The organism is Bariatricus sp. HCP28S3_D3 (assembly GCF_052065755.1).
GTDB lineage: Bacteria > Bacillota > Clostridia > Lachnospirales > Lachnospiraceae > Allocoprococcus.
The window spans coordinates 1-115,343 of record NZ_JBQHTK010000006.1 but is presented as its reverse complement, the minus strand read 5'-3'; the positions used below and the strand labels follow the sequence as shown (position 1 = coordinate 115,343).

Genomic DNA, 115,343 nt, shown 5'->3' with positions numbered 1-115,343 from the left:
CGGAAATGTATTTAGATGGAACGATACATGCAGAATCACCGGAGTGTACACCTGCAAGTTCGATGTGCTCCATAACTGCCGGAACAAATGCATGGGTTCCATCGCTGATTGCATCGGCTTCGCATTCGGTTGCATGTCCGAGAAAACGGTCGATCAGGATCGGTCTGTCCGGTGTCACACCGACTGCAGCCTGCATATATTCTACCATACTTTCTGCGTCATAAACGACTTCCATTCCACGTCCGCCGAGTACGTAGGAAGGACGTACCATTACCGGATAACCGATTTCTTCAGCAATAGCGAGTGCTTCGTCTACCGTAACCGCCATTCCGGATTCCGGCATCGGGATCTCAAGCTTCTCCATCATTGCACGGAACAAATCCCGGTCTTCTGCCATATCGATTACAGACGGAGCAGTTCCGAGAATCTTCACACCATTTTTCTCCAGGTCCGCAGCCAGGTTCAGCGGTGTCTGGCCTCCGAACTGTGCGATTACACCGACCGGTTTCTCTTTTTTGTAAATGCTGAGTACATCTTCCAGTGTAAGCGGCTCAAAATACAGCTTGTCAGAGGTATCATAATCCGTAGAAACAGTTTCCGGATTACAGTTGACAATGATCGTCTCAAATCCAAGCTTCTTCAGTGCAAGGGACGCATGTACACAGCAATAATCAAACTCAATTCCTTGTCCGATGCGGTTCGGTCCGCCGCCGAGGATCATGATCTTCGGCTTGTCATTATTTACCGGATTCTTATCTTCGGCATTGTAGGTGGAGTAGTAATATGCGCTGTCCTTGGTACCGCTTACATGAACGCCCTCCCATGCCTCTTCCACGCCGAGACTGATTCGCTTGTTCCGGATGTCTTCTTCCGGAACTTCCAGAATCTGGCTCAGATATTTATCGGAAAATCCATCTTTCTTTGCCGTGATCAGCGCTTCATCAGAAGGAAGCTGGCCTTTATTCTGCATCAAAGCCTCTTCCTCTTCCACGAGTTCCTTCATCTGCTCTATAAAATAATGTTTTACTTTCGTAATTTCATGAATTTCTTCTACTGTTGCACCTTTCCGGAGTGCCTCATACATCACAAAATGCCTTTCACTGGACGGAGTGATCAGAAGTCTCAGGAGTTCTTCTTTTGACTTGCTGTCGAAGTCTTTCGCATGCCCCAGTCCGTAGCGTCCTGTTTCCAGGCTTCGGATTGCTTTCTGGAACGCTTCTTTGTAAGTCTTACCGATACTCATGACTTCACCGACGGCGCGCATCTGGGTGCCCAGTTTATCTTCCACACCTTTGAATTTTTCAAATGCCCAGCGTGCGAATTTGATCACGACATAATCGCCGTCCGGTACGTATTTATCCAATGTGCCGTATTTTCCGCAAGGAATGTCTTTCAGCGTGAGGCCGGTTGCCAGCATTGCTGAAACAAGAGCGATCGGAAATCCGGTTGCTTTGGAAGCAAGCGCGGAAGAACGGGATGTTCTCGGGTTGATCTCAATGATAATGTCACGATCGGTCTTCGGATCATGTGCCCACTGCACGTTGGTTCCACCGATGACCTGGATGGATTCCACGATTTTATAGGACTTCTCCTGAAGACGTTTCTGAACTTCTTCGGAAATCGTAAGCATCGGTGCGGAACAGAATGAATCACCTGTATGGATACCCAGCGGGTCTATATTTTCTATAAAACATACGGTGATCATGTTATTCTCAGAGTCACGCACCACTTCCAGCTCTAATTCTTCCCAGCCGAGGATCGATTCTTCGACCAGCACCTGTCCTACAAGACTCGCCTGAAGGCCACGAGCACAGACCGTTTTCAATTCCTCTACATTGTATACAAGTCCGCCGCCGGAGCCGCCCATCGTATAAGCCGGACGAAGGACCACCGGATAACCAAGTTTATCAGCAATCGCAAGTGCTTCATCAACCGAATAGGCAACCTCACTTCTTGCCATCTCGATCCCAAGACCTTCCATTGTCTTCTTGAACTCGATACGGTCTTCCCCACGTTCTATTGCGTCTACCTGTACACCGATTACTTTTACATTATATTTATCAAGTATTCCTTTCTGTGAAAGCTCGGAACAAAGATTCAGTCCGGACTGTCCTCCAAGATTTGGGAGCAGTGCATCCGGTCTTTCCTTCGCAATGATCTGTTCCAGCCGTTCCACATTCAGCGGTTCAATATACGTAACATCCGCAATCTCCGGATCTGTCATAATTGTAGCCGGATTTGAATTAACAAGTACAATCTCATACCCCAGATTTCTGAGTGCCTTACATGCCTGTGTGCCTGAATAGTCAAACTCACACGCCTGTCCGATGATGATCGGCCCTGAACCGATGATCAGTACTTTATGGATGTCTTCCCTCTTTGACATACTCGTTTCCTCCTATATGTATCATTTTATTTTTGCCCAATCATATTATACATGAAACCATATAGGCTGGCAATGTAAAATCTTCAGTTGTTGCATAACGATAACAATATGTTCCAAGACAGAAAGAGAGATACAGATCTCTTTAAAACTGTACCTCTCTTTTATATGTTTCAATCGCAATGTTCAATTAGAAATCTACTTCTGTTCCGTAGTATGTACATGTCAGAAGTTTTTCCATTGCTTCCGGATCGATCGCTCTTGGGTTGGATCCTGTGCAGGCATCTCCAACTGCAAGCTCGGCAATCTTAGCAACTTTTTCTTTGAATTCTTCTTCATTGATTCCGAATTCTTTCAGAGTCTTCGGGATATTCAGTTTGACGTTAAATGCATCGATCTTTTCACATAAGCTGTTAATCAGAGCTTTTTCAGAGGTTCCCGGAAGTCCCATTCTGCGTGCTATTTCTGCATAGCGTCCTGCTGCGACTTTGTCATGTGCATTGTATTTGATTACATACGGCAGATAAATTGCATTTGCACATCCGTGTGGAATATGTCCTGTTGAGAATGCAGCACCTGTCTTATGTGCCATAGAATGTACGATACCAAGTAAAGCATTGGAAAATGCCATACCTGCAAGGCACTGTGCATAATGCATCTGTTCTCTGGCATCCATATCACAGTTGTAAGAAGCCGGAAGATAATCAAACACCATTTCAATTGCCTGAAGCGCAAGTGGGTCTGTAAAAGGTCCGTTCAATGTAGATACATAGGCTTCGATAGCATGGGTAAGTGCATCCATACCTGTGTAAGCAACCTGTTTAACAGGAAGTTTTTCAACAAGTTCCGGATCAACGATTGCAACGTCCGGTGTAATATTGAAGTCAGCAAGCGGATATTTCACGCCTGTCTGATAGTTGGTAATTACAGAGAATGCTGTTACTTCTGTAGCAGTTCCGGATGTTGTCGGGATAGCACAGAATTTTGCTTTCTGTCTTAATTCCGGGAAATTAAACGGAATGCAAAGCTCTTCAAATGTCGTATCCGGATATTCATAGAATGCCCACATTGCTTTTGCAGCATCGATCGGAGAACCTCCGCCCATGGATACGATCCAGTCCGGCTCGAATTCGCGCATAACTTCTGCGCCTTTCATAACGGTTTCTACAGACGGATCCGGCTCCACACCCTCAAACAGTCTGACTTCCATGCCTGCTTCTTTTAAATAACTTACAGCTTTATCAAGGAAGCCCTGGCGTTTCATAGAACCTCCGCCTACTACAAGGATGGCTTTTTTCCCTTTTAAGTTCTTCAGTTCTGCCAGACAGCCCTTTCCATGGTATACATCTCTTGGTAAAGTAAATCTGCTCATTATTAGCATCTCCTTTTCTTTGTTAATATTTTAACCATATTATATATCTGTTAAATATTTAACGCAATAAGAATAACTAAAATAATTGTACTAAATTCAATACAAAATTGGTAGGAATTTATGCGTTCAAGATGATTTCTGCTACTTCTGCAGTTGTCTTGGCAATATAGTCCGCTCCGGCTTCTTCCAGTTCTTTCCGGTCACCGTACCCGTATAAGACCCCCATACAGGATAATCCGTTTTCTTTTGCTCCTAGGACATCGTGCTCCCGGTCTCCGACCATAAGTACCTGATGCTTTTCTTCTTCCGTGATTTCTAACGTATTCAGCGCATATCGGATCACATCAGCTTTCCGGATACGCGCCTCATCCATGGTTGCGCCACACACGCAGGCATAGTCCCCGGTAAATCCGAAATGCTCTGCAATTCTTCTCGCAAACGGTTCCGGTTTCGAAGTTGCCACTGCCAATATGAGTCCTTGTTCCTTCAATCTTTTTATACTCTCATCAAATCCGTCATATACAGAATTTTCAAAGATACCTTTTTCTGTATAATATTCTCGATAATACCTGACAGCTTTCGCGGCATCTTCTTCACTCATTCCATAGTATTTCATCATCGAATCGGTGAGTGGCGGACCGATAAATCTTTTTAATTTTTCTCTGTCTTTTTCCTCATACCCCATTTTCTCCAACGCATACGCCACCGAATTCATGATTCCAGGACCGGATTCTGTAATCGTCCCGTCCAGATCAAATAAAATATATTTAAACTTCATTCTTTTCCTCTTTCCTGCTCGGTACTTTCAATTTCTTTAATTCTTCTTTTTCCTCTTGAGAAACCCGGTAGGATTCTCTTATTTTCTGGATTGCTTTATTCTGTGTAAATGTATCCAGATGATTGTGCTCCAGAAATGCTCTGGTTTTTTCGGGGAATTTCACATAGCACATGGAAATCGCCCAGGCAACTGCCATTTTTACATAATATCCTTCATGTTGAATCTTATCAAAGATTTTCAACAAACGATCTATGTATTCCTCATTTATAAAATAATCCATAAGCCCAACAACACCGAAACGGATGCTGAACTCGGTACCCTCCTCGACTTTCTGCCGCAGATAAGAATACCATATTTCTGGTTTTTTCTGCATGAATTTGTAAGTGCTCATGCAGCTGTCACAGACGGCCCAGTTATCGATCTCGGGTACAAACCGGTTCAGATACTGCATTCTTTCTTCATCATCCATCTTTGCGTACCCGATGATCATACCACGGATCATCACTTCCTCGTAGGTGTCAGGGCAACACTTCTCTAAATAATTTCTCCAATCCTCTTTAGCGGCACTTCTTGCAATTTTACGCAGCTCGGGAATGCGTACTCCCATAATATTTTCTGTTCCCGGCACCAGTCCCGAATGAAATTCCCTGTACTTTGGATCTGCTTTTTCAAGAAGTTCCGATTTTATTCTTTCCGATAAATTGTCCATTATACTCACCTTGTAAAAAATGAGCCTCTCTTTTGGAGAGAGACTCATTTGATCACGATTATGAATCATTCAGATTATTTGTTTGAAAGGAATTCGTGAATACCTTTTGCTCCTGCTTTACCAGCACCCATTGCAAGGATAACAGTTGCTGCACCTGTAACAGCATCACCGCCGGCATAAACACCTTCTTTGGAGGTCTTTCCGGTTTCTTCATCTGCTACGATACATTTCCACTTGTTAACTTCCAGACCTTCTGTTGTAGAAGAAATCAACGGGTTCGGAGAAGTACCAAGTGACATGATAACTGTGTCAACATCGATCACAAATTCAGAACCTTCTACAGCTACCGGGCGTCTTCTTCCGGATGCATCCGGCTCACCAAGTTCCATACGTACACACTTGATTCCTTTTACCCATCCGTCTTCTTCAAGGATCTCTACCGGATTAGTAAGAAGATCAAACTGAACACCTTCTTCTTTTGCATGATGTACTTCTTCTACTCGTGCCGGAAGTTCTTCTTCAGAACGACGGTAAACGATATGTACTTCTGCGCCAAGACGAAGTGCTGTTCTTGCAGCATCCATTGCTACGTTACCACCACCGACTACAGCAACTTTCTTTCCTGCTACAATCGGAGTATCGTAAGAATCATCAAACGCCTTCATAAGGTTACTTCTTGTCAGGTACTCATTTGCTGAGAACACGCCGTTCGCGTTTTCTCCTGGAATACCCATGAATTTCGGAAGACCTGCTCCTGAACCGATGAATACTGCTTCAAATCCTTCATCTTCGATTAACTGATCGATCGTTGTAGATTTGCCGATTACAACGTTGGATTCGAATTTAACACCGAGCTCTTTCACTTTATCGATTTCTTTAGCAACAACTTTCTGTTTCGGAAGACGGAATTCCGGAATACCATATACCAGTACACCGCCCAGTTCATGAAGTGCTTCAAATACAGTTACATCGTAACCTAATTTAGCAAGGTCGCCGGCACAGGTAAGACCTGCTGGACCGGAGCCGATTACAGCTACTTTGTGTCCGTTCTTGACTTCTGCTCCAACCGGTTTGATATCATGTTCCAGCGCATAGTCAGCTACGAAACGCTCCAGTTTACCGATTGAGATCGGCTCACCTTTGATACCGCGGATACATTTACCTTCACACTGTGATTCCTGAGGACATACACGTCCGCAAACAGCCGGAAGTGCGGAAGACTGTCCGATAATCTTATAAGCTTCCTCAATATTGCCTTCTTTTACTTCGTGAATGAATCCAGGAATATTGATTCCTACCGGACATCCCTTTACACACTGTGCATTCTTACAGTTGATACAACGGGAAGCTTCTGCTGTAGCTTCTTCCTGATTATATCCATAACATACTTCTTCAAAATTTGTTGCACGTACCTTCGGATCCTGTTCTCTTACAGGTACTTTCTTTAATACGTCTGCCATTATTCGTCACCTCCGCAATGACCGCATCCACCGTGATGTGTGTCACCTTCCTGTAATTTTAACAATGCTCTGCCTTCTTCAGTCTTGTACATCTGCTGTCTCTTCATTGCTTCGTCAAAGTTTACAAGATGTCCGTCAAATTCCGGTCCGTCTACGCATGCGAACTTGATCTCATCACCAACATGCAGACGACATGCGCCGCACATTCCTGTACCGTCTACCATGATCGGATTCATACTTACAATGGTAGGAATCTCCAGTTTCTTGGTAAGCAGGCAGACAAATTTCATCATGATCATCGGTCCGATTGCTACACAAACGTCATACTTATTGCCTTCTTCGATCAGTTTTTCGATCTTGGTTGTTACCATTCCGGCATGTCCGTATGTTCCGTCATCTGTACATGGATAATAATTTCCGGCAACGGCTTCCATTTCTTTCTCAAGAATCAGCATGTCCTTTGTCTTTGCTCCGACAATAACATCTACATCGATTCCGTGTGCTTTCATCCACTTAACCTGCGGATAAACAGGTGCAGCACCTACACCACCGGCAACAAATAAGATTTTCTTATTCTTCAGGCTTTCCAGATCTTCTTTTACAAATTCTGATGGGCATCCAAGCGGACCTGTGAAATCTCTGAAATAATCCCCTTCTTTTAATGATGCCATCTTCTCTGTAGAAGCGCCAACTGACTGGAATACAATCGTGATGGTTCCTGCTTCTCTGTCGTAATCGCAAATCGTAAGCGGAATTCTTTCCCCTTTGTCATCCATCTTAACGATTACAAACTGCCCCGGTTCACAATGCTTTGCAACACGAGGAGCTTCAACATCCATAAGATAAATCTTATCAGCTAATTTTTCAGCTTTTGTTATCTTGTACATTGCTTATGCCTCCTAATTGTTTTACTCTCTTTATGATAAATTATAAACAATTAAATATCAAGTACTTCTTCTACTTTTATTCTGATAAAATCAACTCATATTTTCGAATCGTGACATCGCTGATCCGTCCTTTTTTATTTACAAGCACTGCTTTAAAGGTAATACTTCCCTCAGGCATCGTGATCGGACCTGTATACTTCACCGTAGTGGAAGACGATGGATCCGGATCACTTCCATCCGTCGTATAATAACCTTCATAGTTTTCAGGTACCACGATTTCAATGCTTTGCACGGTATCATACGATCCCGTTGACGGCGTCACAGACGGCGCATCTTCAATCGGAAACTCGATCGTGTAGGTCTTCCTGGCAACCAGACTGGGAATTCCTTTTTCGTTTACGGAAATTGCTCTGATCTCCGTTACTCCTTCGTCAAGCCGAATCGGTTCCGTATACTTCAGACTATTCTGAGTCGGATCGGTTCCATCGGTCGTATAGTAGATGGCCGTTCCTGTGCCGGTAAGTTCCAATGCCTGAATTTCTTCATATTCTTTCATCTCATCCAGACTGTATTCCGGTTCTTCCGAAATATAATCACTACATGCTGAGAGAACCTGTTCACTTGTACACTGATCAAGAAGAACGGACACCTTCATCTTCTGATCCGTATCTATGTAGAATTGAATCGCTTTTTGATAAATTTCCGTGTTCGAAGGCTGTTCTTTGAGTGCATTCAGAAAAACCTTTTCTCCGCTTTCTGTATCATTCTGTGCCAGATAGACCTTCGCAAGTCCTTCATAGGCCTCACCACGCTTCTCATTTTTAGAAACAGCCTTTTCAAAGCAAAGAAGTGCCTCCTTGTATTTGCCGTTTTCCAACATCCGGTAGCCTTTATTCACTTTACCGGTATAAGAATTCAAATATACAATTACACCGACGATCAAAGCCAGGATAACCCCGGAAAATAAAATGATTCGTTTTCGGATTTTCTTTTTCTTTGCAATCTGTTTCTTTCGTTCTATTCTCTTCTTTCGCTCTCTGAGTTCTTCCGGAGTCAAATTACCGCTACGACCTTTTCCCGTATTTCTGCGAGGATTGGCTTTCCCGCTGCTTACCTGACCGGCTGAAGTTCTCTCCGAGGTACTCCTTCTTCCGTCCCTTGCGTGTCCTACCGGATCAAATGATTCCGTTACAGCACCTTTTACCTGAGCTGCGAGTACGTCATCAAGCGGATTATAGTCAGGCACGATTTGTATTTCCCGGCCGCATCGGGGACAGATCAGACGATCGTCCGAGATTTGCGCTCCACAGTTCATACATTTCATTGTCTTTCGTCTCCTTCCGTTTTTCTAAACGTATTCTTCTATATATTGTTCAAATTCTTCCATCGACATCAGCACTTTTCTTGGTTTTGTTCCTTCTTCCTCGCCTACAACCCCGGCTTCTGCAAGCTGATCCATAATTCGTGCTGCACGGTTAAATCCAATCTTGAATATTCTTTGAAGCATGCCGATCGATGCTTTATCTTTCTCAATAATAAATTTGCCTGCTTCCACGAAATAAACATCCCGGTCATCCGCTCCTCCGGATGCCTGAGCAGCCGACGGATTCAGATTAACGTGGTTCTGGATATCTTCGTTGTAAGTGATCTTGCCACTGTTTTCTTTCAGATACTCGACAACATTCTGTACTTCTTTGTCAGAAACAAATGCTCCCTGAACACGCACAGGTTTCTGATATCCTGCCGGATAGAAAAGCATATCACCTTTTCCGAGAAGTTTCTCTGCCCCGTTCATGTCAATAATCGTTCTGGAATCGACCCCCGATGAGACGGAAAATGCGATTCTTGACGGCATATTTGCTTTGATCAGACCGGTAATGACATTAACCGATGGTCTCTGTGTCGCAAGTACCAGATGGATTCCGGCTGCACGTGCAAGCTGGGCAAGACGGCAGATCGATTCTTCCACATCTCCTGGTGCAACCATCATGAGATCTGCAAGCTCATCTACGATAATCACGATCTGCGGCATCTTCTGCGGCTTATCAGGATCGTCAATATCTTTGATATTTTCTACTCTGTCATTGAAACCTTTGATATCTCTTACATTGTATTCAGCAAAAAGCTGATACCGCTTATTCATTTCTGCAACCGCCCAATTCAGCGCACCTGCCGCTTTCTTGGGATCCGTTACAACCGGGATCAGAAGATGCGGAATCCCGTTATAGACACTTAGTTCTACTACTTTCGGGTCTACCATAATCAGTTTTACTTCATCCGGTTTTGCTTTATAAAGAATACTCATGATCAATGTATTGATACAGACGGATTTTCCGGAACCGGTTGCTCCTGCTACAAGAAGATGCGGCATTTTCGCAATATCAGACACAACAACCTTTCCGGCAATGTCCCGACCTGTAGCAAATGCAATTTTTGATTTATTCTTTTTAAACTCATCAGACTCCAGCAGATCACGCAGCATGACTGTAGAATTTTCCTTATTCGGAACTTCGATTCCAACCGCCGCTTTTCCCGGGATCGGTGCTTCTATTCGGATATCGGCAGCAGCAAGATTCAGCTTGATATCATCGGCCAAGCCAACGATTTTACTGACTTTCACGCCCATTTCCGGCTGCAGTTCATATCTGGTAACAGAAGGTCCACAGCTGATGTTCGTAATTGTAACATTGACCCCAAATGTCTGGAGTGTCTTCTGAAGCTTCATGGCAGTCTCTCTAAGATGCTTATCGGAATCCCCGCCGCTTCCTGATCCCTTCTTAAGAAGAGAAATGGGTGGGAAGCTGTACTCTTTCGGCATCTGTGTCTGTGATATGATTTGTTCCACATCCGCTGTTTCTTTCGAGACATCTGCCTTCATTTTTGATGAATTGCGTTTATTCTGAGGAACATCCGCCGTATGATCCTGAGCTGTGATTCTTTCTGAAACAGTCTCCGGCTGTGTTTTCCCGGATGCTGCCTTTGCTTCTTCCATCGCATCTTTCAGGAAATCCGGGACATGCTCAGCCGGATTTACAGACGGTTCCGGTTCGGGCTCCGGTTTCAACTCTACTGCAGAAAGCGGCATTGCACGGTTAATTACAACATCGTCAAGTGCAATCTGACCAGTCTGCTCCATTATATGCTTCGCTGCTGCCTCTTCCGCCCCTGCAATCACCGTGTTAACATCTTGTTTCGAACGCTTTGTTGCTTTCACTCTCGATGTGCGTTTTTTCTGTTCTTTCTTATCGGTTTCCGATTCGGTTTTCGGCTCTTCCAGCTTCCTGTCCAGTGTGGTATTAAACGACACACCGGAGACTTGGTGATCCATCCGCTTCTGTTCCCTTTCCTGTTCGCGAATCTGCTCCTTCTGCATCTTCTTCTCGATAGATTCTTCTCTGTGACGCTGCATATCTTCACGCGCGCGGTCATAAGCCTTCTCGCTTCCCTTTCTCACTCCGCGTAAAACAGAGCGTTCTGTGATCAACACAATGCAGATGATCATCAGAATCACTACGACAACATATGTACCGGCCACTCCGATCGCAGGCACCATCAGATCTGCAATACCTTCACCAATCAGTCCGCCTCTGTCATTCAGAAGCTGGAGAAGCACACACAACAGAATTGTAAGTACGGCGGCGGCCGATATTTTTATATATGCAACCGAATTTCCTCTATTAGAAACCACAAAAGCAACTCCGCAAAATAACAGGATCGGGAATACATACGCCATCCATCCGATATATTTCTGCATCACTCCAGCGATCTTCGCTCCGACAAATCCTGCCAGCCCGAAATTACTGATTACAAGGAGAATACTCACTGCCAATGTCACCCAAATCAAAATCTCTCCTGCAATAAAACTGTTCTGAGAGGCAGCTGCAGCTGTTTTTGTCTTTTTTGCTCCCCCGGTATTCCCTGTTTTCTTTTTTGTCTGACTTCTCCCCTTCGATTTAGAAGAGGTGGAAGTCCTTGACGTTTTTTTCTTTCCCTCTGTTTTTGAAGCCATAAAACTTCCCCCTTATCAAATATACCCCTTTTATCTTTGCCGGTTTAATAATCGGCTGATTTTATACATACTATACTATTATAGCATTAGCCGCCGTTCGTGTCATTACTTAATTTTCATCAGACTTTTTTTGTTTTTCCCGGATCATTTCATGCAATTTTTTCAAAGCCTGACTGATTCCGCCTACTTCATCAATGAGACCTTCTCTCACGGCCTGCTCTCCGTCGAGCATCGTACCTACATCTTTTACCAATTGTGTCGGATCCAGCATCAGTTCTTCAATGCGTTCCTGACTCATCTTTGAGTGGGCAGCCAGAAATCCGGTAATCCGATCCTGCGTCTTCTCCATATTTCGAAGGCTCTGCATGACACCGATAAACATACCGCTGGTTCTGACTGGATGAATGATCATGGTGCCACTCGGAACAATGAAAGAATAATCCGCCGAAACCGCCAGTGGCCCTCCAATAGAATGACAGCCGCCAAGTACCAGCGAAACGGTCGGTTTACTGAGGGAAGCTATCATTTCTGCAATGGCTAATCCTGCCTCCACATCACCTCCGAGTGTATTAAGAAGGATCAGTACTCCGTCAACTTCCTCACTATTTTCGATCTGGGCCAGCTTAGGTAGAAGATGTTCATATTTGGTTGCCTTCGTATTTCCGGACACCGCTTCATGTCCTTCAACTTCTCCTATCACCGTCAGAAGTTCAATTCGGTGTGCATGACCTTCTTCAAGCGGAAGTGTTCCCATTTCCCGGATATGAATGTCTTCCTCCGATAGATTTTCCGGTTCTTTCTTGTCATTTGCCTCTGTCTCACTCATGTTGGATCGCTTACGTATCTGATATTCTTTCACATCACTGTCTTCCATTATTGCTCCCTCTCTTTCTATACACATTTCATTCAGAACACGGTTCTCTGCAAATAAAAGTATGCACAGGGGAAGGAAATACTATACTCAAAAATGGTTCGCGGGATCATTTTTCTCATCTGCATGGCAACAAAAAGGGAGACTGCTTTTTCACAATCTCCCTAAATCATTTTATTAACTATACTGCTTCCAGTGCCTGTTTCAGGTCATCAATAATATCGTCAATATTTTCAATGCCCACACTGAAACGGATCAGATCCGGCTGTACTCCTGCTTCCAGAAGTTCTTTATCATTCATCTGACGATGTGTATGGCTTGCCGGATGAAGAACACAACTTCTCGCATCTGCGACATGAGTCACAATCGCAATCATCTTAAGACTGTCCATCATCTTCACAGCTGCATCGCGACCACCTTTCAGACCGAATGTAATGACACCGCAAGTACCGTTTGGCATATATTTCTTGGCAAGATCATAATATTTATCACCTTCCATAGATGGGCAGTTCACCCATGCAACTTTTTCCTGGCTCTTCAGGAACTCAGCAGCCTTCAGCGCATTTTCGCAATGTCTGGGCATACGAAGATGCAGTGTCTCCAGGCCGATATTAAGAAGAAACGCATTCTGCGGTGACTGGATAGATCCAAGATCTCGCATCATCTGGGAAGTCGCTTTTGTAATGTATGCTCCTTTACCGAAACGCTCCGTATAAACCAGCCCATGATATGTCTCATCCGGAGTGGTAAGTCCCGGGAACTTATCCGCATATTTTGTCCAGTCAAAGTTACCGCTGTCAACGATCGCACCGCCGACACAGGATGCATGACCATCCATATATTTGGTGGTGGAATGTGTAACAATATCCGCGCCCCATTCAAACGGGCGGCAGTTGATCGGTGTTGCAAATGTATTATCAACGATCAGCGGGACTCCATGTGCATGTGCTGCTTTGGCAAATTTTTCAATATCCAGTACAGTAAGTGCCGGATTGGCAATCGTCTCACCGACAACAGCTTTCGTGTTCTCCCGGAAAGCCACATCAAGTTCTTCCGGTGTGCAGTCCGGATCAACGAAAGTTGCCTGGATGCCCATCTTGCGGATGGTATGTGCATAAAGATTGTATGTACCGCCATATACAGCAGAAGAACAGATAATATGATCTCCTGCTTCCGCAATATTCATGATTGCGTAGAAATTTGCCGCCTGTCCGGATGACGTTAGCATCGCTGCATATCCGCCCTCCATATCACAGATCTTTGCTGCGACAGCATCATTGGTTGGATTCTGCAGCCTTGTGTAGAAATATCCGGAAGCTTCCAGATCAAACAATTTTCCCATCTGATCGCTGTCGTCATATTTAAATGTTGTACTTTGATAAATCGGCAGAACACGCGGTTCGCCGTTCTTCGGTGTATATCCTGATTGAATACACTTCGTCTCCATTCTGTAATCGCTCATGTTGAGTCCCCCTAAGAATATAAGTATTTTGTCTTCAGAGTGCGTACCATATCGGTGTACACTTCCTTACACTCTGCCGGTTTTCCATCCTCTATCAGCCTGACACATGGCTCAAGATACTGTTTCCAGATTTCCAGATAAACCTCTCCCGCATCTGTGCTGCGTCCAAGCCTCTTAACAATAGTCGGCGCTATATCATAGTATTCTCGAATGATCTGCATACCACCTTCGGAATTTGCCAGATATCCGTCACGGTAATTTCTCAGTGTTTCCAGTTCATAACAATGATCCGGCTTGCCGAGGCCCTCACAGACTGCAGTGGTTATATAGCACATCCGTGCTTTGAATCCGCCCTCAATATCTTCATATGATGATTTGCCAAGATCCATCTCCAGCCCGTTATCGTTCCACAAAACAATCATACGGTCTACGACTTTCTCACACACAGGTGTCCTGCCGTAACGCATCATCGGGATAATGAAAGACACCATTCCCATATTGTAATTCATCAGAATTTGTTCTTTCTTACGTTTGGATCCGGCTTTTTCCAGAATCTGATGCATGGCATCGGGAATCACGGACGCTACCTCTTCCACCGCCTCATCCGGATTATCAGCTTCTGCACACTCCCGTTCAATTGCATCAAAAAGGGGCTTGAATTCCTCATATTTGCTCTGGAACAAATCAGAATATGTACGTTTGTTAAATTCCTTCGCAAGAGGAACAGCCAGTTTGAACAATCTCTCCAGTTCTTCCTTCGTGTTATGAGTCATATCTGATTCCTCCGTTCCGGAATTATTCTTCCCAGTTGTGGTACACTTCCTGCACGTCGTCATCATCCTCAAGAAGATCTAAGGTCTTCTGAATATTTTTGATATCTTCTTCACTTTCCAGTGTCACCCATGTCTGCGGGATCATGGTCACTTCCGCACTTGCCATCGGGATTCCTGCTTCCTCAAGTGCAAGACGGACCTCACTGAAATCATCCGGTGAAGTAAGGATCTCAAAGCTGTCTTCTTCCTCTGAGAAATCTTCTGCACCTGCATCCAGTGCCTGCATCATCAGATCATCCGCATCCAGTTCACATTCTTCCTTATCGATAATGATCTGTCCCTTCTTGTCAAACATGAAGGAAACGCAGCCGGAGGTTCCGATATTGCCTTTTCCTTTCGTAAAAGCGCTTCGTACATTTGACGCGGTACGGTTACGATTGTCAGTCAGCGCATCGACAATGATTGCTGTACCGTTCGGGCCATATCCTTCATAAACGATATGTTCATAATTGTTCGCGTCTCCATCTCCCGCTGCTTTCTTGATGCTTCGTTCGATATTGTCATTCGGCATATTATTTGCCTTTGCTTTTGCTATTGCATCTCGAAGTCTGCTGTTATTTGCAGGATCAGCTCCGCCGCCTTCCTTTACAGCAACTGCAATCTCACGGCCGATCTTCGTAAAGATTTTTCCCTTCGCAGCATCATTTTTTTCTTTTTTATGCTTGATATTCGCAAACTTTGAATGTCCAGACATTGTATTTACCTCTCTGTTCGTATAGTATTCACTAAAATATTAATCATTTTATTTTAGCACTCTTTTCGGTTCCTGACAAGAACCAACTGTTACTTCATCTTCATAATCCGTACTTTGCGGATGGTATTGTTATCAACTGACAGTACCTGGAACACATATCCTTCAAATTGTACCGTGCATTTTTCGTCTTCAGAGGGAATTCTGTCAAGGCAATCGATCAGATAACCATTGATCGTGTCATAATCCTCTTCTTCAAAATTAATGCCCAGTATTTCTTCCAGATCTTCAAGCTGTGCCATTCCGTCTACGATATATGTACCGTCCGGCTGACTTGTGATCAGCTCCTCTTCTTCATCATATTCATCCTGAATATTGCCGACGATCTCTTCGATGATATCTTCCATCGTAACAATTCCTACGGTCTGTCCGTATTCATCGAGAACGATGACCATATGCCGTTTGTCTTTCTGCATCTGCTGAAACAACTTATCGATACTTTTTGTCTCAGGGACAAAGCTTACCGGCCGGATGATCTCTTTCAGATCCTTGATCCGGACATTTCTTAAAGAATCATCCAGATAACATTTCATGGCATCTCTGAGATGGACGATCCCGATAATATTGTCAATATCCTCCTCATAGACCGGAAACCTGGAATTATTCTCTTCAAGAATAAATCTGATTGCATCTGAAAGTGTTGTATTTCCGTCCAGGCCCACAATATTTTTACGATGGGTCATGATATCTTTTGCTTCAGAATCCATATATCCGAAAACATTACAGATCATCTTCATTTCGCGCTTTGCAAGAACACCTTTCTGATAGCCTTCCTCAATCTTCTCTATAATTTCTTCAGCCACCCGCTCCTGATCTTCATTTTCCGAAAAGACTCTTCTCATTTTCTGAAGTAAACTATTGCCTTCTTCCATAATTATTTCAGTTTCTCCTTTACTATGTATGAAGCATCAGACTGACACACAATGCCTCATCAACTTTTCTCATCAGTTCCCGGTCCACATGACAGACTAAATCTTTCAGTCGCTGCTTGTCGATTGTGCGTATCTGCTCCAGCAGGACTACAGAATCCTTCACGATTTTGTACCGTCCCGAATCGATTTCAACATGTGTAGGCAGTTTTGCCTTATTCATTCGGGATGTTATAGCTGCACAAATCACAGTTGGGCTGTGCCTGTTGCCTATATCGTTCTGGATGATCAGCACCGGACGGATGCCTCCTTGTTCTGAGCCGACTACCGGACTTAAATCTGCATAATAGATATCTCCACGTCTTACCTGCACTTCATTCACTCTCCGATTTCAAGATACAAGAAGTATTCCCATCTTTCATCAGAAGTATTCCATGCATACTTTTCATTCTTACTTATAATATTCTATTCAAAATAATCTATCTGCCTTACTACCTCTCCGCCGCGAATATATTCCCGGGGAACACGTTTATTGATGTCACAGACAAATTCATAATTAAACCTTCCGGATAATTCACTTAACGTTTCAACCGGAAGATACACCCCTTCATTTTCACCAATCAGGGTAACCTTATCTTCAAACTTCACATTAGGAATATCTGTCACGTCAACCATGAACTGGTCCATGCAGACTCTTCCAACGATCGGCGCTTTCTTCCCATGAATCAAAACATATCCTTTATTGGACAGACTCCTGGGATACCCGTCACCGTACCCGGCCGGTACTGTTGCAATCTGCATTCTCCGATCCGCTACAAAGGTTCCACCATAGCTGACGGCAGTCCCTTTTTCAATCCATTTCAAATATGTGATATGGGAAATCAATTCCATAGCCGGTTTCAATGGAACCGAATCTTTTCTCACTTCCTCAGAAGGGTACATACCGTAAGTAGATATGCCCGCTCTCACAAGATTCAGATTCAATTCCGGCTGATCGATGATCGCAGCACTGTTTGATACATGAAGTAGTGAGAAATGGATACCCCTTTTCTCCAGTTCTTCTTTAACCCGGATATATGAAGTAAATTGCTGATCTGTGATCTCCTTATTTTTCTCATCAGCCCGCGAAAAATGTGTAAACATTCCTTCCAGCTCTACACATGGAAGATGACTGATCTTTTCGATTGCGTTCACGCTTACGTCATCCGGCGCAAATCCGAGTCTGGACATTCCGGTATCAATCTTAATATGAAAGATTGCATTCATTCCCAGTTCTTCTGCTTTTGCCGATGCCAGAGCTGCCAGTTCACCGTCATAGACCGTCATACGGATCTGATGCCGAATCATCGCTTCCATCTGATCCGGGAAAATGCATCCGAGGCAAAGAATCGGTTTTCCAATCCCAGCTTTTCGAAGCAGGATCCCTTCTTCCAATGTTGCCACAGCATATCCCCATACGTACTCCACATCTTCTAACATTTCTGCAATCGGTACGGCACCATGTCCGTATCCGTCCGTTTTCACGACAACGATCATCCGCGCATCGTTTTTAATATTACGATACATCATTTGCATGTTATACATTACTGCATCGAGATCGATCACTGCACGCAGTCTGTTATATGTCTTCATTTCAAGTTTTCCTCCAAAGTTTTTAGTGTTCTGCCAAGCCCCCGGATGAGATCTTCAGCAAGCACACTGTAGGATCCACATTCTTCTCTTGCCGTATCTCCGGCAAGGCCGTGCAGATATACTCCCAACACAGCCGCGTCAAAAGTCGGGAGGTTCTGAGCCATCAGGCCGGCAATCGTTCCTGCCAGCACGTCACCGGAACCGGCCTTCGCCATTGCTGCATTTCCGGATGAATTCAGAAACGTCGGATGTCCGCAAGCTGCGACGAGTGTTCTGCTATCTTTCATGGCACAAACGACCTGCATTTTTTCAACAAACTCACGTAGAAGAGCGTTCCTATGATTCTTTAGTTCTGCAACAGGATATCCTGTCAATCTTGACATTTCTTTCATATGAGGTGTCAGCACATACTGTTCTTTCTGGCGCGCCCATTTTCTTCGCTCTTCTTCGGTAAATTCCGCAAGAAGATTGAGACCGTCCGCATCAATCACACACGGCTTCCGGTTCATTTCCAGCGTCATTTTAAAAAGTCTCCGCGAATACTCTGAAATTCCAAGTCCGCATCCGATGCAGACCATATCTGCCCATTGAAGCAGATCTGGAAGTTCCCGGAAACAATCTAAGGCCATCTCATCATAAGTCGTGATAATAGCTTCCGGCAGAAGCTGCTGAAGAATCTGTCTGTTGGATTCTTCCGTGTATATCCGTACAAGGCCTGCGCCTACCATGTACGCCGCATGGGCACTTAAGTACGCTGCCCCCGACATTCCCCTACTTCCGGCAATAAGAAGAACCCTTCCATAGCTTCCTTTATTGGAATCCGGCTTTCTCTCCGGCATCCTGGAAATCACATCCTGTTTTTCCAGCATAAAATAAAGATCGTCCCGGTTTTCAAAGCCCGGATCCGTAATGCCGATATCCTTTACCAGTACTTTCCCCGCATACTCGGAACCCGGAAAGAAAACCTGACCTGCCTTAGCGTATGCAAACGTGACTGTCAAATCAGCCCGGAACGCACATCCCAGTACTTCCCCGGTGTCAGCGGAAATTCCGGACGGAGTATCAATCGCAACTTTGTATCCCTGATACCGGTTCATTTGTTCAATCACATTCTGGTAATGTCCTTCGATATTTCGGCAAAGCCCGATTCCAAATACGGCATCTATAATAACACTATATTCCTTCTCCGGTAAAGTGTTTCCTACAGACACGCCCAGATTTTCCAGAATATGCATCTGCTGCTTCGTTTCTTCACTCCTGGATTCCAATTTTCCGGCAAAACACACATCGACCCTTTTTCCTTCTTCGGCAAGCAGTCTTGCCACCGCGAATCCGTCTCCACCGTTGTTGCCGGAGCCGCATACCACCAGTGCATAGGACAGATCAATCTGCTCTTCTTTCATTGCAGCCATACACTGAAGCGCCGCACGTTCCATCAATACCAGCGAAGGAATCCCGATCTCATGGATCATTCTTCCGTCCGCCGCTTTCATCTGTTCAGCCGTCAATATATATTTCATATTCTCACCTTCCAATACGCAATAAAGAGCCCCGCAGCCGGAACTCTTCTCTCATTACGCCGATTCAGGCAAAATGTGTGTAACACATTCTGTCGAATTATGAATTATCTGTATGTTCCATATTATAACGTGTTATATTGTATGAAAGTCTCATCAGACTCTCCGATAAATGCACGTTCTCAACAATAATATTATCCGGAAGATTCAAATCTGTATGTGCAAAATTCCAGATCGCCCGCACACCATTATCAACCAGAACATTCGCAACATCTATGGCTCTTGTCTTCGGAATCGCAAGTACTCCGATTTCAATATCATTCTTCTGAATAAAATCACTCAGTTCATCCATCATCCGGATCTCCACACCGCGGATCGTAATTCCCACAAGTCGTGGATTCACGTCAAATAATCCTTTTAATACAAAACCTCTTTTTTCAAATGCTGCATAATTAGCCAGTGCCTGTCCAAGATTACCGGCACCGATAATGACCATGTTATGTTGGTTGTCCAGTCCCAGAATTTTCCCTATTTCCGTATATAAGTATTTTACATTATACCCGTATCCCTGTTGTCCAAATCCACCAAAATTATTAAGGTCCTGACGAATCTGGGATGCAGTTACTTTCATTCTCTTGCTCAAATCGTTGGAGGATATTCGTTCCACACCGTGTTCCAGCAATTCGCCAAGATAACGATAGTATCTCGGAAGTCTTCTGATTACTGCCTGAGATATTTCTCTTTCTTCCACCTGACATCCACCTTCCATTCTTATTCTAAATTTCATTATATAAAAATGACATAAAAAAGTCAAACTTAATAGTTGTTTTTTATTGTATTTCCGATATAATGAGGTAGACAGTACCTATTTCTACAGTATAAGGAGGTTTGAAAATGATACTGGCATGCCACAATTTAACGAAATCCTTTGGGGAGCAGGTTATTGTGAATAAAGGCTCCTTTCATATAGAAGACCGTGAGAAAGCGGCGCTGGTCGGTCTGAACGGCGCCGGGAAATCCACAATTTTGAAAATGATCGTCGGTGAATTGAATAGTGATGACGGTGATGTAATTCTTACCAAAGGAAAAACAATGGGCTATCTTGCCCAGCACCAGGACCTGATGAGCGGGAATACCATTTACGAAGAAGTCCGCACCGCCAAATCTGAGATTATCGAAATGGAACGTCAGATTCGTGCACTGGAACTGGAAATCAGTACGCTGACCGGTGACGCACTTCAGATGAAACTTGACACTTATCATAGACTTACCGCTGCATTTGAACGTGCTGACGGCTATTCTTATAAAAGCGAACTGGTCGGTGTTCTTAAAGGCCTTGGGTTTACTGAGGATGAATTTCAGAAACCGGTGGACGCCCTTTCCGGCGGCCAGAAGACACGTGTTTCCCTCGGCAAACTTCTGCTGACGAAACCGGATATTTTACTGCTGGATGAGCCTACCAATCACTTGGATATGAATTCAATCGCATGGCTTGAGAACTACCTGCTGAATTACTCCGGTGCAGTGCTCATCGTCTCCCACGACCGTTATTTTTTGAATCGTGTCGTAACGAAAGTGCTGGAGATTGAAAACGGTACACTGATGACATATATGGGAAATTATTCAGATTATGCCCAGAAGAAACAGCAGCTCAGAGACGCAAGGCTGAAAGAATATCTGAATCAGCAACGGGAAATCAAGCATCAGGAGGCAGTCATCGAAAAGCTTCGTTCCTTCAACCGGGAGAAATCAATCCGACGTGCGGAAAGCCGGGAAAAGCTGTTAAACAAAATCACACCTGTTGAAAAACCGGTTGAGCTGAATACCGATATTCATTTAAGCCTGGAGCCTTCCTGTGTTAGCGGGAACGACGTGCTTCGCGTTGAAGGCCTTGGAAAATCATTTGCTCCCCAGGTCCTTTTTCAGGATGTCAGCTTCGAGATTAAGCGAGGTGAACATGTAGCCATCGTAGGCGATAACGGAACAGGGAAAACGACACTGCTTAAGATTTTGAACAATGTGATCGCGGCGGATTCGGGAAGCTTTACACTGGGAACCAATGTACATATCGGTTACTACGATCAGGAACATCACGTACTTCACATGGAAAAAACGATCTTTGAAGAGATCTCCGATGATTATCCGACACTTACGAATACACAGATCCGGAATGTTCTAGCTGCATTTTTATTCACAGGCGATGATGTATTTAAGATGATCGGTGATTTGAGCGGCGGAGAACGCGGACGAGTATCTCTTGCAAAGCTGATGCTCTCCGAGGCGAACTTCCTGATTTTGGACGAGCCTACGAACCACCTGGACATCGCTTCGAAAGAAATTTTGGAAAATGCATTGAATGAGTACACCGGAACCGTACTTTATGTGTCCCATGACCGTTATTTCATCAACCAGACAGCCACGCGTATTCTTGACCTGGTGAACCATACTTTTGTAAATTATATTGGAAACTACGATTACTATCTCGAAAAGAAAGAGGAACTCACGACGGCATACGCCGGTGGCAATATTTCAGACAAGCAATCTACGAATGAAGGCACTTCTTCAATGTCCCAGTCCAAAATGAGCTGGCAGGAACAGAAAGAAGAACAAGCAAGAATCCGGAAGCGTCAGAACGAACTGAAAAAGACGGAAGAACGCATTACCCGGCTGGAAGAACGAAACCAGGAGATCGATACGCTTCTTATGCAGGAAGAAATCTATACCAATTCCGTCCGGTGTCAGGAACTGGCAAAGGAAAAGGCTGCAAATGAAGAAGAGCTGGAAGAGCTCTATGAAAAATGGGAAGAGCTGGCTGAATAACTGTTAAAAACGCGCCTTATCGGCGCGTTTTTCCTGTTTTTATTTACAATCTCTCAGCGATCGCTTTGATAAAATCTTCGCTGTTCAATACAGTCGGATTTGGAAGCGTCGTGATCAGTGCAAGATCTTTAGTCATATTTCCGCTTTCAATTGTATCGATCGTTGCCTTTTCCAGCTTATCGGCAAAATCCATCAGCTCCTGATTTCCATCCATCTCACCACGTTTTCTGAGTGCCCCCGTCCATGCAAAGATCGTTGCCACGGAGTTAGTAGATGTTTCTTCTCCTTTCAGGTGCTTGTAATAGTGCCGCTGTACCGTTCCGTGTGCTGCCTCATATTCATAGTATCCTTCCGGAGATACCAGCACGGAAGTCATCATGGCCAGTGATCCGAATGCGGAAGAAACCATGTCACTCATCACATCACCGTCATAGTTCTTACATGCCCAGATATAACCGCCTTCAGACTTCATCACACGTGCTACGGCATCGTCGATCAGCGTATAGAAATACTCGATTCCGGCTTCTTCAAACTTCTCTTTGTAATCTGCATCAAAAATCTCCTGAAAAATATCTTTAAAGGTATGGTCGTATTTCTTGGAAATCGTATCTTTCGTTGCAAACCAGAGATCCTGTTTCGTATCCAGTGCATAGTTAAAACAGCTTCTTGCAAAACTCTCGATTGACTGATCAATATTATGCATGCCCTGAACAATTCCGGATCCGGTAAAATTATGAACCAGCTCTCTCGTCTCGGTTCCGTCCTCTGCGGTATAAACCAGTTCTACCTTTCCGGCACCCGGGATCTTCATTTCAGAACCTTTGTAAACATCCCCGTAAGCATGTCTTGCAATCGTGATCGGCTTTTTCCAGTTCTTTACACAAGGTTCAATTCCTTTTACAACGATGGGTGCACGGAATACAGTACCGTCAAGGATCGCACGAATGGTTCCATTCGGGCTCTTCCACATTTCTTTCAGATTATACTCTTTCACACGGGCTGCGTTCGGAGTGATCGTTGCACATTTTACTGCAACCTTATATTTCTTCGTTGCGATTGCAGAATCCACAGTAACCTGATCGTTTGTCTCGTCTCTGTGTTTCAGGCCCAGATCATAATATTCTGTCTTCAAATCAATATACGGAAGAAGAAGATGCTCCTTGATCATCTTCCACAGGATCCTTGTCATCTCATCTCCGTCCATCTCAACAATTGGTGTCGTCATCTGAATCTTGCTCATGCTTACTCTTCCTTTCTTTTGCCTGTTATTCCTGCTCAATATGAAGATTCTCCATAACATTCAGGATATGAATATGTGCCAGTTCTTCTGCACGGTCCGCATCTCCGGTCCGTAGTGCATTCAGGATCTCCCGGTGTTCTTCCAGAGATTTTTTTGCCCTGTCTTCTTTCTTCACGGATCGTTTTCTTGCCACCTGAACATATTTATGAAAATCAGAAAGAATATGTCTGAGTATCCGGCTCTGACTTGCGTCATAAAGAACCTCATGAAACTTTCCGTCAAGTTCTGCAAGCTGTTCGGCATTTCCACGATCCAAGTGGTATTCTGTAAGAAGCAGGACTTCTTCCATTTCCTGAATCTGCTCCTCTGAAATGTGCTCAGCCGCCCAACGTGCACATAGGCCTTCAAGCATGGAACGCGTCATATAGATATCATGCACGTCCTTCTCCGTAATGCCCGTCACATAGGCCCCTTTGTTCGGAATAATGTGAACCAGCCCCTCCAGCTCCAGCTGACGGAGTGCTTCCCGAACCGGCGTCCTGCTGACTCCAAGTTCCTTACCCAGTGTTGCTTCTCGTAATTCTTCATTTTCCTTAAATTTGCCTTTCAGAATGTCCTCGCGGATCTCCTGAAAAACCTGTCCCCTCAGTGAATATTTATCCATGATTCTGCTCCTGAAAACTATATTTTTTGTTGGGGTCAATATAAAATCTGACCCAAGTAAACCTGGCTCATTTTTGTATCATTGTATACAACGATACATTTATTGTCAATAGGCTAGATTATTTTTTCTGCTACATCCGTTTTTCATACTTCATCAATGTCTTGATGTATTTTACCAACTGCTGGTATCGCATTTCCATCGTCTGTGCATTTTCTGTAAAATCCATACTCTGCGCAGCGGCGGAAAGGAATTCATCTGTGAGTTCTGTTTTATATTTTTGAAGGAACCGCAGTTTTTCTTCGTTGCTGCTCAGATCAAGAAATCGCATGATCAGACTCTGTTCCTCCTCATCCGCCACTGCGGTCTCTTCCTCCAGTTCAAACCGATATTCCTGATCTGCATCCGGGAATTTTCTCTTATCGACCTGCTCCAGAAACATTTCCAAAGGTCGTGCAAATACCGGATGTTCTCCGTAAAGTCCTTCATAGACGACAAGCTCTTCTGCACGCTCTGTATGCTTTGCAATTGCAAGTACGCGATAACGATTCCCTTTAAAATGTCTGTAACACTCACCGACTTTCGGCATTCTGCCTTGTTTCATGATTCTCATCCCTTATCTAATAGAGTTTGGCACTGATTGTTTTAGGACGGAATCCTTCTCGCTCCAATGCCTGAATAATTCTGTTTTTGTGTTCCGTTCCAAATGCTTCCATGGTGACTCTGAGTTCAACGGCAGCATTTCGATTAATGCTGACAAACTGATTATGCTCCAGTTTAATTACATTTCCCTGTTCATCAGCAATTGTCTTTGCGACGCGCACAAGTTCACCCGGTTTATCCGGAAGAAGTACGGATACAGAGAAAATACGGTCTCTCTGAATCAATCCATGCTGTACGATGGATGACATGGTAATGACATCCATATTACCGCCGCTTAAGATACAAACAACCTTTTTGCCTGTCAGATCCATCTGTTTTAAAGCAGCCACAGAAAGAAGTCCTGAGTTTTCGACAACCATTTTGTGATTCTCGACCATATCAAGGAATGCACCGACCAGTTCATCATCTTCTACTGTAAGGATATCGTCTACATTTTCCATAACATACTGAAGCGTCTTTTCACCAACTGTTTTTACAGCGGTACCATCTGCGATCGTATTTGCGCTCGGAAGAGTCACAACATGGCCTGCCGCTACGGCCGCTTTCATACTGGCTGCTGCTGCCGGTTCCACACCGATCACTTTGATCTTAGGATTCAGCATTTTCGCAAGTGTAGAAATACCCGTGATCAGTCCGCCTCCGCCGATCGGCACAAAGATATAATCGACCGTCGGAAGTTCCTGCACGATTTCCATCGCGATCGTTCCCTGTCCTGTTGCAACATCAAGATCATCAAACGGATGAACAAATGTATAGCCGTGCTCCTCCGCCAGCTCATAAGCCTTTGCACAGGCATCATCATAGACATCTCCGTGAAGTACCACTTCCGCTCCGTAACTCTTGGTACGATTGACTTTGATGAGTGGGGTAACGGTCGGCATAACGATGGTAGCCTTACATCCAAAGGCTTTTGCGGCATATGCGACACCCTGTGCGTGGTTTCCTGCGGATGCAGCGATCAGTCCTCTGGCGCGTTCTTCCTCTGACAAGGTACTGATCTTATAATAAGCGCCTCTGAGCTTATAGGCACCTGTATACTGCATGTTTTCCGGTTTCAGATATACTTTAGCTCCGGTCTGTGCGCTTAAATGCTCACTGTAAACCAGTTTGGTAGGTTTGGTGACCCGTTTTACAATCTCGCTTGCTTCTTCAAATTTCTCTAACGTTAACATGTCTCTTCTCCTTCTTCTGTCGTAAATAAAGCGTTTACAAACTGATCTGAATCAAATTTCTGCAGATCATCAATGGATTCTCCCACTCCGATATATTTAACAGGTATTCCGAGTTCTGCCTGAATCGCAACGGCAATTCCTCCTTTTGCGGTACCGTCCATCTTCGTCAGAATGATACCGGTAATGTCTGCAACTTCACTGAATTCTCTGGCCTGTGCAAGTGCATTCTGACCGGTCGTTCCATCCAGCACGACCAGAGTCTCGCGGTACGCTTCCGGATATTCTCTCTCCAGCACACGATTGATCTTCTTCAGCTCTTCCATCAGATTCTTTTTATTATGAAGTCTTCCCGCCGTATCACACAGCAGTACGTCGGCCTTTCTCGCTTTAGCAGCCTGGACCGCATCATAAACGATGGCTGCCGGATCCGCTCCTTCCTGCCCGCCGATCAGATCGGCCCCGGAACGGTTTGCCCATTCTCTTAGCTGTTCACCGGCTGCCGCACGGAATGTATCTGCTGCCGCAAGGACAACTTTTTTGTTCTGGTCTCTCAGTTTTCCCGCTAGCTTTCCAATGGTTGTCGTCTTGCCAACCCCATTTACTCCAATCACCAGAACTACCGATGTTCTTTCTTCAAATTCATAAGCCGTCTCTCCTACATACATCTGTTCTTTGATGCTGTCGATCAGAAGCTGCTTACATGCGATCGGCTCTTTGATGTGCTGCTCTTTAACTTTTTTGCGCAGATCCTCAAGAATCGCATAAGTGGCCTTTACTCCCAGATCTCCCATGATCAGAATTTCTTCCAGCTCTTCATAAAAATCTTCGTCAATATTGGTAAATCCGTGGAAAATACTGTCAATGCCCGATACAATATTGTTTCTGGTCTTAGTAAGCCCGGACACAAGTCGTTTAAAAAATCCCATTTTCTCTTCAGCCATATAATGCCTCCCATTCCTACTGATCCAGTTCATTTTCCAGAAGATCGACAGACACAAGCGTAGACACGCCTTTCTCCTGCATGGTAATACCGTAGAGGCGGTCTGCCGCCGTCATGGTACCTCTACGATGCGTGATCACAATGAACTGTGTATATTTTGTAAGTTTATGTAAATACTGTGCAAATCTGGTTACATTGGAATCATCCAGTGCTGCTTCGATCTCATCCAGCAGACAGAAGGGCGATGGTTTCAGATTCTGGATCGCAAAAAGCAGCGCAATCGCGGTCAACGCCTTCTCTCCACCGGAAAGCTGCATCATATTCTGCAGTTTCTTGCCCGGTGGCTGTGCGATGATCCGGATGCCCGCTTCCAGAACATCTGCATCCTCCATCAGCTCCAGTGTACCCTTTCCTCCACCAAATAGTTCTTTGAAAACCTGATTGAATTCCTGCGCGATACGCCCGAACTGCTCGGTGAACTGTTTTCTCATCGCTTCATCCAGTTCCTCGATAATCTTCGTAAGTGTTGTCTCCGCTTCGACCAGATCGTCATGCTGACCTTTCAGGAACTCATATCGTTCCGCAAGATTTTTAAAATCCTCTATTGCATTGACATTGACCGAACCGAGTGCTTTAATTTCTGCCTTCAATTCCTGGATCCGCTTCTTCATCATAGACAGATCTGTCAGATTTTCATCTCGTATCTCAAGAGCCCTGTTGTAAGTAAGTTCATACTCTTCCCACATATAATTGATCTGTTTTTCAGATGCTTCCTCATAGCCGGTTTTCCGGCTGTCCAGACGGAAAACTTCCTTGTCCAGTTCTGCCATATGTTTCGACAATTCGTCCCTTTTTCCAAGGAAAGCCTTGTTCTTCTGATTCAGTTTCTCGCGTTTTTCACGCGATTCTTCAATCTGGGTTTTCAATTCCGTAAAGAGTTCTCCTGAATCATCGATGGTCTTTCGAATTTCTGCGATCTGCTTTTCTTTCTCTTCAATTTCACCGGAGTTCTCGCCCTTGCTTGCATCTAAGGATGCCAGTTCTTCCTCAAATTTCACAATTTCTTCACTGATACGATTCAGATTCTCCTCAATGAATGCATTCTTCTGATCCAGGGCTGCATAAGTCAGATGGATATTTTCATTTTTTTGTACGGCAGTGCTTTCTTCCGCTCGCTCTTTTTCCAACTGCATCTGCAGTTCATCGACTTTTGTTGAAAGCTCTTTTTCCAATTGCTCACTGGTTTCCAGTTCTACCTGAATAGATTCCTGGTTTTCTTCGATTTCATGCACGCGGTGTTCCAGTTCTTCCCGCTCTTTATGCATGCCTTCTGTATTTTCTCTGGTGTACTTCTGTTTCGCATCCACCTGATCCAGATTCATTTTTGCAGTATTCTGTTCGACATAATCCTTCTGCAGGTTTTGTTGTATTTCTTCTACTTTCGCATAAAGCTCCGCACGCTTCGAACGGGCAGCATCGACTTCCGCCTGTGCTTCCTTCATCTCGTTCTCAAGGAGCAGTACTGTTTTCTCAAACTCTTCGATTTCGCGCCTTCTGCTGAGCAGATTGCTGCTGTTCTTAAATGCCCCTCCACTCATAGCACCGCCCGGGTTCATAAGATCTCCTTCCAGAGTTACAATTCGCAAAGTCTGATGGTATTTCCTTGCAAGTGCAATTCCAGTATCAATATGGTCCACCACAAGCGTTCGCCCCAGAAGATGAGCTGCAAGTTTTTCAAACTTCGGCTCCACGCTGACCAGTGTGTCTGCTGTTCCGATCACACCTTTTTCTTTTAATACTTCCGGTTTCCCGATTCCCTGTCCGGGCCGGATAGCAGTCAGTGGGAGAAAGGTTGCACGTCCGAATTTATTTTTCTTCAGATAACCGATCATCTCTTTAGCAGTTTCTTCATCCGAAGTTACAATGTTCTGGATACTTCCGCCAAGAGCCGTCTCGACAGCGATTTCATATTTTTTATCTACTTTGATGATATCTGCAACAACTCCGACGAGCCCCGGAACACTGCTTTTTTTCTCCATAACTTTCCGGATGCTGTTTCCGTATCCATCATAGCGTTCGGTAATATTTTTCAGAGACTCAAGTCTGGACTGTTCCCTGTGAAATGCAGTCTGCCCAATCCGGAGTTTTTCATTCTTATCCGCAATTTCCTTCTGCATTCTCTCAATATCAGCTTCATAAGCTTTCACTTTATTCACAGAATCTACGATTTTTTGGGAAATGCGTCTCAGTTCATCCTCATAGATCTTACGCTCGTCACGATGCCGCTGGGCATCACTCTCAGCTTCTACCAGTCGTTTATAAAGCTGCGCTCTCTGCACCTTGATCTGTTCCAGCATCGTATCATAATGCTGGAGTTTCGCTTTCGTAGAAGCTCGGCCGTTCAGTACTTCCATGATTTCATTCTGATGGTGTTCAATCTTCGCGGTGATCTGTGCAATCTGGGACTGAACTGAAACAAGTACAGTCTTAGCCTGTTCCTGCCTTGCCTCTTCCGAAGACAGCTTCTCTGCGATTTCTTTATGTTCTTTTTCCAGTGTCTTTTTCTGTTTTATACGTTCTTCCAGTTCGAGATCAATCGTTCTGGCCCGCTTCTCATAATGTTCATCATTCATGCGGGCACTCTTGATCTGCTCCTTAAGGAGCTCGATCTGGCCTTCCAGCTGCTGCTTCAAGAGTGTCGTCTCATTCAACTGACTCTTTGCCTTCTCAATAGACGCATCGATCTCATCTACCTGATTCTCAATGAGCTCGTATTCGTTCTTCATATCCTCATACTGCTGATTTGCCTCATCAAGCTCATTCTTTGCAATTGTAAGCTTCTGGTCCACATCTTTCATCTGCTCTTTCAGACGCATCGTTTCCATAAGAAACATATTGATGTCGTACCGCTTCAGTTCTTCTTTCTTCTTCAAGTAAATCTTCGCTGTCTCTGCCTGTTTCTGCAAAGGCCCGAACTGTTTCTCCAGCTCTCCGAGAATATCATTGACACGAACCAGATTCTGCTGCTCTTCTTCCAGCTTTTTCAGAGACATATTTTTCCGTCGTTTAAACTTTACGATACCAGCCGCTTCATCAAAGAGTTCTCTTCGTTCTTCCGGTTTACCGTTCAGAATCTTATCAATCTGTCCCTGCCCGATGATCGAATATCCTTCTTTACCGATACCCGTATCGTAGAACATCTCATTAATATCCTTAAGACGGCAGGCGCTTCCATTGATCAGATACTCGCTTTCCCCTGAACGATACAGTTTTCTCGTAACCTTGACCTCTTCAAAGTCCACCGGCAGTTTATGATCCGAATTATCCAGTGTAATGGCAACCGACGCATAGCTGAGCGGTTTCCTGTTCTCTGTCCCCGAAAAAATAACGTCCTGCATACTTCCTCCGCGAAGCTGCTTAACTCTTTGTTCTCCAAGAACCCACCGAACGGCATCCGATACATTGCTCTTTCCGCTCCCGTTTGGACCCACGATTCCAGTAATACCGTTATGAAACTCAAATACAATCTTATTCGCAAACGATTTGAATCCCTGTATCTCTATACTTTTTAAATACATGCTTCACCTGCTAAGCCTTTCTGTTTTTCAGTTTCAAAATCGCCTGATAAGCAGCCTCCTGTTCCGCAGCCTTCTTGGTGCGGCCGATTCCCTGTCCGTAAGTCGTATCCCCGATCCGGACCTCCACCTGGAAGGATTTATTGTGATCCGGTCCCACTTCACCGACAAGCTCGTAACAGATTCCCTTCTCTGAATTTCCCTGGACAAGTTCCTGCAAGATAGTCTTGCTATCATAAAAGAGTCTTTTTCCTTCCAGATCATTTAACACATGGTTCAAAATGAACTCTTTTGCATTAGCAAAACCACCATCCAGATATATAGCGCCGATCAAGGCCTCCAGCGCATCCGAAGTGATTGAATCCCTCTTCCTTCCCCCGGTTGCATCTTCTCCCTTTCCCAACAGAAGGAAATCTCCCAGATCCAGATCACGCGCACAGAAAGCAAGCGCCTTTTCACATACCATACTGGCACGAAGCTTCGTCAGCTCCCCTTCCGGCATCTTTGGATTCTCGAAAAATAAATATTCACTTGAGACCAGTTCCAGTACTGCATCCCCCAGGAATTCCAGCCTTTCATTGCAGTCTGTCTTTTTCAGGCGTTTTTCGTTCACATAAGAGCTGTGCGTCATCGCATGTTTCAGAAGACCTTCATCCGAAAAACTGTAACTGATTTTTTTCTCCAATTCTTTTAAATTTCTGCTCATATTATCCTCTTCTAAAAGAAAAAGCCCTGTTACGGGCTTTTCCTTTATTATGCCTAATTAATTGCGTTCTTAATCTGCTCAACTGCGTCACCGACAGTTGCAATCTTCTCCGCATCTTCGTTATCAATTTCAATATCAAAAGTATCTTCAATTCCCATAATAATCTGGAAAATATCCAAGGAATCTGCTCCCAGATCGTCCACAAATGTTGTGTCCGGAGTAATTGTATCCGGGTTGCATCCTAATACATCGGCGATAATTTCTTTTAATTTCTCAAATTCCATAACTGTTGCCCTTTCTTTCCTTACATATTAACCGGTTCTTCACCAGCCTGAATACATTCTTTGATTTTTTCATTGATACGCTGTTCCTTAAATGTCACGCACTGTAAAATAGAATTGCAGACTTCTTTAGAAGTGGAACTTCCATGCGTCTTCACAACCAGTCCGTTAAGACCAAGCAGCGGAGCGCCTCCATATTCACTGGCATCAAAATCCTTCATCGTGGATTTCAGCGCCGGCTTCACCAGAAGTGCGCCAATTTTGCTGCGGAGGCTCGTCATCATTCCTTTCTTCATCTTACTGATCAGAACAGAACCGACTCCTTCGTACAGTTTCAGAATAACATTGCCGACGAACGCTTCACAGACGATCACATCGGCCTGACCATGCGGAATCTCTCTCGCTTCAATACTTCCCGTGAAATTGATATCCCTGCATTCTTTCAAAAGCGGAAATGTCTCCTTCACCAACGCATTCCCTTTTTCTTCTTCCGCACCGATATTCACGATTCCAACCTTTGGATTCTTGACACCCATCACGTGTTTCATGTAAATGGAACCCATTTTTGCGAACTGTACCAGATGCGATGGTCTTGCATCCACATTCGCTCCACAGTCGATCAGAAGAGCAAATCCCTTCTCCGTTGGAATCAGCGGTGCAAGGGGCGGCCTTTCGACTCCCTTGATGCGTCCTACCAGAAGCTGCCCTCCGGCCAGCACTGCTCCGGAGCTTCCTGCCGAAACAAACGCGTCTGCTTTCTTCTCCTTCACAAGTTTCAGCCCGACCACTATGGATGAGTCTTTCTTCCTTCGGATCGCCATGACCGGCGGTTCCGCGGTCTCAATCACCTCTGTCGTGTTCACAATGGTGATCTGTTCTTTGTTGTAAGTATATCCGGCAAGTTCGTCTGCTATGACTTCTTCTTTTCCTGTCAGAATTACCTGAATATCGTCGCGCTTCTGCACAGCTTCGACTGCACCTTTTATGATCTCCTTCGGTGCGTTATCTCCACCCATCGCATCCACTGCGATCTTTGTCATTTCCTTCATACTGTTACCTCCTGACATATCTGGACCGGTACAAAGCCCGATCTTGATATGCTTTACAACTAAAAACTATAATACTAAACATTGTTCTAAAAATCAATAGAATTGTGAAAGGATATCCGGGTCTCATGACCGTTTTTATGGATACGCAATCCCCATTCTGGTCCCCAGCGTGACTACTGCCGCATTCGGCGAATACGTTCCGAACAGATTTGCGACTGCCTGGGCATCATTTGTAATGAAGACCGTCACTTGTCTTTCGCAAATTTCAGAAAGTTCATTTTCCAGATATTCCCCGTAAAATTCCGCCAGAAGTCTGAGACTTTTGTAGTACCCTCTGTCTGCAATCTTCCCATCAAGAAGATTATTAGCCATGCAGATACTGACCTCGCAGCTTTCGGAATCCTCCCCGAATGCTTTCATTGTATCGCAGACCGTATCTACGATTACTTTATGAATACATTCGGCAGTTCCGATCGTATCCGGCATACTGCTGAAATCCTCATGCAGCCGGTTCGAGAGTTCTGCCAGTTCATAATCCTCTCCCTTACGGATCGCTCTGCCGCGCTTGATCGCTGTATTTCCAAAATCAAAGACATACACCGTCTCTCCGGTAATCCCCTGCGCCTTCGCACATCCCATCAGAGAAATCGTCTTGACTGTCTCATTGCAACAAAAACGTATCGTCGGAAACTGCCATTTTGTTTTCTGAAATTCAGATAAATATTTCAGATATTCCATGACTTTATGCTCCAGAAATGCTCCGGTTTCTCCTGCGGCAACTCTCCCGACAAAAAAGACATGCGTACAGGATTTCCAGAAGCGCCAGTCAGCTTCCGTAAGTTCATTCTTCTTTCGGCCTTCTGTTCCTTCTTTTAAGGAAAAGATCATGCAAGCGAGACCCAGGCTGAGACGATCCAAAATTCTTTCCGCTTTCTTCCGGTTCTCATCGGATTCTACGAGCTGTTCATTCAGAAAACTTGCAATATTATGATCTTCCACATCATGAAAAGCAGGAAATTCGCTGCTCACTTCGTCAGCCAGATGACGATAGGCATAGATATCACTTCCTTTAATACCATCCAATGCCCGGAGCGATGGCAAATCACTCTTATTATAATCACGATCAAAACTTACAATATAATCATTCAGCGAAAGGTAGGACTGTGATCCATCCGGGAGATATTTAAAACATTTGTTGTTCATAGCTTCTCCTTCCGTTTTCATTCTCATCAATCATTCCACCGATAAATTTGTTTCCATCTTATCATAACAGACCATTTTATTCAAGAAACAGCACATGTTCTTAACGATTTATCCGCTTCACTTTAACATCTTCATCCATGATCTTGCCCCGCTCCCATAGTTCCCTCTCTATGATGGGTTCATGTTCATTCGAAAAATAATAACTTTGATACAGTACCGACGGATCCGGTCGCTGATGGCTCTGCTTTCATCCTGTGCGATCGCTCCGAGGATACAAAGAAACAGTTCATTCCTTTCCGTCTCGCTTGATTTGACCACCTTTTACCCGATTGGTTACGGCAGATGTTGTCCTCTCTGCAATACGCGACATACTCAAACTTATTGATTGTTCGCCCCTTTGCTCCATTTCCATTACAGAAACTTCTTCACTACTATGGGCTCGGCTGACTTCTCACAGTTCGTTGTTACTAGGCTAATGGAACCTCTGTGAGACCTCCACGCTTAAGGTGCACGCTCTTTCTCTCCATATATCCGCCACATTTACTCTGCTACTACAAAAGTGGTAGTTATTAGACTTTGTTGAATTAAGCCAACTTATCTCTCGTAGCCTAGCCTTATATGTGATTTCTGTTCGTCGGACCAGAGATTTGCCTGCAGCTTCCTTCAGATTCCACCTCACGATGGACACCCTTGCTGTTCGGCTATACATTTCCCACTACCTGGGCATGTTCGGGACTTTCACCCGTTAGAGCGCGCCCATGGCGCGCAAACTTAAAAAAAGGATTCCAGTTCATCTGGAATCCTTTCTGATTTTTCCGCATCACTATTATTCAACAGTAATGATTTCTTTTTTGTTGTAGCTTCCGCAAGCCTTGCAAACTCTGTGAGGCATCATAAGAGCTCCACATTTGCTGCATTTTACAAGATTCGGTGCGCTCATTTTCCAGTTCGCTCTTCTCTTGTCTCTTCTTGCTTTGGAAGATTTATTCTTTGGACAAATTGACATAGGTTACACCTCCTTAAAATTCTTATAAAGATCGCGGATAACTGACATTCTGGGGTCCAGACTTGTGTCTTCGCAGTCACATGTACCCTCATTCAGGTTCTGGCCACACACGCTGCAAATCCCTTTACAGTCTTCGCTACATAGAACTTTCGTCGGCCACCCTACTAAAATCTCATTATAGAGCAACTGCTCTACATCAAGATGATATCCGTCAATGTAATTCGCTTCGTCGGAATCGTCATCATCATCGGCACAATCCATATCCGTATTCACATTCTTCTCAATCTCAAGATCAAGGTCTACAGCAACATCCTCGAGACATCTGTCACAGGGAATAATCACAGTAAGCGATGATCCGCCAGTAATATGAAGCTTCTTATCACCCGCATATTCGATACGGATATGCAGGGGACTGATCCTGTCCACCGGAAATGTTCTTCCGCCAATTGAAACCTGCTTCATCTCGGGAACAACGTTATCTTCTATGGTCTTATGTGGTTCAGATAAGACGTCGGATAGGTTTATTAACATACTCTTAACTCCTATTCACACCTAATCTATTATACCATGTAAAACGTATTTGTCAACCAAATTATTTACGAATTTTAAGGTTTCTATACTAAATAGAGTACTATAACAGTGCAACAGTCTCTCTTGCAATTGCAAGTTCTTCGTTTGTCGGAATAACAAGAACCTTAACTTTGGATTCCGGTGTAGAAATAATCATTTCTTCTCCGCGTTTTGCGTTTGCTTCCTTGTCGATTTCAACTCCGAGATATCCAAGATATGAACAGATTCTTTCTCTTGTTGTTCCGTCATTTTCTCCGATACCAGCTGTAAATACGATGTTGTCTACACCGTTCATTGCAGCTACGTAGCTTCCGATGTATTTAGCAACACGATATACAAACATATCAAGTGCAAGTGCAGCGCGTTCATTTCCCTCTGCTGCAGCTGCTGCAAGATCACGGAAGTCGCTGGATACACCAGATACACCGGCAACACCGGATTTCTTGTTCAGCATATTCAGGATCTCAGAGATTCCAAGGCCTTCCTTCTTAGCAATATACTCAATGATCGCCGGGTCAATATCACCGGAACGAGTTCCCATCACAAGACCTTCCAGAGGTGTAAGTCCCATAGAAGTATCTACACATTTTCCATTCATAACTGCGGAAATAGAAGAACCGTTTCCAAGGTGGCATACGATGGTTTTGGTCTCTTCATACGGTACTCCCAGGAATTCTGCTGTCTTTCTGGAAACATATCTGTGGCTGGTTCCGTGGAAGCCATAACGTTTGATTTTGTATTTTTCATAGTATTCATACGGGATTCCATACATAAATGCTTTCTTAGGCATGGTCTGATGGAATGCAGTATCAAATACAGCAACATTCGGGGTACCCGGCATCAATTTCTCACATACCACGATACCTGTCAGGTTTGCCGGATTATGAAGTGGTCCAAGATCGATACATTCTTCGATAACTTCCTTTACTTCCGGTGTAACAATTACAGATTCACAATATTTCTCTCCGCCGTGAAGTACACGATGGCCTACTGCTCCGATCTCGTCCAGGCTCTTAACAACACCGGTCTCGGCATCGGTCAGTGCATCAAGCACGTACTGGATTGCTTCTGTATGAGTCGGCATCGGTTTGTCCTCAGTGATCTTTTCTCCACCCGTCGGCTGATAAGTCAGTTTTCCATCGATACCAATTCTTTCGCAAAGTCCCTTTGCCAAAACTGCCTCTGATTCAGAGTCAATGAGCTGGAATTTCAATGAAGAACTTCCACAGTTAATTACTAATACGTTCATAATGTTTCTCCCTTCGTGATTCATGAATTTAACGTTTTTCCTATTCCATCTGAAAACGTACACTCTATATTTCATTATAGCGTATTTCCATGCCCCATACAAGCTTTGTTATTTTTTTGACAACTGTATGAGTGTCCGGACTGCATCCCGGATGAACTGTATTGTCTCTATACTCCCTTGAGAAATGGGAATATCTGCATTGCAATTGTAAAATAAATGATCGTAGTCCCGGTATCCACCAGAGTCGTGATAAGTGGTGCTGCCATGATTGCCGGATCCAGTCCCATCTTGTCCGCGATCAGCGGCAACGTACAGCCCACCACTTTCGCCATAATGATCGTGCAGATCATCGTCAGTCCGAGCGTCAGAGCAAGCAGGAACGGTGAATCCACCTGGTTGCGGTACATGATCATAATTCGGATTCCGTTGACCAGGGCAAGGAATGTTCCGACCAGCAGCGCGATGGAAACTTCTTTCACGATGACACGGAAAATATCCTTAAACCGGATCTCTCCGACGGTTAATCCGCGGATAATCAAAGATGAACTCTGAGAACCACAGTTTCCGCCCGTTCCGGTCAGCATCGGAATAAACGTATTCAGTACAGGCATGGCAAGGATCTGTGCCTCAAAATGTCCGAGCGCCAGTCCGGAAAAGGTTGCCGAAAGCATCAAAAGTAACAGCCACATGCTTCGATTCTTGGCGTGCTGGAATGCGGAAGTCCCGAAATAAGACTCTTCGTTGGGTGTAACACCGGCCATGATACTAAAGTCTTCCGTAGCCTCATCCTGCAGGACAAGCATCGCATCGTCTACTGTTACGATTCCGACCATGCACATCTCATGATCTACGATCGGGATGGCAACCAGACCGTATTTCTTAATCTTGATTGCGACGTCTTCCTGGTCGTCGGTTGTCTGTGCATAGAGGATATTCGTATCCATGATTTCTTCCATGGTACGGCTTTCACTGCTGGTCAGAAGGTCCTTGATATCGACCACTCCCACCAGTTTCCGCTTCTCTGTGACATAACAAGTATAGATCGTCTCACGGTTAATACCGACCTGACGGATCTTCAGAATGGCTTCCGCGACCGTCATGTCCGGACGCAGTCCCACATAATCCACGTTCATGACACTACCCGCACTATCATCCGGATATTTCAAAAGTGTGTTGATCTGCTTTCTCGTATCTTCATCCGTCACCATGAGCAGACGATCCACAACATTGGCAGGCATCTCCTCCAGCACGTCGACCGTATCATCCAGATACATTTCATTCATAACTTCTTCCAATTCAGAATCAGTAAGTGCATTGATCAGTGTCTCGCGCATATCGCTGTCCATATATGCAAAGGTCTCCGCTCCTTCTTCCTTAGCCAGAAGACGGAATAGGATTATCATCTGCTTATCTTCCACTTCACTCAGAAACTGTGCAATATCGACGGGATAATATTTACCCAGCTCTTCTTTCAATTCCTTATATTCTCTCGTTTCCAGAAGCTTTAAAATTTTATCGCGATCCACTTTATTTCCTCCTTCCCAGCCCAAAAAATCTATATCGAGTATGGAAATACAATTCTTTTGCCGAAAACTTCTTTTTATAGTATAATCTTTTTGAACACAAGATACAAGGAGATTCTCGTTAAGAACATGAAAATTGTAGGTTTAATTACAGAATATAATCCTTTCCATAATGGTCACAAATATCATATTGAACAGGCTCTGAAACAAACCGGTGCCGATTATGCCGTTGTATTAATGAGCGGTAATTTTGTCCAGAGGGGTGCACCTGCCATCATGCCGAAACACCTGCGCACCAGAGCCGCACTGTCTGCCGGAGCTTCTCTTGTTCTGGAGCTTCCTGTCTGCTGCGCATGCGGAAGCGCCGAATACTTTGCCCGCGGTGCCATCGAAATCTTCGATGCACTCGGCTGCATTGATTCGATCTGTTTCGGAAGTGAATGCGGAAATGTGGAAAAACTTGATCAGATCGCCCGGATTCTCTCCGAAGAGCCGGAAGAATTCCGTCGCTCTCTTCAAAAGAATCTAAAAAACGGACTTCCGTTTCCTGCCGCCCGCGAAATGGCACTTGCAGAATACACCGGAGATCCCGATCTTGCTGAGATACTGGATTGTCCGAACAATACGCTGGGAATCGAATACCTGAAAGCGCTCCATCGTACCGGAAGCAATTTGAAAGCCTTCACTATACAGCGTAAGGAATCCGGATATCATGATACAGAGCTCTCCGGCACTTTGAGTTCTGCTTCCGCAATCCGACATCTTCTTGTGGAACCGGAGGGCATGAGCCATAAAGAAACAGGTGCGATTCTTCCGGAGATTCTGAACGATCAGATTCCGGCTTCCTCCTTTGCAATTATGGAAGAAAACTATCTGAAAAGATTTCCTGTTTTCGCAAACGACCTGTCCCTGCTTCTAAAGTACAGGCTTCTTTCCGAAACCCGAGAATCCCTCACGCAATACGCAGATATCACAACGGATCTGGCTAACCGCATCATGAACCGGTGTAACGAGTTGATATCATGGGATCAATTCTGTGAACTGCTGAAGACACGCGAGGTGACCTATACAAGAATCAGCCGGATTCTTCTCCACATTCTTCTTAATATTCGTCAGAAGAACATGGATGATTATGCCCGTACCACTTTTGCACAATACGCCCGCATACTGGGTTTTTGCAAAAAAGATGCCGGTCTCCTCACCGTTTTGCATGAGCACTCCCGGATTCCTTTGATTACAAAATTGAACACCGCCCCGCCTCTTTCCGGCGAGGCAGTCGCAATGCTTCGACAGGATCTCTTTGCAAGTGACCTCTATGAGTCCGTGATTACAAACAAATATGGCACACCCTTTATTCCAGCACCTTCGCAACCGTTGGTCATTCTTTGATTTACGTAGTAATTTCATATCATACAAGTGGGAGCTGTGCCCCATCCGGGTCACAGCTCCCACCTGTATAAGAGTTCCTCTTTATCGCATATATACGCTTTTCAGATTCAAACCGCTTTTTATGAAACCTTAAGCCTTTTCGTCACGGTCACCGCACAGGCTCCCGGTCCAATATGGCATGCCACGCTTAATGACAAAGGTGCCATATAGATATCATATTCCGGGAAAGTCTCTTCCAATTCCCGTTTCCATTCATTTGCATCTTCCTGATTTCCGGTATAGGCTGCATCAATATACAGATTTTCCGGGCCTTTACAATCGGAGAACTCTGTATCGATCACCTTCTGGATCGTTTGGATCATTGTCTTCTTCGCGCTCTTCCATCCTCTTGCCTTTGAAAAAGCATCCAGCTTTTCCCCTTTGATGCGAAGAACCGGTTTCAGATTGAGTACTGTACCAATTGCAGCGGCGGCCGGTGTAAGGCGTCCGCCTTTCTTCAGATATTTCAAAGTATCAAGTGTAATATAGATATCGGATTCTAATTTTATTTCTTCCAGAAGTGCTTTGATCTCTTCTGCATTTTTCCCTGCATCAGCAAGCGCTTTTGCTTCCATTACAGAACGACGCTGTGTAACGGAAATTCTCTGGTTGTTGACCACCTTTACTTTTCCGTCGTATTCTTCCGCCAGCATCATAGCTGTCTCGCAGGAACCGCTGAGTCCGCTTGACATTGGAATGTGTACGATTTCATCATATTCTTTGAGGATGTCATCCCAGAGCTTCATCACATCGCCCGGTGCAGGCTGAGAAGTCTTGATATCCGCGTCGCTTTCCATTTTCTGATAAAATTCTTCCTGAGTCAGCGTAATCTCCTCAAAAAAGAGTTCGTCATCAATATAGAAAGGCATCGGAAGCACAAATACTCCCATCTCTTTACCATCTGCCTGCGTGATACCACTGTTACTGTCAGTTACAATTGCTACCTTACTCATATTTGAATACCTCTCTAATTCTTAAAACTATGGATTGGTGCCGGAATTCTTCCTTGTCTGTTGATGAAAGCACTGCAGTCAAACTCATTCACCGGCATGATCGGCGCATACCCAAGAAGTCCGCCGAACTCTGCCACATCCCCTACATCCTTGCCAATGACCGGAATCAGACGTACTGCTGTGGTCTTCTGGTTCACCATACCAATTGCCATCTCATCGGCAATGATTCCGGATATCGTTGCCGATGATGTCTTCCCCGGAATCGCAATCATATCAAGTCCTACGGAGCAGACGCAAGTCATCGCCTCCAGTTTCTCCAGGCAGAGTGAGCCGGCATTTACCGCATCGATCATCCCCTGATCCTCACTGACCGGGATGAACGCACCGCTAAGGCCGCCGACATAGGATGACGCCATCACACCGCCTTTTTTCACCTGGTCATTCAGCATCGCAAGCGCTGCCGTCGTTCCCGGTGCCCCCACTCGCTCCAGACCGATCTCTTCCAGAATCTCAGCTACCGAATCACCTACAGCGGGCGTAGGGGCAAGTGATAGATCCACGATTCCGAACGGAATTCCCATCCGTTTGGATGCCTCTCCTGCAACAAGCTGTCCGACACGCGTCACTTTAAACGCCGTCTTCTTAATAGTCTCGCAAAGCACCTCAAATCCCTTGCCACGGCATTTTTCGATTGCCTTCTTGACAACACCCGGACCGCTGACCCCTACGTTGATGACCGCATCGCCTTCTGTCACACCGAGAAATGCTCCGGCCATAAACGGATTATCATCGGGTGCATTACAGAATACCACCAGTTTTGCACATCCCAGCGAGTCTTTTTCTTTGGTAGCCTCCGCCGTCGCCTTGACCATCTCTCCACAGAGACGGACAGCATCCATATCAATGCCTGTCTTCGTGGATCCGACATTTACGGAACTGCAGACACGTTCTGTGGAAGCAAGTGCCATCGGAATCGAACGGATCAGGTTCTCATCGCTTTTCGTCATTCCCTTTGACACCAGTGCCGAATAACCGCCGATAAAGTTCACGCCCACCGTCTTTGCAGCCTCATCCAGCGTTCTGGCGATGGTCACATAATCTTCCGGAGTCTTGCAGGCAGAGCCGCCCACAAGTGCGATCGGCGTAATGGAAATTCGTTTATTTACAATCGGAATTCCGAATTCCTTTTCAATTTTATTGCCTGTCTCAACCAGATCCTTTGCAATCGTCACAATCTTATTATAAATCTTTTCATTTAATTTTTCCAAATCAGAATCAATACAATCCAGAAGACTGATTCCAAGTGTGATCGTTCTCACATCCAGATTCTCCTGTTCAATCATCTGATTCGTCTCTGCCACCTCATAAAAATTAATCATCGTTCCCGTCCTCTCTTACAGTCTGTGCATTCTCTGGAAAATCTCTTCTCTCTGACAATGAATATCCACACCGATCTGAAGACCGAGGTCGCGAAGATCCACGGAAACAATATCCAGCTCCTTCTTTGAATTCTCAACATCTACAACTGCCATCATGTTAAAATAACCATCCACGATCGTCTGGGAAATATCAAGAATATTGATATTCGTATCTGCCAGATATGTGCAGACTTTTGCAATGATACCTACCGAATCTTTTCCTACCACTGTAATAATACATTTCTTCATAGTGTGCCTCCTGTGTCTTCTGTTCTAGTCTTATTAAACGGTTACTACTTCTGAAATACGATCTCTTCTTGCCACGGAAATCGGTATCTCCTCCCCTTTATAAGGATTATCTCCCAATGTCACTTCCAGTTTTACAGTCTCATATGCAAGTTCTGCATAATTATTCTCCTTGCTGAGGTGCCCCAGCAGCACATGCTGCAAGTTCTCATGTAGTATATCACAAAGCAGGCGTCCTGACAATTCATTTGATAAATGACCTTTGTCCCCCATGACTCTCTGTTTCAAATAGTAGGGATAGGGTCCTACCTCAAGCATATGGATATCGTGATTGGATTCCAACAGAACCGCATTCAGATTCTTCAGATTCTCCACCGTATATGCATCATATTTTCCAAGATCGGTCGCGACAGCCACTCTTTTCTCATCCTGCTCAAAGCGGTATCCGCTCGGTTCATTTGCATCATGCGAAATGGCAAATGCATGGATATCAATATCTCCCACCCGAAAATCCTCATCTACATGGATTTCCCGGTAAAGCCCGTCCGGCATTTTCCCCAGTCCTTTGTATTCGCGGATTCCTCGCAAGGTTCCGGGAGTGGCATAGATTGGAATCTGATACTTCCGGCTGAATACCCCCAGTCCCTGAATATGGTCGGCATGTTCATGGGTGATCAGAATTCCGTCCAATTCCTCACCTTTGATTTCCAGAGAACAAAGTCCCTCTTCAATCTTTTTTCTGCTGATTCCCGTATCCACTAGCAAATGTGTATCTTCACTTCCAACGTAAATGCAGTTTCCGCTGCTCCCGCTGGCAATGCTGCATAATCTCATCCGTTTATCTCCTGTCGTATCTATTTTTCATATTCGAAAGCGCGCGGTCGATCTGCACTTTCGTTTTCTCAAATTCTCTGCTGTTATCGATCGTAAGATCGCAAAAATCCCGGTAAGTCTCTTCGGTCACCTGGGATGACATCATGGATGCGGTCTTTTCATCCGAATAGCCTCTGTCTGTACGAAGCCTCTGAAAACGCACCTGCTTCTCCGCATAAATATACCAGATCTCATCCATCATTTCGCGGTATACCGGTTCTGTCATCAGTGCCGCCTCAAGGACAAAGATTCCGGTTCCCTTTTTCTCTTCTTCTGCAATCAACCGGTGGATCCTCTCATTGACCGCCGGATGCACGATCGCATTCAGTACACTAAGCTTTTCCGCATCGGAAAATACGATTGTTCCCAGTTTCTTTCGATCGATCGTACCGTCCGGATTGCAGATTCCCTCTCCAAAATATTCCCGTATTTTCCTCCAGCATTTTTCCTTCGGTCTCTGGAGTTCGTGAGCGATCAAGTCCGCCTGGCAGATTCTTGCGTGGTGTATTTCTTCCAGATACGCAAGAACCTGACTTTTTCCGGAACCCACTCCGCCGGTTATTCCTATCTTAATCATCCTAGTACCCCTTCCGATATCCCGGAGTTTGTCCATATCCTTTTCTGGTCCGCTATGTTTCTGTCCTCAATGAATCCTGTCCACAGCTTTTCCTTCCTATTTCGCCTCATACCAGCTCTGTCCGGTATGCATATCAATGTCAAGCGGGACATCCAGAGTAGCGGCATTTTCCATGCATTCCTTCAAAATCGCCTGCACTTCCTCCAATTCTTCTTTCCATGCTTCTACCAGAAGTTCATCGTGTACCTGAAGGACCAGCCGCGATTTCATCTTTCTCTTTGTCAGTTCCTTGTCTACCGCGATCATGGCGATTTTGATAATGTCAGCCGCGGTTCCCTGAATCGGAGAATTCATGGCCACACGTTCCCCGAACTGTCTTTGCATGAAGTTGCTGGAAGAAAGCTCCGGTACCGGGCGCCGTCTGCCGAAAAGCGTCACTACATATCCCTGCTCTTTTGCATGGGCGACCGTATCATCCAAAAATGTCTTAATTCCCGGGTAGGTTTCAAAATATCGTTCAATATATTCGGCTGCCTCTTTTCGCGTAATGCTCAGATCCTGGCTCAGTCCAAAAGAACTGATTCCGTACACGATTCCGAAATTGACCGCTTTTGCATTTCTTCTCTGCAGGTCCGTCACCTCATCAAAAGGCGTGTGAAATACCTGGGATGCAGTGATCCGATGGATATCCCTCGCCTCACGGTAAGCCTGGATCAGTTCCTTATCACCGGAACAGTGCGCCAGCACACGCAGTTCGATCTGTGAATAATCCGCATCAACAAACACATAACCATCTTCCGGGACAAAAACCTTGCGGATCAGCCTTCCAAGCTCCATTCGAACCGGTATATTCTGAAGGTTCGGTTCCGTACTGCTGATCCGTCCTGTCGCCGTGATGGTCTGATTAAATTTTCCATGGATTCTCTGATCCTCTTCCCTGATATAGACAGCCAGCCCATCCGCATAGGTGGATTTCAGCTTACTAAGCTGGCGGTATTCCAGGATTTTGGAAACCACAGGGTAATCCGGTGCCAGCTTATCCAGCACATCAGCCGCCGTGGAATAACCGGTCTTTGTCTTCTTACCGTTCGGAAGCCCCAGATGTTCAAAGAGAACAACGCCCAGCTGCTTCGGAGAATTGATATTAAATTCTTCCCCCGCAAGTTCATAGATCTCTTTCTCCAGCTCTGTGATCTTTCCGCCAAGCTGTTCTCCGTAGACACGAAGCGCTTCTCCTTCCACCTTTACCCCGTTCTGCTCCATTTTGAACAGCGTAAATACCAGCGGCATTTCGATTTCACGAAACAGCTTTTCCATATCCGTCTCGCGTAATTTTCCAAGCAGGACATCCGCTGCCGCAAACGCCGTGTACGCCTCATAACAAATCTTTTTCTCCTCATCTGCTTTCGGATCGATCATCAGTCCCAGATATTCCTGCGCCACATCTTCAAACGGATATTCACTCTTCAGCGGATTCAGCAGATAAGCAGCAATCGCCACATCGAAACATTTATCCACATCATCCGGATTTATTTTCACGTTTTTCAACAGTTTCTTCAGGTCAAATACCACAAACTGCCCTACCTGACCGGCCACAGCCTCGAGTCCGGCAAGAAGAAACTCCGAAGAGATCTCTCCCTCTGCCGGGATACAGTAGATCTCCTGATCGCCAAACGCAAGACCGATTCCGGCCTGTGCGGCAAATAACGGAAGTACATTTTTCGTCTGTTTATAGACCAGAGCTCCGACTCTTGCGGCCTGCTTTGCTCTTGCAAATACCGTCTCCGCCTCCCCGCGTGTATGAATGACCTGAAAAACACTCTCCAAAGCATTTTCGCTCTGCATCTCAAATCTTGACAAAAGATTCTTGAACTGCAGTCTCTGGAAATATGCATATGCCTCCTGGGTGTAGAGATTACCCAGTTTCGCCTCATCCAGATCATACGGGAAATCCGCTTCGACATTGATCGTCGCGAGCACCTTGCTCATTTTCGCCTGCTCCCAGTACTCCACAAGATTCTTTGCGGCGCGAGGCGGCTTCAGCTCTGATGCATGCTCGTACGCATGTTCAATCGAACCATAATCCGCAATGATCCTGGTCGCCGTTTTCTCTCCGATATTCGGAACCCCGGGAATATTGTCCGAAGCATCTCCCATGAGTGCCTTGACATCGATAAATTCCTGCGGTGTGACCAGATACCGTTCTTTCACATCCGCCGCATAATAATCTTCAATCTCGGTTCCTGCACGTTTTGTCTTGGGAACCCGGATTTCCACATGGTCAGTGGCAAGCTGAAGGAGATCCCGGTCACCGGAAAGAATCACGACTTCCATTCCCTTTGCTTCGCATCTTCTGGAAAGCGTTCCCAGAAGATCATCCGCCTCCAGTCCCGCCTGCTCAATGGTTCGAACGCCCATCGCATGAAGGACTTCCTTCATAAGCGGCACCTGCTCCCTTAATTCTTCCGCCATCGGTTTTCTCGTTCCTTTATATTCAGAGTACATCTCATGCCGGAACGTAGGCGCGTGGACATCGAATGCCACCGTCAGATACTCCGGCTTTTCCTCTTCCAGTATCTTAAACATAATGTTCAGAAATCCATAGACCGCATTGGTATGCAGTCCCTCCGCATTCGTCAAGTCCGGGAGACCATAAAACGCCCGGTTCAGAATACTGTGTCCATCAATCAGTACAATCTTACTCATGCCGTTATTCCTTTCTGCACCTTGTCATGCTGCCAGCGGGGATCCTGTACATCCAAAAGCCCCTTCTGGAATCAAAAAAATCTGCAGCTGCGAAGCCAATAGAACTTTACTCTACCGGTTTCGCAGCCACAGATTTTTATACTGCCGGCGGCGGGACTTGAACCCGCACGCGGTTGCCCGCAACAGATTTTGAGTCTGCCTCGTCTGCCATTCCGACACGCCGGCCTATCACGAACCGTAGATAATCATAACACAATCATCCGCGGTTCGCAAGTGTTTTTTTTAATTACTGACAATCTTTCTCTGCTTCTTCGGTATTCTTTTTGAGTGCATCATAAACAGGAAGCGAATCAAAGGTTGCGAAATAGTCCATCGGTGTCTCCGCACGCCGGATCAGCTGCGTACTTCCGTCCTCTTTCAGGAGAACTTCCGCGGAACGAAGACGTCCGTTATAATTATAACCCATAGAGAAACCATGCGCTCCTGTATCATGGATCACAAGCAGATCCCCCATATCAATCTTCGGCAGCATGCGATCGATCGCAAATTTATCATTATTCTCGCAAAGGGATCCGGTTACATCATACATATGATCACACGGTTCCTCTTCTTTTCCCATAACGGTGATATGATGATATGCACCGTACATAGCCGGACGCATCAGATTCGCTGCGCACGCATCTACGCCGATATACTCTTTATGAGTATGCTTCTCATGGATCGCTTTTGTAACAAGGCATCCGTACGGTGCAAGCATAAAGCGGCCAAGCTCCGTGTAGATTGCAACATCGCCCATTCCGGCCGGAACCAGCACTTCCTCATATACTTTCCGCACGCCTTCACCGATCACCTTGATATCATTCGGTTCCTGATCCGGTTTGTACGGAATTCCGATACCTCCGGACAGATTGATGAATTTAATATGCGCACCCGTTTCCTTCTGAAGCTTTACAGCAACTTCAAAAAGCACTTTCGCAAGAGTCGGGTAATACTCGTTCGTCACCGTATTGCTTGCAAGAAATGCATGGATGCCGAATTCCTTTGCCCCTTTTGCTTTCAGGATCTTGAAGGCTTCAAAGATCTGTTCGGTGGTCATGCCGTATTTCGCGTCGCCCGGGTTATCCATGATGCTGTTGGAAATCTTGAACAGTCCGCCCGGATTGTACCGGCAGCTGATCGTCTCCGGGATTTTTCCGATCGTCTGCTCCAGAAAATCAATATGTGTGATGTCATCCAGATTGATGATCGCACCCAGCTTTGCCGCAAGACGGAACTCTTCCGCCGGCGTATCGTTGGAAGAAAACATGATGTCCTCTCCTACAGAGCCTACGGACTCTGACATCAAAAGCTCCGTGTAAGATGAGCAGTCACATCCGCATCCATACTCTTTCAGAATGGAAAGAATATACGGATTCGGTGTCGCTTTCACCGCAAAATATTCCTTGTATCCTTTATTCCATGCAAACGCTTCCTTCAGTGCTTTCGCATTTTCACGAATTCCCTTCTCATCATAGAGATGAAACGGTGTCGGGTATTCCTTTACAATCTCTTCCAGTTGTCCTTTGGTCACGAATGGTCTTTTTTCCATGGTGTCCTCTCCTTCCTTGTCGTTCGATTATTTGATTGTATTTCTCTGAACTGTGATTTATTTCACATGTTCATGGGTAAACAGATGATCCTGACAATATTCATAATTGCCATTGCATTTGGAACAGTAACGGAATTCCAGGTTCGGATCATCCAGTTCTGTTCTTCCGCAGACTGCGCATTTATGCTTTGCTCCGCCTGCGTAGGTTGCAGTCGGTCTTGTCACCTCTTTCTGGAATTTATGCTTACGGATCACCTGTTTCGGACGATAACGCTGCATATTCCGATTCAACAGGAAGAAAATCAGGAAGTTAAGGAGCGATGCAACGATCGAAATCCTGGTAACGATTCCGCCTGCCACAAAATCCCATAAAATCAGTACTGCGTCCAGTATAGCCAGCCACTTCATCTTCACCGGAATGATTCCATAAAGATAAAGCTGCAGATCCGGCATGATCGCCGCACATGCAAAGAAAATAGACATATTGATATAATACGTACTGAAAATACCTCCGAAACCAACCATACCGCCTGTGATAACATACACGATAAATGCGCCGATAATGGTGAAAATGATTCCCGAGAAAATATACACATTATACCGGAACGACCCCCAGATCGTCTCCAGCGAGGTTCCCAGCGAATAGTACAGGAGCATCATAAAAATCACAAAGATCAGGCTGAAATTAGGTGGAATGATCACCCAGCTGATCAGGCGCCAGATCTGTCCCTGAAGGATCAGCCCCGGTTCCAGCGTAAAATAACTCAAAAGCTGCGGAGATAAGAACGAAAGCAGATATCCCACACCGTAACACACCAGCAGATAGACTGTCAGATTCTTCACCGCATATCTGCCGAATTTACGTTCCATTTTATCCATCCATTTTCTCATAAACTGACTCCATTTCTGTATTTTTTATACTCTTGTTATTGTATCCTTTGACTTTGTCTTTGTCAATTCTTCCGCTTAAGTTTACCGCCGTTTTAACAAATTCTACATCTTTTTTATGACATTTTCATATATTTTCTACATTCTTAATCGAACTTCCATTTGTATTTTCATCCATTCTGTCGTATAATGAAAAATGTTGCCGAAGCTAACGGCACACACTATTTAATAGGTAGTTATATTGACATATACGAGCCTTTTTAAGGCTCTATCAGTTAAGTAAGGAGTAGTATTTTATGAGTCAGAAAGAGTTACATACACTTGGAATTGACATCGGTTCTACAACGGTTAAAATTGCAGTACTTGGCGAGAACAATGAAGTGCTGTTTTCTGACTACGAACGCCATTTTGCCAATATCCAGGAGACACTGTCAGACCTTCTCGGCCGGGCGATCTATAAGCTTGGTTCGATCCGGGTATCCCCGATGATCACCGGTTCCGGCGGATTGACTCTGGCAAAGCATCTGGGTGTTCCGTTCGTACAGGAAGTCGTTGCCGTGTCTACCGCCCTTCAGGATTATGCTCCGCAGACGGATGTAGCCATCGAGCTTGGCGGCGAAGACGCGAAGATCATTTATTTTGAGAACGGAAATATCGAACAGCGTATGAATGGGATCTGCGCCGGAGGTACCGGTTCTTTTATTGATCAGATGGCCTCTCTTCTCCAGACCGATGCGTTGGGTCTGAATGAATATGCAAAGAATTACAAAGCACTCTATACGATTGCCGCACGCTGCGGTGTATTTGCAAAATCTGATATCCAGCCATTGATCAACGAAGGTGCCACCAAGGAAGACCTTGCCGCGTCCATCTTTCAGGCTGTTGTGAATCAGACGATCAGCGGTCTTGCCTGCGGAAAGCCGATTCGCGGCCATGTCGCATTTCTGGGCGGTCCTCTGCATTTTCTTCCGGAACTGCGTGAAGCATTTATCCGCACACTGAAGCTGGATGATGAACATGTGATCGCACCGACCTATTCTCATCTTTTTGCGGCGATCGGGTCTGCGCTTAATTCTCCAAAGGAAGTAGAGACTTCGCTGAACGAGATGCGGCAGAAACTTGCCTCAAAAATCCAGATGGAATTCGAAGTAGAACGTATGGAACCGCTTTTTTCCTCCGAGGCAGACTATCTGGAATTCCAGCAGCGCCATGCAAAGCATCAGGTTCCGGTGGGGGATCTTGCCAGCTACCGCGGCAATGCCTATCTCGGGATTGATGCAGGTTCTACGACCACCAAAGCAGCACTGGTCGGAGAAGACGGAACACTTCTGTATTCCTTTTATCATGGTAATGACGGAGATCCGCTCGGAACCACGATCACTGCCATCAAAGACATTTACAGCAAACTTCCGGAGGGCGTCTCCATCGTCCACTCCTGCTCAACCGGTTATGGGGAAGCACTGATCAAAGCGGCTCTTCTTCTTGACGAGGGTGAGGTAGAAACAGTGTCTCACTATTACGCTGCATCCTACTTTGAACCGGATGTAGACTGTATCCTCGACATCGGCGGTCAGGATATGAAATGCATCAAAATTAAAAATCAGACCGTAGACAGTGTTCAGCTCAACGAGGCATGCTCTTCCGGATGCGGTTCTTTCATCGAGACATTCGCAAAATCTCTGAATTACTCCGTGGAAGAATTTGCCCATGAAGCTTTATTTGCAAAACATCCGATCGATCTCGGAACGCGCTGTACCGTATTTATGAATTCCAAAGTTAAGCAGGCACAGAAAGAAGGCGCGGAAGTGGCCGACATTTCTGCAGGACTTGCTTACTCTGTAATCAAAAACGCTCTGTTCAAAGTAATCAAAGTATCCGATGCATCTGAACTTGGCAAACGGATCGTTGTTCAGGGCGGAACCTTCTATAACGACGCGGTACTTCGAAGCTTTGAGAAGATCGCAGGCTGTCAGGCAATTCGCCCTGACATCGCCGGAATCATGGGAGCCTTCGGTGCCGCTCTCATTGCTCGCGAACGGTACCAGTTCAAAGAATGTAAGAATACAACCATGCTTTCCATCGAAGACATCAACGCACTGGAATACAGTACGACCATGTCCAAATGTAAAGGCTGTACCAATAACTGTCGTCTGACCATCAATAAGTTCAGCGGTGGCAGACGTTTCATTTCCGGCAACCGCTGTGAACGAGGTCTCGGAAAAGAGAAGACCAACAACCATATTCCGAACCTGTTCGCCTATAAGAACGAACGATACTTCGGATATGAACCGCTCAGCGAACTGGAGGCTTACCGTGGCACGGTGGGAATCCCGCGTGTTCTCAACATGTATGAGAACTACCCGTTCTGGTTCACTTTCTTTACCAGACTGGGATACCGTGTGGTTCTCTCCTCTCCGTCCACACATCAGATTTACGAATTGGGTATCGAGTCCATTCCAAGTGAATCCGAGTGTTATCCGGCCAAGCTTGCACACGGACATGTACAGTGGCTGATCAACAAGAAAGTGGATTTTATCTTCTATCCTTGTATTCCATACGAGCGAAGCGAATTCGAAGATGCCGACAATCACTACAACTGCCCGATCGTTACATCCTACGCGGAAAATATCAAGAACAATATGGACCCGATCGTAAAAGGAGAGGTCGAGTTTCTGAATCCGTTTCTCGCACTTACGAGTGAAGAGACGGTTACGACAGGCCTTGTAAATAAGTTCGGATCTCTGAAAAAGATTCCGGAGTCTGAAATCCGGACTGCAGCGCATGCTGCCTGGGAAGAACTTGCAAGCTGCCGTGCGGATATCCGCAAAAAAGGGGAAGAGACTCTTGCATATATGGAAGAGACGGGAACCAGAGGCATTGTGCTCGCCGGTCGTCCTTATCACTACGACCCGGAAGTAAACCACGGAATACCGGAACTGATCAACGCATACGGTATTGCAGTCCTCACCGAGGACTCCATTTCCCATCTGAATCCCGTCGAGCGTCCGCTCAACGTTATGGACCAGTGGATGTACCATTCCCGCCTTTACGCAGCCGCAAACTATGTGAAGACCCGCGATGACCTGGATCTCATCCAGCTCAATTCCTTTGGATGCGGTCTGGATGCAGTTACTACAGACGAGGTTGCCGACATTCTGACCGGTTCCGACAAAATTTATACTTCTCTTAAGATCGATGAGGTCAACAACCTGGGAGCTGCCCGTATCCGAATCCGTTCTCTGATCGCCGCAATCCGCGTACGTGAACAGAAACAAATGAAACGAGAGATTCGCCCTGCATCGATTGAGAAAGTACAGTTTACAAAGGAAATGAAGGAAAACTACACCATCCTTTGCCCGCAGATGTCACCGATCCACTTCAATCTCATTGAGCCGGCTTTCCGTAAAGCGGGCTATAAGATCGAAGTACTGAAGAACGATAATAAAAACGCCGTAAATACCGGTCTCAAATATGTAAATAACGATGCCTGCTATCCGTCTCTCATCGTAGTAGGACAAATTATGGACGCCATCCTGTCCGGCAAATACGATACGGACAAGCTTGCCGTGATCATCAGCCAGACCGGCGGCGGCTGCCGTGCATCCAACTATATCGGTTTCATCCGCCGTGCACTGAAAAAGGCCGGCTATGCACACATTCCGGTGATTTCGATCAACCTGAGCGGACTGGAGAGCAATCCAGGCTTTAAGATCACCCCGTCTCTTGTGATCAAAGGTGTTTACGGGGCGATAATCGGCGATGTGTTTATGCGCTGCCTCTACCGGGTACGTCCATATGAAGCTGTTCCGGGCTCTGCAAATGCATTACATAAGAAATGGGAGGAAGAGGCCATCCGATTCATAACCAAGGATCATCAGAGCCGAAGAGAATTCAAACGTCTCTGCCGCGCAATCGTACATGACTTCGATACTCTTCCAATCAAAGACGTAAAGAAAGCGCGCGTAGGTGTAGTCGGAGAAATCCTTGTGAAATTCCTTCCTGCCGCCAACAACCATCTGGTGGATCTGTTGGAACAGGAAGGCGCCGAAGCTGTCGTGCCGGATCTTGTGGATTTCCTGCTCTACTGCTTCTACAATACCAATTTCAAGGCAGAACATCTGGGCATGAAGAAATCATCTGCCAGACTTGGAAATCTTGGTATCCGTGCTCTGGAATGGTTCCGCAAACCGGCAGTGGATGCTCTGAAAGCAAGTGAACGTTTTGACGCTCCATCCCATATTGAAGAGCTTGCTGAAATGGCAAGTGAGATCGTTTCTCTCGGAAACCAGACCGGTGAAGGTTGGTTCCTGACCGGTGAAATGCTGGAGCTTATCAAGAGCGGTGCATCCAACATTGTCTGTACGCAGCCATTTGCCTGCCTGCCGAACCACGTAGTTGGAAAAGGAGTCATCAAAGAACTCAGACGCCGTCATCCGGAATCCAATATTGTAGCGATCGACTACGACCCGGGTGCCAGCGAAGTAAACCAGCTGAACCGTATCAAATTGATGCTTTCAACGGCTTACAAGAAAATGAACGAAACAGCATAAATAATAAGCGCAGATCCGAAATCTCAGACCTGCGCTTTTTTATATTTGTTATTTATTCCATTTCACTGAGCAGTTTATCGATACTTACCAGCTTCACGCTGAGAACGAAAACCTGTGCGGCAACTGCAAGCTCTTCAGGTGTCGGGAATGAAGGTGCGATACGGATATTGCTGTCTTTCGGATCCTTGCCATACGGGAAGGTTGCTCCCGCTCCCGTCATGATCAGTCCTGCTTCTTTCGCCTTAGCGACAATCGCTTTCGCACATCCTTCCATGGAATCAAAGGAAATAAAATATCCTCCACGTGGAGCGATCCAGGAACCGATCTCCAATCCTCCAAGCTCGGTTTCGAGAACATTCAGAACCGTTTCGAACTTCGGACGCAGAATATCTGCATGCTTCTTCATATGCTCTACCATTCCATGAATATCTTTGAAATAACGCACATGACGAAGCTGATTCAATTTGTCATGTCCGATCGTCTGAATGGACATCATCTGCCGGATCTCTTTCAGGTTATTATCAGATGCTGCGATTGCTGCGATACCGGAACCAGGGAAACTGATCTTGGAAGTGGAACCAAATTTATAAACCATATCCGGATGTCCTTCCTTTTTACATTCCATCAGGATCTCGATCAGATAGTCCTGTTTGTCTTCATATAAATGATGGATACCATACGCATTGTCCCAGAAAATACGGAAATCCTCGGCTGCCGGATTCAGTGTGGCAAAACGATGAACGGTCTCGTCTGAATAAGTGATTCCCTGTGGATTAGAGTATTTCGGCACACACCAGATTCCTTTTACACTTGGATCATTTTCTACATACTGAGCCACCAGATCCATATCCGGTCCGTCCTGTGTCATCGGGATATTGATCATCTCAATACCAAAATGCTCTGTAATCTTAAAATGGCGGTCATAACCCGGTACCGGACAGAGGAATTTTACCTTATCCAGCTTTGCCCATGGAGTACTGCCCATAATACCATGTGTCATCGCACGTGCCACGGTATCATACATCACATTCAGACTTGAATTTCCGAAAATAATGATGTTGTCTTTCGGTACTTCCATCATATCCGCAAACAGCTGCTTTGCTTCCTTAATACCATCTATCACACCATAATTTCGACAGTCAACGCCTTCTTCACATACCAGATCCGAATCACCGTTCAGCACATCCATCATTCCCATCGAAAGATCAAGCTGTGCCTTAGACGGTTTTCCTCTTGACATATCAAGCTTCAGACCTTTTCCCTTCACATCTTCAAATTCTACTTCCAGTTCTTTCTTAAGCTCCAGCAATTCTTCTCTACTCAAATCTTTATATGCAGTCATAGCAAATCCTCCATTTTATCGCACTGAATTTTATCTCACCGAATGATAGTATATCGAAAGAATGACGTTTCGTCAACCATTTCCTGCATTTTATTCAATTCAAAAACAGATTTTCGGCATTTTATAATGATAATTTGAAATTTTATATTTAGTTTTATTCATTTATTACTTCATCAGAATCGACAAACAGTGTAAAATGCAAAAAGGAGACGCATTTGATACGTCTCCCATTTTATTCTGCCCTGTTTAAACAACACTATGCCTGCAGATATTTCTATTTTTTAATCAGCAGTGATTTTCCAGTCATTTCTTTTGGCTGTTCCATGCCCATCAGTTCGATCAGAGTCGGTGCGATATCGGCCAGACATCCTCCCTCTCTGAGTCCGTAACCTTCTGCATTGACCAGAATAAACGGAACCTGATTGGTTGTATGAGCGGTGAACGGTTCGCCGGTCTCCTCGTCGATCAGCTGTTCTGCATTTCCGTGATCGGCACAGATGAAAATCTGTCCGTTTACTTCTTTGATCGCGTCAACGGTCTTTCCTACGCATTCATCCACTGCTTCTACAGCCTTGATAGCAGCTGCTTCCACACCAGTATGTCCTACCATATCCGGGTTTGCAAAGTTGATGATGATAACATCATATTTATCGGATTTGATTGCTTCCACCAGTTTATCACATACTTCATAAGCGCTCATCTCCGGCTTCAGATCATAGGTCGCAACCTTTGGCGATTTCACAAGAATACGATCTTCGCCTTCATTTGGTTCTTCTACTCCTCCATTAAAGAAGAAGGTTACATGCGCATACTTTTCTGTTTCCGCGATTCTTGCCTGTGTCATATGATTTGCTGCCAGGAATTCGCCAAAGGTATTGGTGATCTCAGTCTTCACAAATGCCACGGATTTGTTCGGAATCGTAACATCATATTCTGTGAAACATACATACGTTGTCTTAATTCTCTCTCCGCGGTCGAATCCGGTAAATTCATCATCGCAGAATGTTCTGGTGATCTCTCTTGCACGGTCCGGACGGAAGTTAAAGAAAATCACAGAATCGCCGTTCTGGATTGTTGCGGTAGGTGCGCCATCTTTCAGAACAACCGTCGGCACAACGAACTCATCTGTCTCATCCTTATCGTAGGACTGCTGAACGGCCTGCACCGGATCCTCTGCCGTAAGTCCTTCTCCTTTAACCAGTGCATTATAGGCTTTCTCTACACGGTCCCATCTGTTATCGCGGTCCATCGCATAGTAACGTCCCATCACAGAAGCGACTTCACCGACACCGATCTCAGCCATTTTATTCACCAGTTCCTGTACGTAGTCTTTTCCTGATGCCGGAGGTGTATCACGTCCGTCAAGGAAACAATGAACATATACTTTTGAAAGACCCTGGCGTTTTGCCAGCTCAAGAAGTCCGTAAATATGGGTATTATGGCTGTGGACGCCGCCATCGGAAACCAGACCGAACATATGAAGCGCAGTTCCGTTCTCCTTCGCGTTCTGACATGCCTTTAAAAGCTCCGGATTCTCAAAGAAATCTCCATCCTGGATCGCTTTCGTGATCTTTGTAAGATCCTGGTAAACGATTCTTCCGGCTCCCATATTCAAGTGGCCTACTTCTGAATTACCCATCTGTCCGTCCGGAAGTCCTACAGCCAGTCCACTTGCGTTGCCTCGAACAAACGGACACTCTGCCATCAGTTTATCCATAACCGGTGTCTTTGCCTCTGCAACTGCATTACCGGTTGTTTTTTCATTTAATCCATAACCGTCCAAAATCATCAAAACCGTTGGTTTCTTACTCATCTGTTATACACTCCTTCATCAAATAGATTTAAAACGCTCTACCCTCGTATTTTACATGATTTTGCCTATACTTGCAATACATTGTGAATTATTTGACCATTTTTCAACAAACTCTTAATTGACAAATGTAAATAAAATGGTATAATTAATATCAGTAATAATTATCGTTTTTATCAAGGAGGTATTTCATGAATACGAAAATTTTCAGAAACATGTCATATGGCGTATACATCGTTGGAACGATGGACGGTGATCGCCCGACCGGATGCGTTGCAAACAGCGTGATGCAGATCACGTCTTCTCCGGCTACCATTGCTGCAAGTATCAACCATGACAACTACACAAACGAATGTATCGAAAAAGCAGGCGTCTTCTCTTTTTCTATCTTATCAGAAGCATCACCGGCCGATCTGATCGGAAAATTCGGTTTTCAGTCCGGAAAAGAGATTAACAAATTCGATGGGGTTGATTTCGAACTCGTATCCGGTGCTCCTGTTTTAAAGCAGACCTGCGGATATGTTGTCTGTAAGGTAGTAGATAAGATGGAAACTTCCACGCACACCGTATTCCTTGGCGAAGTGATCGCTGCCGAAGTATACGATACTTCTGTTCCGGAAATGACCTATTCTTATTATCATAAAGTAGTAAAAGGAAAGAGCCCGAAAAACGCACCAACCTATCTTCCGGAAGAAGAAGAAGCTCCAAAACAGGCTGTATCAAAATATGTCTGCCAGATCTGCGGCTACGTATATGAAGGGGATGAACTTCCGGCTGATTTCATCTGCCCGATTTGCAAGCAGGGAGCCGATAAATTCAAAAAAGTTGATTAATAATCTCACTAAAAAATCCCGCCTCCGGTTTATCGCCGGAGCGGGATTTTTATTATGTTCTTTAATAATATTCTTTAAGATGGATCGTTCTCTTATTTCCAGTTAACGATCTTTCCGAAATCCGGTTTCAGAGCTGCGCCGCCTACTAAGCCGCCGTCAATATCCGGCTGAGCAAATAATTCCGGTGCAGTAGCAGCATTTACAGATCCGCCATACTGAATACGGATTGCTTCTGCTGTCGCTTCATCATAGATCTCAGCGATGCATTCACGGATTGCCTTGCAAACTTCCTGTGCCTGCTCTGTCGTAGCAGTCTTGCCGGTTCCGATCGCCCAGATCGGTTCATAAGCGATTACGGCTGTCTTTGCCTGATCCGCAGTAACATTCAGGAATCCAACTTTAACCTGCTGGCGGATGAAATCCATTGTTACACCCTGTTCTCTCTGTTCCAGAGTCTCTCCACAGCACATGATCGGTGTAATTCCATGTTCAAATGCCTTCAGCATTTTCTTATTAACGGTCTCATTCGTCTCTGCAAAATATTCTCTTCTCTCAGAATGTCCGAGAACCACATATTTAACTCCTACATCTGTAAGCATTGCCGGAGAGATTTCTCCTGTATATGCACCTTTCTCTTCAAAGTACATATTCTCAGCACCTACCTGGATGTTGCTTCCTTTAGCAGCTTCCATAACAGGAATGATGTCGATAGCAGGTACACAGAATACAACATCTGCGTCTTCTGTTGCTACCAGTGGTTTTAATGTATTTACCAGTTCAACTGCTTCAGACGGAGTCATGTTCATCTTCCAGTTTCCGGCAATGATTTTCTTTCTAGCCATTTTATGTTCCTCCTATTTATCGTTCGCTGCAGCTACGCCCGGAAGTTCTTTTCCTTCAAGGAATTCAAGAGAAGCTCCGCCACCTGTTGAAATATGAGTCATCTTGTCACCATATCCAAGCTGGTTAACAGCTGCTGCGCTGTCGCCGCCACCAATGATCGTAACAGCATCTGTCTCAGCTAAAGCTTTCGCTACAGCTTCTGTTCCTGCAGCAAACTTCGGCATTTCGAATGCTCCCATCGGTCCGTTCCATACAACCGTCTTAGCTTCTTTAACAGCTTCTGCATATAATTTAGCAGTTTCCGGTCCGATATCAAGGCCTTCCCATCCATCCGGAATCTCGCCGCGTCCAACGATCTTGGTGTTTGCATCGTTAGAGAAGTCGTCCGCAATCACATTATCAACCGGAAGTAATAACTTAACGCCCTTTTCTTCTGCTTTCTTGATCATATTCAGAGCATATTCACAATAATCTTCTTCCAGAAGAGAATTACCAACAGATCCGCCCTGAGCTTTGCTGAATGTGTAAGACATACCACCACCGATAATCAGTGTATCAACTTTTTCAAGCAGGTTCTCAATTACAGAGATCTTGCTGGAAACTTTTGCTCCGCCAAGAATAGCAACAAACGGTCTTTCCGGATTGTTGACTGCGTTTCCAAGGAAATCGATTTCTTTCTGCATTAAGTATCCTACAACTGCTGTATCAACAAACTGAGTAACACCTACGTTAGAGCAGTGTGCACGATGAGCAGTACCAAATGCATCGTTTACAAATACATCACAAAGAGAAGCGAGTTCTTTGGAGAATGCTTCGCCGTTCTTTGTCTCTTCAATTCTGTAACGTGTATTTTCAAGAAGGATCACATCGCCGTCTTTCATAGCTTCTACTGCAGCTCTCGCGTTCGGTCCTACTACTTCTGGATCTGCAGCGAATTTTACTTCCTGTCCAAGAAGTTCAGAAAGTCTTACAGCTACCGGCGCAAGAGATAATTCCGGTTTCGGTTCTCCCTTCGGTTTTCCAAGATGAGAGCAAAGAATGATCTTTCCGCCGTCAGCGATCAATTTCTTGATGGTCGGAAGTGCTGCGACAAGACGGTTCTCGTCTGTGATCTTTCCATCGATGAGCGGTACGTTAAAATCGCATCTTACAAGGACTCTTTTGCCCTTAACATTAATGTCATCTACTGATTTTTTGTTAAGCATGTCATATGCCTCCTTAATTTCTTAAAAAATAAGGTCCGGTCCCAAATAAGACCGGACCCTTTGTGAGTCTATTCTGGAAATAATCCGTCAGATTCAATTGCCAAACATCCGGCTTACAGTAATGTTCCGAAGTGTTTGATTGTTCTTACCATCTGGCTTGTGTAAGAATTTTCATTGTCATACCAAGAAACAACCTGAACTTCTGTAGTTCCGTTGTCAAGCGGCATAGCCATTGTCTGTGTAGCATCGAATAATGAACCATATGTCATACCAACGATATCGCTTGAAACGATTTCATCTGTATTGTATCCGAAAGATTCGTTAGAAGCTGCTTTCATAGCTGCATTGATCTGATCTACAGTTACATTTCCTTCAACAACTGCTGTAAGGATTGTAGTAGAACCTGTCGGGGTCGGAACACGCTGAGCAGATCCGATTAATTTTCCATTTAATTCAGGAATTACTAAACCAATAGCTTTAGCTGCTCCTGTGCTGTTTGGAACGATGTTGCATGCTGCTGCACGAGATCTTCTGAGATCGCCTTTTCTCTGCGGTCCGTCAAGAGTCATCTGATCACCTGTGTAAGCATGGATTGTACACATGATACCAGATTTGATCGGTGCAAGATCGTTCAATGCCTTAGCCATCGGTGCCAGACAGTTTGTTGTACAAGAAGCTGCTGAAATGATATGATCATCTTTTGTAATCTTTTCATGGTTTACATTGTAAACGATAGTCGGAAGGTCATTTCCTGCCGGAGCTGAGATGATAACATTCTTAGCACCTGCTGTGATATGTGCTTCTGCTTTTGCTTTAGATGTGTAGAATCCTGTACATTCAAGAACTACATCTACATCAAGTTCTCCCCATGGAAGGTTTTCAGCTTTAGCTTCAGCGTAGATTTTGATTTCTTTTCCATCAACAGTGATAGAATCTTCGCCAGCTGTTACAGTATCAGCTAATGCGTATTTTCCCTGAGTAGAATCGTATTTTAATAAGTGAGCTAACATTTTAGGAGATGTCAGGTCGTTGATTGCAACGATCTCATATCCTTCTGCTCCGAACATTTGTCTGAACGCAAGACGTCCGATACGTCCAAATCCATTGATTGCTACTTTTACTGCCATGATTTAGTCCTCCTAAAGTTTAATTGTATTACTGTTTGTTACAGCTACAGAAATGATAAATGATTAACATTGTTAAAGATTCATCAACTATGTTTTATTGTACTAAATCCCGAACAAAAATTCAAGTGTCTTTTGCATTTTTGTGGGCTGTTTTCCATTTTTTATTTAATTCTCCTGAAAACCGGCTCCCTATTTTTAAACTCTGCATAATATCGAAATCCGCAGTCTTCGAGGATCCCGGAAACCTTGTCAAATCCATAAGCGATATGCTCTTCCCTGTGGGCATCTGAGCCGATCGTCACGATCTCGCCTCCCAGTTCCCGGTAACGTTTCAGGATATCCGGATGTGGATGTGCAAAGGGAAGACCATACTTAAGTCCAGCCGTATTCAATTCAAGCCCCTTTCCATGTTCGATCAGAAAACGCAGTATCTCGTCGATCTGATCCGAGAATGCCTGGTAGGAATACTCTTCTTCTCTATGTGTACCGTAGCGCACGGAGTAATCCAGGTGCCCCAGCGCATCAAAATCCGGACAACAGCTGATATCAGTCAGCGTCTCATCCAGCACTTCCCGATATGCTTCCCTATCCGTCCGCCCATCAAAGAAGTCTCTGTAATATGGATCCTTTCCCCGAATCACATGTACGGATCCGATCACATAATCAAAAGAATATCCTTTCAGGAAAGAGTGAATTCTTTCCGGGAGATGCGGCTGAAGTCCGATTTCCACACCGATTCGCAGATCGATCTGATCCTTATATTTTTCCCGAAGCTCTGAAAATGTGCGGAAATATTCTTCTCTGCCAAATATAAATTCGATTCCTTCACAGACATAGTCCATATCTTCATGGTCTGTGATGCAGATACTTTCGAGTCCTTTCGATATGGACGCAAGAATCATGCTCTCCGGGTCTGCTTCGGAATCCCCCGAAAAGCGTGTATGCATATGTGAGTCGCTGCACATTTTTCTCCTTTCCGGAACGATGCCGTCTTGTACTACAGGGATGTGTTTCTGTCTGTAATGATCGTTCCGCCTCCCAGCACGTAATCTCCGTCATAAAGAACCAATGCCTGCCCCGGCGTCACCGCCCTTACCGGTTCGTCAAATGTGCAAAGGATTTCATCTTCACCCGTTCTTTTGACCGTACACGGTGCACCTTTATGATTGTATCGTATTTTGCCAAATGCACGCATCTCGCCTTCGATATCTTCAACTGCCATAAAGTTCAGACGATTTGCCTTCACGAACCGTGTCATGGATTCTTCATTCGTTCCTATTACGACTTCGTTCGTTTCCGGTCGAATCTCCAGAACAAATGCGGGGTGTCCGAGAGAGAGGCCCAGGCCCTTGCGCTGTCCGACGGTATAATGTGTAATTCCTTTATGTCTTCCAAGGATTTTCCCGTCGGTACTGACAAAATTCCCCTCGGGTACTTCTTTTTTGCTTTCTCTTCGGATAAATTCCGCGTAATCCCCGTCCGGTACAAAGCAGATATCCTGACTGTCCGGTTTACTGGCCACTTTGAGATGGATATTCTCTGCAATAGCACGGATCTCTTCCTTGGAATACTCTCCCACCGGCATCAGAGTCCGTTTCAGCTGATCCTGTGTCAGATTGTAAAGTGCATATGTCTGGTCCTTCATTCTGGTTGCCGAATGCTTAATCGCATATCTTCCGTTTGGAAGTACATCGATTCTTGCGTAATGCCCTGTCGCAATATAATCAGCACCGATTTCCATACTTCGCGTAAGAAGTGCTTCCCATTTCACATACCGGTTGCACGCAATACACGGATTCGGAGTCCGTCCGTTCAGATACTCATCCATAAAATAGTCAATGACATATTTCTGAAATTCTTTCTTAAAATTCATCACATAGTACGGAATATCCAGTGCGGCAGCTACCCGGCGCGCGTCTTCCACTGCACTGAGGCCACAGCATCCACCGTTTTCCTCCTGCACCGTTTCTTCTTCATCCTGCCAGATCTGCATTGTGACACCGATCACATCATATCCCTGTTCCTTTAGCAGGTAGGCAGCAACGGAAGAATCCACACCGCCGGACATTCCAACAACAACTTTCTTTTTCTCCATCCTTCTTCTCCGCGGCAAAGTCTAGTATACTAGTACTCTTCTTCCTCGTCCTCTTCTCCTTCATGAATATCGGACTTCGGTTTTTCAAGTCCTTCGATCTTAATTCCATTCTTCTGCGCATAATCCCAGAGTGCTGCATGAATTGCTTCTTCCGCCAGAAGAGAACAATGTACCTTTACCGGCGGAAGACCGTCAAGTGCTTCCATAACGGCTTTATTCGTGATCTGCATTGCCTCCTGAATATTCTTGCCTTTCACAAGCTCCGTCGCCATACTACTGGTCGCAACGGCAGCTCCGCACCCGAAAGTCTTGAATTTGACATCCCTGATGATACCGTTATCGTCAATATCAAGATAAATTCTCATGATATCTCCACATTTCGCATTACCTACTGTTCCCACTCCACTGGCATTTTCAATCTCACCCATATTTCTCGGGTGCTGAAAATGATCCATTACTTTTTCTGAATACATCTATATTTACCTCCTGTTATTTCTCCTGTTTTTTCATAAAGTCTTCATAAAGCGGTGACATATTTCTCAGATCACTTACGATCGTTTTCAATTGTTCTACGACATAGTCGATCTCTTCTCTGGTGATCTCTTCATTCAGTGTCAGCCGCAGCGATCCATGCGCGATCTCGTGTGGAAGTCCGATCGCCATCAGCACATGGGACGGATCCAGAGATCCCGAAGTGCAGGCAGAACCGCTTGATCCACAGATACCTGCCATATCCAGACGGATCAGAAGGGATTCCCCTTCGATAAACCGGAAACTGAAGTTTGCATTATTCGGAAGCCTCTTTTCCGGGTGTCCGTTCAGCTTTGTATACGGGATTTCATCAAGCACCCGGCTGATCAGATAGTCACGCATTTCAATCTCTTTCTTTGCACGTTCCTCCATGGTAGCCGCTGCCCTTGCTGCTGCTGTTCCAAGCCCGATAATTCCCGGTACATTTTCCGTTCCGGCACGGCGCTTTCTCTCCTGTGCGCCGCCATGAATAAAGGAGCGGATCTTAACACCCTTGCGGATATAAAGGAACCCGATTCCTTTCGGTCCGTTCAGCTTATGACCGCTGGCACTCAGCATATCGATCTGACACTCATTTACATCGATCGGTACCTGTCCAAATGCCTGAACTGCATCCGTATGGAACAGCAAACCATGCTTTTTCGCGATGGCACCGATCTCTTTGATCGGTTCGATGGTACCGATCTCATTGTTGGCGAACATAACGGAAATCAGGATCGTATCCGGGCGAATCGCCGCTTCCAGCTCATCCAACTTCACAAGTCCGTTCTCATCCACATCCAGATACGTCACTTCATAGCCGCGTTTCTGGAGATATTCCCCGGTATGAAGAATCGCATGATGCTCAATCTTCGTCGTGATAATATGCTTTCCTTTCTCTGCATACGCTTCCGCCGTTGCCTTCAGTGCCCAGTTGTCGGATTCCGATCCGCCTGCCGTAAAATAGATCTCATTGGGAGCAGCTCCGAGCATCTCTGCAATGCGTTCTCTCTGCTCATTGATCTTCTCTTTGTTACCGGATGCAAAGCTGTACACACTTGAGGGATTGCCGTAATACTCTGTAAAATAAGGCAGCATCGCCTCCACTACCTCCGGGGCTGTCTTTGTAGTTGCAGCATTATCCAAATATATGACTTTATTCATAAGTTCTTCCTCCTTCTTGTCTTTATATTCCATCTTTTACATTCTATATTTTTCATTTTCTTCTTTTTGATTCGTTTCTTTCTGGTTCGTTTCTTTTATGAGAGTATCGATCATAATGCCGTCTACTGTAGCAGTTACACTCTCATTGACTTTCTGCCAGACGTATTTCGCAACACAACGGTCTTTGACGGTACAGGTCTCTTCCGGGTGAAATGCTGCACACGTTACCGGCTCAACACTTCCTTCCAATGCCCGAAGCACATCTCCAACCGATATTTCCGATGCCTTTCTGGCCAGTATGTAACCGCCTCCGGCTCCTCTTACACTTTTGACCAGACCTGCCTTCTTCATCTTGGCCATCAGTTGTTCCAGATATCGTTCGGAAATATCCTGTCGTTCGGAAATGCTGCTGATCGACACCGGCCCCACCCCTTCATATTCTGCCAGATCTATAAATGCACGCAGTCCATATCTTCCTTTTGTGGATAGTTTCACGCCATCACCTTCTATTCATTACCAGTATATCCTGTTTTATTCCTAGTTTTTTGCTAGGATTAATTCATAAAGAGAATATCACTATACAGATGTTCTGTCAAGTCACTTTTCCGAATAAGCTTTAACAAATATCCTTCTAGGAGTCATTATGTCCAGGAAGCAAACCATTATCAGAGGAACTTTTATATTAACCTTTACAGGATTACTTACAAGAGTGATTGGATTCTTTTACAGGATTTTCCTGAGCCGAACCTTTCAGGCCGAAGGAGTAGGCCTGTATCAGCTTATTTTTCCGGTCTACACCCTATGCTTTTCTCTCACCTCCGCAGGGATTCAGACTGCGCTTTCGCGCATTGTTGCCAAGTACAAGGCTCTGAATCAGGAGAAAACCTGCCAAAATGCTTTGAAAACCGCACTGTTTCTCAGTATGATTCTCTCTTTTGCTGCACTGATTGTCGTTCAAAAGCGCGCAGAACCGATTGCTTCTACCATATTACAGGAACCGCGATGCGCAGAACTGCTAACCTCCATGTCCCTTGCTTTTCCCTTTGCTGCAATCCACAGCTGTATTTGTGGATATTATCTTGGAATGAAAAAAACAGAAGTACCAGCCGTGTCCCAGCTTCTGGAGCAGCTGTTCAGAGTACTTTCCGTTGTTTTTTTGTGTCAGATCGGCCTGCATTTTTTCATGGGAACCCCTGTTACCATCGCAGTACTGGGCATGGTCTGCGGAGAAATAGTCTCAGCAATTTACAGCATCTTTATGCTGCACGAAACTCTGTTTTCTCCGTCCGGGAAACTTCAGGATTTTCTTATACCGGCAAGGGAACTGCTTCACCTTTCTATTCCCTTGACGGCAAACCGGGTGTTACTCAATCTTCTTCAGAGTGCGGAAGCAATCCTGATTCCGTTGCGTCTTCAAATGTATGGACTGACTTTATCCGACTCCTTAAGTACATACGGGGTTCTGACCGGTATGGCGCTCCCCTGCATCCTGTTTCCATCTGCGATCACAAATTCCGTCTCCACCATGCTTCTTCCGACCGTCGCGGAGCTCCAGGTCTCTGATTTGCGAGATAATCTGCCCAAATTGATACGAAAGGTTGTCTTCTGCTGTTTTTCTCTTGGTTTTCTCTGCATGGCCGGGTTCTTCGTTCTCGGAAATATTATGGGAAATCTTATTTTCCACAACAGCGAGGCCGGCAATTTCATTATAACACTGGCTTTTATTTGTCCGTTCTTATATACCAACACAGCATTAATCAGTATATTGAACGGTCTCGGCAAAACATCGTTCACATTTCTTACCAACACAGCCGGACTCTTGATGCGAATCTGCAGCGTGTATTTTCTGATCCCCAAATATGGGATCCTCGCATATCTGCACGGGCTTCTTGCCAGCCAGTTTCTCATATCTGCACTTTCTCTTTACGGACTTCTCCATTATGGCAAGCGAAAAGAGTCTGACTAGCCAAGCCAGACTCTTTTAACAGATCAATTTCAGAAACCATTTTACGATTCCCGGATTCAGATACGCTTCTGTCATGATCCCTGCCAGAATCATGATGGCCACAAATCCTGTTTTTCCCGCATTCCACTCTGACTGTGGATAATGATACAAATACCACAGAATCACTATGTAGGCCAGGCTGTAAAAAAAGAAATGTGGTAACATTCCGGCTATACACAGAAGCATACCCCGGGCACCAAGACGGAGCACAGACGCAGCAGCTACGATTCCTGCCGAAAAGCCTGTCCAGAGCAATGTTCCGATCGCCGCTGTTTTCTTAAACTTTGTACCCCCCGCAAGTCCCAGGAACACTGCAGGCAACATCCTGTATCGCAACAAATACGGGAAATACTCTCCTATATCAATCTCCGACTGTGCATACTGGGTAAAAAATGATTCATGAAACACTCCTGTTACTGTACTAAAACTGTCCGCAGCGAGATTGGCATAGACGATTCCCAAGAGGAACCCGGACACGAAAACAAGCACCAGCTGCTGCTTACTTTGATGAAGCTGCACTCCCATGGCCTCCCTTTTTTCAAGATATTCCATTATATGTCGGGTTTTCCTCGCTGATTCACATTTTACTCACTTATTTCCGATTATACTTTGCATCGTAAGCCAGAATAGAGGCCACTGTTTTAGAGTCTTCAATCTCACCGTCAAATATCATCTGTTTCAGTTCTTCTACTGTATGTAATTCCACATTGACGAATTCATTCGGATCCAGATGCTGTTTCGATGGTACAAGATTTTTTGCCACATATACTTCAATCCGCTCATTGCAGAATGCAACGGTTGTTCTTAATGTAATCAGCCATTCCAGGTTCTCTGACCGGTATCCTGTCTCCTCCTCCAATTCTCTTGCCGAACAGTTGATTCCCGGCTCTTCCGGATCATCCAGTGCCCCTGCCGGGATCTCCAGTGTAAACCGTTCCAGAGCATTCCGATACTGACGAACCATAATAATACGCCCGTCATCCGTTACAGGCACTACTGCAGCTGCTCCCCGGTGATGAATATAATCCCACTCCTCTGTATTTCCATTGGAAAACTGCATATAGTCACGATAAACATCTACGATCGCGCCCTGATACATTCGTATTCGTTTCACTCTGGTCATTTCTTTTTCCATATGATCCATCCCTCTTTTCCCGTATTATCATAACTCAATCCCACCACATCATGCAGGATTACTCTGAGCCCATTCTATCCAGCAAAAAACAGCTATCCCGAAGGTACCCCTTCTGAATAGCTGTTATTTCCTGCTTATTTTGCGTAATCCGTAACTCTTGATTCGCGAATTACGTTTACTTTTATCTGTCCCGGATATTCCAATTCGAATTCAATCTGTTTTGAAATATCTCTTGCCAGCAATACCATATCGTCATCAGATACTTGTTCTGGAACTACCATTACACGAATCTCTCTACCTGCTTGAATTGCAAAAGATTTATCAACGCCCTTAAACTGGTTCGTGATATCTTCTAACTGTTTTAATCTGTTTGTATATGTTTCCAATGTTTCTCTTCTCGCACCCGGTCTTGCCGCAGAGATCGTGTCTGCCGCCTGAACGATGCATGCAATCAGAGTCTCTGGTTCTACATCACCGTGATGCGCTTCTACTGCATTGATAATTGTAGGTGATTCTTTATACTTTCTACATAAATCCACACCAATCTGAATGTGTGAGCCCTCTACATCATGATCAATTGATTTACCAATGTCATGTAAAAGTCCGGCTCTCTTAGCCAAACGGACATCAAGTCCGATCTCGCCTGCCAGAAGTCCGGAAAGTTGTGCTACTTCAATAGAATGCTTGAGTGCATTCTGTCCATAGCTTGTTCTGAACTTCATTCGTCCAAGAAGTCGAATCAGTTCCGGATGAATACCATGTACACCAACTTCCAACGCTGCTGCTTCACCTTCCTCGCGGATCATTGTATCCACTTCTTTTTGTGCTTTTTCTACCATTTCTTCGATTCTCGCCGGATGAATTCGTCCGTCAACAATCAAACGCTCCAGGGCAATTCTTGCCACTTCTCTGCGGATCGGGTCAAATCCGGATAAAACAACCGCTTCCGGAGTATCGTCAATAATTAACTCCACACCGGTCAATGTTTCGAGGGTACGGATATTCCGACCTTCACGTCCGATAATTCTTCCCTTCATCTCATCACTCGGAAGCTGTACTACAGAAATTGTAGTTTCAGCAACATGATCTGCAGCACATCTCTGAATCGCCGTCACGACGCATTCCTTCGCTTTCTTATCAGCCTCTTCCTTCGCCTGATTCTCCAGCTCTTTAATCATTTTCGCAGTGTCATGTTTCACATCATCTTCAACAGTTTTCAACAGATAATCTTTTGCCTGTTCGGAGGTAAGTCCTGAGATTCTTTCTAGTTCCTGTACTCTTTGTTTGCTAAGTTCTTCTACCTTTGCTTCGCGCTGCTTAATCGCTTCTTCTCTCGAAGTAAATGCCGCTTCCCTGCGTTCCATTGCTTCCGAACGCTTGTCAACGGATTCCTCTTTAGAAAGGACTCGCTTCTCATAACGTTGTAACTCTGCCCGACGTTCTTTGGTTTCCTTCTCGAGTTCGTTCTTCGTTCTGATCGATTCCTCTTTTACTTCCAAGAGAGCTTCCTTCTTTTTTGCTTCTGCCGTCTTCAATGCATCATCTATGATTTCTCTTGCTTTTGTATCAGCATTTCCGATTTTAGAATCCGCATCACTTTTTAACTTCGACACGGTAGCAAAATAAGTAATCGGCACCGCCACAATAAGTGTGACAACCACAGCAATAATTATACTCATTATTGGCACAGGAGCACCTCCTTATTTAGTTTTCATTGTACAAATACAACACTTAAATTCTATACTGTTTTCACAAATATGTCAAGCATTCCGTGCCAAAACTTGTATCACTTGACGATTAGGGCTCAAACGCCTTTTTTATGTCCGTATAGCGAAAGCCTTTGCGTGCCAGACTGGCATATGCTTTCTGCAAGCTGACAGGATCCATCTCTTCCGGATTCCAGTGCTTTTTATGCATGATCTCCCGAATTGCCTCCCGATCCGAATGCTCTGCATAAACTTCTTCCAGAACCTTGTCAACGAGTTCTCCGGACACGTTCTTCTGTGCAAGAAGTGCCTCGATCTCACGGCGGCTCTTCTTGCCCTTCCTGCTCTCAATGAAATTTCGGACATAGTTCTCGTCATTTATGTATCCAAAAGACTTCACATACGCAATCGCCGCTTCCGTCACGTCCTCCGGATATCCGTTCTGTCTGAGCTTCTGCCTGAGCTGCTCCTCCGTTCTCGCCATATCCGTCAACAAATGCATGGCTCTCAGCTTTGCCCGTTTCAGAAGTACTTCCTCTTTCAGTCTGCTCCAGATCTCATCCGTAATTTCGCTGCCTTTCTCAAGGCCATAACTCTTCAGATCCGTTTTATAGAGCATACATACATATTCTCCATCTAAATACATCCTGAATTTTGTCTTTGTGACCGACTCTATTTCCGTAATAATCATGCATTCTCACCTGCCGAATCAGTCTTCCTGTGTCTCCGGGGCACCCTCGCCAAGTCCGTAATGCTCTCTGACCTTTTCTTCTACTTCTTCCATAATCTCCGGATGAGAAGCAAGATAAGTCTTTGCATTTTCCCTGCCCTGTCCGATCTTCTCTCCGTTATATGCATACCATGCACCGCTCTTATTGATCACATCCACGTTTGCGGCAAGATCAAGGATATCTCCTTCTCTGGAAATTCCTTTTCCGAACATGATATCAAACTCCGCTTCTTTGAACGGCGGCGCGATCTTATTCTTCACAATCTTGACACGGACACGGTTTCCTACCATCTCACCGCCCTGCTTCAGAGTCTCGATCCTTCTTACATCCATACGCACAGAAGCATAGAACTTCAGAGCTCTACCTCCCGTAGTGGTCTCCGGATTACCGAACATCACACCGACCTTCTCACGAAGCTGGTTGATGAAGATCACTACACAGTTCGACTTACTGATTACCGGCGTCAGTTTTCTGAGTGCCTGGGACATCAGACGCGCCTGAAGCCCGACATGACTGTCTCCCATGTCACCTTCGATCTCCTGTTTCGGTACAAGTGCAGCTACGGAGTCCACAACAATGATATCGATCGCTCCGGAGCGCACCATCGTCTCCGTGATCTCCAGTGCCTGGTCACCGCTGTCCGGCTGGGAAATATATAATTCATCAATATCCACACCAATATTCTTCGCATACACAGGATCCAGCGCGTGCTCCGCATCAATGAATCCTGCAATTCCTCCGCGCTTCTGGACTTCGGCGATCATATGAAGTGCGACCGTCGTCTTACCACTGGACTCCGGTCCGTAGATCTCCACGATACGTCCCTTCGGTACGCCGCCCATTCCGAGCGCAATATCGAGACTCAGGGATCCTGTCGGTACAGTCTCCACCTGAACCTGTGCGGCCGGATCCCCCAGCTTCATCACAGTTCCTTTTCCAAAATCCTTCTCCAGTTTTGCAATCGCTGCATCCAGCGCTTTCTTTTTATTCTCATCACTCATTGCTGCCATAATTCAAATTCTCCTTTATCTTTACTGAATTTTCTCATCAAAGTTTACTTTTGGAATTCCGACTCTATCGAACGAATGTTTGTCGTAAATCAATAATAGTACATACGTTCTGTTTTGTCAAGCAGTTTTGTTCTTATTATGACGAATGATCTATTGCAGAACCGAACCACAATGCCATCGTCATCTCTCTGAAAATGTGCCACTCAAAAATGGTCCACCGAACCATTTTCTCATATGCATGGCAACTGAAAACGGAAAGGATCAAAATACTCTGATCCTTACCTCCTTGAATGATACCATACCAAAATCTTCTTTACAAGCAATTTCACGGATCCTGTTGCGATAAAAAGCTGTACCAGAAAGAAGCAACACTTCAGCCGCAGAGCCAAAGTGTTGCTTCCAAATCAAATATAAGAAATCATTCTATCCAAAGATTTCCCGCACTAAATTTCAAACCATTCCATATCCTCCGGAACATACAGATTTCCGTGATAATACGCTTTTCCCTCAGCCGTATACAATTCCTTCCTGTTCTTCAGATGGTCTTCCTCAGTGTGATACAAAATCAAATTTGCCACGCCCAGCCGTTCGGCAAGTTCACATGCTTCCCGCACCGTGCTATGGTGTTTCTCGTAAGGTTTGTATCGATCGGCCTCGCTATATAGGCAGAATGCCTCATGCATCAGCCAGTCGCTGTCCTTTACATACTCGTATTCGCATGGGTTATAGGGTTCGTCTCCGCAGCAGGAGAGCTTTGTGCCGCCGGGTAGGATCATGGAGAATCCGTACTGTTTCGCTTTCGTCGACTGGATATCAAAGAAGGTGACCGGACAATCCATGATCATCTTCCGGTCCCCGTTTTCCAGAGGAATCATCTGAATCCTTTCTCCGATATGCTTTGTCACCTTCTTCTGAATAGTGAGCTCCGCGATCGTCACCACCTTATTTACCAGATCCGAATGGCAGTAGATTCTGAGATCACCCTCATATTTCCCCTGATTCATCTTCTGTCCAATCATACGGATCAGCCAGATAACGCCAAGAATATGATCAAGATGTTCGTGAGTCAGGAAAATATCGTGGATTTCTTCCAACGGTACCTGTGCGTCCTTCAGCGCTTTTAAGATGCGGTTTCCACCGCCACCGTCTACCAGAAAATGCCTGTGTTTATCTGACAATACGAAACAGGTGTTAAAATATTCCGTCACCGCTGCATTTCCAGTCCCTAACACCGTAAGTTTCATGGTTATTCCTCCTCTTGTACTTCGTAGTACTTCATCAGTGCCTGAGTTCCGAGATCTCCCAGCCCTTCTGCCTCAAGCTCCTCGTAATTTGCAAGAACAAGACTGAGCATCTCCAGACTGAGTCCGCTGATATTTGCCTCCACCAGCGCCAGCTTCATATCTTTGATGAAATGCTTCATAAAGAATCCCGGTGCATAATCCTCCTCCAGGATCTTCGGTCCGAAGGTGTCGAGCTGTTTGCTTCCCGCTGCTCCTGTGGAAACCGATTTTAATAAAGTCGGCATATCCAGACCTTTCGCTTTCGCATAGCTCAGAGCCTCGCAGACTCCTGTAAGGGTTCCCGCGATCATAATCTGGTTGGCAAGCTTCGCATGCTGGCCGCAGCCTGCTTCACCCTGATAGTTGATATTGGTTCCCACGGCCTCAAAAAGTGGCATACATGCCTCGAAATCTTCTTCCTTTCCGCCGACCAGAATGGATAAGGTTCCGGCCTTCGCCCCGGTATCCCCTCCGGTGACCGGCGCATCCAGCACATGAAATCCTTTTTCTTCCCCTTCTTTACTAATCTTCACAGAGATCTGTGGACTGGTCGTCGTCATATCAATCAGATAAGCACCGGCATCTGCAGATTCCAGAATGCCTCCTTCATCGAAGTATACTTCTTCCACATCCTGCGGAAAACCAACGATCGTAATGACCGCCTCGCATCCCTTTACGCAGGCAGCAATTGAGTCATGAAACAGGGCTCCTTCCCCGATTACATCTTCCACCTTTGCACGATTTCTCGCATAAATATGCAGTTCAAATCCTGCCTTCATCAAATTACGCACCATGGATTTTCCCATGATCCCTACACCGATAAATCCTACTTTTCTCATTTCTTGATTCCTTTCCTTTTCCCGATTCCGCCTGTTTTACTCCCAAATATTTCCGGGAAAACCCGATAAAGCGCCTCTGCCACACCATCTTCCTCATTGGAAGCTGTGATCATATCGGCAGCCGCCCTGCAAAGCTCACCCGCATTAGATACCGCTACTCCAAGTCCTGCTTCCCGAAGCATTTCGCTGTCATTGTCCCCGTCACCGAACGCGATGGCCTCCGACGGGTCGATCTTCAGCATTTCCAGAAGTTTCTTAAGTCCGGCATGTTTACCCGCCGCCTCGTCCGATATTTCGATCAGATGCGGGGCACTGGTCGTCACATAGATTCCGGGAATCGTTTCCCGAACCAGCTTCAGGATCTCGTCTTTTTCTTTTGGATTTGCGATCACATCCATGCAGTCCAGTTCCTTCTCATGCTCCTTGAGAAAGCTCCGGATATCCGGTACTGCATGACGGGTACTTTGAATGTAACCGCGAATCTCAGGCCGTACACCAAACATCTCAGGGCAGTCAAAATAGTCCTGACCGGTGTACGCCTTTCCGTCGATGAATGCCTCGTAAGTCACAGAATAATGTTCTAAAAGTGCAAACACACTCCTGACCACCTGGCTTTGAAGCTTCAGGGACCAGATCTGTTCCCGTTTCTCGACATCCATCAGTACCACGCCGTTGGAAGTGATCGCATACCGGATCCCGTCCATTTTCGTGATGCACTCCGGAAATGCCCCAAACGGCCTCCCGCTTGCCGGGACCACCAGGATTCCCGCCTCGATCAGCCGTTCAAGCGCATCCCGCGTCGTCGCAGAAAGCGTACTCTCCTCATTCAGAAGCGTTTTATCCAGATCGGAAACTACACATTTGTATCTCATCTTGTTTCTCCAAACTTCCCGGAAACCGAAGAAATTATCTCTTTTCTACGACCTCGCCCTGCTTTTTATAAATACTGTTTGCCGGAACATAGCCTCTTACCATGGAAAGTGGATAAATATTCGTTCCTTTTCCAACCACGCTTCCCGGATTCAGAACCGTTCCGCATCCGACTTCCACATTATCTCCCAGCATCGCGCCGAATTTCTTCATACCGGTCTCAATACCTCCCTCCGGAGTCTTGATCACAACCAGCTTCTTATCAGATTTCACATTGGACGTAATCGAACCGGCACCCATGTGGGATTTATATCCGAGAACCGAATCACCGACGTAATTATAATGTGGAACCTGCACTTTGTTGAAAAGAATGACATTCTTAAGCTCAGTGGAATTTCCCACAACAGCGCCTTCCCCTACAATCGCATTTCCGCGGATAAATGCACAATGACGGATCTCCGCTTCCTTTCCGATGATCGCCGGGCCGCCGATAAATGCAGTCGGAGCCACCTTTGCGGACTTTGCCACCCACACATTTTCACCGCGCTTTTCATATTCTTCCTCCGGAAGTGTGGCACCCAGTTCTAAAATAAAGCTGCTGATCTTCGGCAGTACTTCCCATGGATAGGTAACACCTTCAAAAATGTCCTTCGCAATCGTCTCTTCCAATGTGTACATTTCTTTTACAGTCATTTCTTTCATTCTTTTTTCCCTTTCCCTTTTTCTGTGTTCTTCACAGGTTTTTTATAAAACTCAGCCGCCTTGTCATAACAGCCTCTCAGTTGATATTGGTTATTTAAACCCAGCACGCCGTTTGTACGGGTTATAATGAACTGCTCCAGCTTTCTCATATATTCATCCGGCGTGATATCACCGTCTGCAACATATGTGAGCCCCTTTTCCCAGCTCGCAGTCAGTTCCGGATTCAGAAGTGACTTGATAGAATGGTCCACCACATCATAGATCATCTCGCCGAGAAGTGTCGGTGTGATCACCTGTGTCTTCTTGTTCAGCGCCAGGTATTTGATGTTAAATAATTTCTTCAGAATCTCCGCGCGTGTGGCACTGGTACCGATTCCGCTACCTTTAATCTGTGCGCGCAGCTCTTCATCCTCGATCAACTGCCCCGCATTTTCCATCGCAAGGATCATAGAACCCGAATTATATCGTTTCGGAGGAGAGGTTTCTCCTTCTTTGATCGCAAGGCCTTTCACAGGAAGAACCATTCCCTTTTTCAGCTTCTGAATACATTCAAAAAACGCCGCATCCAGATCCTGTGTTTCATTCTCCCCATCCGAAGCCGGATTTTCAGAAGACTCCGCATCGACGGCAGTTCCCTTTGGCGATGCCGCTTTCTTCCCCGGGATCCCCGCCACCTTCAGATATCCCTCTTCAGCCAGCACACGGAAGCTTGCAAAAAACTGTTCTTCCTGCATCTGTGTCGTCACAGCCACTTTCTGATATACTGCAGGCGGATAGAAAATACTGAGAAATCTCCGTACAATTACATCATATACGTTTTTCGCCACCGGCGCAACCGAATTCAAAGCCGGCAGCCCCTGTCCGGTGGGAATGATCGCATAATGGTCCGTAATCTGTTTATCATTGACATACCGTGTCTTCGCGAGATTCTTGTAGCTGCCGAAATTCAGAATGTCCTGCATATAAGGCGCCGCCACAGGATATTTGCTCAGCCCGTTCAGATTCTTCGTGATTTCCTTCGCAACCGCAGTGGAAAGCACACGGGCATCCGTTCTCGGATAAGTCACCAGCTTCTTCTCATATAATTCCTGCACAATGCGCAGCGTTTCGTCGGGACTGATCTTGAACCGTTTGGAACATTCATTCTGCAACTCTGCCAGGTTAAATAAAAGAGGCGGATTCTTCTTTTCTTTTTTCTTTTCGATGGAAAGGATCTTCGTCTCCGCAGGCCCTTCATTTAGGTGTGCGATCAGGTTCTCGGCATCCTCCCGCTTCTTAAATCCATTTTCTTTATACAGTTTCGGCGATTCAAAATAAAGGGAGTCCTTCACCGCTCTCCACTCACCGTCAAAGCTGTGCCCGTCCACATCCACACTCTGCAGGACACGGTAGAACGGAGTTTTGACGAATTCACGAATCTCACGCTCGCGGCGCACCACCATCCCCAGTACACAGGTCATCACGCGTCCTACGGAAATGACGGTGTAGTTATTTCCCAGATAACCGGAAATGCTGTTCCCGTATTTGAGTGTAAGAAGTCGGGAAAAATTAATTCCCATCAGATAATCTTCCTTGGCCCGAAGATAAGCGGAAGCCGAGAGATTGTCATACTCGGACAGATCCTTCGCCTCCCGGATCCCTCTCAGGATCTCTTCCTCCGTCTGGGAATCAATCCAGACCCTGCGGCGTTCTTTTCCCTTCACATGAGCCATCTGCTCCACCAGCCGGTAAATATATTCTCCTTCCCGTCCGGAGTCGGTACAGACATAGATCCGCTCCACATCTTCCCGGGTGAGCACACCTTTCACAATCTCAAACTGTTTCTTCACAGCCGGGATTACTTCATATTTATATTCCTTAGGAATAAAAGGGAGCGTCTGAAGGCTCCAGCGTTTGTATTTCTCATCATAAGCTTCCGGATAACTCATGGTCACCAGATGCCCCACACACCAGGTCACGATGGCTTCATCCGCCTCCAGATACCCGTCCTTTCTTTTTAAATTCAGGTGCAGCGCCTTGGCAAATTCCTGCGCAACACTCGGTTTTTCGGCTATATAAACTGATTTTTTACCCATAAATAATTACAAATACTCCTGTCCGTCCTATCGATGTTGTTTTCCAAAGAACCATTTTAGAATCCGCACCCACAGACCTGCTTCATCCGCCTTTTTCGGTCTCTTTACCGTAAGCGCTTCCTTCATGAAATACTCCTGAGCACAGACTTTTTTGGTCCCTTTTTCTTTCTTTTTATAGCTGCCGTCACTTTGCAGCTCACGTGCTTTCTGGTTATCCTCCAGCATGATTTCCAGCATATGTACCAGCTGGTCTTTGATCCGGCTGTCGTAAACCGGGCAGGCCACTTCCACACGTTTTTCGGTATTTCTCGTCATCATGTCCGCTGAGCCGATGTATACCTTCTGATCCGGTCCTTCTCCAAAACAGAAAATCCTGGGATGTTCCAGAAAACGTCCAACAATGCTGGTCACTTTCAGATTTTCCGTATAACCCGGCACGCCCGGAAGGATACAGCAGATTCCCCGGACGATCAGATCGATCTTCACTCCGGCCTGAGACGCTTCCGATATTTTGCGGATAAAATCCACATCCGTCACCGAATTCATTTTCATGACGATCCGCCCGGAGGCACCCTTTTTGATTTCCTCATCTATGAGATGCAGGATCTTCGGTTTCAGGCTTGTCGGCGATACGATCAGATTCTCATAGCTCCCGTTCAGATTTCCGATCGACATATTTTTGAAAAATACGGACGCATCATTTCCGATGCTCTTATTTGCCGTAATCAATGAAACATCGGTGTACATTGCAGCCGTCTTCTCGTTGTAATTTCCCGTACCCACCTGCGTGATATACTGAATTTCATTCTTGTTCCGGTATGTGATCAGACAGATTTTCGAATGCACCTTGTAACCATCAAATCCATAGATCACCCTGCAGCCTGCCTCCTCAAGCCGTTCCGACCAGTCAATGTTATTCTGCTCGTCGAACCGTGCACGAAGCTCGATCAGTACCGTGACCTCCTTCCCGTTTTCAGCCGCCGCACAGAGATATTCCACCAGTCTTGCTTTCTTTGCAAGACGGTAGATCGTGATCTTGATTGTTAGAACCGACGGGTCCTGAGAAGCCTCTTTAATCAGACGCAGAAACGGATCCATACTCTCATATGGAAAGGATAAAAGAACATCCTTCTTTTTTACCTGCTTCATCACACTGTCGTCGGTCAGGTAACGGCACGGCTGCGGGGTGAACGGTTCATCCACCAGCGGACGCTTCATGGAAGACGGCACTTTATCCATAATCGAGAAAATGTAATCCAGCTTCATCGGCATTTTGGTCCGGAAGATCTGAGCCGGGGTGATCTTAAATTTATCGCAGAAATACTTTTCCGCATCTTTGGAAAGCGGCTCTGCCGTCTCCAGACGAACGACCGCCATTCTGCGACGTTTATGAAGCGTCTCCTGCATACGGAATCGGAAATCATCGTTGATCTCCAGGGATTCGTCATCCGGGGAAATATCCGCATTTCTCGTCACGCAGATATAGTTCCGGTCTGTAACCTCGTATTTTTCAAAGATCAGATCCAAATATTCCATCAGCACCTTCTCCATCCGGATATAACGGATGTCATGCCCCGGCAAATACAGAATGTCGGATACAAACTGCGGTACCGGCACGATTCCCAGCATGGACTTGTTGTCCTGCTTCAGATTGGCGATTACATACAAGGCTTTATTCAGAAGATGAGGAAACGGATGATTCGCGTCCACGATCTGTGGCGAAAGGATCGGCAGAATCTGATCTTTAAAATACTTCTTAACGTACTTCTTTTCCTGTGCTCCCAGTTCCTTTATGGAAAGCCCGCAGACACCATACGGGCTCAGCAGCTTTTTAATCTCAGAGTATGTCTTGTCGCGCTCCTTATATAGCGGTGCCACTGCCGCAAAAATCGCATCCAGCTGTTCTTTCGGCGTCATGCCCGAACGACTGTCAACCGCCGTATGATCCGTCTGGGCCATGTCATACAGGCTCCCAACACGGATCATAAAGAACTCATCCAGATTGCTGGTAAAGATCGCAACAAATTTCATCCGCTCCAGAAGCGGAACCGTCGGATCCTGTGCCTCTTCCAGAACCCGGTGATTGAATTTCAGCCAGGAAAGCTCTCTGTTCTGTGTATAATTCAGCATTTCTTTGTCCATAATCCTTCCCCCTGTCTTGCCTGATACCGTGGCAAATATCTTCCCCTATAAAATAAGTTTAAAAAGGCCGTAACATTTGTTCAAATGAAACGGCCTATCAGATGTTCTCTTATTTTGCCTTGATATATTCCTTCGCAACAAGTGTCTCTGCACACAGGATTGCTCCACCTGCCGCTCCACGTACTGTGTTGTGGGAAAGTCCTACGAATTTCCAGTCAAACAATGTGTCTTCTCTCAGACGTCCGACCGTGATTCCCATACCATTCTCATAATCCACATCCAGTTTTACCTGCGGACGGTTATCTTCTTCGAGATAACGGATAAACTGCTTCGGCGCACTTGGAAGCTCCAGTTCCTGCGGAAGACCCTTAGAGTTTTCCAGTTTTTCAAGAAGCTCTTCTTTTGTCGGGCTCTTTGCAAAGTTTACAAATACCGCTGCGGTATGTCCGTTCAGAACCGGAACACGGATACACTGGGTCGTGATCACAGGCTCTTTCGCTTTCACGATCTGTCCGTTTTCCACTCTGCCCCAGAGACGAAGCGGTTCCTGTTCACTCTTCTCTTCTTCGCCGCCGATATACGGAATAATATTTTCTACCATTTCCGGCCAGTCTTTAAAGGTTTTTCCGGCTCCTGAAATTGCCTGATACGTTGTAGCTACAACTTCGGTCGGTTGGAATTCTTTCCAGGCGGTAAGCACCGGTGCATAGCTCTGGATCGAGCAGTTCGGTTTTACGGCTACGAATCCGCGTTTTGTTCCGAGACGTTTTCTCTGAGCCTCAATCACTTCAAAATGCTCCGGGTTGATCTCCGGTACAACCATCGGTACATCCGGTGTCCAGCGATGTGCACTGTTATTGGAAACAACCGGTGTCTCTGCCTTAGCATAAGCATCTTCGATCGCACGGATCTCTTCTTTCGTCATATCGACCGCACTGAAAACAAAATCAACAGTAGATGCAACTTCCTCTACTTCATTAATATTATGTACGATCAGTTTCTTTACTTTCTTCGGCATCGGAGTGTCCATTTTCCAACGGTCTCCAACTGCCTCTTCATATGTTTTGCCTGCAGAACGCGGGCTTGCTGCTACAGTGACAACCTCAAACCATGGGTGATTCTCCAGAAGGGCGATAAAACGCTGTCCAACCATTCCGGTCGCTCCAAGAATCCCAACTTTTAATTTCTTTTTCATCGCTTTTCCTCATTTCTTTTCTCTATTTTGTCTTTAGTCGGAACACATTTGTACGTGTTCCAAGTATAATAACCCATTTCCCTAAGAAATGCAAGCTATTTTCCATTCCAAATCCGCGTGCCATGTACGCTGTTGGCACGTAGCCGGCAGTAAATGCTGGCTACTGTGTGAACAGTAACTATATTAGCACTCTTCCAGATATTTCGTATAGATCTCAATGACCTTACGCATCGCATCCGGTCCCGGTGCTCCGATCGTCTTCCGCTTGTTCACACAGGTCTCCATGCTGATTGCGTCATAGATGTCTTCCCCAAATACCGGTGAGATCGCTTTGTATTCTTCCAGAGACATATCATCCAGCGCAATTCCCTTATCGATACAGTAGAGAACCAACTGACCTACGATCCCGTGTGCATCCCTGAACGGCACTCCATGATTCACCAGGTAATCCGCCGCATCTGTGGCATTGGTGAAACCGTGGCGTGAACTCTCGTTCATCCGCTCTTTGTTGAACTTCATTGTAGAGATCATTCCGGTAAATAGGGCCAGACAGCCCTTCGCCGTGTCGATCGCATCAAAGATCAGTTCCTTATCCTCCTGCATATCCTTATTATATGCCAAAGGGATTCCTTTCATCGTTGTCAGAATCGACATCAATGCACCGTAGACACGTCCCGTCTTACCGCGCACCAGCTCGGCAATGTCCGGATTCTTCTTCTGCGGCATGATGCTGCTTCCCGTACTGTAGCTGTCATCAATCTCGACAAACTGGTACTCATTCGAATTCCAGATGATCACCTCTTCCGAAAACCGGCTCAGATGCATCATGATCGTGGAAAGCGCACTCATCAGTTCGATCAGATAATCCCGGTCGGAAACGGAATCCATACTGTTGAGCGTCGGCCCGTCAAATCCAAGAAGCTCTGCCGTATAGTTCCGATCCAGCGGATAAGTCGTTCCCGCAAGCGCTCCTGCTCCCAGCGGACAGGTGTTCATCCGTTTATAAATATCCTTCAAACGCGAATGATCCCGCTTGAACATTTCAAAATAAGCTCCCATATGATGCGCCAGCGTCGTCGGCTGCGCTTTCTGCATATGTGTAAATCCCGGCATGATCGTATCAACGTTCTGCTTCATGATCTCCAAAAGCTCCCGCAAAAGATCCACCACCAGTCCCTGCAGGGAAATAATCTCACTCCGGATATACATCTTCATATCCAGTGCCACCTGGTCATTCCTGCTGCGCCCGGTGTGGAGCATCTTACCCACATCCCCGATCCGCTCGATCAGATTCGCCTCCACAAAACTGTGTATATCTTCATATTTATCTGTAATCTCAAGTCTGCCGCTCTCCACATCGCGGAGAATACTTTCCAGACCTGCAATAATTTCTTTCTTCTCTTCCTCAAACAGGATTCCCTGCTTACAAAGCATCATCACATGGGCGATACTTCCCTTAATATCCTGTTCGTAAAACCGTTTGTCGAATGAAATGGACGCATTAAAGTTATAAACGAGCTGATCCGTCTCCTTCGTAAAGCGTCCTCCCCATAACTGTGCCATCGCTTTCCCTCTTTTCTGCCTTTTCATCACTTAGTAAACCTTTTTGAGTGTACCACAGTTTTCCTACTTCTGTAAAGTTTCCATCCGCTCTTTTTTCGAGAAAATACAGCCACAGTAATCCTGCCTGTATAATCCATACTCTCTGGAGAGCTCGGTAGAACGCTTATATCCGTTCTTCTTTTTAAAATCAGACGGAAGATACGCAACCTGATATTCCGCCGCCAGACGCTCGCCGATTTCATTGAGCTTTGCGGCATTTTTCAGCGGACTGATGCTGAGCGTCGTGGTAAAATAGTCAAATCCGCCCGCTGCCGCCACCTTTGCCGCTTCCCTGAGTCTCAGCTCATAACATTTAAAACAGCGCTCGCCGCCCTCCGGCACCTGCTCCAGCCCTTTTACCATGGCATAAAATTTCTCACTGTCATAATTTCCCGCAAGAAAATGAACCGGATACTTCGCAGGCATTTCCCGGATCAGCCGCTCCTGTTCCCGGATTCTCTTATAGAATTCCTCTTCCGGAAAAATATTCGGATTATAGTAAAACACCGTGATCTCAAAATACTGCGATAAATATTCCAGTACATAACTGCTGCACGGTGCACAACAGCTGTGGAGCAGAAGCTTCGGGACCTTTTCTTCCTCTTCCAGGCATCCGATCACCTTCTCCATCTCCTTCTGATAATTCCTGTTCACTTCTTCCCTACTCCTCTCTTCTTTCCTTCCCGGATCTTATATGTTTCTTCGTATTTCTTATCAAATATTACCGTTTCCGAACAGATATCTGTATCTTTTCATAAAATAATATATAGAATCATTCCCCGTATCATTCATGAGACTGGAGGTTACCTATGGAATATCTGCTGGAAGTCAAAGATATCAATTATGCCTATCACAACATGGACGGCGAAACCAAAGCGCTGGAACACATTTCGTTCTCTATGAAAGAAGGCGACTTTCTCGCCATCGTCGGTCCGTCCGGCTGTGGAAAATCCACACTCTTACACCTGATTGCAGGTCTTCTGGAACCCGAAAAAGGGCTGATCCTGCTAAATGGAAAATACTTACGCGGCAGCGCCACCAACATCGGCTATATGCTTCAGAAGGATGAACTTCTGGAATGGCGCACCGTCTATCACAACGTACTCCTCGGTCTGGAAATCCAGCACAGCATGGCCGCCCGTGCCAAAGAAAAAGCGCGCGAACTTCTTGACATCTACGGGCTGGATCAATTCGCATCCTCCCGCCCCTCCGAACTCTCCGGAGGAATGCGGCAGAGAGCGGCTCTCGTACGCACACTGGTTCTGGAACCGGATCTTCTCCTGCTTGACGAACCCTTCTCAGCACTCGACTACCAGACACGTCTGAACGTCGGGGACGACATCGGCCAGATCATCCGCAAAGAAAAGAAAAGCGCCATCTTAGTCACCCACGACCTCGCGGAAGCGATCAGCCTTGCCGATCGGGTGATCGTCCTCACCGCCCGCCCTGCCACCATACTCCAGACTATCCCAATCACATTCCAGGAGCCGGATCTTACACCTCTGAAGCGGCGCGGCGCTCCGGAATTCAAATCCTATTTCAATCTCATATGGAAGGAGTTAAACCCCAATGAATGAACTGTCCCAAGGCCAGATCTACTACCTGAACAAACAGCGCCGCCGTAAGAAGATCGTCCGTTTCTCCCGCGCCGCCATCCTGCTCGGATTCCTGTTTCTGTGGGAATTCACGGCCAATACCGGAATCATCGACTCCTTCATTTTCAGCAGTCCCTCCCGCATCGCCCTCTGTCTCAGGGACATGATTCTGGACGGAAGCATTTTCCTGCACATCGGCGTGACCCTTTATGAAACGCTCCTGAGCTTCGCCCTTGTAATCATCCTGAGCCTCATCATCGCAATCCTGCTCTGGTTCAGCCCGGGGCTTTCCGAGGTCCTCGATCCTTACCTGGTCATTCTGAACAGCCTGCCCAAATCCGCATTGGCTCCCCTGCTCATCGTATGGCTCGGTGCCAACAAGACCACGATCATCGTCGCGGGAATGTCCGTTGCCATCTTCGGCAGCATCTTAAATCTTTACGCCAACTTCGTCACCGTCGATCCCGATAAACTCACCCTGATCTACACCCTGCACGGCAATCGTTTTCATGCCCTGACCAAAGTTGTCATCCCAAGCTGCATCCCCGCCATCATCAGCACCATGAAAGTCAACATCGGCCTCTGCCTGGTCGGCGTCGTCATCGGCGAATTTATCGGCGGGCGGGAAGGACTGGGATACATGATCATCTACGGAAGCCAGGTATTCAAACTGGATCTTCTCATTCTTTCGATCTGTATCCTGTGTTTCATCGCTCTGGGACTTTATGGGATCATCAGTGCCGTTGAAAAGTATTGCCTGAAGAAACGCTAGCGCACCAGTGCACCAGAACCTGGAACCGCTGTAGGCTTTTTAAGGTTACAGCGGTTTGTTATTAGACTTCACTTTATATCCAATCCAGCAAATCGCCCCTCCGATCACATCCGAAAGCGGATTCGCCCAGATATCCCGGTTCAGCAGCGTCCGAAAAAGAAGCATCGCCGTGTAAAATGCCAGCACAAACAGCTTGCGGAAAAAGGAATCCGCTTTGAACGCATTCCACCACATTCCGGCCGCCTCCTTCCACCCGTGCTCCCGCGCATATAAATATAGGAACATAAACAGCACTGCTAATATCATTGCAAAGCCAAGCGGCTGGTACAATGCTGTCAGTACGTTCGTAAGTATGATTTTTATAATTTCTATGATTCTTTCTGCCACAATTTCTTCGCTCCTGATTCATATGATTCTATTCCAAGCACAATTCCTGTTTCAAAGTATTCCGTTTCCGTTATGTTAGCATACACAATATCATTTTTCAATGAATCTGTAATTGAAAATGAAACTCCCCCTATTCTCCCCATTATTAACTTCCATCCTATTGAAAAAATCCCTACAAATATATTATAATACATCCAACAAACAAATGCAGATAAAATTGGAGTACAAGATCATGAATGAAACAGAAACGCTCTCCCGTCACAACCAACTGAAATACCGCCTTCGGAACCGGATCGCGCCGGAGTTATTTGAATGTATGCCGGAAGAAATACAGAATTTTCTTATTGAACTGGATCCGGCTGATATAAAAGAAGCCTACCTTACCACGATGCTGAAGATTCCGTGGCAGGCAGGTGACAAAGTCCCGGATATTAATCTGACACAGGCGAAACGGATTCTGGACTGCTCCCACTATGCCATGACGGATGTGAAGGAGAAAATCCTCCGCTACATGGCCTGCCAGAAGCATCTTGGCAAGAATTATGGTGCCGTTCTACTTCTCGCAGGGGCTCCGGGCGTCGGAAAAACCTCCATCGCCGCCTCCATCGCAAGGGCAATGGGAAGGCCATGCGTCAAGATTTCCCTGGCAGGGATCTCCGATGCGCTGTTTCTTCGCGGCACCCAGACCATTTTCCATAACGCAAGACCCGGACGGATCGTGGATGCATTGATCCGCTCCAAGAGCTTCTGCCCGGTGATTCTTCTCGATGAAATCGATAAAATGGGGGATTCACTGGAACACGGCTGCCCAGAGAATGTACTGCTCGACCTTCTGGACAGCGACCGTTCTCGGTTTGTGGACAACTATCTCGGATTTCCGCTGGATCTGTCCAATGCAATTTTCATCGCGACAGCCAACAGCCTTGAGCCGCTCTCTCCGGTCCTGAAAGACCGGCTTGATATCGTGGAGCTTCCATCCTACACACCGTTTGATAAAGAACAAATCGTGGAAGGCTACGTCTGGCCGAAGCTGATCACCGAATATCATCTGGACTCTCTGGATTATCTCTGTGATCCTCTGGAAAATGAGCTGGCACATCCACAGGGCCTTGAACTGAAAGAAGATGCGATAAAAGAACTGATCCGCCTCTGCCCGGAAGACGGCGTCCGCGATCTGGAACGCATCTGCCGGACCTTATGCGAATCCGTGATCAGTATTTATTACGCACAAGGCGAACTGATCGAACAGATTAATACAGACAATCTGGATCGTCTGCTTGGAAAAATTTATTATAAATAAACTTAGGAACGTTTCTCCAGAACATCCCGGATGATCCATTCCAGCTCATCCGTCTTCCGCGCAATATCCTTCGCCAACTGCAACTGACAGCGGGTCCGGACCAGATTATGTTTCGGGTACTCACACCGGAAATATTTATCCCCGGTAATATAATCATCCAGGAATCTGGACGCAAGCTCGATCGTAATCGAAAACGTCGCCTTCACAAGATTTTCAATCTCAATCTCCGTAAGAGAGTCCTTCGTTGCCCCGATAAAACCATTTGCAAACGCACGGAATTTCGCTGTATCAAAGAACACCTTCGAAGTATCCGGCTCGTCCTCCACCGCCGTATTGGCAATAAACCGGACCGCATCCGCGAAATCATACATCGACATACCCGGCATGATCGTATCCAAATCGATCACCACGATAGGCTCTTTCGTCACACTGTCAAACAGAACATTATTACATTTCGTGTCATTGTGCGTGACACGCTTCGGGATCTCACCATTTTCAAATCTCACACTAAGCTCCGCCGCCTGCTCTCTAACCGACTCAATATACGCGATCTCCTCAGATACTTCCTTCACACGGCCACATTCATCCATTTCCACATCCGCAAACAGCGTATCCAACCGCTTTTTCGTATTATGAAAATCCGGAATCGTCTCATGCAGAATCGAACCGTCAAAATCAGAAAGCTGTGTCTGAAAATTACCAAACGCCTTCCCCGTCGCCTCGATCACATGCAGATCATCCGAAGCATTAAACGTCACCGAATCCACATAATTGATCACACGCCAGAACGCATCATCCCCGTCAATATAATAATTCGTCCCCTCATTCGTATGATGAAAATGAAGGGTGATCTGATCCGGATACTTCGCGCGGATGAACGACGTCACATGATCGATATTCTCCATAATCTCAACCGGACTCTTAAATACATTCGTATTGACTTTCTGGAACAGATAAGACTTGAACGTCTTCTCATTCGTATAAGTTACTTTATAAGTAGAATTAATATTTCCCATTGCAATCACATGGTAAGAATACAGCTCGCCGGGAAGCCGGAACTTCTCTCCGACAATCTTCAGTGTTTCAAACATATCATTTCCTCCTTAGGTGGCAGGGTAGCCTTCCCCTATCTGCCATACATGAAATCTATCCACTTTAGGATAATGTTATCACACGAAGCCATGATTCGCAATCATTCTTTTCTATAAACAAGCGATATGTCACTTTGGCCAGACAAAATTGCAGTTTCCCGCTTCCAGCCCATCGATCAAAATATTCTGCCCGGTGCAAAACCGGTTCGTAACCGCCATAAAATAGATCCATTCCGCCGCTTCTTCCACCGTCATCCACCGCTTCAGAGGAGTCAGTTCCATAATCTCATTCCACAGTGTTTCATCTTCCATCACCGGTCTGTTTAATTCGGTCATAACCCCTCCGAAATCCAGGCTGTTGCAAGTAGCCTGATACGCTGCGATCCGCATAGCTACATTCTTGGTATAAGCAAGGACGCCTCCCTTGCTTGCCGCATATTCCGGAAATTCCGAACCGGTATGCCCGCTTGCCGATCCGATCATGACAATCGAGCGAATCTCCGGCTGAATCCCATAATGCTCGGTTATCGATATCGTTCCCTTTAGATTCACGTCAATATCATTGTCATTCTGGACACCGGCATTGTTGATCAGCACCTGAATCTCCGGAAGTTCCGGATAGGCAGATTCTTCTCGGATATCCAGGCAATAATGGGTATAATTCTCATCCACAATTGCAGACTCCTTCCTGTCAAATCCAAACACGCGATGCCCTTCCTTTAAGAAATATTCCGCACACCCTTTCCCAATCCCGGAGCCGGTCCCGGTAATCAATACATTCATCTTTACAAACTCTCCTTCAAATATTTCTTCAATGCCTTGTTCAGGATCGCAACAACGTACAAGCAAATCACTCGGTCGATATAATCCGTAATAAATTGCACAACAAAACAGCTTCCCACCAGTCCAAGCGGTGTTCTGGCCAGCACCTGAACAAGGATCGTAGAACCCGAAGACGTAATTCCGCCAAACAAAAACGCCGTAATACAAGAACTTGCGATCGTAGACGGAATGGTTATTACAAGCGCCGCCACCAGAATCCACCACTTCTTCGGATGGTATTTCCTGTATACAAGGCCGGTCACAAGCCCAAGTATGATCCCAACCGGTGCATAATACAGGGAATAAATATCAACCGTTATTCCCATAAGCAGTCCACTGATCAGATTCGGGAGCATTCCATAGAATGGCCCCATAACCGAAGCAATCAAAACAGTTCCAATACTGTCCAGATAAATCGGAAGTTTCAGAAACAGCGCGATCTGGCCTCCGATCAAATTGATGCAGATAGCAAATGCAATCATGCAAATTTTATATGCTGATGTTTTTCTTGACTTTACATTCATTCCCAAAATCCTCCTATATGATATCCTGCAAAATATCCAGTTCTTCCGGCTTCACGTCCAGAATTCTGGAAAGGAATAACCGGAAAAAGCGCAGGACATCTACTTCTGTCATCACTTTTGCATTGGCCTCTTTTCTGTAGAAATTCATCGAATCTACCACAGACTGCCCCAGAGAAATCCCCTGTGTCTCGATCTGTACATAAGAATCAAAGCCCTGGCAAATATTTCGGTCGATAAAATACGCCACTGTAAGCGGATCATTGATCACACACCCGATGATATGCTCCCACTGCCAGTGAAAATCAAAATAAAACTTTGTAATCTTCCTGATAAAATCACCCGTTTCAGGATTCAGCCGGCAAATATATTCCAAAATCGTCGGTGTCAGAACAATTTTCCGCGTCACATCAAGACCTATCATATGAATCTTTTTGCCGTTCTCATACATTGTATCGTACACAAGCGCCGCCGCATCCGGATCACACCAGTAGTTATATTCCGCCACCGGCGAACAGTTTCCATGACTTTTAAACGTTCCGCCCATGGACACCAGCTCTTCTATGTTGAGAAATGCATCCATATCCCGATCAATCAACACTGCAAGATTCGTCATCGGCCCCAACGCGATCACCGAAACCTTCTCCGCTTTCAGCACCGATGCCATAAAATCAACAGCATCCATCTGCTGTTCATAGCCATCCACTTCCGACAAATAGCTTTCACCAAGTCCATCTTCTCCATGGGTGTCAAGCGCATTCACATATTCCCGCCTGACCGGTCTCTTTTCCCCGACAAAAATCGGTACATCCAGTCTGCCCATCTGCCGCAGGACCTTCTTTGTATTTCCAAATCCCATCTCCACAGGAGCATTTCCACACACGATCGTAATTCCGATCACTTCGATCTCTTCTGATTTAAGCGCCAGCATGATCGCAAGACTGTCATCAATTCCAGGATCACAGTCAATAATCACTTTTCTTCGTTCCATCTTCTTTTTCCCTTTCCTTATTATTTTCAAAGGCAAAAAAATAGCTTTTGTTTACAGAAACCTCCATAAACAAAAGCATCATGAACCAGGCTGCTTTCCTGCAGCCTGAATATATTCTGATTTACTTTGCCTAGTTTTTTATACTGGGAGGTTTTCGAACCAGTTTCGAGAAATAGTGTACCACAGTTTCCCATTTATGGCAATCCATAATTTCTATCCTTTATCTACTTCCTTTCTCTGCCATATTCTAACTGGTGGCCTCATCGTCCTTTTGATCTTGTTTGTTCTTGATGTCTGAGTTCATGGCTCATACACTCCCTCGCAGCTTCCTTCCACATCTTCCGGTACCATTATAACCCCAAAACGCCACAGCAGACTATAAACATAACTGATTCCCCGCACATCAGCGATCTCTTTCGGACGTTTAAATACATACCCTTTCTTCACAGCCGCTTTTCCAAATGCAATTCTCACCGAACTCCACGACAACGACTTACTGTTCTCCCTTCGATCGATAAATAATTCTTTTGTATATTCTCCATTACGCCCGATTTTCAATGTATATCGAAATGGAAGCCCGGTACTGGTATAAAACGGATAATCCTGATACGCAACGATACAGTTCCAGAGATTCTCTTCAGAACTGCACTCTTGTAGCGCATGCAACGTTTCCTTCCTTTGTTCACATAATCTTGTATTGTCCATTTTTCCACATCCTGTTTTTAGTCGACATCAGTTTATGTTTTTTTTACAGTGACAGGCACCTGAACTATACCAGGCACCTGAACTATACCACAACTAATACGCCCGAATCCTATCCTCTTCATCATCCGTCGTATTCTCAATTTTAACAATCTTTATATCATAAGAATAGTCGTCACTGACTTTCACCGATACGGTATCGCCAACCTTATGTCCGAATATTGCTTTTCCGATTGGAGATTCGGTGCTGATATATCCGTTCAGCGAATTTCCGCGAATGGAAGTGACCAGTTTGAATGTTTCTTCCTCGTCATCTTCCGGAAAATAAACGGTGATCCTGTTATTGATTCCGGCTACTCCATCTTCTGATTGATCCGATACGATCACTGCTGTTTTCAGCATTCTTTCCAGATAGCGGATTCGGCTTTCGTTTCGGTTTTTATCTTTCTTTGCCGCATGATATTCGAAATTTTCGCTTAAATCCCCGTGTGCTCTTGCTTCTTTTACTGCTTCTATCGCTTCCTTCCGGACAACAAGCTTACGGTATTCGATTTCCTCCCGGATTTTTTTAACATCACTTTCTGTCAGCTGCTCTCGCATGATATCTCTTCCTTTCTATTATATATATTGTTTTCTTTTACCTTCATCTGAATAATAAAAAGTTCACTCCATTTTACATCCACACGCTACCGCAAATAGAAAATCCGATGCTGTGTGATATCATTTTCTCCACACACCATCGAATTTCATTTTAAAAGAAGATCTTCCTTACATCATTGAACATGACAAATGCCATGAGTCCGAGCAGGAATACCATTCCTGTCAAGTGTACATATCCTTCTTTTTCCGGCGGTATACGTTTGCCTCGTATGACTTCGACGATCAGGAACAACAGTCTTCCTCCGTCCAGTGCCGGAATCGGCAGCAGGTTCATAACACCCAGGTTGGCGGAAAGGAGTATGGCAAGTCGCAGCATATTGACAAACACCAGCAGAGCGCCGCCTGATTTGGACTGTTTGTAGGTATTATCTACAATATTGACGACTCCTACCGGTCCGGAGAGTTCGCTCACTCCGACTTTGCCGGTGAACAGCATCCGCAGGCCGCTGATCGTGGAATCGATCCAATAGCGAACTTCAAAGACACTGTATTTGAGCATATCGAAAATACCGGCTTTCTCATATCCGGTGCTTGTTATCCCGATCATATAGTATCCGTTTTCATTTTGTACCGGAGTGAGAATGACGGAATGCTTTTCTCCGTCACGAATATAAGCGATCTCCTGTTCTTCTCCCGCGTGAAGCTGTTCGTAGACAGAGATATCACGGAAAATATATATGTGTTTGCTGCCGATCTTCACGATCTTATCTCCCGCCTGAAGTCCTGCTTCATAGGCCGGGCTTCCTTCGGTTACGCTTCCTGCGACCGGCTTATCGACACCGATGATGCCGATAAAAATGATACTGCAGATGAATGCAAGTATGAAGTTAAAGGCCGGTCCTGCCGCAATGACGGAGATCCGCCGCCACGGGGATTTGCTGTTGAAGCTTCCCTCGCTCAAATCATCGACTTCATCTTCTCCCATCATACATGCGCCTCCGATGGGAAGGAGTTTCAGACAATAATCGGTATTGCCGATTTTTTTGTGCAGAAGAGTCGGACCCATTCCGATCCAGAACTCATCTACGTCGATTCCGTTCTTTCTGGCCAGGATAAAATGTCCCAGTTCATGGAAGAACACGATAAAACCAAAGATAAAAATCGCAAGTACGATTCCCATTTACTACCTCCTGCTTCTGATTCTTTCATAGGTTGCCGCTTCTGTTTCCAGTATTTGTTCCACAGTCGGGTTTTCAATCGTCTTATGCGCTCTCATACAATCCTCGATAATCTCTATAATTTCCAGGTATTTGATCTCCCGGTTCAAAAACTGGCTGACTGCCAGCTCATTTGCCGCGTTAAATACGGTCGGCAGTGTTCCCCCTGTCCGTCCTGCCTCGTAGGCGAGTTCCAGACCATAAAACGTACCCATATCCGGTTCTTCGAAATCCAGATGTCCGATCTTCCAGAAATCGACTCGGTCTCCGGGAAGGTATCGTCTCTCCGGATAATAAAGTGCGTACTGGATCGGCAGCTTCATATCGGGCGTGCCGAGCTGTGCGATCACCGCGCCGTCTACGAATTCAACCATGGAATGGATTACGCTCTGTGGCTGAACGACCACCTGTACATCATCGATATCGACATCGAAAAGCCATTTTGCCTCCATCACTTCGAGTCCTTTGTTGACCATGGTAGAAGAATCGATGGTGATCTTGCGTCCCATTGCCCAGTTCGGATGCTTCAGTGCATCTTCAACGCGGATATTCAGCAGATCCTCCTGTTTCTTTCCGCGGAACGGTCCGCCTGATGCGGTCAGAAGGATTTTCTTCACTTCGCTCCTTCTGCTTCCCTGCAGGGATTGGAAGATCGCGCTGTGTTCGCTGTCCACCGGAAGGATCTTCACACCCATTTTCTTAGCCAGCGGCATGATGATGTGCCCTGCCGTTACCAGTGTTTCTTTATTTGCCAGTGCGATATCCTTGCCCGCTTCGATGGCTGCGATCGTAGGCCGGATGCCGATCATTCCGACGATCGCCGTGACCAGTATCTCGCTTCCTTCGATCTGTGCGATTTCCAGAAGTCCGTCCATTCCGCTTACGACCTTTGTACCGGTGTCGCGGATCCGGCTTTTCAGTTCTTCGGCTTTCTCCTCGGCCCATACGCCGACGAGTCTGGGATGGAATTCGCGGATCTGCTGCTCCAGCAATGTGATATTATTTCCGGCTGCAAGAGCAAGCACTTCGATATCTTTATTCTCTCTTACGACTTCCAGGGTCTGTGTTCCGATCGACCCTGTAGATCCAAGTATTGCTATTTTTTTCATTTGCGCCTCCTGCCTGTATGGCTTTCTATTTCCAAACTTGTTACGGTCCGCCGTGCAGCACTACATGATTGCCATTGCCATAAAGTAAATAACAGGTGCTGTGAAAATCACGCTGTCAAATCGATCCAGGATACCGCCGTGTCCCGGGATCAGTTTTCCGTAATCTTTAATATCGTGGTCTCGTTTGATCGCTGACGCTGCCAGATCTCCGATCATGGAGATCATGCCTCCCACGAAACAGATCAGTGCAAATTCGGCCGGACTGACCGTCGTGCCGCCCCATCTGTTGATGGCGAGTGCGTAAAGTGCTCCGAGAAGTGCGGCTCCCGCAAGACCGCCGACCGCGCCCTCGATGGATTTCTTCGGGCTCAGCTTCGGAGCCATTTTGTGCTTTCCAATCAGTACTCCGACACAGTAGGCACAGGTGTCACATCCCCAGGAGCAGAGGAACACGAGTCCCACGAGGAACAGTCCGTCTTCCAGATTTCTCGTCTGGTAAATGAAGGACAGCATAACTGCCACATAGAGGATCCCGAAGTATACCATCGTAACCTGATCTGATTTGAATTTCGGAAATGAAAATACATAGACTGCCATCACAACGACCAGTGCGGCGATGAATACCATAACCTGAAGCTGGAAATTACCGGAAGCTGCAAGGAGCACCACGTAGTAGGCGATCGCAGCCAGATATCCTGCGATTCCAAGCGGATTCTTCTCACATTTGACGACCTGATAGAGTTCTCTGAGTCCGATCAGGCTGACCAGAGCCAGTGTAGTCCATAACACATATCCTCCGCTATAAATGGTCAGAAATGCGATGATGACCAGTACAATTCCGCTGAGAAGTCTTGTCTTAAACATCTTCTTCCTCCTTTATCTTACCGTAACGTCTGTCTCTGTTATTATATTGCATAATAGCCTTTTCTAATTCTTCTTTTGTGAAATCCGGCCACGGAACGTCGGTGAAATAGAATTCGGTATAAGCCAGCTGCCATAACAGATAATTGGATAATCTGAGTTCGCCGCTGGTCCGGATCAGCAGATCCGGGTCCGGAATTCCGTGGGTGTCCAGATAGCTTTCAAATACTTCTTCGGTCACTTCATCGGAAGTGATCTTTCCTGCCTCACAGTCTTTCATCATTTTCCGCATGGCACGGACCATCTCGTCGCGGCTGCCGTAGTTGATCGCAATCTGAAAATTCAGCCCGTCGTTATTCTTCGATGCCTCTTCCAGTTCTTCGATCCGGGTACGGATATCGTCATCCAGACGGGTCTTGTCTCCGATCACCCGTACCTTCATGCGGTTCTTCTCCGCCGTTTTCAGACAGGTCTTCATATAATTGCGAAGCAGTGTCATCAGTGCGTCCACTTCACTTTGCGGACGGTTCCAGTTCTCTGTGGAAAATGCATAGACGGTCAGATATTTGACTCCCATCTTATATGCCACTTCACAGATCTTCTCTACATTCTTACTCCCCTGAGCATGACCGTAATTTCTCGGCATCCCTTTCGACTTCGCCCAGCGGCCGTTGCCATCCAGGATAATTGCGATATGCTGTGGTACGTTCATACTTTTTCCTCCCGTGCATTCCAGATAAAATTCCGTCCTATGCACTTTCTATAAAACAGAATAAAGGGGCTGCAGGTTTCTTTGCTGCCCCTCCTCTTTCTATCACAACTTGTTATACAGTCATAACTTCCTTGGATTTCGCTTCTACAGATTTATCAACTTCCTTGATATATTTATCGGTCAGTTTCTGCAGATCTTCTTCCATATCCTTGATCTCATCCTCTGAAACTTCGGTGCCTTTTAATTTCTTAAATGCATCGTTGCCGTCGCGGCGGATATTGCGGACTGCCACTTTAGCTGCCTCACCTTTCTTCTTAACATCCTTCACGAGTTCTTTTCTTCGTTCCTCGGTCAGTTCCGGAAATACCAGGCGAATCACACTGCCGTCGTTTGTCGGGTTGATTCCGATGTCTGACATCTGGATTGCCTTCTCAATTTCACGGATCAGCTTCTTCTCCCATGGCTGGATCTGGATCAAACGTGCTTCCGGTACGGAGATGTTCGCTACCTGCTGAATCGGAGTCGGTGTTCCGTAATAATCAACCGTCAGTTTATTCAAAATATTCGGATTCGCTCTTCCTGCACGGATTGATGCAAGCTCTCCATCCAGATTCTTCAGTGTCTTCTGCATCTTCTCCTCGTATACTTTACATCTTTCATTCATGGTTTCTTCCTCCTCTAATTCAAGCGTCCTATACCGTAACTTTCGTGCCGGTAAAGTGTCCGCTCATAGTCTCAACAATACTATTTTCTTCGTTCAGTCCGAATACCAGCATCGGCATCTTATTCTCAAGACACATAATGGATGCGGTCAGATCCACTGCCATCAGCTTCTTATCGATGATCTCCTGAATGGAAATCTCATCGTACTTCTTCGCCTCTGGGTTTACCTTCGGATCACTGTCATAGATACCGTCAATTGCCTTTGCAAGGAGCATCGCATCCGCTTCGATCTCGATTGCTCTTAATACTGCTCCTGTATCCGTTGAAAAATACGGATGTCCCGTTCCTCCTGCGAAGAAAACAACCTTTCCTTCGTTCAGTGCTTCTACTGCGGCATCCTTGGAAAATAATGTGGTAAATGCACCGCAGACGAACGGGGTAAATACTTCTGTCTTCATACCCACATGACGGAAAATATCGGATACATAGATACAGTTCATGACCGTTGCCAACATACCAATCTGGTCTGCCTTCGTTCTGTCGATCGTCTCGCTGGTTCTTCCTCTCCAGAAGTTACCTCCTCCGGTCACGATCGCCACCTGAATGCCCTGGTCCACAATCTTCTTCACCTGCTCGGCAACCCCGATACATGTTGCTTCGTCAAACCCTGTCTTCTTATCACCTGCAAGCGCTTCTCCGCTTAATTTTAAAAGTACTCTCTTCATCTGTCTTCTTGCTCCTGTCTTTTCAGTTTGCATATAGCTCGCACTATGTAAATAGTATATCATACCTGTTTTTAAAATGGAAGTTCTATTTCTTTCCTGGTTCTCTTTCCAGTCACCGATTCATCCTTACGGCTGAACTGTTTTTCTTTCCGGAAGCTGTGCAAGTATGATAGCGGCAAACATCAGCACGCATCCGCAGATTTCTCGCATGCTCATCACCTGTCCGAGTACCACCCATCCGGCCAGCACGGAGAACACGGATTCAAGACTCAGGATCAGGGAAGCCACCGTCGGGTCCGCATCTTTCTGGGCCACGATCTGAAGTGTATAGGCAACTCCACTGGACATCACACCTGCATAAAGCAGCGGAACCGCAGCCGCAAAAATGGCGGACAGTGATGGCTTTTCAAAGAGAAACATCGGGATCGCGGAGAGAATTCCCGTAATCCAGAACTGGATGCAGGACATACGCACGCCGTCCACCAGCGGTGAGAAATGATCGATCACCAGGATATGGATGGAAAATACAATGGCACATAGAAGTACCAGAAAATCACCTTTGCTGATAGAAAGTTTCTCGGTCATGCAGAGCAGGTACAGTCCCACGACTGAGATTGCCACGCTGATCCACACCTTCACTCCTACTTTCTTCTTCAGGAAAATTCCAAAGATCGGCACCAGCACGATGTATAATGCGGTGATAAAACCTGCCTTTCCGACGGTCGTGTATTTCACACCAAACTGCTGCAGATTGGATGCCACACACAACGCAATCCCACAGCAAATTCCTCCTATGAGAAGGGTCTTCTTCTCTTTTTCTGACATCGTGCGCTTTTCCGTTACCCCTTCTTCTTTCATTTTCAAACGATCCAGAAACCAGATGCACGGAATCAGCACGATTCCTCCCAGGATCGACCGCACGCAGCTGAACGTGAATGGCCCGATGTAATTCATCCCCACGCTCTGCGCCACGAACGCGACGCCCCAGATAAATGCCGTCAGAAACAGCATTGTAATATTTTTCAAACTCATTTTCTTCATGATTAGTTACCTTGTGTATCCTTTAGATTCTATTTTTTCCCGTAACGATCCAGTTACTCTTTTTCTTTATACTCAATGATATTCTTATTCTTCAGCTCGTGATCATAGAGTTTGTTTTCATCTTTGATGATGATCGTTCCCGCACCTGCAACGCTGAAAAATTCCAGAAGAAGCACATGGCGGATCCTGCCGTCCAGCATATGTACCCGGTTAACTCCCTGTTCTGTCGCAAGCAATGCAAAGTCCAGAATTTTCCTGAGTCCCTCCGGGAAATTTCTTTCTTTTTCCAGCGAACGCACTGCCGGCACGGTAAGGCGCGGATAGACCTCCTTGTGGCTTTCATCTATATAGATTCCGGGATATTTAGAAAGATAGATCAGCTTATCTGCCCCAAGCCGGACTGCAATTTCCAATGCCGTCTCCTTCGGGTCAATATACTCGGATTCATTATCAATATCATTCGGAACGATGACCGGAATGTAATCGTTATCCAGAATCATATGTAACGTCTGCACGTCGATTCCGCAAACGCCGATTGCCTTCACTCCACAGAGTTCCAAGAGCTTTGCGATCCGCTTGTTCTCACGGAACTTGTCCATTCCCATTCGCGTGTCATGCACAACGACCGGATACATGCCTACGCTTTTAAGAAGAACGATGTCCTTCATCAACTGCTGTTCTTCCATCCCGCTCAGCCACTCGCTGCAGCCGTATTCGATCACGATAATTTTCTGGCTGAAATCGCGGATATACGGAAGCGCATCGATCAGAATCGCCGCCTTCTTCTCCACTTCTTCTAAGTATTTATCCATTTGTGACACCTCACTTTTATTCTTTAAATTTCACAATCAGGACTATCATATCATAAACTCTTCCCATACACAAAGAATTTCTTATTTCATATTTCCTTATCTCAGAATTTCTCAACTCATGTTTTCTTTTCTCAGATCTTCATATCGCACGCCAGAAACAATTCGTCTACAGCCTTCTCATAAATCTCCACCTTCTGTGCCTTTTTTATTTTTTTCAGATATTTACCGGAATCCGGAAACATTTCTCCCATGTATGCCCAGAGTTCTTTCATTTTAAATAGAACCGGCGTATCCCCGGAGTTCACTTCTATATATTCTTTCAAAAGGCGGTCGTGAAACTCATGAATTCTTTCTTTTTCCGGAGCCCCTTTACCTTTTATCATTCCGATCAGTCCGGGATTCCTTAAAATCCCCCGCCCCATCATAAGCATTTCCGTCCGCGGAAATCGTTCTTTCCATTTTGCATAATCTTCAACCGTAAAAATATCGCCGTTATAACAAAGCCGGTTTGCGCTCTCTTCTGTCGCTTTTTCGAAAGCTTCCAGATTCGGAGTATTCTTATAATAATCCTGTTGGAGCCTCGGATGAACGATCAGTTCTTCCATTGGAAAACGATTGTAGATCCGAAGCAGTTCATCAAACTCTTCCTCATCCCATTTTCCGATCCTGGTCTTGACGGAAATCCTCATATCCAGCGCTTCAAATATTTCATCCAGGAAGCGTTCCAGGTCATCCGTTTTGATCAGGAAACCCGATCCGCGGTATCGGGATACCACTGTTTTGGACGGACAACCCAGATTAAGATTCACTTCCTGATATCCGAATTCCTCCTCCAGTTTCTGCGCACAAAAAATAAACTCTTCCGACCGATTCGTCAGAATCTGCGGAACAGTATACATTCCTTTATTATGCTCCGGCAAAATATCATTCAGCTCCCTGGAACTGAATTTCCCTTTCTGATTCGGTGTCAGAAAGGGAATGAAGTATTTGTCAGCCGGTTCGAACAATTCATGGTATGTTCTCCGGTAAATGTATCCCGTGATTCCTTCCAGTGGTGCCATATAGTATTTCATATGGTGTCCTCACTTTCCACCCCAACGATAAACAATTTCTCCCCCTCCACACGAAACTTCACATTCATCCCCGCGTAAGCCATTCCATAGATCCGCTCCGGATCATTCTGATAAGATGGCCGCGGATCCTGTTCAAGAATCTGAAAAAGCACCTTTCTATCTTCTTCTCCGATTCCATCCAACACTCCATTTTCATCACACACGGAAAGAGCATAGTCCTGCACTTTCCCGGCAAATCCGCTTTTCGCTTCCGGATGACTGTCCACATATGGCAAATAAGGCTTGATATCGTAAATCGGCGTCCCGTCAAGCAGATCGGCTCCGGTCACATAAAGAACAGGACCTTCCTTTTCTGTTACTTCAATTCGATCAAGTTTCACACTGGAAAGCCCGAGGGGATTCGGGCGAAAAGGTGATCTGGTCGCAAAGACTCCCATCCGGCAGTTTCCTCCGAGCCGCGGTGGACGTACGGTAGGACTCCATTCTTCCCGTTTTCCTTCGGAGAATTCCCATATCAGCCAAAGATATGAATAGTCTTCCAGCCCCCGGACCGCCTCTTCTCTTCGGTATTCTTCTTCTAAAACAATTCTTCCGCGCGTGTCCGCCAAATTACTCTGCCTCGGAATCCCGAATTTCTCTGGAAAATCCGTATGGATCACGGCTATTTTCTTCAATTCCATTTCACACCTATCCCTCCCATTCCCATTTCTATTTCTATTCCTTCTCCTCCCGCTCCTCTTTCATGCGCCGGAAATAGGAACTCATCTCATCCGCCATGCCCGACAGCCGGTTCAGAAGTTTCGAGAAGTCGGTCAGCATCTCATCGTCTTTATAATAAGGATAGACAATGTCATGGTCGATCTCGCTCCAGCCTTCCTCGAAGAGCGTTCTTCCCTGAATTTCTACATAATAGCCTTTATATTTCACAATATAGTGGAGTGAACGGTAAATCCCGTCTGCCCGGATCTCGATCAGATTCCGGTCATAAATCTTTGTGTCTCCGGAACGCTTATAGACTTTCGGGCGTTCCGCGATATAATAATGATTGATGTCGTCATCAAAATCCTCAATTCGATTTTCAACATACTGCTCCGGTTTATTTTCAAACACACTGGTCAAATAATTGTGGAAATACACCCAATCTTCCCGGTACAGGAAAAACACCCGAATCCCAATCAGATCTGTAATAAACTTGTGGTAGTTCGTCCGGTCCAGGCGGGAGAATTTCCCCATGTTTTCTCTCCGTTTCCGGATGATCTTCTCCAGAAGATGCCCCGGCTCCTTGGTACGGTATCGGTATGAATGGATTCCCGCTTTTTCAATATCATATAAATAATCGTCCACAAAATCTTTGCCGATATCGCGCAAATGTCCCTCGATTCCCTGATAATCCTCGTAGATCGCAGTCAGCTCTTCCCATGAAATCTGCGCTTCCCGGAACTCCTCCTCGGACAGATTATATGTTTCCAAAAATTCTTTTTTATCTATCATTTATCGCTCCTTAAGGACGTTCCTTTTGCCACGAGGAGCGCCCTTTGCTCTTTTTCTGTTGGTTTTATTATACAAAGAAAGCAGTTTTTTGTAAACTGTTGTATTCGCAATGCCAAAAGCTTAAATTTTTTTCAAGATAAAAGGCACAACATTTTCATGCTATGCCCTGTCTTTCCGTTTCTTTATTTCGTTCTTTAATAGGTTGATCCCCATAATCAATGAAAGTACTAATGTAATCGGTGAAATCAGAATATTCACCAGCAACTGCCCCGCCTTTTTTAACCAATCCCGCATATTCCACCTCTTCTTTTGCATCCTCCATTATAAACGCTGAAATTAATTATAAAATTTAAAATGCGAATGTCAATGGACTTTAGGGTTTTTTAATATTATGACCAAATTCTTTAGACTTTCCAGCATTTTACAGTGCCTTTTTATTGAATCCGGTCACTGCTGCGATGGTCTGAATCAGGATCAGAAACGTAATCACAATGAGTGATGCCTGGTAATCTTTGATTTCTGCAGATTTCGTTAAAACATTCGTAACCCCGAGAAGTTCGGTGGGAAGATATTTGCTGATGCCGTGATACATTCCCAGAAGATAGGAAATGAGGAAAACGCCACCTGTCATTCCCAGTACAGCCGTGTTTGTCCGGGCAAGTACGGAACTGAGGAAGATCAGGCTTACCAGCCACACACCTAAAATATAGAAGCAACCTGCAGCAAACAGCGGATGTTCGATCTTGCTTTGATCCCAGAAATACTGGTTATATCCAAATGTGATCCCGTACATCAGCCAAAAGAAAACTGTCCAGACTATGAGAACCATGATTTTTTTTGCGGCGAGTATTTTCCATCTGGAAATTCCTTTTGTCACCATGCCGATCAGCGTTCCGCTCTGATATTCAGACGTGAGGATTCCTGCAAACATCAGGAGAAATACGATCAGCGCCATGGGTGCATTTTTGTAAAATTGTGTCCATGAAGTCATAGCATCCACTTCCACCGCGGTCACTACAAGCCCGGTTTCCGCCATACTATCTGCCATGCTTTCCATCATCCAGGGTGTCAGTTTGGCGATGGCCGGATTCATGATTCCGAACAAAACCGAGATCAGCAGAAGAATAACCGCTTTCCCGCTCCGGAATAGTCCGAGAAATTCTTTCTTTATAAATGCTGTAAATGCGCTCATTTCCCGATCACCTCCATAAATAATGCTTCCAGAGACGGTTCTTTCTGCTCGATGCGCTGGATCGGAATATCCCGTTCTGCGAGGGTGTGCAGCGCTCTTAGCATATCCCGTCTGTCACAGTCCGGAAAATCCAGTTGCATATTTCCTGCCGGCACACCTCCCGAAAAATATCCGGAAAATGCCTCCAGATCCTCTTTCCTGTGAAATTCAATCTCGAAACCGGCGCCTTTGTGCATCGCATGAATGTCGTCCATGGTTCCCTGCAGCGCAATTTCTCCATGATGAAGCAGCGCAATCTGATCGCAGATCCGCTCCACATCAGACAAGATATGCGTGGAAAACAAAACAGTCGTGCTCTCTCTGACGGCAGACAGGATGTCCAGTATTTCCTTGCGCCCCAGTGGGTCCAGAGCAGAGGTCGGCTCATCGCAGATCAAGAGCTTCGGTTTTCCAAGCAGTGCCTGTGCAATCCCAAGCCTTTGCTTCATCCCTCTTGAAAATCCGTGTATCCTTTTATCAGCTTTCGTCAGTCCGACCATCTCCAGCAGTTCATCCGCTCTTTTGTCCGCTTCTTTCCGGGTGATCCCGGACACTTCAGCGCAGAGCCTCAAATATTCTCGCGGAGTCATAAATCCATAATATTCCGGGACATCCGGCAGATAGCCGACATACCGGTTGGTTCGTGTCTGCCCGTAGCACACCGCCTCTCCCTCCACCAGAATTTCCCCGCCGTCCATCCGCAGCAGACCCAGAATCATTTTCATAGTCGTCGTTTTACCGGCCCCATTCTCGCCGATAAACCCGAACACCGAATGCTCCGGGACCCGGAAACTCAGATCGCGAATGATCTCCTGGCTACCAAATGATTTTTTCACGTGCGAAACTGTCAGTGTATCCATCTAACTCTCCTCTTTTCCCAGAAGGAAATACAGCACCGGACCGATAAATTCCATTCCGATAATAGTTACGACAAGCCAGATCGCCCGATTTCCTCTTTTATAGTTCTTGTGTGTAAGAATATGGTAAATGGTGTAGCCCAGAAGTCCGAACTGGACAATCACAAGCGGTATAAGAAACGGTAGCATTTCATTTAGATTATTCATAATGGTTCTCCTTCCTTGTTTGGATGTTATTCTTCTTTCAATATTCGGATAGTATTTCGAAAAATTTCCTGTTCCCTGATTTCGTCAAACGCAGGATGCATAAGCCCCTGAACTGCGCTGTCGCGGATCGTTTTCTTATCTCTGGGCGCTCTTCCTCCCAGATCGAAGCTGTCATACCATTTGGAAATGGTGTCAAAATAATCATCTCCGTGCCGCTTCAGGTTCTCTTCTTTCAACATCCAGTCGATGACCGTTCCATACAGTCTGACTCTTTCCAGCGCTTCTTCCGTATGATGATGCATGGTATACACCATAGCGGCCTCCAGATGAAAGAGTGCGGCAGAGTTCGGAACCAGACGTTCTACAGCAAAGAGTTTGCAGATTTCATCCGTTCTTCGTATGATCTCACTGCAAAGCTCCATCTCTTCTTTCTGAATATCCAGATATAACGTCGCCCCGTCAATCAGTAACATAAGATGAGTGAACATACTGACCTGTGTACGCCGGATCGCCTTCTCTTTCTCTCCGGCCATCTGATAAGCCTGTATCAGCAAAGAATCCGCCGTCCTTTCCATCCGCTGTGTCTGATCCAATTCTTCCAACTGCTCGATCACTTCATTTACCCTTCCCTGCATCAGCCGAATGACGGCACGAATCATGACCGTTTCATTACAGATTCGTATGTCTTTGCAGTCATCCAGTATATGACCGCACAACTGATCCGCTTTTTTCAAAATCTCCTGACCCCGCTTTTCATCACCGGCCAGCATAAAATGGTTCAGCCACAAAAGGCAGATCTGATATAAAAAAGAATAACAGGAATAGTATTTCCGTACCAGTTCTTCACTCTCCTTTATCACATCTTCAAATGGTCTGGATGCAAATTCTCCCGCCAGACGGTAGTACTGCTTCTGGATCTGTTCTTTACTTAACTGCGGAGAATAGCCCAGAAGTTCATCTACCGTCACGTTAAAAAAGGACGCCAGCTGCGGAAGAATCAAAATATCCGGCAGACTCTGCCTGGTCTCCCATTTGGAAACCGATGCCTTGGTCACCCCGATAAAATCCGCCAGTTCTTCCTGTGTAACCTTCTTCTCCCGCCGAAGCCTGGTCAGATTATCGGCAAACTGTAAGGTGTTCAATATATTTTCCCTCCTTTAGTCCGGTTTGTTTAATATCATTTTATTGGAAAATGCTATGAGAAACAATGGAGGCTTACGATACTTTGCGATTTTTTATCAACTGCCACGATACTTTTTTCAAATTCAGAGCTTTGGAATCGAGGAAATGGAGCTAAGCTGGCTCCAAATGCTATTAAATGGTTAACAAATGGCCCCAAACTCACCACACAAAAAAAGACTGCAATACCTTGATTGAATCAAAATCATCAAAGTATCACAGCCTGATTATACTTATTTAAGTTGCAATGAATTAACCGATTTGTATACGACTACATATTCTACCGTCTGTTCTTCATTTCAATCATGTCGCCAAATACCGGTGTCGGCATGCCGAAACCTCCGGATACATCCACGATCTGTCCCGTTGTGTATGCTGCATCGTCACTTGCAAAATACAGTACCGTTCCTGCAATTTCTTCCGGTTTACCCATTCTGCGGATCGGTGTATGCTTCAGGAAAAATTCCTGGAATTCCGGTGTCAGATTTCCGGATACAGCTTCGGTTGCCGTCATTCCCGGAAGCACTGCGTTGCAGCGGATATTGTCTCTTGCACACTGTGTTGCAATCAGCTTGGTCAGATAGTTGATTGCTGCTTTGCTGGTTCCGTATGCAATCTGGGAAATATCCGGGCGGATGCCACCTACAGAAGAAATATTGATGATACTTCCGCCGCCATTTGCTGCCATATGTGGGATCACTGCCTGTGCACTGAGGAACACACTTGCAAGATTCATATCGATTGTACGAATATACTCGTCATATTCAGTAGACTTAATGTCAAGATCCTTCTTCGGATTGGATGTTCCGAAGTTATTTACCAGAATATCGATCTTGCCCTCATTCTTGATCACTTCCTCCACCATGGATGCATATGTTTCCTTCTTGGAAGCATCATTATAAACAGTCTTAACATTGCAGCCTTCCTTGTTCAGCTCGTCCGCACGCTCAGCAGCCCTCTCCATATTTCTTGCGCCGATATAAACGACTGCGCCCTCGCGCGCCAGACGCTGTGCACATGCCAGTCCGATACCTCTTGTCGCTGCAGTTACGATTGCTACTTTTCCATCTAATCTCATATCTATTCTAATCTCCTTTCCGATTGCTGTTATGTAATTCAACAGCGTTGTACACTATGATACCACAATTTAAGGAAAAATAAATATCTTTTTTGTATATTATATATATTTTTATGTTATTATTTTGTCATTATTGTGTATATTTTAACATTTTGATAATCTTGTAACATACACGTCTTTATATGTTCCTTTATTAATTTGATACATTATAGAGTTTATGAAGGATGAATTGTTCAATAACAGAATGTTTCATAATCATTATATATCGGGTACTTGTTACGTGCTATTTACACGATATCATTGTTCCCCTTTTAAATGCCATAATTCTTCAAGATAGGTCTCTTTTTTATAAAATGACATTTTTTCTCAATACCGATTGACAATCTTTTCACCACATGATAAAATCACAACTGTTGTGAGGGAGTAGCGAGCGCAAATCCTTTGTGTAGCAAGTCAACATACTGGCCGTCTGGCCTGGCTTGTTTTAAATTGCGAGACTCATGTGTAACTGTGAAGCTATACATGGAGTCTGTTTTTTTTGTCCTGACACCAGGTATGGTTTTCACCGTATCTGGTTTTTTTATGACCGTTTTTATTCATTTTTTAATTAACATTTTCACATTTTATTATTACCAATGCGCAGTCATTATATTACGGAGGAATCATGTATGGTGCTTGGATTTGTATTCTTTTTTAACAGTATTCTGCTGGGAGTCGGACTTGCCATGGATGCATTTTCTGTCTCTCTTGCCAATGGATTGAACGAACCTTGTATGAAACCCAGAAAAATGTGCCGGATTGCCGGTGTTTTCGCGATTTTTCAGGCAGTTATGCCGATGATTGGATGGATTTGTGTTCATACGATCGTGGAATATTTTCAGTCTTTTGAGAAATTCATCCCGTGGATCGCACTCATCCTTCTTGGATATATCGGGGGATCGATGCTGCATGAGGGACTTACCAGTAAAGAAGAACCTTGCGAGAAACCGGGTGTGGGATTTGCCGCGCTGATGATTCAGGGAATTGCAACTTCTATCGACGCACTTTCCGTTGGATTCACGATTGCGGATTATGATCTTCTTTCTGCTGCGATTTGTGCATTCATCATCGCAGTTGTTACTTTTATCATTTGTATGGGAGGGCTGGTAATCGGGAAAGGTGCCGGAACGAAGCTTTCCGGGAAAGCAACCATTCTTGGCGGTGTCATCCTGATTTTCATCGGACTTGAGATTTTCATTACCGGAGTCTTCTAAATACAATATCGTTTACAATAGTTCACCGGAGAGAACAGATACGTTCCCTCCGGTTTTACTTTACTCCTATTCGTCCAAAAGCTCTGAATGTTCATACGCAATTTGTTATGGAATTGTTATGAAATATCAGAATTTGCCGCCGCCACCGCCATGTGTTGAACCGGAAGAGCTGGTGTGGGTGCTGCTTCCGCCGGAACTGCTGCTTTGCCGTTCAATTTTTCGAGTCGTCACAAACCGGTTGACAAGCCGGTCTTTCTGCAGGGACAGTGAAAAGCTGCCCGGAACCTCATAATCTCTGGCCTCCGGTTTTCTGCGCACCGTCTTAAGTGCTGATTTTTTCGCACTTGCCATGATAAGCGCAATGATGAATCCGACAACAAACGATCCGAAAATCCAGAAGATCGGCATGGATCTGCGCGGCATATTTCCCACGTCATAAGGCTCTTCTTCATAGGCCTGGGTCAGAAATTTATCGCAGAGTGACGCATATTCTATAAACGCTGTCTCATAATCGCCATCACTGAGATACGGCACAAATTCATCGGATATGTATTCGATCCCCGCGTCGGTAAATGCTGTAATTCCAAAGCCGCAGGTACTGATCCAGTAGTCACGATCTTCCATGCTGACGAGAAGCAGGATTCCGTCACGGTCCTCGCCATATCCGTATCCGTTATAGTCATAGTAGTCATCCGCATACTCCATGGCACTCTTGCCTTCCAATGTATCCGTCGTGACTACGACCACATCACACCTCTGCCGTTCGCTGATCTCTTCCAGTAATTCTGTTAATTTGCTCTCTTCATCGTCATCTAAAAGGTCAGCATGATCCGCCACAAGCGGTGCCTCCCTCAGATACGCTCCCTCGGCTGATGCCGGAAGAACCGCAGACATTGCCAAAAGAATCGTAATTATAACTGCCAAAAATCGTTTCTTCATTTGTCCACCCCTCCCATCACAGCATGAAAATCCACATCAAAACACTGATGATCACTCCGAAGATCACACTTCGGGTCGCCACATAACGCCAGTAGGCTTTTTTATCCATCGGGAGATCACCCACCATCTTGCCGGTCTGTCCGTTCATAGCGAAGGTGTATTTCTTTCCTTCCCATGTTGTATTAAGGATCCATACCGGATACAATGCATATAAATATTTTGCATTGTAAATATTGACATTGCTTCCTGTCGTCGTAATCATCTGATATCCGGTTACAGTATTTCCAAAAACAGTTTCCGCACTGCTCGTGATTCGTTCTTTCGCACGCTCCAAACATTCTTCCATATCCACATCGTAGCGGTCTGCCACAAATCCCGCCAGATATGCCGGGGTAAATGGTACCGCCTCGGAGAAATCAAATGGCTCAATGGATTCCATCAGTGTATCATCCATTTTCTCGGAACCGTCCGCCGGAATCCGTTCGAACCGGACCGAGCCGCCGCGCTCTACCAAATAATGTTCATGTTCCGTATATTCGGTGTCGCCGTTCTCCCAGACACGGAGATTTCTCGCATCATACATAAAATGGGACTTGGTATCAGCATCAAACAGCCAGAACGGAACGTATACGCCCTTGATCTCATCAATATGGTTCTCATCCTTAAATACCTTCGGAAGGAACGGCTTGCCTTTCAGATGGCTGTAATATGCCGCCTTTGCAGCTTTCTTATCTTTCTTAAACGGAATGACATAATCCGGCTTCTGATCACCGGTAAATTGTCCCTTCATGACAACTCGGTTCCCGCAATACGGACAGGTGGTCGCTCCCGTTGTCTCTTCTGCAATGATCTCACCGCCGCAGGACTCACATACATAGACCCGCATTCCATCGGTCTCACCTTCTGCCCACTGATTGTCGTTGGCCGCCTGCCAGTCTACTTTGTCCTGACTTCCACTTTGATTCTCGCTATATACCCCATCTGAAGCTGTCTGCTGTTTGTTTTCCTGCATTTTCTGAAATTCTTCCACCGCGATTTCGGTATCGCAGTAGGGGCACTTCATCTTCTGCGACTTACTGTCGAATTCCATGGCACCGCCGCAGGCCGGGCATTTGTATTCCATCATATCAGACATAGTTCTCATCTCCTTTCACGCGGCATCTCCGGGAGGATCTGCCGGACGTCTTTTGCTTTATGACGTTTCCTATATATTCAGTTTACCACCAGTTTTTGCATTAAGCAATTTCTAATCACGGAAACACTTTGAAACCTTTTTACAACAAAACACCCGCCCCTTAAAGGGCGATGTTCATAAGACAGTTAAAACGGCGTGACGAAAGCGGTCACGCCGTTTTTCATATGCAGGATAGTCGCAAAGTGACGCAAGGATATATCCTTGTTTGGAAATACAGGAAAACGGAACGCACATACGGAGAAAAACTGTATAGAAGTGCGCTCTTTTCAGAGGATGCTGAAAGAATCCTGCAAACTGGAGTTTACCTATCCCAATTCTTTCTTTACCAAAACATATTCACTTGTTCGCACCACTTCCGTAAATCCACATTTCATAAACAATGTAATTGATGGGTTATCAATTGCTATATCATCAAAGAGTGTATGTAATCCATTACATTTGGCGTTTTTGCACAATAGCAATAATGCCTGCCCTCCATATCCTTTTCCTCGGTATGGAGCATATACAATAACATCTGCAATGTATATTTGTCTTTCTTCATCAAAGTGATATGCAACTTCCCCCAAAAAAGTCTCATTCTCCTTAATGTATCTATAAAATCGCCTGTTATCGCGATTTAGCACCCATCTATTATGCCAATTTCCCCACTTTTCTTTCGGAAAAAGAATTGTTCCACCCCATGCGTGGTTATAAGACATGGTATCTTCATCACTTAGTAACTTCTCCCTGAACCATAAATCCTCAACTCTGGGTTTATACAACTCGACCATTTATCCTACCTCGTCAAATCCCGATTTGTCGCAACCTATTTTCCAAACAAATCACTGTGTGTTCCGGTACGGGCCAATGTGAGTACCAGGACATCATCCTCAACGCGGTACACCAGAAGCCAATCCGGCAGGATATGGCATTCTCTGTGACCACTCCAATCCCCTGTCAGCGCATGATCTTTATTTCTCTCCGGCAGCGTTTCTCCACGGGACAAGCTTCGAATAATGTTATCCAGCAGTTCGATGTCCAGATGACGCTTCAGCGCCAGTTTATAATCTTTTTTGAACTGGGTCGTCCAAACAATATCGCGATTCATCGTTTGAGCTCCCGAAGCGCCTCTTCCACATCGGAGTAATGCTTGATACTGGAATCCTTGGCAATTCTTTCCGCTTCCAGCATCGCGGCGATGGTTTCCTTATTTGGCTGATCCAGTCTAACCTCAAAGGGGAAACCACCTACCCGGAGGGACTGCCGCAGGAAAACATTGATTGCAGTGGTCAGATTCATGCCCAATTCCCCATAAAGGGTTTCACACTGCTTTTTAATTTCGCTGTCCATACGGACGCTAAAATTTGTACTGGCCATAAAAACAACTCCTTTGCAATTCTTTATATCCATATTATATGCTGTTTGCATTGCAAAGTCAACTCAATGGGCATAAATTAATTGTAAACAGCAAAAAACAAGCAGGTGCCTGCGTACTTGGCTCAGGCACCTTCTTCCGTGTTTCAAAAACTGTCTTACGAACATCCCGCCAAACGGGACGGGTATCTTGTTTTAGAGAGGGATATATCATATGCAATTCGTACATATGTAATTAGTACATATCCGGTGACGGCTGTGCTGCCGGAGCCGGTTCCTTAATGTCTGCTACTGCTGCTTCTGTTGTAAGAAGGGTTGCTGCTACACTAACCGCATTGGCAAGTGCATTCTTGGTTACTTTGACAGGATCAATGATTCCTGCTTCCATCATATCTACATAGGTTTCGTGAACCGCATCGAATCCGATTCCTACTTCACTTTCTTTCACTTTATTGATCACAACTGCACCTTCCAGTCCGGCATTGTCAACGATCGCATAGAGTGGCGCTTCCAGAGCTTTTGCAATGATTTCTGCTCCGGTCTTCTCATCACCGGTCAGTGTTGCCGCAAATTCATCCACTTTTTTCTGTGCATGAATGTATGCGGAACCGCCTCCGAAAATAACTCCTTCTGCTACCGCTGCCCTTGTGGCATTCATGGCATCTTCCATACGATATTTTGCTTCTTTCATCTCGGTTTCTGTTGCCGCTCCGACACGGATCACTGCAACACCGCCGCCCATTTTTGCGATACGATCCATCAGTTTCTCTTTATCGAAATCGGATGTAGTCTCTGCCATCCGTCTCTTCAGATTTTCGATTCTAGCTTCTACATCTGTTTTATTTCCGGCGCCGTCTACGATCGTTGTATTTTCTTTTGTTACCTTTACAGATTTTGCACGGCCTAACATATCCATTGTTGCGTCCTTAAGCTGGATTCCGATGTCTTCCATGATAACCTGTCCGCCGGTAAGCGCCGCGATATCCTGCAGCATTTCTTTCCGGTTATCACCATAACCAGGAGCTTTCACAGCAACCACTTTAAGTGTTCCTCTGAGACGGTTTACGATCAATGTCGTAAGGGCTTCTCCTTCTACATCTTCTGCAAGAATCAAGAGCTCTCTTCCTTCTCTCATAATATTTTCAAGAATCGGAAGGATATCCTGAATATTGGAAATCTTACGGTCTGTCATCAGGATGTAAGGATTTTCCATATTGCAGACCATCTTTTCCTTGTCGTCACACATATATCCGGAAAGGTATCCGTTATCAAACTGCATACCTTCTACTACATCGATGTCCGTCTGCATTGTTTTGGATTCTTCGATGGTGATCACACCGTTCTCACCGACTTTTTCCATTGCATCTGCAATCATTTCACCGACTTCTTCATTTCCTGCGGAAATGGCGGCAACTTTTGCAATGTGTTCTTTGCCGGTTACCGGGCGGCTCATTTCTTCCAGAACAGAGACAGCCACGTCGGAAGCTTTCTTCATTCCTTTTCTAAGGATGATCGGGTTAGCTCCTGCTGCGATATTTTTCATTCCCTGATTCACCAAAGCCTGAGCGAGAACTGTTGCGGTCGTAGTTCCGTCTCCTGCGATATCGTTCGTCTTGGTAGCAACTTCTTTGACCAGCTGTGCTCCCATGTTCTCATAACGATCTTCCAGTTCAATCTCCTTCGCAATAGTAACACCGTCATTCGTAATCAGTGGTGTACCGTAGGACTGATCCAGAACCACATTCCTTCCTTTTGGTCCAAGTGTTACTTTTACGGTGTCTGCCAGTTTATTGACACCTGTCTCCATTTTCTTTCTTGCATCAATGTCATATGTAATATCCTTTGCCATGATTTATTCCTTCTTTCTTACTTTCTCAAATTCAATCTGATTTTATTCTTTTCTTATTCAACGATTGCAATGATATCATTCTGTGATACGATCACATATTCTTCGTCGTCCACCTTGATCTCGGTTCCCGCATACTGGGTACAGATGACTCTGTCTCCTTCCTTGACCTGCATCTCTTTTCCGTCTGTCCCGGGGCCGACTGCAATGACAACTGCTGTCTGTGGTTTTTCCTTGGCACTGTCTGGCAGGATGATTCCAGATTGTGTCTTCTCTTCTGCTTCCTGATGTTTCAAAACAACTCTGTTTCCTAATGGTTTTAATCTCATAAAAAATAACCTGCCTTCCTTTTTGTTAGCACTCTTTTGCGTTGAGTGCTTAGATTGTTTCCAAAAATATATTACTTCTTTTTCGAAGTAATATATTTTATTTTTAAACTATTTATTTTTGAATTATTATAGCACTTAATTATTGTTTGTCAACAGAGTTTATAGATTTTTTATAACTTAAATTTCATGTAACTAACGAATAAAATTCGTAGCCTGCTTTGCTTCTTTCTCCGGCAGACCATACTTTTCTTTTCCGAGTGCAATAGATTTCATAAGGAAGCTCATGTTGCGTGCCAGTGTCCTCATGCTCTGGAGTCCTTCTGCATCTCCTGCTGCTTCTCCCGGCAGGCGTCCGTGAATGCTGTTCCAGTACTGACCGGATGCTACCGGCATTCCGCTGATCGTGAAATACTTATTCAGCTCATCAAATGTGGAGGAGAGCCCTCCTCTTCTGGCTGCCACGACACTGGCTCCTACTTTCATGGTCTTGTCGAACGGAGTGCTGTAGAACAGACGATCCAGGAACGAGATCAGGGTCCCGTTGGCAGACGCATAATAAACAGGGCTTCCGATCACAAGTCCGTCACACTCTGCAAACTTCGGTGCAATTTCGTTAACACAGTCATCAAATACACATTTTCCTAATTTGGAACATCCGCCGCAGGCTGCACAGCCGCGGATGACCTGATTTCCGACCTGCACGATCTCCGCTTCGATGCCCTCCTGCTCAAACACATGTTTCATCTCGTTTAATGCGATAAATGTATTTCCTTCTTTGCGCGGGCTTCCATTGATCAATAACACTTTCATTTTGTATTTCCTCCTTTATGATTATTGTTTTTTAACATACGGTTCATTAAATCCATTATATCAGTTTTCAGAACGATTTGGCTATGTAAGATTTTCATTTCTTTGCATCCACAGGTACAGCACAACACAGATCACAACCGACACCAGGGATCCGGTCGCTGTTGCCAGCCCCATCGGGAGCAACGTATTCGGGAAATACCTGGATGCCAGATAGGCAAGCGGAACCCGGGCACATACGATCGAGATCGAATTGTGCAGGAACGAAAAGGATGAACGTCCATATGCGCAGAAATATCCGCTGAAACAGAAATGAATTCCGGCAAATACGCAGTCCCACACATAGCCGTGCATATATTCGCTGCCGAGACGGATTACCTCGGTATCTGTTGCAAATAGTCCTACAAACCATCCCGCGGCAAACTGCATGACAACCACTGTGGCAAGTCCAAAGGAAACACACATCGTGATGGCATACCACAATGTCTTCTTCGCGCGGTCATGTTTTCCGGCACCGATATTCTGTGCCGCCAGTGCCGAAACGGTTGACAGCATGGAAGATGGAACCAGGAACAAAAAGCCAATGATCTTCTCCACAATTCCCACCGCAGCCGCATCATTTAACCCTCGCTGATTCACGATGATCGTTATAATGATGAAAGAAATCTGTATGAAACCGTCCTGCAGTGCAACCGGAATTCCTATCTTAAGCAATTGTTCCATGATCAGTTTCTTCGGACGAAAATAAGATTTCTTCATCACAATACCGCTCTGCCGCTTTCGAATGATACACAGGGATACGATCACACTGATCGTCTGGGAAATCGTCGTTCCAAGTGCAGCTCCCGCCGGTCCCAGTCCCAGACCACCGATGAACAGATAATCCAGAATGATATTTGCCACACAGGCGACTGCCACAAAGCACATCGGGCTTCTGGAATCCCCCATCCCGCGGAAAATGGAACTGATGATATTATAGGCTGTGATGAACGGGATCCCGATAAAGCAGATGGTAAGATAGAGGATCGTCCCCTGCACCGCTTCTTCCGGCGTGGACATCACCGCAACAATCGAGCGGACCAAAAGAAGCAGGATGACGGTGAGTGTCACCGATACTCCCATGAAGAGCGTGATCGTATTTCCGATCGCCATTGACGCCTCCTCTCTCTTCCCGGCCCCGACCGCTTTACCGATCATGACCGTGGAGCCCATGGCAAGACCTACGATCATGACTGTGATCATATGCATGACCTGGCTTCCGATGGACACCGCCGTTGTGCTGGCCACACCGTTATATTGACCTATGATAAATAAATCTGCCATTCCATACAGTGTCTGTAAAAAATAAGATAACAGGAAGGGCAGTGAAAAAGATAAGATCGTTTTAAATACGCTTCCGTTTGTCAAGTTCTTTTCCATTTCGGACACCTCACATTCGTAATCATACAAAACGATTATAAACGCTTTGATACCATTTGTGAACTGCGTATTTTAGCTTTCTTCCGTTCCTTATTGCCAGACTGTTGCAATTAACTTTGGTTTACAGTCTTTTCCTAAATTCTTCTTTTTGGTATAATTAGTCTGTTCAGAATAAGTTATAGGAGACATTTTTTATGAATCAGAATTATAAATTTACCATAGCCTACGACGGGACCCGCTATTCGGGCTGGCAGAGTCAGGGCAATACCGATGCAACGATCCAGAGAAAGCTGGAAGCCGTGCTTTCCAGAATGACCGGCTCGTCCGTGGAAGTAACGGGTGCAGGCCGTACCGATGCCGGTGTGCACGCAAAAGAAATGACCGCAAATGCTGTATTGGACACGGATCTATCGACTGCGCAGATTCGGAAATACATGAATCAGTATTTGCCCGCCGACATCAGTATACTGGAAGTCCATGAAGCATCACCGCGCTTCCACAGCCGCTACATGGCTGTCGGGAAAACATATGAATACACCTGCTATGCCGGACCTGCCAAGCCGGTATTTGACCGGAACTATGTCTATATACTCGACCGGAATCCGGATATTCGAAGCATGCAGAAGGCTGCCGCATATCTGACCGGTCAGCATAATTTCAAAAGCTTTTGTGGAAATCCCAGATTTAAAAAATCAACCGTTCGCACGGTTGATTCTATTCAGATCGTCCAGAAAGGACCTTATATTATATTTACTTACCACGGCGACGGATTCCTCCAGAACATGGTCCGCATTCTGACCGGAACCCTTCTGGAAGTGGGTTTCGGAATGCGACAGCCGGAAAACATGAACGACGTGCTGGATGCCGCCAGCCGCAAAGCAGCCGGATTTATGGCACCGGCCTGCGGACTATGCCTGGTTAAAGTGGATTATCAGTAGATTGCCGCTTTGGAGCAAGTACGCCGAATCGTATTTGAATTTATTATCTTTCCTGCCCGGTGACCTGCTCCCAGGCTTCCTCATCGAATTCTCTGTCCTTGAAATAGAGTTTTCTGTCCGCTTCGGTGATCTTTCGGATGACTCTGCACGGGTTCCCGGCCGCAACGGACCAATCCGGAATGTCTTTCGTGACCACGCTTCCCGCTCCGATCACGACATTATCCCCGATTGTGACACCCGGACAAATCACGGAATTTCCGCCGATCCAGACATTATTTCCGATGTTCACCTCAATCCCGTATTCGTATGCCGTATTTCTGGTATCCGGATGGATTGGGTGCCCGGCAGTATAGATCGCCACATTCGGAGCCATCATGCAATTGTCTCCGATCTTAACCTCTGTTCGATAGTTTTTTAAACCTCACTGCACGTGAGCAAAAAGCGTTAGAAAATTCCTGGGCAAAAGTTTTCGCTGAAGAAGTGTTCCCTAAAATTGATGAAAAACCTTTTGCTGTTTTATATAGTGATAAAGCTTCACGGCCAAACACTCCTGTTAACGTAATCATCGGAGCATGCATCATCAAA

General features: G+C 45.5%; 107 protein-coding genes, 1 tRNA gene, 1 pseudogene and 1 riboswitch (1 of these 110 running past the window's edge). Of the genes and pseudogenes, 10 read left to right on the top strand and 99 right to left on the bottom strand.

The annotated features are described in order from the left end of the window. The 17 genes from carB to ACTNB3_RS06845 all read right to left on the bottom strand — a co-directional run. Positions 1 to 2,386: the 5' portion of a carbamoyl-phosphate synthase large subunit gene (gene carB, locus ACTNB3_RS06925; protein ID WP_427819811.1), read on the bottom strand. The gene continues 839 nt to the left of window position 1, outside the view; only the first 2,386 of its 3,225 coding nucleotides appear in the window; its start codon is at positions 2,384 to 2,386; its stop codon lies off the left edge, out of view. Between the two features lie 187 nt (positions 2,387 to 2,573). Beyond that, positions 2,574 to 3,755: an iron-containing alcohol dehydrogenase gene (locus tag ACTNB3_RS06920; RefSeq protein WP_427806517.1), complete on the bottom strand. Its 1,182-nt coding sequence runs from the start codon at positions 3,753 to 3,755 to the stop codon at positions 2,574 to 2,576. A gap of 118 nt (positions 3,756 to 3,873) precedes the next feature. Then, the gene (locus ACTNB3_RS06915) at positions 3,874 to 4,533 is read right to left on the bottom strand and encodes an HAD family hydrolase (protein ID WP_427819810.1); all 660 of its coding nucleotides are present in this window, start codon (positions 4,531 to 4,533) and stop codon (positions 3,874 to 3,876) included. After that, positions 4,523 to 5,242: a DNA alkylation repair protein gene (locus ACTNB3_RS06910; RefSeq protein WP_427806515.1), complete on the bottom strand. Its 720-nt coding sequence runs from the start codon at positions 5,240 to 5,242 to the stop codon at positions 4,523 to 4,525. Before ACTNB3_RS06910 ends, ACTNB3_RS06915 begins: the two co-directional genes overlap by 11 nt. Before the next feature lie 74 nt (positions 5,243 to 5,316). Beyond that, positions 5,317 to 6,702, bottom strand: coding sequence for an NADPH-dependent glutamate synthase (gene gltA, locus ACTNB3_RS06905; RefSeq protein ID WP_427806514.1), 1,386 nt, complete (start codon positions 6,700 to 6,702; stop codon positions 5,317 to 5,319). Further along, positions 6,702 to 7,589 (bottom strand): sulfide/dihydroorotate dehydrogenase-like FAD/NAD-binding protein, encoded by an 888-nt coding sequence (locus tag ACTNB3_RS06900; RefSeq protein ID WP_427806513.1) that lies wholly within the window; start codon positions 7,587 to 7,589, stop codon positions 6,702 to 6,704. The genes gltA and ACTNB3_RS06900 overlap by 1 nt, the downstream gene beginning before the upstream one ends. A 76-nt stretch (positions 7,590 to 7,665) precedes the next feature. Beyond that, positions 7,666 to 8,913, bottom strand: coding sequence for an FN3 associated domain-containing protein (locus ACTNB3_RS06895; protein WP_441024875.1), 1,248 nt, complete (start codon positions 8,911 to 8,913; stop codon positions 7,666 to 7,668). A gap of 24 nt (positions 8,914 to 8,937) precedes the next feature. Beyond that, the gene (locus ACTNB3_RS06890; RefSeq protein WP_441024873.1) at positions 8,938 to 11,598 is read right to left on the bottom strand and encodes a DNA translocase FtsK 4TM domain-containing protein; all 2,661 of its coding nucleotides are present in this window, start codon (positions 11,596 to 11,598) and stop codon (positions 8,938 to 8,940) included. Positions 11,599 to 11,707: 109 nt separating this feature from the next. Then, a complete protein-coding gene (locus tag ACTNB3_RS06885) occupies positions 11,708 to 12,352 on the bottom strand; it encodes a ClpP family protease (RefSeq protein WP_427806612.1) in 645 nt (214 codons plus the stop codon). A 298-nt stretch (positions 12,353 to 12,650) separates the two neighbouring features. Further along, positions 12,651 to 13,931: an O-acetylhomoserine aminocarboxypropyltransferase/cysteine synthase family protein gene (locus ACTNB3_RS06880; protein WP_441024871.1), complete on the bottom strand. Its 1,281-nt coding sequence runs from the start codon at positions 13,929 to 13,931 to the stop codon at positions 12,651 to 12,653. Positions 13,932 to 13,942: 11 nt separating this feature from the next. Continuing rightward, positions 13,943 to 14,704 carry a CFI-box-CTERM domain-containing protein gene (locus tag ACTNB3_RS06875; protein ID WP_441024870.1) on the bottom strand — a complete coding sequence of 254 codons (762 nt, stop codon included), beginning with the start codon at positions 14,702 to 14,704 and terminating at the stop codon, positions 13,943 to 13,945. Positions 14,705 to 14,726: 22 nt separating this feature from the next. Then, positions 14,727 to 15,458 (bottom strand): YebC/PmpR family DNA-binding transcriptional regulator, encoded by a 732-nt coding sequence (locus tag ACTNB3_RS06870; protein WP_427806508.1) that lies wholly within the window; start codon positions 15,456 to 15,458, stop codon positions 14,727 to 14,729. Positions 15,459 to 15,547: 89 nt separating this feature from the next. Continuing rightward, positions 15,548 to 16,387 carry a hemolysin family protein gene (locus ACTNB3_RS06865; RefSeq protein ID WP_427819805.1) on the bottom strand — a complete coding sequence of 280 codons (840 nt, stop codon included), beginning with the start codon at positions 16,385 to 16,387 and terminating at the stop codon, positions 15,548 to 15,550. Positions 16,388 to 16,409: 22 nt separating this feature from the next. Next, positions 16,410 to 16,757, bottom strand: coding sequence for a type II toxin-antitoxin system PemK/MazF family toxin (locus ACTNB3_RS06860; RefSeq protein WP_427806611.1), 348 nt, complete (start codon positions 16,755 to 16,757; stop codon positions 16,410 to 16,412). 92 nt (positions 16,758 to 16,849) lie between these two features. Continuing rightward, entirely contained in the window at positions 16,850 to 18,016 is a 1,167-nt protein-coding gene (gene alr, locus ACTNB3_RS06855; protein WP_441024869.1) for an alanine racemase, read from the bottom strand. Beyond that, on the bottom strand, positions 18,013 to 19,536 hold the full coding sequence (locus ACTNB3_RS06850; RefSeq protein ID WP_441024868.1) for an NAD(P)H-hydrate dehydratase: 1,524 nt from the start codon (positions 19,534 to 19,536) through the stop codon (positions 18,013 to 18,015). Before ACTNB3_RS06850 ends, alr begins: the two co-directional genes overlap by 4 nt. Before the next feature lie 97 nt (positions 19,537 to 19,633). Next, positions 19,634 to 20,284, bottom strand: a complete 651-nt coding sequence (locus ACTNB3_RS06845) for a redox-sensing transcriptional repressor Rex (RefSeq protein WP_427806504.1) — start codon at positions 20,282 to 20,284, stop codon at positions 19,634 to 19,636. Positions 20,285 to 20,427: 143 nt separating this feature from the next. Here ACTNB3_RS06845 and ACTNB3_RS06840 point away from each other — a divergent pair, with 143 nt between their 5' ends. Continuing rightward, the gene (locus ACTNB3_RS06840; protein ID WP_427806503.1) at positions 20,428 to 22,353 is read left to right on the top strand and encodes an ABC-F family ATP-binding cassette domain-containing protein; all 1,926 of its coding nucleotides are present in this window, start codon (positions 20,428 to 20,430) and stop codon (positions 22,351 to 22,353) included. 43 nt (positions 22,354 to 22,396) lie between these two features. Here the strand turns inward: ACTNB3_RS06840 and ACTNB3_RS06835 are convergent, their stop codons facing one another. The 14 genes from ACTNB3_RS06835 to mgtE all read right to left on the bottom strand — a co-directional run bounded on the left by ACTNB3_RS06835 (position 22,397) and on the right by mgtE (position 38,194). Next, entirely contained in the window at positions 22,397 to 23,593 is a 1,197-nt protein-coding gene (locus ACTNB3_RS06835) for an NADP-dependent isocitrate dehydrogenase (RefSeq protein WP_441016987.1), read from the bottom strand. A 25-nt stretch (positions 23,594 to 23,618) separates the two neighbouring features. Further along, positions 23,619 to 24,257 carry a GntR family transcriptional regulator gene (locus ACTNB3_RS06830; RefSeq protein WP_427819801.1) on the bottom strand — a complete coding sequence of 213 codons (639 nt, stop codon included), beginning with the start codon at positions 24,255 to 24,257 and terminating at the stop codon, positions 23,619 to 23,621. 130 nt (positions 24,258 to 24,387) lie between these two features. Next, positions 24,388 to 24,858, bottom strand: coding sequence for a DUF1653 domain-containing protein (locus tag ACTNB3_RS06825; RefSeq protein ID WP_427819800.1), 471 nt, complete (start codon positions 24,856 to 24,858; stop codon positions 24,388 to 24,390). 16 nt (positions 24,859 to 24,874) lie between these two features. Beyond that, complete coding sequence (gene ilvA, locus ACTNB3_RS06820; RefSeq protein ID WP_427806499.1) at positions 24,875 to 26,089, bottom strand: threonine ammonia-lyase; 1,215 nt, start codon at positions 26,087 to 26,089, stop codon at positions 24,875 to 24,877. After that, complete coding sequence (gene ftsY / locus ACTNB3_RS06815) at positions 26,083 to 27,030, bottom strand: signal recognition particle-docking protein FtsY (RefSeq protein ID WP_427806498.1); 948 nt, start codon at positions 27,028 to 27,030, stop codon at positions 26,083 to 26,085. The genes ilvA and ftsY overlap by 7 nt, the downstream gene beginning before the upstream one ends. Before the next feature lie 16 nt (positions 27,031 to 27,046). Next, entirely contained in the window at positions 27,047 to 30,607 is a 3,561-nt protein-coding gene (gene smc / locus ACTNB3_RS06810; RefSeq protein WP_441024866.1) for a chromosome segregation protein SMC, read from the bottom strand. 10 nt (positions 30,608 to 30,617) lie between these two features. After that, the gene (gene rnc / locus ACTNB3_RS06805; protein ID WP_427806496.1) at positions 30,618 to 31,310 is read right to left on the bottom strand and encodes a ribonuclease III; all 693 of its coding nucleotides are present in this window, start codon (positions 31,308 to 31,310) and stop codon (positions 30,618 to 30,620) included. A 53-nt stretch (positions 31,311 to 31,363) separates the two neighbouring features. Beyond that, positions 31,364 to 31,594 (bottom strand): acyl carrier protein, encoded by a 231-nt coding sequence (gene acpP / locus ACTNB3_RS06800; protein ID WP_427806495.1) that lies wholly within the window; start codon positions 31,592 to 31,594, stop codon positions 31,364 to 31,366. Positions 31,595 to 31,614: 20 nt separating this feature from the next. Then, complete coding sequence (plsX, locus tag ACTNB3_RS06795; protein WP_441024865.1) at positions 31,615 to 32,640, bottom strand: phosphate acyltransferase PlsX; 1,026 nt, start codon at positions 32,638 to 32,640, stop codon at positions 31,615 to 31,617. A gap of 135 nt (positions 32,641 to 32,775) precedes the next feature. Then, a complete protein-coding gene (locus tag ACTNB3_RS06790; protein WP_427806493.1) occupies positions 32,776 to 33,870 on the bottom strand; it encodes a hypothetical protein in 1,095 nt (364 codons plus the stop codon). 799 nt (positions 33,871 to 34,669) lie between these two features. Further along, positions 34,670 to 34,849 (bottom strand): 50S ribosomal protein L32, encoded by a 180-nt coding sequence (rpmF, locus tag ACTNB3_RS06785; protein WP_427807031.1) that lies wholly within the window; start codon positions 34,847 to 34,849, stop codon positions 34,670 to 34,672. A 3-nt stretch (positions 34,850 to 34,852) separates the two neighbouring features. Beyond that, a complete protein-coding gene (locus tag ACTNB3_RS06780; protein ID WP_427819796.1) occupies positions 34,853 to 35,380 on the bottom strand; it encodes a YceD family protein in 528 nt (175 codons plus the stop codon). A 100-nt stretch (positions 35,381 to 35,480) separates the two neighbouring features. Beyond that, complete coding sequence (locus ACTNB3_RS06775) at positions 35,481 to 36,668, bottom strand: acetate/propionate family kinase (RefSeq protein ID WP_427819795.1); 1,188 nt, start codon at positions 36,666 to 36,668, stop codon at positions 35,481 to 35,483. Between the two features lie 167 nt (positions 36,669 to 36,835). Further along, the gene (mgtE, locus tag ACTNB3_RS06770; RefSeq protein WP_427807034.1) at positions 36,836 to 38,194 is read right to left on the bottom strand and encodes a magnesium transporter; all 1,359 of its coding nucleotides are present in this window, start codon (positions 38,192 to 38,194) and stop codon (positions 36,836 to 36,838) included. Positions 38,195 to 38,320: 126 nt separating this feature from the next. Here mgtE and ACTNB3_RS06765 point away from each other — a divergent pair, with 126 nt between their 5' ends. After that, a complete protein-coding gene (locus tag ACTNB3_RS06765) occupies positions 38,321 to 39,580 on the top strand; it encodes a nucleotidyltransferase (RefSeq protein WP_441024863.1) in 1,260 nt (419 codons plus the stop codon). A gap of 119 nt (positions 39,581 to 39,699) precedes the next feature. Here ACTNB3_RS06765 and ACTNB3_RS06760 read toward each other — a convergent pair whose 3' ends face one another. From ACTNB3_RS06760 to ACTNB3_RS06720, 9 genes are all read right to left on the bottom strand, one after another. After that, positions 39,700 to 40,572, bottom strand: a complete 873-nt coding sequence (locus ACTNB3_RS06760) for a DegV family protein (RefSeq protein WP_441024861.1) — start codon at positions 40,570 to 40,572, stop codon at positions 39,700 to 39,702. A 14-nt stretch (positions 40,573 to 40,586) separates the two neighbouring features. After that, positions 40,587 to 41,951 carry a PFL family protein gene (locus ACTNB3_RS06755; RefSeq protein ID WP_427807037.1) on the bottom strand — a complete coding sequence of 455 codons (1,365 nt, stop codon included), beginning with the start codon at positions 41,949 to 41,951 and terminating at the stop codon, positions 40,587 to 40,589. 15 nt (positions 41,952 to 41,966) lie between these two features. After that, complete coding sequence (locus ACTNB3_RS06750) at positions 41,967 to 42,239, bottom strand: ACT domain-containing protein (RefSeq protein ID WP_427807038.1); 273 nt, start codon at positions 42,237 to 42,239, stop codon at positions 41,967 to 41,969. 33 nt (positions 42,240 to 42,272) lie between these two features. After that, a complete protein-coding gene (locus ACTNB3_RS06745; RefSeq protein WP_427807039.1) occupies positions 42,273 to 43,070 on the bottom strand; it encodes an MBL fold metallo-hydrolase in 798 nt (265 codons plus the stop codon). Positions 43,071 to 43,074: 4 nt separating this feature from the next. Continuing rightward, positions 43,075 to 43,686 carry a dephospho-CoA kinase gene (gene coaE / locus ACTNB3_RS06740; protein ID WP_441024860.1) on the bottom strand — a complete coding sequence of 204 codons (612 nt, stop codon included), beginning with the start codon at positions 43,684 to 43,686 and terminating at the stop codon, positions 43,075 to 43,077. Positions 43,687 to 43,782: 96 nt separating this feature from the next. Next, on the bottom strand, positions 43,783 to 46,392 hold the full coding sequence (polA, locus tag ACTNB3_RS06735) for a DNA polymerase I (protein ID WP_441024858.1): 2,610 nt from the start codon (positions 46,390 to 46,392) through the stop codon (positions 43,783 to 43,785). Between the two features lie 142 nt (positions 46,393 to 46,534). After that, positions 46,535 to 46,617 (bottom strand) — tRNA-Leu (locus ACTNB3_RS06730). A 61-nt stretch (positions 46,618 to 46,678) separates the two neighbouring features. Then, the gene (locus tag ACTNB3_RS06725) at positions 46,679 to 47,980 is read right to left on the bottom strand and encodes a diaminopimelate decarboxylase (RefSeq protein ID WP_427807043.1); all 1,302 of its coding nucleotides are present in this window, start codon (positions 47,978 to 47,980) and stop codon (positions 46,679 to 46,681) included. A gap of 57 nt (positions 47,981 to 48,037) precedes the next feature. After that, positions 48,038 to 48,871: a hypothetical protein gene (locus ACTNB3_RS06720; protein ID WP_427807044.1), complete on the bottom strand. Its 834-nt coding sequence runs from the start codon at positions 48,869 to 48,871 to the stop codon at positions 48,038 to 48,040. 293 nt (positions 48,872 to 49,164) lie between these two features. On the opposite strand from ACTNB3_RS06720, the gene ACTNB3_RS06715 reads away from it, so the two are divergent. Then, positions 49,165 to 53,418, top strand: a complete 4,254-nt coding sequence (locus ACTNB3_RS06715; protein ID WP_441024857.1) for an acyl-CoA dehydratase activase-related protein — start codon at positions 49,165 to 49,167, stop codon at positions 53,416 to 53,418. A 52-nt stretch (positions 53,419 to 53,470) separates the two neighbouring features. Here the strand turns inward: ACTNB3_RS06715 and ACTNB3_RS06710 are convergent, their stop codons facing one another. Both ACTNB3_RS06710 and gpmI read right to left on the bottom strand, forming a co-directional pair. Beyond that, positions 53,471 to 54,760, bottom strand: a complete 1,290-nt coding sequence (locus tag ACTNB3_RS06710) for an aminotransferase (RefSeq protein WP_427807046.1) — start codon at positions 54,758 to 54,760, stop codon at positions 53,471 to 53,473. A 274-nt stretch (positions 54,761 to 55,034) separates the two neighbouring features. Further along, entirely contained in the window at positions 55,035 to 56,573 is a 1,539-nt protein-coding gene (gene gpmI, locus ACTNB3_RS06705) for a 2,3-bisphosphoglycerate-independent phosphoglycerate mutase (protein WP_441024856.1), read from the bottom strand. A 188-nt stretch (positions 56,574 to 56,761) separates the two neighbouring features. On the opposite strand from gpmI, the gene ACTNB3_RS06700 reads away from it, so the two are divergent. Beyond that, entirely contained in the window at positions 56,762 to 57,403 is a 642-nt protein-coding gene (locus ACTNB3_RS06700; RefSeq protein WP_441024854.1) for a flavin reductase, read from the top strand. A gap of 92 nt (positions 57,404 to 57,495) precedes the next feature. Here ACTNB3_RS06700 and tpiA read toward each other — a convergent pair whose 3' ends face one another. From tpiA to ACTNB3_RS06660, 8 genes are all read right to left on the bottom strand, one after another. Next, a complete protein-coding gene (gene tpiA, locus ACTNB3_RS06695; protein ID WP_427807050.1) occupies positions 57,496 to 58,245 on the bottom strand; it encodes a triose-phosphate isomerase in 750 nt (249 codons plus the stop codon). Positions 58,246 to 58,257: 12 nt separating this feature from the next. Then, the gene (locus tag ACTNB3_RS06690; protein WP_427807051.1) at positions 58,258 to 59,451 is read right to left on the bottom strand and encodes a phosphoglycerate kinase; all 1,194 of its coding nucleotides are present in this window, start codon (positions 59,449 to 59,451) and stop codon (positions 58,258 to 58,260) included. A gap of 113 nt (positions 59,452 to 59,564) precedes the next feature. Beyond that, on the bottom strand, positions 59,565 to 60,578 hold the full coding sequence (gap, locus tag ACTNB3_RS06685; RefSeq protein WP_427807053.1) for a type I glyceraldehyde-3-phosphate dehydrogenase: 1,014 nt from the start codon (positions 60,576 to 60,578) through the stop codon (positions 59,565 to 59,567). Between the two features lie 161 nt (positions 60,579 to 60,739). Beyond that, positions 60,740 to 61,543 (bottom strand): histidinol-phosphatase HisJ family protein, encoded by an 804-nt coding sequence (locus tag ACTNB3_RS06680; protein WP_427807055.1) that lies wholly within the window; start codon positions 61,541 to 61,543, stop codon positions 60,740 to 60,742. 32 nt (positions 61,544 to 61,575) lie between these two features. After that, positions 61,576 to 62,673 (bottom strand): tRNA 2-thiouridine(34) synthase MnmA, encoded by a 1,098-nt coding sequence (gene mnmA, locus ACTNB3_RS06675; protein WP_441024853.1) that lies wholly within the window; start codon positions 62,671 to 62,673, stop codon positions 61,576 to 61,578. 29 nt (positions 62,674 to 62,702) lie between these two features. Next, entirely contained in the window at positions 62,703 to 63,146 is a 444-nt protein-coding gene (gene nifU, locus ACTNB3_RS06670) for a Fe-S cluster assembly scaffold protein NifU (protein WP_427807057.1), read from the bottom strand. 16 nt (positions 63,147 to 63,162) lie between these two features. Continuing rightward, complete coding sequence (gene nifS / locus ACTNB3_RS06665) at positions 63,163 to 64,347, bottom strand: cysteine desulfurase NifS (RefSeq protein WP_441024851.1); 1,185 nt, start codon at positions 64,345 to 64,347, stop codon at positions 63,163 to 63,165. Between the two features lie 36 nt (positions 64,348 to 64,383). Continuing rightward, positions 64,384 to 64,842, bottom strand: a complete 459-nt coding sequence (locus tag ACTNB3_RS06660; RefSeq protein WP_441024850.1) for an RrF2 family transcriptional regulator — start codon at positions 64,840 to 64,842, stop codon at positions 64,384 to 64,386. A 148-nt stretch (positions 64,843 to 64,990) separates the two neighbouring features. On the opposite strand from ACTNB3_RS06660, the gene ACTNB3_RS06655 reads away from it, so the two are divergent. Continuing rightward, positions 64,991 to 66,313, top strand: a complete 1,323-nt coding sequence (locus ACTNB3_RS06655; protein ID WP_441017314.1) for a polysaccharide biosynthesis protein — start codon at positions 64,991 to 64,993, stop codon at positions 66,311 to 66,313. A gap of 15 nt (positions 66,314 to 66,328) precedes the next feature. Here the strand turns inward: ACTNB3_RS06655 and ACTNB3_RS06650 are convergent, their stop codons facing one another. From ACTNB3_RS06650 to ACTNB3_RS06585, 14 genes are all read right to left on the bottom strand, one after another. Then, positions 66,329 to 66,904 (bottom strand): stage II sporulation protein M, encoded by a 576-nt coding sequence (locus ACTNB3_RS06650; RefSeq protein ID WP_427807061.1) that lies wholly within the window; start codon positions 66,902 to 66,904, stop codon positions 66,329 to 66,331. A gap of 40 nt (positions 66,905 to 66,944) precedes the next feature. Beyond that, on the bottom strand, positions 66,945 to 67,487 hold the full coding sequence (locus tag ACTNB3_RS06645) for an NUDIX hydrolase (RefSeq protein ID WP_427807062.1): 543 nt from the start codon (positions 67,485 to 67,487) through the stop codon (positions 66,945 to 66,947). 134 nt (positions 67,488 to 67,621) lie between these two features. Beyond that, positions 67,622 to 69,166 (bottom strand): ribonuclease Y, encoded by a 1,545-nt coding sequence (gene rny, locus ACTNB3_RS06640; protein WP_427807063.1) that lies wholly within the window; start codon positions 69,164 to 69,166, stop codon positions 67,622 to 67,624. 118 nt (positions 69,167 to 69,284) lie between these two features. Next, complete coding sequence (locus ACTNB3_RS06635; protein WP_427807064.1) at positions 69,285 to 69,884, bottom strand: regulatory protein RecX; 600 nt, start codon at positions 69,882 to 69,884, stop codon at positions 69,285 to 69,287. A gap of 18 nt (positions 69,885 to 69,902) precedes the next feature. Then, complete coding sequence (recA, locus tag ACTNB3_RS06630) at positions 69,903 to 70,925, bottom strand: recombinase RecA (protein WP_441017398.1); 1,023 nt, start codon at positions 70,923 to 70,925, stop codon at positions 69,903 to 69,905. 452 nt (positions 70,926 to 71,377) lie between these two features. Further along, entirely contained in the window at positions 71,378 to 72,178 is an 801-nt protein-coding gene (locus tag ACTNB3_RS06625; protein ID WP_427807065.1) for an MBL fold metallo-hydrolase, read from the bottom strand. Between the two features lie 2 nt (positions 72,179 to 72,180). Continuing rightward, entirely contained in the window at positions 72,181 to 73,056 is an 876-nt protein-coding gene (locus tag ACTNB3_RS06620; protein WP_441024849.1) for an NAD(P)-dependent oxidoreductase, read from the bottom strand. Continuing rightward, the gene (locus tag ACTNB3_RS06615; protein WP_441024847.1) at positions 73,053 to 73,928 is read right to left on the bottom strand and encodes an HAD family hydrolase; all 876 of its coding nucleotides are present in this window, start codon (positions 73,926 to 73,928) and stop codon (positions 73,053 to 73,055) included. Before ACTNB3_RS06615 ends, ACTNB3_RS06620 begins: the two co-directional genes overlap by 4 nt. 34 nt (positions 73,929 to 73,962) lie before the next feature. Continuing rightward, positions 73,963 to 74,628, bottom strand: coding sequence for a UDP-N-acetylglucosamine pyrophosphorylase (locus ACTNB3_RS06610; protein WP_427807068.1), 666 nt, complete (start codon positions 74,626 to 74,628; stop codon positions 73,963 to 73,965). After that, complete coding sequence (locus ACTNB3_RS06605) at positions 74,625 to 76,703, bottom strand: DNA topoisomerase (RefSeq protein WP_427819778.1); 2,079 nt, start codon at positions 76,701 to 76,703, stop codon at positions 74,625 to 74,627. The genes ACTNB3_RS06610 and ACTNB3_RS06605 overlap by 4 nt, the downstream gene beginning before the upstream one ends. A gap of 27 nt (positions 76,704 to 76,730) precedes the next feature. Further along, on the bottom strand, positions 76,731 to 78,845 hold the full coding sequence (gene ppk1, locus ACTNB3_RS06600) for a polyphosphate kinase 1 (protein WP_441024846.1): 2,115 nt from the start codon (positions 78,843 to 78,845) through the stop codon (positions 76,731 to 76,733). Positions 78,846 to 78,954: 109 nt separating this feature from the next. Further along, positions 78,955 to 80,040 carry an aspartate-semialdehyde dehydrogenase gene (gene asd, locus ACTNB3_RS06595; RefSeq protein WP_441024844.1) on the bottom strand — a complete coding sequence of 362 codons (1,086 nt, stop codon included), beginning with the start codon at positions 80,038 to 80,040 and terminating at the stop codon, positions 78,955 to 78,957. Between the two features lie 183 nt (positions 80,041 to 80,223). Then, positions 80,224 to 81,603 carry an argininosuccinate lyase gene (gene argH, locus ACTNB3_RS06590; protein ID WP_427807072.1) on the bottom strand — a complete coding sequence of 460 codons (1,380 nt, stop codon included), beginning with the start codon at positions 81,601 to 81,603 and terminating at the stop codon, positions 80,224 to 80,226. 63 nt (positions 81,604 to 81,666) lie between these two features. Next, positions 81,667 to 82,272, bottom strand: coding sequence for an epoxyqueuosine reductase QueH (locus ACTNB3_RS06585; RefSeq protein ID WP_441024889.1), 606 nt, complete (start codon positions 82,270 to 82,272; stop codon positions 81,667 to 81,669). Positions 82,273 to 82,451: 179 nt separating this feature from the next. Here ACTNB3_RS06585 and ACTNB3_RS06580 point away from each other — a divergent pair, with 179 nt between their 5' ends. Next, complete coding sequence (locus tag ACTNB3_RS06580; RefSeq protein WP_427819776.1) at positions 82,452 to 83,219, top strand: ABC transporter ATP-binding protein; 768 nt, start codon at positions 82,452 to 82,454, stop codon at positions 83,217 to 83,219. Then, positions 83,212 to 84,009, top strand: a complete 798-nt coding sequence (locus ACTNB3_RS06575; RefSeq protein ID WP_441024842.1) for an ABC transporter permease — start codon at positions 83,212 to 83,214, stop codon at positions 84,007 to 84,009. Before ACTNB3_RS06580 ends, ACTNB3_RS06575 begins: the two co-directional genes overlap by 8 nt. A 45-nt stretch (positions 84,010 to 84,054) precedes the next feature. Here the strand turns inward: ACTNB3_RS06575 and ACTNB3_RS06570 are convergent, their stop codons facing one another. Then, positions 84,055 to 84,396, bottom strand: coding sequence for a hypothetical protein (locus ACTNB3_RS06570; protein WP_441024841.1), 342 nt, complete (start codon positions 84,394 to 84,396; stop codon positions 84,055 to 84,057). Between the two features lie 232 nt (positions 84,397 to 84,628). Here ACTNB3_RS06570 and ACTNB3_RS06565 point away from each other — a divergent pair, with 232 nt between their 5' ends. Next, positions 84,629 to 85,696: an AAA family ATPase gene (locus ACTNB3_RS06565; RefSeq protein ID WP_441024839.1), complete on the top strand. Its 1,068-nt coding sequence runs from the start codon at positions 84,629 to 84,631 to the stop codon at positions 85,694 to 85,696. Between the two features lie 2 nt (positions 85,697 to 85,698). Here the strand turns inward: ACTNB3_RS06565 and ACTNB3_RS06560 are convergent, their stop codons facing one another. From ACTNB3_RS06560 to hdhA, 23 genes are all read right to left on the bottom strand, one after another. Then, a complete protein-coding gene (locus ACTNB3_RS06560; protein ID WP_427819772.1) occupies positions 85,699 to 86,787 on the bottom strand; it encodes a phosphotransferase enzyme family protein in 1,089 nt (362 codons plus the stop codon). Positions 86,788 to 86,916: 129 nt separating this feature from the next. Continuing rightward, positions 86,917 to 87,570, bottom strand: coding sequence for an SDR family NAD(P)-dependent oxidoreductase (locus ACTNB3_RS06555; protein WP_441024837.1), 654 nt, complete (start codon positions 87,568 to 87,570; stop codon positions 86,917 to 86,919). A gap of 2 nt (positions 87,571 to 87,572) precedes the next feature. Beyond that, positions 87,573 to 88,133, bottom strand: a complete 561-nt coding sequence (locus tag ACTNB3_RS06550; RefSeq protein WP_441024836.1) for an ECF transporter S component — start codon at positions 88,131 to 88,133, stop codon at positions 87,573 to 87,575. 13 nt (positions 88,134 to 88,146) lie between these two features. Beyond that, positions 88,147 to 89,121: a nucleoside hydrolase gene (locus tag ACTNB3_RS06545; RefSeq protein ID WP_441024834.1), complete on the bottom strand. Its 975-nt coding sequence runs from the start codon at positions 89,119 to 89,121 to the stop codon at positions 88,147 to 88,149. Positions 89,122 to 89,245: 124 nt separating this feature from the next. Then, positions 89,246 to 89,290, bottom strand: a riboswitch (PreQ1 riboswitch). Positions 89,291 to 89,421: 131 nt separating this feature from the next. Then, on the bottom strand, positions 89,422 to 89,826 hold the full coding sequence (locus ACTNB3_RS06540; RefSeq protein WP_427819768.1) for a hypothetical protein: 405 nt from the start codon (positions 89,824 to 89,826) through the stop codon (positions 89,422 to 89,424). Positions 89,827 to 89,919: 93 nt separating this feature from the next. Continuing rightward, positions 89,920 to 90,423, bottom strand: a complete 504-nt coding sequence (gene greA, locus ACTNB3_RS06535) for a transcription elongation factor GreA (protein ID WP_427819767.1) — start codon at positions 90,421 to 90,423, stop codon at positions 89,920 to 89,922. A 151-nt stretch (positions 90,424 to 90,574) separates the two neighbouring features. Then, positions 90,575 to 91,603 (bottom strand): RIP metalloprotease RseP, encoded by a 1,029-nt coding sequence (gene rseP / locus ACTNB3_RS06530; RefSeq protein WP_427819766.1) that lies wholly within the window; start codon positions 91,601 to 91,603, stop codon positions 90,575 to 90,577. Between the two features lie 3 nt (positions 91,604 to 91,606). Beyond that, complete coding sequence (locus ACTNB3_RS06525) at positions 91,607 to 92,749, bottom strand: 1-deoxy-D-xylulose-5-phosphate reductoisomerase (protein ID WP_441024832.1); 1,143 nt, start codon at positions 92,747 to 92,749, stop codon at positions 91,607 to 91,609. A gap of 60 nt (positions 92,750 to 92,809) precedes the next feature. Continuing rightward, positions 92,810 to 93,613 (bottom strand): phosphatidate cytidylyltransferase, encoded by an 804-nt coding sequence (locus ACTNB3_RS06520; protein ID WP_427807088.1) that lies wholly within the window; start codon positions 93,611 to 93,613, stop codon positions 92,810 to 92,812. Next, entirely contained in the window at positions 93,606 to 94,322 is a 717-nt protein-coding gene (locus ACTNB3_RS06515; protein ID WP_427819763.1) for an isoprenyl transferase, read from the bottom strand. The genes ACTNB3_RS06520 and ACTNB3_RS06515 overlap by 8 nt, the downstream gene beginning before the upstream one ends. A gap of 112 nt (positions 94,323 to 94,434) precedes the next feature. After that, positions 94,435 to 94,986: a ribosome recycling factor gene (gene frr / locus ACTNB3_RS06510; protein WP_427807090.1), complete on the bottom strand. Its 552-nt coding sequence runs from the start codon at positions 94,984 to 94,986 to the stop codon at positions 94,435 to 94,437. A gap of 28 nt (positions 94,987 to 95,014) precedes the next feature. Next, positions 95,015 to 95,710, bottom strand: a complete 696-nt coding sequence (gene pyrH / locus ACTNB3_RS06505; protein ID WP_427807091.1) for a UMP kinase — start codon at positions 95,708 to 95,710, stop codon at positions 95,015 to 95,017. A 126-nt stretch (positions 95,711 to 95,836) separates the two neighbouring features. Further along, the gene (locus ACTNB3_RS06500) at positions 95,837 to 96,751 is read right to left on the bottom strand and encodes a DMT family transporter (protein ID WP_441024831.1); all 915 of its coding nucleotides are present in this window, start codon (positions 96,749 to 96,751) and stop codon (positions 95,837 to 95,839) included. A 53-nt stretch (positions 96,752 to 96,804) separates the two neighbouring features. Then, complete coding sequence (locus ACTNB3_RS06495) at positions 96,805 to 97,563, bottom strand: amino acid kinase family protein (protein WP_441024829.1); 759 nt, start codon at positions 97,561 to 97,563, stop codon at positions 96,805 to 96,807. Positions 97,564 to 97,694: 131 nt separating this feature from the next. Next, positions 97,695 to 98,636 (bottom strand): tRNA dihydrouridine synthase, encoded by a 942-nt coding sequence (locus ACTNB3_RS06490; protein WP_427819760.1) that lies wholly within the window; start codon positions 98,634 to 98,636, stop codon positions 97,695 to 97,697. Beyond that, positions 98,633 to 99,316: a tRNA (N6-threonylcarbamoyladenosine(37)-N6)-methyltransferase TrmO gene (gene tsaA, locus ACTNB3_RS06485; RefSeq protein ID WP_427819759.1), complete on the bottom strand. Its 684-nt coding sequence runs from the start codon at positions 99,314 to 99,316 to the stop codon at positions 98,633 to 98,635. The genes ACTNB3_RS06490 and tsaA overlap by 4 nt, the downstream gene beginning before the upstream one ends. Positions 99,317 to 99,350: 34 nt before the next feature. Beyond that, complete coding sequence (locus tag ACTNB3_RS06480; protein WP_427807097.1) at positions 99,351 to 100,127, bottom strand: GTP pyrophosphokinase; 777 nt, start codon at positions 100,125 to 100,127, stop codon at positions 99,351 to 99,353. A gap of 159 nt (positions 100,128 to 100,286) precedes the next feature. Continuing rightward, positions 100,287 to 100,421, bottom strand: coding sequence for a hypothetical protein (locus ACTNB3_RS06475; RefSeq protein WP_427819268.1), 135 nt, complete (start codon positions 100,419 to 100,421; stop codon positions 100,287 to 100,289). A 127-nt stretch (positions 100,422 to 100,548) separates the two neighbouring features. Next, positions 100,549 to 101,319 carry an ABC transporter permease gene (locus ACTNB3_RS06470; RefSeq protein ID WP_427807099.1) on the bottom strand — a complete coding sequence of 257 codons (771 nt, stop codon included), beginning with the start codon at positions 101,317 to 101,319 and terminating at the stop codon, positions 100,549 to 100,551. Next, positions 101,316 to 102,218: an ATP-binding cassette domain-containing protein gene (locus ACTNB3_RS06465; RefSeq protein WP_441024828.1), complete on the bottom strand. Its 903-nt coding sequence runs from the start codon at positions 102,216 to 102,218 to the stop codon at positions 101,316 to 101,318. The genes ACTNB3_RS06470 and ACTNB3_RS06465 overlap by 4 nt, the downstream gene beginning before the upstream one ends. Next, a complete protein-coding gene (locus tag ACTNB3_RS06460; RefSeq protein WP_441017345.1) occupies positions 102,219 to 102,422 on the bottom strand; it encodes a PLDc N-terminal domain-containing protein in 204 nt (67 codons plus the stop codon). It abuts the gene before it with no gap. Positions 102,423 to 102,448: 26 nt separating this feature from the next. Further along, the gene (locus tag ACTNB3_RS06455; protein ID WP_441024826.1) at positions 102,449 to 103,564 is read right to left on the bottom strand and encodes a helix-turn-helix domain-containing protein; all 1,116 of its coding nucleotides are present in this window, start codon (positions 103,562 to 103,564) and stop codon (positions 102,449 to 102,451) included. A 317-nt stretch (positions 103,565 to 103,881) separates the two neighbouring features. Continuing rightward, positions 103,882 to 104,679: a 7alpha-hydroxysteroid dehydrogenase gene (hdhA, locus tag ACTNB3_RS06450; protein ID WP_427807101.1), complete on the bottom strand. Its 798-nt coding sequence runs from the start codon at positions 104,677 to 104,679 to the stop codon at positions 103,882 to 103,884. 668 nt (positions 104,680 to 105,347) lie between these two features. On the opposite strand from hdhA, the gene ACTNB3_RS06445 reads away from it, so the two are divergent. Beyond that, positions 105,348 to 105,932, top strand: coding sequence for a manganese efflux pump MntP (locus ACTNB3_RS06445; RefSeq protein WP_441024824.1), 585 nt, complete (start codon positions 105,348 to 105,350; stop codon positions 105,930 to 105,932). Between the two features lie 126 nt (positions 105,933 to 106,058). On the opposite strand, the gene ACTNB3_RS06440 is transcribed toward ACTNB3_RS06445, so the two are convergent. The 9 genes from ACTNB3_RS06440 to ACTNB3_RS06400 all read right to left on the bottom strand — a co-directional run bounded on the left by ACTNB3_RS06440 (position 106,059) and on the right by ACTNB3_RS06400 (position 113,820). Then, the gene (locus ACTNB3_RS06440; protein WP_427807103.1) at positions 106,059 to 106,871 is read right to left on the bottom strand and encodes a TPM domain-containing protein; all 813 of its coding nucleotides are present in this window, start codon (positions 106,869 to 106,871) and stop codon (positions 106,059 to 106,061) included. 16 nt (positions 106,872 to 106,887) lie between these two features. After that, the gene (locus ACTNB3_RS06435; protein ID WP_441024823.1) at positions 106,888 to 108,006 is read right to left on the bottom strand and encodes a hypothetical protein; all 1,119 of its coding nucleotides are present in this window, start codon (positions 108,004 to 108,006) and stop codon (positions 106,888 to 106,890) included. A gap of 365 nt (positions 108,007 to 108,371) precedes the next feature. Further along, complete coding sequence (locus tag ACTNB3_RS06430) at positions 108,372 to 108,836, bottom strand: GNAT family N-acetyltransferase (protein ID WP_441024821.1); 465 nt, start codon at positions 108,834 to 108,836, stop codon at positions 108,372 to 108,374. Positions 108,837 to 108,871: 35 nt separating this feature from the next. After that, positions 108,872 to 109,153, bottom strand: a complete 282-nt coding sequence (locus ACTNB3_RS06425; RefSeq protein ID WP_441024819.1) for a type II toxin-antitoxin system YafQ family toxin — start codon at positions 109,151 to 109,153, stop codon at positions 108,872 to 108,874. After that, positions 109,150 to 109,422 (bottom strand): type II toxin-antitoxin system RelB/DinJ family antitoxin, encoded by a 273-nt coding sequence (locus ACTNB3_RS06420; RefSeq protein WP_441024818.1) that lies wholly within the window; start codon positions 109,420 to 109,422, stop codon positions 109,150 to 109,152. The genes ACTNB3_RS06425 and ACTNB3_RS06420 overlap by 4 nt, the downstream gene beginning before the upstream one ends. Positions 109,423 to 109,654: 232 nt before the next feature. Next, a complete protein-coding gene (gene groL, locus ACTNB3_RS06415) occupies positions 109,655 to 111,268 on the bottom strand; it encodes a chaperonin GroEL (RefSeq protein WP_427807106.1) in 1,614 nt (537 codons plus the stop codon). 53 nt (positions 111,269 to 111,321) lie between these two features. After that, the gene (locus ACTNB3_RS06410; protein WP_427807107.1) at positions 111,322 to 111,594 is read right to left on the bottom strand and encodes a co-chaperone GroES; all 273 of its coding nucleotides are present in this window, start codon (positions 111,592 to 111,594) and stop codon (positions 111,322 to 111,324) included. Between the two features lie 192 nt (positions 111,595 to 111,786). After that, complete coding sequence (locus tag ACTNB3_RS06405) at positions 111,787 to 112,404, bottom strand: flavodoxin family protein (RefSeq protein WP_441024816.1); 618 nt, start codon at positions 112,402 to 112,404, stop codon at positions 111,787 to 111,789. 81 nt (positions 112,405 to 112,485) lie between these two features. After that, positions 112,486 to 113,820 (bottom strand): MATE family efflux transporter, encoded by a 1,335-nt coding sequence (locus ACTNB3_RS06400; protein WP_441024815.1) that lies wholly within the window; start codon positions 113,818 to 113,820, stop codon positions 112,486 to 112,488. 194 nt (positions 113,821 to 114,014) lie between these two features. Here ACTNB3_RS06400 and truA point away from each other — a divergent pair, with 194 nt between their 5' ends. After that, positions 114,015 to 114,758, top strand: a complete 744-nt coding sequence (truA, locus tag ACTNB3_RS06395; RefSeq protein WP_441024814.1) for a tRNA pseudouridine(38-40) synthase TruA — start codon at positions 114,015 to 114,017, stop codon at positions 114,756 to 114,758. Positions 114,759 to 114,801: 43 nt separating this feature from the next. On the opposite strand, the pseudogene ACTNB3_RS06390 reads toward truA, so the two are convergent. Both ACTNB3_RS06390 and ACTNB3_RS06385 read right to left on the bottom strand, forming a co-directional pair. Next, positions 114,802 to 115,158: pseudogene (locus ACTNB3_RS06390) on the bottom strand (DapH/DapD/GlmU-related protein); the annotation flags it as partial. Continuing rightward, a partial coding sequence (locus ACTNB3_RS06385; protein ID WP_441024812.1) for a hypothetical protein occupies positions 115,151 to 115,343 on the bottom strand: 193 nt, incomplete at its 5' end. The pseudogene ACTNB3_RS06390 and the gene ACTNB3_RS06385, both read right to left, overlap by 8 nt.

Bases quoted from the DNA above. Each gene is read 5' to 3' on its own strand.
- ACTNB3_RS06920 (WP_427806517.1), bottom strand. From the start codon at position 3,755: ATGAGCAGATTTACTTTACCAAGAGATGTATACCATGGAAAGGGCTGT.
- ACTNB3_RS06915 (WP_427819810.1), bottom strand. From the start codon at position 4,533: ATGAAGTTTAAATATATTTTATTTGATCTGGACGGGACGATTACAGAA.
- ACTNB3_RS06910 (WP_427806515.1), bottom strand. From the start codon at position 5,242: ATGGACAATTTATCGGAAAGAATAAAATCGGAACTTCTTGAAAAAGCA.
- gltA (WP_427806514.1), bottom strand. From the start codon at position 6,702: ATGGCAGACGTATTAAAGAAAGTACCTGTAAGAGAACAGGATCCGAAG.
- ACTNB3_RS06900 (WP_427806513.1), bottom strand. From the start codon at position 7,589: ATGTACAAGATAACAAAAGCTGAAAAATTAGCTGATAAGATTTATCTT.
- ACTNB3_RS06895 (WP_441024875.1), bottom strand. From the start codon at position 8,913: ATGAAATGTATGAACTGTGGAGCGCAAATCTCGGACGATCGTCTGATC.
- ACTNB3_RS06890 (WP_441024873.1), bottom strand. From the start codon at position 11,598: ATGGCTTCAAAAACAGAGGGAAAGAAAAAAACGTCAAGGACTTCCACC.
- ACTNB3_RS06885 (WP_427806612.1), bottom strand. From the start codon at position 12,352: ATGGGAACACTTCCGCTTGAAGAAGGTCATGCACACCGAATTGAACTT.
- ACTNB3_RS06880 (WP_441024871.1), bottom strand. From the start codon at position 13,931: ATGAGCGATTACAGAATGGAGACGAAGTGTATTCAATCAGGATATACA.
- ACTNB3_RS06875 (WP_441024870.1), bottom strand. From the start codon at position 14,704: ATGACTCATAACACGAAGGAAGAACTGGAGAGATTGTTCAAACTGGCT.
- ACTNB3_RS06870 (WP_427806508.1), bottom strand. From the start codon at position 15,458: ATGTCTGGACATTCAAAGTTTGCGAATATCAAGCATAAAAAAGAAAAA.
- ACTNB3_RS06865 (WP_427819805.1), bottom strand. From the start codon at position 16,387: ATGGAAGAAGGCAATAGTTTACTTCAGAAAATGAGAAGAGTCTTTTCG.
- alr (WP_441024869.1), bottom strand. From the start codon at position 18,016: ATGAAGACATATAACAGACTGCGTGCAGTGATCGATCTCGATGCAGTA.
- ACTNB3_RS06850 (WP_441024868.1), bottom strand. From the start codon at position 19,536: ATGAAATATATATTGACGGCTGAACAGATGAAAGCGGCGGACGGAAGA.
- ACTNB3_RS06840 (WP_427806503.1), top strand. From the start codon at position 20,428: ATGATACTGGCATGCCACAATTTAACGAAATCCTTTGGGGAGCAGGTT.
- ACTNB3_RS06835 (WP_441016987.1), bottom strand. From the start codon at position 23,593: ATGAGCAAGATTCAGATGACGACACCAATTGTTGAGATGGACGGAGAT.
- ACTNB3_RS06830 (WP_427819801.1), bottom strand. From the start codon at position 24,257: ATGGATAAATATTCACTGAGGGGACAGGTTTTTCAGGAGATCCGCGAG.
- ACTNB3_RS06825 (WP_427819800.1), bottom strand. From the start codon at position 24,858: ATGAAACAAGGCAGAATGCCGAAAGTCGGTGAGTGTTACAGACATTTT.
- ilvA (WP_427806499.1), bottom strand. From the start codon at position 26,089: ATGTTAACGTTAGAGAAATTTGAAGAAGCAAGCGAGATTGTAAAACGG.
- ftsY (WP_427806498.1), bottom strand. From the start codon at position 27,030: ATGGCTGAAGAGAAAATGGGATTTTTTAAACGACTTGTGTCCGGGCTT.
- smc (WP_441024866.1), bottom strand. From the start codon at position 30,607: ATGTATTTAAAAAGTATAGAGATACAGGGATTCAAATCGTTTGCGAAT.
- rnc (WP_427806496.1), bottom strand. From the start codon at position 31,310: ATGAGCAGAAATTTAAAAGAATTGGAGAAAAAAATCAGTTACAGTTTT.
- acpP (WP_427806495.1), bottom strand. From the start codon at position 31,594: ATGGAATTTGAGAAATTAAAAGAAATTATCGCCGATGTATTAGGATGC.
- plsX (WP_441024865.1), bottom strand. From the start codon at position 32,640: ATGAAGGAAATGACAAAGATCGCAGTGGATGCGATGGGTGGAGATAAC.
- ACTNB3_RS06790 (WP_427806493.1), bottom strand. From the start codon at position 33,870: ATGAGAATGAAAACGGAAGGAGAAGCTATGAACAACAAATGTTTTAAA.
- rpmF (WP_427807031.1), bottom strand. From the start codon at position 34,849: ATGTCAATTTGTCCAAAGAATAAATCTTCCAAAGCAAGAAGAGACAAG.
- ACTNB3_RS06780 (WP_427819796.1), bottom strand. From the start codon at position 35,380: ATGTTAATAAACCTATCCGACGTCTTATCTGAACCACATAAGACCATA.
- ACTNB3_RS06775 (WP_427819795.1), bottom strand. From the start codon at position 36,668: ATGAACGTATTAGTAATTAACTGTGGAAGTTCTTCATTGAAATTCCAG.
- ACTNB3_RS06765 (WP_441024863.1), top strand. From the start codon at position 38,321: ATGAAAATTGTAGGTTTAATTACAGAATATAATCCTTTCCATAATGGT.
- ACTNB3_RS06760 (WP_441024861.1), bottom strand. From the start codon at position 40,572: ATGAGTAAGGTAGCAATTGTAACTGACAGTAACAGTGGTATCACGCAG.
- ACTNB3_RS06755 (WP_427807037.1), bottom strand. From the start codon at position 41,951: ATGATTAATTTTTATGAGGTGGCAGAGACGAATCAGATGATTGAACAG.
- ACTNB3_RS06750 (WP_427807038.1), bottom strand. From the start codon at position 42,239: ATGAAGAAATGTATTATTACAGTGGTAGGAAAAGATTCGGTAGGTATC.
- ACTNB3_RS06745 (WP_427807039.1), bottom strand. From the start codon at position 43,070: ATGAGATTATGCAGCATTGCCAGCGGGAGCAGCGGAAACTGCATTTAC.
- coaE (WP_441024860.1), bottom strand. From the start codon at position 43,686: ATGATTAAGATAGGAATAACCGGCGGAGTGGGTTCCGGAAAAAGTCAG.
- polA (WP_441024858.1), bottom strand. From the start codon at position 46,392: ATGAGTAAGATTGTACTGATTGATGGACACAGTATTCTGAACCGGGCG.
- ACTNB3_RS06725 (WP_427807043.1), bottom strand. From the start codon at position 47,980: ATGGAAAAAAGACCATTCGTGACCAAAGGACAACTGGAAGAGATTGTA.
- ACTNB3_RS06720 (WP_427807044.1), bottom strand. From the start codon at position 48,871: ATGAGAAAATGGATGGATAAAATGGAACGTAAATTCGGCAGATATGCG.
- ACTNB3_RS06715 (WP_441024857.1), top strand. From the start codon at position 49,165: ATGAGTCAGAAAGAGTTACATACACTTGGAATTGACATCGGTTCTACA.
- ACTNB3_RS06710 (WP_427807046.1), bottom strand. From the start codon at position 54,760: ATGACTGCATATAAAGATTTGAGTAGAGAAGAATTGCTGGAGCTTAAG.
- gpmI (WP_441024856.1), bottom strand. From the start codon at position 56,573: ATGAGTAAGAAACCAACGGTTTTGATGATTTTGGACGGTTATGGATTA.
- ACTNB3_RS06700 (WP_441024854.1), top strand. From the start codon at position 56,762: ATGAATACGAAAATTTTCAGAAACATGTCATATGGCGTATACATCGTT.
- tpiA (WP_427807050.1), bottom strand. From the start codon at position 58,245: ATGGCTAGAAAGAAAATCATTGCCGGAAACTGGAAGATGAACATGACT.
- ACTNB3_RS06690 (WP_427807051.1), bottom strand. From the start codon at position 59,451: ATGCTTAACAAAAAATCAGTAGATGACATTAATGTTAAGGGCAAAAGA.
- gap (WP_427807053.1), bottom strand. From the start codon at position 60,578: ATGGCAGTAAAAGTAGCAATCAATGGATTTGGACGTATCGGACGTCTT.
- ACTNB3_RS06680 (WP_427807055.1), bottom strand. From the start codon at position 61,543: ATGTGCAGCGACTCACATATGCATACACGCTTTTCGGGGGATTCCGAA.
- mnmA (WP_441024853.1), bottom strand. From the start codon at position 62,673: ATGGAGAAAAAGAAAGTTGTTGTTGGAATGTCCGGCGGTGTGGATTCT.
- nifU (WP_427807057.1), bottom strand. From the start codon at position 63,146: ATGTATTCAGAAAAAGTAATGGATCATTTTCAGCACCCGAGAAATATG.
- nifS (WP_441024851.1), bottom strand. From the start codon at position 64,347: ATGAATAAAGTCATATATTTGGATAATGCTGCAACTACAAAGACAGCC.
- ACTNB3_RS06655 (WP_441017314.1), top strand. From the start codon at position 64,991: ATGTCCAGGAAGCAAACCATTATCAGAGGAACTTTTATATTAACCTTT.
- ACTNB3_RS06650 (WP_427807061.1), bottom strand. From the start codon at position 66,904: ATGGAATATCTTGAAAAAAGGGAGGCCATGGGAGTGCAGCTTCATCAA.
- ACTNB3_RS06645 (WP_427807062.1), bottom strand. From the start codon at position 67,487: ATGGAAAAAGAAATGACCAGAGTGAAACGAATACGAATGTATCAGGGC.
- rny (WP_427807063.1), bottom strand. From the start codon at position 69,166: ATGAGTATAATTATTGCTGTGGTTGTCACACTTATTGTGGCGGTGCCG.
- ACTNB3_RS06635 (WP_427807064.1), bottom strand. From the start codon at position 69,884: ATGATTATTACGGAAATAGAGTCGGTCACAAAGACAAAATTCAGGATG.
- recA (WP_441017398.1), bottom strand. From the start codon at position 70,925: ATGAGTGATGAGAATAAAAAGAAAGCGCTGGATGCAGCGATTGCAAAA.
- ACTNB3_RS06625 (WP_427807065.1), bottom strand. From the start codon at position 72,178: ATGAAACTTACGGTGTTAGGGACTGGAAATGCAGCGGTGACGGAATAT.
- ACTNB3_RS06620 (WP_441024849.1), bottom strand. From the start codon at position 73,056: ATGAGAAAAGTAGGATTTATCGGTGTAGGGATCATGGGAAAATCCATG.
- ACTNB3_RS06615 (WP_441024847.1), bottom strand. From the start codon at position 73,928: ATGAGATACAAATGTGTAGTTTCCGATCTGGATAAAACGCTTCTGAAT.
- ACTNB3_RS06610 (WP_427807068.1), bottom strand. From the start codon at position 74,628: ATGAAAGAAATGACTGTAAAAGAAATGTACACATTGGAAGAGACGATT.
- ACTNB3_RS06605 (WP_427819778.1), bottom strand. From the start codon at position 76,703: ATGGGTAAAAAATCAGTTTATATAGCCGAAAAACCGAGTGTTGCGCAG.
- ppk1 (WP_441024846.1), bottom strand. From the start codon at position 78,845: ATGGACAAAGAAATGCTGAATTATACACAGAACAGAGAGCTTTCCTGG.
- asd (WP_441024844.1), bottom strand. From the start codon at position 80,040: ATGAAAAAGAAATTAAAAGTTGGGATTCTTGGAGCGACCGGAATGGTT.
- argH (WP_427807072.1), bottom strand. From the start codon at position 81,603: ATGGCACAGTTATGGGGAGGACGCTTTACGAAGGAGACGGATCAGCTC.
- ACTNB3_RS06585 (WP_441024889.1), bottom strand. From the start codon at position 82,272: ATGGAGAAGGTGATCGGATGCCTGGAAGAGGAAGAAAAGGTCCCGAAG.
- ACTNB3_RS06580 (WP_427819776.1), top strand. From the start codon at position 82,452: ATGGAATATCTGCTGGAAGTCAAAGATATCAATTATGCCTATCACAAC.
- ACTNB3_RS06575 (WP_441024842.1), top strand. From the start codon at position 83,212: ATGAATGAACTGTCCCAAGGCCAGATCTACTACCTGAACAAACAGCGC.
- ACTNB3_RS06565 (WP_441024839.1), top strand. From the start codon at position 84,629: ATGAATGAAACAGAAACGCTCTCCCGTCACAACCAACTGAAATACCGC.
- ACTNB3_RS06560 (WP_427819772.1), bottom strand. From the start codon at position 86,787: ATGTTTGAAACACTGAAGATTGTCGGAGAGAAGTTCCGGCTTCCCGGC.
- ACTNB3_RS06555 (WP_441024837.1), bottom strand. From the start codon at position 87,570: ATGAATGTATTGATTACCGGGACCGGCTCCGGGATTGGGAAAGGGTGT.
- ACTNB3_RS06550 (WP_441024836.1), bottom strand. From the start codon at position 88,133: ATGAATGTAAAGTCAAGAAAAACATCAGCATATAAAATTTGCATGATT.
- ACTNB3_RS06545 (WP_441024834.1), bottom strand. From the start codon at position 89,121: ATGGAACGAAGAAAAGTGATTATTGACTGTGATCCTGGAATTGATGAC.
- ACTNB3_RS06540 (WP_427819768.1), bottom strand. From the start codon at position 89,826: ATGGACAATACAAGATTATGTGAACAAAGGAAGGAAACGTTGCATGCG.
- greA (WP_427819767.1), bottom strand. From the start codon at position 90,423: ATGCGAGAGCAGCTGACAGAAAGTGATGTTAAAAAAATCCGGGAGGAA.
- rseP (WP_427819766.1), bottom strand. From the start codon at position 91,603: ATGGGAATCGTACTTGCGATTTTTATCTTTGGTTTTATCGTGTTCTTC.
- ACTNB3_RS06525 (WP_441024832.1), bottom strand. From the start codon at position 92,749: ATGAAAAAAATAGCAATACTTGGATCTACAGGGTCGATCGGAACACAG.
- ACTNB3_RS06520 (WP_427807088.1), bottom strand. From the start codon at position 93,613: ATGTTTAAGACAAGACTTCTCAGCGGAATTGTACTGGTCATCATCGCA.
- ACTNB3_RS06515 (WP_427819763.1), bottom strand. From the start codon at position 94,322: ATGAACGTACCACAGCATATCGCAATTATCCTGGATGGCAACGGCCGC.
- frr (WP_427807090.1), bottom strand. From the start codon at position 94,986: ATGAATGAAAGATGTAAAGTATACGAGGAGAAGATGCAGAAGACACTG.
- pyrH (WP_427807091.1), bottom strand. From the start codon at position 95,710: ATGAAGAGAGTACTTTTAAAATTAAGCGGAGAAGCGCTTGCAGGTGAT.
- ACTNB3_RS06500 (WP_441024831.1), bottom strand. From the start codon at position 96,751: ATGAAGAAAATGAGTTTGAAAAATATTACAATGCTGTTTCTGACGGCA.
- ACTNB3_RS06495 (WP_441024829.1), bottom strand. From the start codon at position 97,563: ATGGATAAATACTTAGAAGAAGTGGAGAAGAAGGCGGCGATTCTGATC.
- ACTNB3_RS06490 (WP_427819760.1), bottom strand. From the start codon at position 98,636: ATGAAATACTATATGGCACCACTGGAAGGAATCACGGGATACATTTAC.
- tsaA (WP_427819759.1), bottom strand. From the start codon at position 99,316: ATGGAATTGAAGAAAATAGCCGTGATCCATACGGATTTTCCAGAGAAA.
- ACTNB3_RS06480 (WP_427807097.1), bottom strand. From the start codon at position 100,127: ATGATAGATAAAAAAGAATTTTTGGAAACATATAATCTGTCCGAGGAG.
- ACTNB3_RS06475 (WP_427819268.1), bottom strand. From the start codon at position 100,421: ATGCGGGATTGGTTAAAAAAGGCGGGGCAGTTGCTGGTGAATATTCTG.
- ACTNB3_RS06470 (WP_427807099.1), bottom strand. From the start codon at position 101,319: ATGAGCGCATTTACAGCATTTATAAAGAAAGAATTTCTCGGACTATTC.
- ACTNB3_RS06465 (WP_441024828.1), bottom strand. From the start codon at position 102,218: ATGGATACACTGACAGTTTCGCACGTGAAAAAATCATTTGGTAGCCAG.
- ACTNB3_RS06460 (WP_441017345.1), bottom strand. From the start codon at position 102,422: ATGAATAATCTAAATGAAATGCTACCGTTTCTTATACCGCTTGTGATT.
- hdhA (WP_427807101.1), bottom strand. From the start codon at position 104,679: ATGAGATTAGATGGAAAAGTAGCAATCGTAACTGCAGCGACAAGAGGT.
- ACTNB3_RS06445 (WP_441024824.1), top strand. From the start codon at position 105,348: ATGGTGCTTGGATTTGTATTCTTTTTTAACAGTATTCTGCTGGGAGTC.
- ACTNB3_RS06440 (WP_427807103.1), bottom strand. From the start codon at position 106,871: ATGAAGAAACGATTTTTGGCAGTTATAATTACGATTCTTTTGGCAATG.
- ACTNB3_RS06435 (WP_441024823.1), bottom strand. From the start codon at position 108,006: ATGTCTGATATGATGGAATACAAATGCCCGGCCTGCGGCGGTGCCATG.
- ACTNB3_RS06430 (WP_441024821.1), bottom strand. From the start codon at position 108,836: ATGGTCGAGTTGTATAAACCCAGAGTTGAGGATTTATGGTTCAGGGAG.
- ACTNB3_RS06425 (WP_441024819.1), bottom strand. From the start codon at position 109,153: ATGAATCGCGATATTGTTTGGACGACCCAGTTCAAAAAAGATTATAAA.
- ACTNB3_RS06420 (WP_441024818.1), bottom strand. From the start codon at position 109,422: ATGGCCAGTACAAATTTTAGCGTCCGTATGGACAGCGAAATTAAAAAG.
- groL (WP_427807106.1), bottom strand. From the start codon at position 111,268: ATGGCAAAGGATATTACATATGACATTGATGCAAGAAAGAAAATGGAG.
- ACTNB3_RS06410 (WP_427807107.1), bottom strand. From the start codon at position 111,594: ATGAGATTAAAACCATTAGGAAACAGAGTTGTTTTGAAACATCAGGAA.
- ACTNB3_RS06405 (WP_441024816.1), bottom strand. From the start codon at position 112,404: ATGAAAGTGTTATTGATCAATGGAAGCCCGCGCAAAGAAGGAAATACA.
- ACTNB3_RS06400 (WP_441024815.1), bottom strand. From the start codon at position 113,820: ATGGAAAAGAACTTGACAAACGGAAGCGTATTTAAAACGATCTTATCT.
- truA (WP_441024814.1), top strand. From the start codon at position 114,015: ATGAATCAGAATTATAAATTTACCATAGCCTACGACGGGACCCGCTAT.